We start from the raw sequence: 115343 nt of genomic DNA, 5'->3' as shown, positions 1-115343 counted from the left end.
AGGCGGAAGTCGTAATGCAGGTGCGAGGCGGCGTGCTTCTGGATGATGAAGGTCCGCTCCCCGGCGTCGGCGGGCGCGGCGGCGGCCTCTTCTCCCCGCGGCTCGGGCGTGACCGAGAAGTCGCGCTTACGCCAGTACTCGCGCAGTCCCATACGTCAGGATAGCAGACGCGTCGCCCTCTGCAGCCCAGGCGCCCAGTCCGCCGGAGTCGCCCGGCCGGGGAACTGGCCCCCTCCGCGCCGGCTGTCGAGGCGCCAATCCGCCTCACCCCCTCACGGCTCCTGCGAAGGAGACACCGCGCGCGCCGACATCGACGCGCGGCTGAGCCTGTCCACGGGCGGGCGGCGTCGCCCGGCCGCGGTCGGTGCGACGGGGACGGCGGCCCCGACGTTCGCGGCCTCCAGCGCGGCGGCGCGCAGGCGCGCCGCGGAGCGCGCTTGACGACGCGCCGCGTGTGGCCGATACCCAGCAGGCGTGCGCAGCTTCGCGCCAGGGCGACCAACCGGCGCCGTCCAGGCCTGGCCATCGAGCGACAGCTCCGTCATGACAAGGAAATCTCCTGCCCCTCGCCGGCACACGTCCCCGCAGGCGAGGTGCGCGTCATCGAGCTGATCACGGAGAAGGAAAGCAGCATGTCCGGAATGCAAGCCTCCTCGAAGGAAGGTAGGGCGATGGCGACGCTCGAACGCCTGCTCGAGCTCCCGGCAGCCGACCTGCGACAGTCGCTCAACCAGGCGAGTGAGCTCCTCGCCAGCGCGTTCGGCGCCGACAAGATCGACATCTTCCTCTTTGATCCCAGCAGAAAGACGCTGCGCGCCCTGGGCACGAGCAACACGCCGATGGGGCGGCTCCAGCGATCGCTCGGCCTCGACGTCAGCCCGGTCGCCAACGGCGGCTCGGTCGCCGGCGTCTTCACGAGCGGCAATCCCCACATCACCGGACACGCGGACCAGGTATCCGGCGAGCTGCCCGGCCTTGTCCACGAGCTCGGGGTCCGGTCGCACATCGCGGTCCCGCTCGTCGTCGAGGGCGAGCGGCGCGGGGTCGTCTCCGCCCAGTCGGCCGCGCCGGAGTTCTTCTCCGACGACGATGTCCGCTTCCTCGGCGCTGTCGCGCACTGGATCGGCGCGCTGACGCACCGGGCGGAGCTCGTCGAGAAGGTCACCTCCGCCGCGCTCGCGCAGGGCCGGCGCCAGGCCGCCGAGGAGCTGATCACCGTGCTGGCGCACGATCTGCGAAACTACCTGAGCCCGCTCATGAGCCGCACCGAGCTGATCCGCCGGCGCGCGGAGATCGACGGCCGAGGCGACGATCTCCGCGACTGCGACCGGGCGATCGACACGATCGAGCGGCTCGGCCGCATGACCGCGGATCTGCTGGACGTCGGGCGCCTCGAGCGGGGGATCTTCGAGATCGCGCCAGCGCCCATGGACCTCGTGGCGCTGGCGAAGGAGACCGCCCGGGCGCTCGGGACGCCGACCGTCGAGGTCCGCGTCGAGGGCCCGCCGGAGCTCTCCGTCGTGGCGGACAGGGGCCGTCTGCGGCAGGCGCTGGAGAACCTCGTCAGCAACGCGATCAAACACTCGCCCGCCGGGAGATGGGTCCTCATCAAGCTCAGCACCGAGCTGCAAGCCGGCCAGGAGTACGTCCACGTCGATGTCATCGACCACGGGGCCGGCGTGCCGCCGGAGCTGCTTCCCAGGATCTTCGATCGCTTCGTCACCGGCGGGAGCGCGTCGGGCGTCGGCCTCGGGCTCTACCTGGCGAGCAGGGTCGCCGCCGCCCACGGGGCCACGTTGACCGTGAACTCCCCTCCCGGCGGGGGCGCGACGTTCCGGCTGAGCTTGCCCGTGAGCGGGCCGCCCGACCATCCCGACGAGCCGTGATCGGGGCGCGGGAGATCCAGGGCGCCGTCACGCTGTGTCGAGCCGGGGCGGGCGCCTCGCCGCGTCGTCGGCGCCGCGCATCCTGGCGGCGCTCTTCGCCTCGGCGCGCAGCCCGATGTCCTTCATGATGCGCGCCGCGAGGGCGGGCGCGATCCGCTGGAGCACGAGCAGGCTGCGGTTCGACGCGCCCGCGAGGAAGCTGCGCCGGTCCCGGCGGAGCGTCTCGACGAGCTGATCGGCCACCCACGCGGGCGCGAAGACCTGCGGCCCCTCGAGGGGCCAGTCGTTGCCGGCGTCGGTGCTCGTGTGCGGGGGAGCGAAGACGGTCACCCGGACGCCGCGCCCCTCGAGCTCGCCTCGCAGCGACTCGGAGAAGGCGACGACCGCGGCCTTCGCCGCGCAGTACGCCGCGGCGGCCGGCATGGGCACCCACGCCACCGTCGAGGCGACGTTCACGACCGTGCCCGAGCCCTGCGCCAGCATCGCCGGCAGGACAGCCCGCGTGACGCGCTCCATCCCGAACACGTGGACATCGAACATCGCGCGCGTGAACGCCCCGTCCGTCGACTCCCAGAGAGACAACCTGCCGCCGTTGCCGGCGTTGTTGACGACGACATCGATGCGCCCGAACCGCTCCAGGATCGACGCCACCGCCGCCCCGACCGAGGCGTCGGACGTGACGTCCATCGCGACCGGCACGGCGCTCCCGCCCTCGCGGACGATGCTGTCGGCCTCCCTCGACAGCGCGGCCATCGACCGCGCGGCGAGGACCACGCGCGCCCCCTCCCGCGCGAGCGCCCTCGCGCTCGCGAGCCCGATGCCCGAGGAAGCGCCCGTCACGATGATCACTTTGCCTTTCGGTTCCATCTCTTCTGTCCTCCTCGTTCCGCCGACAGCTCGCCGCGGGCGCGCTCGATCCACCGGAGCTCCGCGTCGCACCACGCGAGCCCGTGCTCGATGCTCAGGCGCCACAGGTCGCGCTCGCGCGAAGAGCGCGCGAGCGAGAAGATGCGCGGGTCCCCCAGCCTCCCCTCGTAATCCGTCTTCGTCGCCTCGATCTCCCGGGCGTACCTCGCCAGGAGGTCGTCGAGCTTCCTCGGGGGCACCTGCGCCGCGAACACCAGCTTGAGCAGCAGCGGGTGCCGCAGCAGGAGCGGCTCGAGCGGCTCCTCGAGCCACGCCTTGAGCGCCGCGCGGCCGGGCTCCGTCAGCGCGTACACCTTCCGGTCGGGCTTGCCGTCCCCCGGCATCGTCGTGGCCTCGACGAGCCCCTCGCCCTCGAGCGCGTGCAGCTCCCGGTAGATCTGGCTCTGGGTCACGGTCCAGAACGACCGCACCGACCCGTCGAAGCGCTGTTTCAGCGTGTAGCCGCTCGTCGGCTCGAGCGAGAGGAACCCCAGGATGGCGCCGCGGAGCGACATGACACACGTTTCATAATACACCTGTGTCATATGTGCAAGGTGTCCTATCAACGACGGGCGCGCCGCCCGGCGCGGCCGCGGCGCCCTCCGGTGGCGGCCGGCGCGGGCTCGGCTACACCGCGCGGATGCTCCGCCGACTCCTCGCCTGGCTCGCCCGCGCGCCCTCGCCCCGCGCGCCCGCGTCACCCGACACCGCCGCCGAGCCGCCGGAGCCCGAGCCGTCCGGCGTGCCCGGCGACGAGGTCGTGGTCATGCCGATCGAGGACGCGATCGACCTGCACACGTTCGCCCCGCGCGACGTCGCCTCCGTCGTCGAGGAGTACCTCCACGAGGCGCAGCAGCGCGGGTTCCGCGAGGTGCGGATCATCCACGGCCGCGGCAAGGGCGTGCAGCGGCGGATCGTCCGGAGCGTCCTCTCGCGCCACCCGGCCGTGGACGGCTTCCGCGACGCCCCGGCCTCGCGCGGCGGCTGGGGAGCGACCGTCGTGTGGCTCAAGGTGGCAGGCGACGCCGCGCCCTGAGCCAGGCACAGGCCACCTGGCGCAACAGCGGTCTCTCGCGTCAGGCAAGTCATGTAAGATGACGCGCATGCCGCGCCCCCCCGCCACGCCCGACGACGCCGAGCTCCGCGGCGTCACCGCCGTCACGGAGCCCACGACGAAGGCCGGGGTGGTGGCGGTGCCTCGCCTCGATCTCTGCGTCGAGCGCGAGGCGGACAAGCCCGCGAGCCGATCGGTGGTCCTCGAGGGCGACTTCATCCGCATCGGCTCCCACCCGAGCAACGACCTCGTGCTCGCCGACCGCGCCGTGTCGCGCTTCCACTGCATCCTCGAGCGTACCCAGTCGAGCTTCCGCCTCACCGACGTCGGGTCGCGCAACGGGACGTACATCGCGGGCGTCCGCGTGCGGGACGCCGACGTCCTGCCGGAGTGCCGCCTCGAGCTCGGCGACTCCGTCGTGCGCATCCGCGACGCCGACGCCGTCGAGACCGAGCTCGCGCGCGCGCCGAGCTTCGGGGCGCTCCAGGGCGTGTCGGTCCCCATGCGGCGCCTCTTCCCCCTCCTCGAGCGCGTGGCGAAGAGCACGCCCGACGTGCTCATCGAGGGCGAAAACGGCACCGGCAAGGAGGTGATCGCCACCGAGCTGGTCCAGCGCAGCGCGCGCGCCAACAAGCCGCTCGTCATCGTCGATTGCGGCGCCATCTCGCCGAACCTCATCGAGAGCGAGCTGTTCGGCCACGTGCGCGGCTCGTTCACCGGCGCCTCGCGCGACCGCGCCGGCGCCTTCGAGGAGGCCGACGGCGGCACCGTCTTCCTCGACGAGATCGGCGAGCTGCCGCTGGAGATGCAGCCGAAGCTCCTCCGCGCCCTCGCCTCGCGCGAGGTGCGGCGGCTCGGCGAGAGCCGCGTTCGCAAGGTCGATATCCGCGTCATCGCCGCCACGAACCGGCGCCTCGAGCGCGAGGTGAACAGCGGCCGGTTTCGCGAGGACCTGTATTACCGCCTCTCGGTGCTCACCGTGCGCGTCCCGCCGCTCCGGGAGCGCAAGGAGGACATCCTCGTGCTCGTCCAGTGCTTCCTCAACGAGCTCGGCGCCATCGACAAGATGTCCCTCTTCCCCCCCGAGGTGATCGAGGACATGAAGCGTCACGACTGGCCCGGCAACGTGCGGGAGCTCCGGAACTACGTCGAGCGCCGCGTGGTGCTCGGCGACGGCGCCTCCATGGGGGCGGGCGCGCCGGCCGAGCGCAGCCCCGCGCCGGGCGCCGCGCCCGCCGCCCCGCCAGCCGCGCCGGGCGTCGCCGACATCGAGATGCCGTTCAAGGAGGCGAAGGACGCCATCATCGACAGGTTCGAGCGCGACTACCTCGCCGCCCTGCTCGAGTGGTCGAACGGCAATGTAAGCCGCGCCGCACGCAAGGCGGGGCTCGACCGCATGTACCTCCACCGCCTCCTCCAGCGGCACGGGCTGCGCCGCGCCGCCGCCCTCGACTGAGCAGCGGGGCACCACACCGGACGCGGCGAGTTTCCGGCGGACGCTTCGATCGGGCAGGGCGCCACCGCCCCGCACATGTCACAGTCGCCCCGCAATGGCGCGATCCGTCCGTGTGCGCAACCTCGCACGTTCCCTGAACGTCTCGGAGACCGAGCTGCTCGTCTGGCTCGCGGACAACGCGCCCGCCGCGGACCTCCGGCATCCTGCGGATTTCCTCCCTGCGGACATCGCGGCGCGGGCGCAGCAGGCGCTCGGCCGGACGCCGCCGCCCGCGCCCGAGCCGGACCCGGTCGAGCGCCGCTGCGCCGAGTGCGCGAAGCTGCCCGAGAAGGCCGGGGTGCGCGTCGTCGAGGTGGGCGCCGATGCAGTTTGCGACATGTGCGGCAGCTCTGCGAACAAGCGCGCGGCGCTCGCGATGATCGAGGCGTTCCGCGCGCGCGGGCTCCGGCGGCTGCTCGTCGTCGGCGGGGGTCCGGGCACGGCCGAGGACCTGCGCCAGCTCCTCTCGGGCGAGCTCGACGTCCGCATCGTCGACGGGGAAGGTCACCGCAACGCGGCAAAGGCAGACGCCGACCTCCGCTGGGCCGACGTTGTCGCGGTCTGGAGCTCGACGATCCTCTCGCACAAGGTGTCGAAGCTCTATACGGACAGGCGCGACGCGTTCCGCGAGAAGCTCGTCACCGTGCCGAGGCGCGGCGTCGCCGCGCTCTGCACGGCCGTGACCGAGAAGGTGAGCTCCCCACCGGGATAGGTGTCCGTCGCCCGCCTTGTCGGCCTCTCGCTGCTCGCCACGCCCTTCCGGAGCTCGGCGGTTCCGGGCGGCAGGCGGGTTGTCCCGGCCATCCAGCGTGCCCGGCGGGTGTCACCCGGCGCGTGTCACCCAGCGCCCGCTTCGCCTGTCGCGCCCTCGTCGGGCCAGCTGCTCTTGTGCTCGGCGCTCGACTCCGGGTTCAGCGGCTTGCTGTGGTCGAGCACGCCGGGGATCACCTCGTTGCACGAACCGCCGTCGCGCGGCGTTCCGGCGGACCCGGGGGCCGCGTCGCCCTCGTTGATGTCCTCGCCGCGCGCCGCCTGCTCGCGCGCTTCCGGGCCGCCGGCGTCCCCCTGCGGCGGCGCCGCAGGGCGCGCCGGCGCTGCTCCATTCTGCCCCGCTCCGCCCGGGTCGCCCACGGTCCCCTCGGAGATCCCGCCGTAGCCGGGCGGGCTGGCGGCGGGGCTCTCGGGGCCCTGTCCTTCCTTCGTGCGCTCTTCTTGAGCCATGGCGTGTCTCCTTTGCGCGAGGTCGCAGCAACAGACATGCCACCTACGGAGCGGAGACAGGTGGGGAGTTGGCGGACGGCGCGTGATCGCGCGTGACGGTGCGCGGACGCGCGATCACGTGGGGCGGCTGTGGAGCCGCACGCGGCGGAGGGTGCTCCGCGCGTGGGGCACCCAGCCGCGGAGGTGCCAGCGCGCGCTCATGGCCAGACCGCGCACCCACTCGTCCGCGGCGTAGGCGACCCAGACGCCGGCGAGGCCCCAGCCGAGGCGCACGCCGAGCAGCCACGACAGGCCGACCGCCACGGCGAACATCGAGAAGACGCCGAATCCGACCGGAAAGCGCGCGTCGCCGGCGGCGCGGAGCCCGTTGATGACCACGAGGTTGATCGTGCGGCCCGGCTCGACGAGCAGGTTGAGCCAGAGCAGCGTGGAGCCCGTGGCGATCACCTGCGGATCGGACGTGAACAGGCCGAGCAGGCGCGGGCCCACCAGCGCGACGGCGAGCACCACGGTGACGCACACGCACAGGCCGATCACGAGGCCGCCGCGCACCTGGCGGTCGGCGCCGTGCAGCTCGCCCGCGCCGACGCAGTGCCCGACGACGATCTCGGTCCCGAAGCCGATCGCCAGGGCGAACAGGATCAGGAAGTGCACGATCTGCATCGTGTACGTGTGCGTGGTGAGCGCGGTCGGCCCCATGTCGGCGACCATGGCGAGGATCATCATGAAGCTGATCCGATAGACCACGTTCTCGCCGGCCCCGGGCAGGCCGATGTGCAGCATCTCGCGGAGGCGATCGGGGCGGATGCGCCAGAAGTCCTCGAACGTCGGGCGGATGCCGAGGCGCGCGATCCAGAGCTGGCGGTGCATCCAGAACGAGCACGCGCGCGCGATGATCGCGGCGAGCGCGAGCCCGCTCATGCCGAACCCGGGCAGCCCGGCGACGCCGAACATGAGCGGCAGGCTGAGCGCGAGCTGCACGACGTACATGACGATGATGAGGCGCAGCGTGTCGCGGGTATAGGTGTGCGCGCGCAGCACCGAGCCCATCGAGAAGTTCACCGCGTCGAACGCGAGCATCACGCCGACCGCCATCAGGTAGGGCTGCGCCATCGGGAACAGCGATGGCGGCAGGCGCATCAGCTCGAGCAGGGGGCCCGCGCCGACCGCGATGACGGCGCAGCTCAGCAGGCCCAGCCAGACGTTGGCCGCGAGCGACGCCCGCGCGACCTGCTCGGCGCCGGCGCGATCGCGCGCGCCGAGATACTGAGTGACCACCACGGTCGCTCCGACGCTGACGAAGCGAAAGGTGATCATGAAGGTCAACATGATCTGGTTGGACAGCCCGTAGGCGGCGGCCGCCTCGTCCGAGAGGCGGCTGACCAGCCACACGCCGAACACCCCGACGAGCATGTGCAGCAGGTGCTCGCTGAAGATGGGCCAGGTGATCTCGAGCAGGCGGGGGCGAGGAAGAGACGGAGAAGGAGCAGGAATGACTGATTGCAAGGCGCGGCATCCTACTCTGCCAGGAAGCGTCTCGCCATGACGGAACGCGGCCCGGTGAGCCCGGTGAGAGCGATTCCCACATCGCGGTCCGCTGGCCGCCCGCGCTGACGCAATGGCGGTTCGCTGGCCGTCCGCGCCGCCCGCGACAGCGGCGCGGCGCTGTCGCGTCGGCTGGACGGCGGTGGGGGCCGTCATCGCCCGTCCGCGCACGGCCTGCGCGGGCCGCGCGACACCCGAGCAGCGCGCGAGACGAACGGCGCAGCGCCCCGCCCTGACGGCGCTGGAGAGGAGAGCCGCGCTCGCAGGAGGCGAGACGCCGAATCGTGTCCCTCCTCGCAGCCTTGCCGGGTTATCCCTTCCCGGTTCCCCCTCGCGTCGATTACCCTGCCAATGGGCGGAACAGGGCAGCCTCGCCCCTCCGCGCCGGGAGGCTCGAATGGGGAGATTGCATGGCAGCGCAGGATGGCTCCTGGCCTCGGCGGCGATCGCGCCGGCCCTCATCGCCGGATGCTCTTGCGGCGACCCCGGCGGGACGCCCGCGAGCGCGTCCAGCGCCGGCGGCGGCGGCGCCGCTGGCGCCGCTGGCGCCGAGCCGGACGCGGGGGGCGGCTTCGGGGGGATCCCTTTCTACCCGGGGGGCGGCGGATCTCCGGTCGGGACCGGCGGGTGCGAGGGGCTCGAGTGCCAGCAGATCCAGTGCGCGGCCGGCGGCAAGACCACGGTGAGCGGCACGGTGTACGAGCCCGCGGGCAAGGTCCCGCTGTACAACGTGATCGTCTATGTCCCGAACAGCGAGCTTGATCCCATCACCGACGGAGCGAGCTGCGACCGGTGCAACGTGACGCTCTCCGGGGATCCGATCGCGACCGCGCTGACGGACACGAAAGGGCGATTCGTGCTGGAGGACGTGCCGGTCGGAGAGGACATCCCGCTGGTCGTCCAGATCGGCAAATGGCGGCGCAAGATCACGCTGCCGAGGGTGGAGGCGTGCGTCGACAACCCGCTAGAGGACGGCGCGATCCGGCTACCCCGGAACAAGTCGGAGGGGCATATCCCGAAGATCGCGCTGACCACGGGCGGGGCGGACGTGCTGGAGTGTCTGCTCTACAAGATGGGGATCGACGCGTCGGAGTTCACGCCGGAGACGGGGGACGGGCGGGTGAACCTGTTCACGGGGCGCGCGATCGAGGGCCGCAAGGCGACGAGCCGGTACCGGGACGGGCTGAACGACGGGGCGAGCTTCTCCACGGCGCGGTCGTTCTGGGGCTCGCTCGACAACCTGAGCCAGTACGACATGGTGATCCTGTCGTGCGAGGGGTCCGAGTTCAGGGCCGACAAGCCGCAGGCGGCGCTGCAAGCGATGTTCGACTACGCCTCCGCGGGGGGGCGGGTGTTCGCGTCGCACTGGCACAACACGTGGCTCCGGCTCGGGCCGGGGCGGTTCCCCGAGACGGCGGACTGGAACGAGGAGAGCGATCCGGACGACGAGCTCCCGGTGCTCGTGGACACGACGTTCCCGAAGGGCGAGGCGCTCCGGGACTGGCTCGTCGCGGTGGAGGCGTCGAGGGAGCCCGGGCAGATCTTGATCGACGATCCTCAGCACTGGGTCGACTCGGTGAACGAGGAGATCGCGACGCGGTGGCTGTTCAACGAGGCGCACCCGACGCTCGAGGCGAAGGCGGGGGTGAAGTACTTCACGTTCAACACGCCGATCGGGTCGCCGGAAGAGGCGCAGTGCGGCCGGTTCGTGTACACGGACATCCACGTGGCGACGACCGACGTGGCGGGGGCGCCGTTCCCGAGCGGGTGCGAGAGCCGCGACGGCGAGCACCACGAGCTGACGGCGCAGGAGAAGGCGCTGCTCTTCATGCTGTTCGACCTGTCGGCGTGCATCGCGCCGGACGACGAGCCCCCGCCTGTGCCGGTGCCCAGGTGACGTGTTCCGGACTGCCCGGCCTCCGGAGAGGGCGGGGCTCGGACATCGGCCCTCCCCGCGCCGCGAACACCCTCTCCGGAGGCCGACGGTGGGCTCTCCTGCCGTGCTCAGGGAAAAGAGAGGGAAAGACTGGGAAAGACTGGGAAAGACAGCACCCCGCGGCGATCTCGCGGGCGGAGCGAGTCACTCGACCCTTGACATTTCGGGAGTGCTCGTCCTCCCTATCTGTGGTGATATCGATGCTCTGCGCATGGATGGGCGGTTGACCAGGGTGGTCACCTGACCACCAAGGCGGACACCGTGGTCCGCGCTGATTCCGCATCGGTTTCGATGCGGCGCCGACGCCACGCGGTGGGCAAAGACGCAGCGCAGCAGCGCCCGCTCGCGCGGTGCGAAGGGCTGGCACGCGTCTTGCGGAAAAATTCCAATTGCTTGCACACCGCAGCTCGGTCAAATCGGCGCGCGTGAACGCCTTGCCTCACGCGACGGCCGCCCGCCGTCGGAGATGCAGGCGATTGCACGTACGTTGGACTACAACCCCGGCATAAGTTCAGCCTCTTAACTAATGGTTTGCAGAGGGCTTGCCATGGCGCTGGACTGCCCTTTTAATGCCGCGCCATCCGGAACTTCCCTTGGAGGACATGATGAAGAGCGTTTCGCTTGGAGGTGTGCTTGGCAGGTCGACGTGGTCATTCGGCCTCGCGGTGGTTGCGCTTCAGGCAGCCATGCTGATCGGCTGCGGTGACTCGTCGACGGACGACGGCGCGGGCGGCGCAGGGGGCGGCGGGGCGACGACGGGAGCCTCGGCGAGCTCGACGACCTCGGCGAGCTCGACAACGTCAACGTCGGCGAGCTCGACGACCTCGGCGAGCTCGGCGAGCTCGGCGACCTCGGCGAGCTCGACAAGCTCGGGGGATATGGCGACGACGACGAGCTCGAGCACCGGGATGGTGCCCACGAACGGGACGCCGGTGGAGCGGCACGGGCAGCTCCGGGTCATGAACGGCAACATCGTCGGCGAGCACGGCGTGCCGGTCCAGCTCAAGGGCATGAGCCTGTTCTGGAGCCAGTGGAGCAACTACTACAACGCCAACGTCGTCAACGCGGTCGCGGACAACTGGCGCGCGACCGTCATCCGCGCCGCGATGGGCATCGAGAACGAAGGCGGGTACCTCGAGGACGCAGGCGCCCAGAAGGCCAAGGCGAAGACCGTCGCCGACGCGGCGATCGCGAAGGGCATTTATGTGATCCTCGACTGGCACGATCACAACGCGCAGGACCACCTGGAGCAGGCGAAGAGCTACTTCCGCGAGGTGGCGCAGACCTACAAGAACGTGCCCAACGTGATCTTCGAGGTCTTCAACGAGCCGCTCAACACGAACAACTGGCCCGCCGTGAAGTCGTATGCGCAGACGGTGATCGCCGAGATCCGGGGCCAGGGCGCCAACAACCTCGTCATCGTCGGCTCGCCGAACTGGTCGCAGGACGTGGACGTCGCCGCGGACAGCCCCCTCAGCGATCCGAACGTGGCGTACACCCTTCACTTCTACGCCAGCACGCACAAGGGCTTCCTGCGCGACAAGGCGCAGCGCGCCATCGACAAGGGACTGGCGCTCTTCGTGACCGAGTGGGGCACCTGCGAGGCCACCGGCGACGGCACGATCGATTTCGGCGAGACGCAGACCTGGCTCGACTTCCTCGAGGCGCACAACATCAGCTGGGCCAACTGGTCGCTCGGCGACAAGGCCGAGGCGTGCTCCGCCCTCGAGCCCAGGGCCAACGCCATGGGCAACTGGACCGACAACGATCTCACCGAGTCGGGCAAGTGGGTGAAGGCGAAGATCGCCGAGTGACGCACGCGTATCGAGCGCCTGCCACGCAGGCGCTCGCCGCGCCGCTCACCCGTGCTCTCGCTTGATCTCCGCGGACAGGGGCCGTCCGGCACAGAAGGGGCACTGGTCGTCCGAGCTCCAGTCGTCGTCGTCGAGGCCGAGCGCCCGGAGCTGCTCCAGCTCCCACGCGCGCGCCTCGGGCGAAAGCGGCGCGGGACAGGTGGACTTGTGGTCTCTCGGGCGGCTCAACATGGACGGCCCCGTTCGGTTGTGCTCCGGAGAGCGATTCCGGGATCTATCGCGCGCCCCCCTTCGACGCCCGCAAAATCAGCCGGATCACGACGAGTCTGTCCTTCGTCGATGGCGAACAGAAAAGCCCTCTTCCGGACATCCCTTCAACGAAGCGCCCCCGCCCGCAGCCGCTCCGCCACCTCGCGGCGTCGCAGCTTCCCGCTCGTCGTCTTGGGCAGCTCCCCCGGCGGAACCAGCACGACCTGGTCCACGGTGACCCCGTTCGCCCGCAGCGTCTCGCGCACGCGCTCCGCGAGCCCGGCGTGCTCCGAGGCCTCGGCGCGCGTCTCCGCGACGACGTACACCGACTCGGTCTGGCGCTCCTCGACATACAGCCCGACCGCGACAACGCACCCGGCCCGGACGCCGTCCACCCGGGACGCGATCTCCTCGATCACCGCGGGGATCATCGTGTGTCCGCCCTTGATGATCACCTCCTTCTTCCGGCCGGTGACGAACAGCGTCCCGCGATCGACGAACCCGAGATCGCCCGTGCGCAGCCACCCGTCGGCCAGCGCCTCGCCGGTCGCCTCGGGATCGTCGAAGTACCCCTCCATCACCGTCTCGGAGCGCACCTCGATCTCCCCCACCGTGCGCTCCGGCACCGCGTTGCGCCCGGCGTCCACGATCCGGATCTCCGTGTGCGGGATCGGCCTGCCGACGCCGACGAGCTCCAGCGCGAGCGGCCCCGGCGCGGCCTCCTCCACGCGGCCCTCGCGCTCGAGCACGCCGCGATCCAGCGTGAGGACGCGCGGCGGGGCGAGCAGGTCGGGGAAGGTCACGGCGACGGTCGCCTCGGCCAGCCCGTAGACGGGGAAGAACGCCTCGATGCGGAAGCCGCACGGCGCGAACGCCTCGGCGAAGCGCCGGAGCAGCGCCGGCGAGATCGGCTCGGCGCCGATCATCGCGCACCGCCACGCGCCGAGGTCGAGCCCCGCCTCGACGGCGCGGCGAGCGAGCCCGATGCAGATGGAGTAGGCGCTCGGCGGCCCCAGCGAGATGACCCCGCGGATGCTCGACATGTCCGAGAGCCACGAGAACGGCCGCGTCCGGAACTCCAGCGGCGAGAGCATGTGCACGGGGAAGTCGTTGAAGAGCGGGAAGAGCAGCCCGCCCACGAGCCCCATGTCGTGGTGCAGCGGCAGCCACGAGACGCCCCCCGCGCCCTCGCCGCGCACCGGGAGCCGCTGGCTCATCGCGTCGAGGTGCAGCATCAGCCGCTCGTGCGGGATGACGACGCCGCGCGGGTGCCCGGTGCTGCCGCTCGTGAGCTGGATGAGCGCAGGGCCCGGCGCGGCGTCCGGATCGGGCAGCGACGCCGCCACGGGCGCGTCGAGCAGCGGCTCGGCGGCGAGCTGCAGGAGATCGTCCGCCCCGCCCTCGCCCTGCGCGAAGCCGAGCAGCGCGGACGAGACGACGAGCGCGCGCGCGCCGACCCGCGCGGCCGTGCGCCTGAGCTCGCCGAGGAACGCGCCGACGTCCGTGAGCCGGTACGGCACCCCGACCTGGATCGGCACCGCGCCGAGCACCCAGACGCCGAAGAGGCACGGCACCGCCACCTCGACGTCCGTCACGAGCAGCAGCACGCGATCGCCCGGGCGCACGCCGGCCTCGACGAGCCCCGACGCCGCCGCGCGCGCGCGGCGCCAGTACTCCGCCCACGACCAGCCGACGAACTCGCCCTGCTGCTTGTGGTAGAACCCGAACCGCTCCGGCGTCGCCTCGGCGCGCGCCCTGAGCAGGCCCGCGACCGTCCGCGCAGAAGGCCCGCGGCTCACGGCGCGCGCCTCGGCTCGGGCGAGGGCGCGACGCCGAGGCGCTCGCGGCCGCCGCCGCCCTTCGTCGCCACGATCATGTACTCGAGCGCTGTGCGGCGCGCGAAGGAGAGCCGGCCCACGGTCATGTACGTCTGGAGCAGCCGCGAGAAGCCGGGCGCGCGCGCGTCGATCCGGGCGCGGTTCGCGCGCACGTTGTCGATCCACCGGGCGACCGTGTGCACGTACGAGCTCGTGAGATCCTCGACGCGCCGGACGTCGAGCCCGGCCTGCTCGATCAGCCCGAGCTCCTCGGCGAGCGAGATGAGGCGGCAATACCCGAGCGCCTGGACGAAGATGTACTGGGTGGCAGCGCTCTCCCGGTCGCCGCGGGCGCGCGCCGGGAAGTAGCAGTCCGAGATCAGCAGGCGGCCGCCCGGGCGCAGCGCGGCGGCGATCTTCTGGTGGATCCGCTCGCGGTTGTGCATGTGGACGATGCTGCCGACGAAGAGCACGGCGTCGAGCGACTCGGGCTCGAGGTCGACGTCCTCGATGTGCGCGAGGTCGATGCGGACCCGCGACGCGACGCCCGCGCGGTCGGCCCGGCGGAGCGCCTCTTCCCGCTGCTTGTCGCTCAGCGTGACGCCCCGGAAGATCCCGCCGGTGTGCTCCGCCAGATAGATGAGGTTCGAGCCCCAGCCGCACCCGACGTCGAGGACGCGCTCGCCGGGCTGGATGTCGAGCTCGCGGCGGACCCAGTCGAACTTGCGCGCCTGCGCCGCCTCGAGGTCCTCGCCGGGGTCGAGGAAGATGCCCGTCGCGTAGGCCAGGCGGCTGTCGAGGACCATGGAGAAGATCTCCGGGTCGTTCTGGTAATGGGCGGCCACCTCCCGCCGCTCGTGCTCCCGCTGCTCCTCGGGCGTGCGGGCGGCGGCCTCGCGCTCGGCGCGCGTGCGCGGGGCGATCACGGCGCCCCTCCCCGGCCGCCCCGCGCCGCGAGCTGCGCCTCGACGAAGGCGATCACGTCGCCCACCGTGCTGATCTGCGCCTGATCGGGCGCCGCGAAATCGGGCGCCACGATCTGGAATCGCTCCTCCAGCGCGACGTTGACCTCGATGAGCGCCAGCGAATCCACGCCGAGGCCGCTCTCGAGCGACAGGTCGGGAGTCACGGCATCAACGCTCATTCCGCATCGCTCTGCAATGATGGCGCGGACCTCGCGGGCGATCTCCGGATCTCCCCCGCCCGCCACCTGCGGCTGCTTGCCCAGCGCCGCCTCGCTCTTGTTCATGCGATCTCCTGCTCAGGGTTCGGCGCGCGCGACCTCCAACACGCCAGCAGGAGGAACTCCACGCCAGCGCGGGTCACGGCCGTAATAGGCCGTACCATGATTGGCAGTCGTCGTCCATGACGGATGAGCACGCTCGACCGTCGTATCGCTGCGCAGGCGCGGCGGCGTCGGGGCGCGGAGGCCCTCGCGCGGCGCGCCTTCAGCGCGCTGGCGCGGAGGGCCGCGCCGGCGATCCCGGCTCAATCGCCGAAGTCGCCGAGATCGCCGTCGAACCCGCCGTCATCCAGGCCGCCGCCGTCATCGCCCCACGGGTCGCCGTCGTCCCCGCCGGCGTCCGTGTCGCCCGCGTCGTCCGCGTCGCCTGCGTCGTCGGCACCGTCTGTTCCGGGCGCGGCGGCGTTCAGGAGCTCGGGATTGGCCGCGGCCTCCTGCGCCGTGCCGAGCGGCATGCCCGCCGGGGTCACGAACATCACGTGAGGCGGCATCATCATGTGCATGAACGACGAGATCAGCATCACGTCGAGCATCATCCCGAGCGGGCTGGGCGGGTAATAGACGAGGAACGGGTCATAGCCCGGCTGCGTGGGACTCGAGGGCTGCTGCGCGGCCGCGCCGTCGCCCGCGGGCGCGTGCACGACGCGCGCGTCGGCGTGGTGGTGCTCCACGCGCGCCTCCGGCATCGCCGCCTTGAGGGCGCCCTCGAGCCGCCCGACGAACGACTCGAACTGCAGCCGCGCCGCCTCGAACAGCGCCGGGTCCTTGGCGAGGGGCTCGACGCGGCGGCGGTAGTCGTCCGCGGACTCGCCGGCGCGCGGCTCGAGGTCCTGCACGCGGCCTCCGACGGAGATGATCCCCGTCGGCTCGTCGTCGGCGTGCTCGGTGCGCGCCCGCGTCTCGATGACGAGGTGGAGCCCCACCTCCTCGTGCTCGGCGGCGAACCGGAGCTCCTGGAAGCCGCGCCCGAACACGGCGGCGTGCTCGGACAGCGCGAGCACGAGGTCGGGCAGGTCGTCCGGCTTGCCGTCGGTGTCCTGGAAGATGACGGTATCGTCGATGACGAGCGAGAGGGCGTTGCCGATCCCGAGCTGGCCGAGCGCCCGCCGCACCTGGTCGACCACGGCGGTGGCCTCGAGCTCGACGCGCAGGCGATCTGTGTCGAGGTCCACCGTGGCGCCGAAGCCGCGCTTCAGCCGCTCCCAGAGGGTGGGGTTGCGCTGGATGATGCTGCCCTTGAGCGAAACGTGGATCTGTCCGGTGAGCCGCATGCGCGCTACTTAGCACCGGCGCGCCGGGCGAGGGCGCAAGAGCGCCGGCGCCGGGCGATCCCGGGCCGCCGCGCGGCGCGCGCGGCGGATCGACCGCGCGGCCGGGCCGCCGCTAGCCGAAGTTGAACCGCTGGGCGACGCGCTTGTACGCCTGCTCGACGACGCGGCGGGCGTGGTGGATGGCGTTCGACTGGGGGAACTCGAGCGAGGGCGGCGCGCTCTCGTCGGCGTCGCGCGCGTCGGGCGCCGCGTCCGCGAGCCGGCGGGCGAGGGCGCCCACGGTGTCCACCTCGAAATCCTTCGAGTTCTCCTTGAGGAACCGGCAGAGGCCGCGGAGCCGCTCCACGTTCAGCCGGTTCGGGTAGCCGCGGCGCTCCGCCGCCGAGTCGAGGAAGTAGAACTCGAACGAGTGGGTCACCAGCGTGACCTCCTTCACCCCGAGAGCGCGATAGCGCAGGAGACAATGCTTGATCTCGTCGAGCGTCACCGCCGTGATCTGGAGGTGCTTGAAGCGCTTCGTCGGCTCGATGAAGTTCGTGACCGGCAGCTCGTACACGCCGCGCTCGGGCGTCTCGAAGAGGCCGAGCCGCGCGCCGGGATACTGCATCTTGCAGTTCTTGGTGAAGTAGCAGGGGTTGTAGTTGCTGCTCAGCACGAGCCCCGCCAGCTTCATCGCGCGCCAGGTGTCGTTGTTCGCGCCGAAGTTGCCGGCGCGGTAGCCGAGCAGCTCGCCCGCGGGGACGCCCGCGCGAACGAGCAGGTCGCGCCCCTCGAGGAGGAGCCGCGTCTGCTCCTCGACCGGGTAGTCGGCGATGTCGTCCGAGACGCGGGGCTCGCCCCGGGAGTGCCAGTCCGCGCGCCGCTGCACCGGGTGCACGTGGAGCTGGACGTCGTGGCCGCGGCCGTGGATCGCCTGGCACACGTTCGTGAGCCCCTCCATCCCGAAGCTGTACGACCCGATCGCCTCGACGAAGAACGTCCCGCGCTGCCCGTACGCCTCGAGCTCGCGCATGATGAGCTCGATGCCGAGGGGATCGCGCTGGTTGACGAAGCGGCCCCAGATGCGGAGGTCGTAGCCCATCGCGGGAGAGACGCTGTCGCCCATGATGCGCTCTTCGGCGCACTCCACGTCCACGGTGATGTAGACCCGCGTCCTCCCGTCAGCCATCGCCTGTACCTCCCTCACCGCGCTTCTGAAGAACCATCGTGATCGTCGGCGCCACGTAGCCCACGTGCACCCCGAGCGGGCCGAGCACCCGGTTCGCCGCAGAGAAGGCCATGAGCCGCGGCCCGGACATGCCCATCTTGGCCTTGAGGTCCACGATGAGCCGGCCCCGATCCTGCTGCGAGATGTCCGCGTAATCCCCGAACCCCCGCCGGAGCTGCCAGGGGAATACGCTGTAGATCGACTTGCCCGGAAAGAGCGGGCGCAGCGGGCGAGGCACGTAGTTCATGAGCGCGCGGCCGCTGTGCTGCTCGACCGGCCAGAGGCGGTTGCTCGTCCCCAGGATGACGATGAACCCCCACGTCTGGAGCACCCGGTCGATCTCGCGCTGGACGGCGCCGAGGGCGCCGGGCGGGATGTACTCGAGCACGCTGTTGCACGAGACGAGATCGAACTCACGGTCCGCGAACGGCATCGAGGTCGTGTCGGGGACGTGCACGACGCGGATCCTGTCCGCGACGCCGTGGCGCTCGGCGTTCAGCCGGGTCAGCTCCACGTACGGCGGATCGACGTCGATCGCGGTCACCTCCGCCCCCAGGGTCGCGAGGACGATCGCCGTCCCGCCCAGGTGGCAGCCGAACTCGAGCACCTTCTTGCCGCGGACCGAGGTGAAGAGGTCGTCGAACGCGTGGCGGCTGTGCCGCCACTCCCAGTCGACGTACCCCCCCACCCACGCGTCGTCCGGATCCCAGCCGTGGCGCTGCGCGCACTCGCGGAAGCGGCGGTCGGCGTCCGCGTCCCGGACGGCCGGCGGGGAGGCGATGGGTTCGGTGGGCTCGCTCATCGGGAGGTCAGGCGTCCGCCGCCCCTGCGGCGGCGGGTGCTCTGTAGATGGCGAACAGGAAGGGAGAAAACCAGGGGTTCGTCTCGCCGGGGACGAGGCGGCGCGCGAGCGCCTTGAGGGGCGGGACGACCTTCCAGACGACACGCCGCGCCAGGAGCGGCGCCTCATCGTCCAGCCAGAAGCCGAAGTGGCCGCCCGTGTAGCGCGCCTGGACGATCTCGGCGCCGTTGCGGCGGGCGGCGGCCTCGAGGAACGGCAGGTTCATGATGCGGGTGTTGTGGCCCTTCAGGTTCTTGCGGTCGAACAGCCAGTGGAGCGCCCGCTGCCCGCCGGCGAAGTTCGGCATCCCCACGACCACGGTGCCTCCCGGCTTCACCATCTCGAAGTGCCGATCCACCACCCACCCCGCGTCCTCGAAGTGCTCGATGAACCCGAAGGAAGCAACAATATCGAATTTTTCCGCGGGTTTCCAGGAGAAGAAGTCCCCCTTCTCGATCCTGCCCACCCGGATGCCGCGCTTCGTGAGCTCCTGCTCGATGATCGCCGGGTCGCAGGCGTAATCGAGGCCGTTCGCCGTGTACCCGTGGCGCCCGCAGAAGTCGGCGAGGATGCGGCCCGGCGCACACCCGATCTCGAGGAACGACAAACCCTCTCCGCGCGGCAGGAAGGGCGCCACGTCGTCGTAGATCTCGCAGCCGCCGCCCAGGTCCTCGGTGCCGAGGTAGCTCTTCCAGTGGTTCTCCCAGTACTCCTGTGACGTGAGCTTCAAGCGTCGCCTCCTCGATGACGTGACGCCAGGGGCAGCTCCACCGGCGACCGGGACAGCGAACCGCATCCGGAGCGCTCCTTCGAGGGCAGCCGGATGCGGTCCCGAGAGCAATCCAGGTTCACGAATCCTAGAAGACCGCAAGGGCCGCACGCAAGCCGGCCCTCCGCCTTCTTCCCTCTCCAGCGCGGCGCGTCTCCCGTGAGGCGCGCGCGCGGGGCGCGCGCGCGGGGCGCGCGCGCGGGGCGCGCGCGCGGGGCGCGCGCGCGGGGCGCGCGCGCGGGGCGCGCGCGCGGGGCGCGCGCGCGGGGCGCGCGCGCGGGGCGCGCGGCGCGGAGCGTCGGCCCTGACTCCGCCGGGCCTCGCCCCGCGCCCGTGCGCGCCCACCCGGCCTCAGGACGCGGCCGTCTTCTGGAGGCGCTCGCGGAGCAGGACCTCGAGCGCGGCGAGCGCCTTCGCGAAGCCGTCGATGCCCTCGCTGAGCTTGTCGGTCGCCATCCGGTCGGCCGCGTGCATCGCGCGGAACGTCGCCTCATCCATCGCGATCTTCTCGATGTTCATGGCGCGGGCCGCCGCGGGGTCGAGCTTCCTCGGCAGCTCGCCGCGCGCGGCGGAGAGCTCTGCGAGCAGCTTCGGCGAGATCGTGAGCAGGTCGCTGCCGGCGAGCTCCTTGATCTCGTCGATGTTGCGGAAGCTCGCGCCCATGACCTCGGTCTTGTACCCGTGCTTCTTGTAGTAGTTGTAGATCCGCGTCACCGAGACGACGCCCGGGTCCTCGGCCGGCGCGTAGCTCGTGCGGCCCGTGTCCTTCAGGTACCAGTCGAGGATGCGCCCGACGAACGGCGAGATGAGCGTCACGCCCGCCTCGGCGCACGCGATCGCCTGGTGCAGGCCGAAGAGCAGCGTCAGGTTGCAGTGGATGCCCTCCTTCTCGAGGACCTCCGCGGCGCGGATGCCCTCCCAGGTGGAGGCGATCTTGATGAGGACGCGCTCGCGCGAGACGCCGGCCTCCTCGTAGAGGCGCACGATGCGCCGGCCCTTCTCGATCGTCGCCTGGGTGTCGTAGGACAGGCGCGCGTCGACCTCGGTCGAGACGCGGCCCGGGATGATCTTCAGGATGCGCAGGCCGAAGTCGACGGCCAGCCGGTCGAACGCGAGGCTCACGGCGTCGCCCGGCTCCTTGCCGCGCGCGGCCTCCTTCTGCGCCCACGCGAGCGCGCCGGCCACGATGTCGGTGTACTCGGGCATCTGGGCCGCCGCGGTGATGAGCGACGGGTTCGTCGTCGCGTCCTGCGGGCGGAACTTCTCGATCGAGTTGATGTCGCCGGTGTCCGCGACGACGACGGTGTACGCCTTGAGGCGTTCCAGCAGGTTCTGATCCATGGCGCCATTGTACGAGCAGCCGGCCAGGACGCCCCCACGGTTTCGTGGCCTCCGTGTGAGGACCCGCCCCTCCCGCTGGAAGCACGGCCGGCGGTGGCCTATGGACAGCGCCCCGTGGAGCCGCCCGCCCCCTCCGTCGCGCAACGCGTCCTGTCCGCCTACGACGATCGCCTGTCGATCCTGCGCGCCGAGGCAGGCGCGCTCGAGCGCCGCTCGAGGACGTTCTCGCTCCTGCGCGGGGTCTCGTTCGTTGCCGCGGCGGTGGCCGGGGGGTACGCGCTCTTCGGGGACGTGCCGCGGTGGGTCTCGTACGCGGCCGCGGCGGTGACCGCGGTCTTCGTCGGGCTGCTCGTGGCGCACGCGCGGCTCGTCACCCGGATGACGGAGGTCGAGCAGCGCATCGGGCTCCACGAGCGCGGCAAGCGGCGCGTGGTCGGCGATTTCGCCGATTTCCCGGAGCGGGGCGACCGCTTCGCCGTCCCCGACCACGACTACGCGGGCGATCTCGACGTGTTCGGGCAGGCGTCGCTGTTCCAGCTCCTCGACGTGGCCCAGACCGGCGAGGGGGAGGCCACGCTCGCGGCCTGGCTCACGGAGCCCGCGACGGCGCCCGAGGTGGCGGCGCGGCAGGAGGCGGTGCGCGAGCTCGCCGGCCTCGGCGCGTTCCGGGAGGACTTCGCCGTCGAGGGGATGCAGGCGGGGGCGCGCGGGCGCGAGGCCGCCCCGCTCATCGCGTGGGCCGAGGCGCCCCCGGCGCTGATCGACGCGGGGGCGCGCCCCGGCGGCCTCCCGGTGGGCGCGCTCGTGACCGCGGCGAAGGTGCTCGTGCCGCTGACGCTCGCGCTGCTCGCGGCGCCGAGGCTCTTCCCGGAGGCCACCCCCGGGCTGCTGCGCCACGCGTGGCTCCTGCCGCTCGGCGCCCAGTTCCTCGTGCTGGCGCTGCTGCGGCCCGTGATCGCGCCGATCATCGCCGCGGCGTCGTCGCGCGAGGCGCCGTTCGCGCGGTACCGGCCGCTGCTCGCGCGCATCGAGCAGCAGGCGTTCTCGTCGGCGCTCCTGAACGAGCTCAAGGCGACGCTCGCCGGGCCCTCGGGCGCGCTCGCCTCGCGCGAGATGACGGCGCTCGAGACCCGGGTGGGCTACGCGGACCTGCGCCACAGCGGGCTCATCCACCTGATCGCCGACATCTTCCTGCTCTGGGACGTGTGGTGCGCGCTCGCCCTCGAGCGGTGGAAGCTGCGCGCGGGCCGGCACGTGAAGGCGTGGATGCGGACGCTCGGCCAGGTGGAGGCGCTCGCGAGCCTCGCGACGTTCGCGCACGAGAACCCCGACTACGCCTACCCCGAGGTGCGGGACGGCGAGCCCCGCTTCGCGGCGACGGACCTCGGGCACCCGCTCCTGCCGCGCGATCGCCGGGTGACGAACGACGTCGCGCTGGAGGGCGCGGGCGCGGCGCTGCTCGTGACGGGCTCGAACATGTCGGGCAAGAGCACGCTGCTGCGCGCGATCGGGGTGAACGCCGCGCTCGCCCTCGCCGGCGCGCCGGTCTGCGCGTCGTCGCTGTCGCTGTCGCCGGTCCGCGTGCGGACGAGCATGCGGATCAAGGACTCGCTCGAGCACGGCGTCTCGCACTTCTACGCCGAGCTGACCCGCCTGAAGCGCGTCGTCGACGGGGTGAACGCCGGCGAGCGGGTGCTGTTCCTGCTCGACGAGATCCTCCACGGCACGAACGCGCGGGAGCGCCAGATCGGGGCGAGGGCGGTCGTGCGTCACCTCGTGGAGCGGGGGGCGATCGGCGCGGTGTCGTCGCACGACATGGGGCTCGCGGTGCTGGAGCAAGAGACCTCGGGCCGGGTGCGCAACATGCACTTCGAGGAGCTCGTGGTCGATGACAGGATGACGTTCGACTACAAGCTGAAGCCCGGCGTCGTGACGAGCGCGAACGCGCTGCGGCTCATGAAGATCGTCGGGATCGACCTCGACTTCTCGGAGGGCGGGCGCGAGGCGGCGCTGTCCGCGGGGGCGCCGCCCGCGGACGCGCCGGCCGCGGACGCGCCGGCCGCGGCGGCGCGGGAATGAGCGCGGCGCACGGCCGCGTTCGGGGGCAAGGGCAGCGAGCGGATCATCCCGCTACGTCGCAGCCTCACCCGTGCCCTGCTCGAGCGGCACGGCGCGCTCCCCGGCGACGCCTGACGCGGCCGCGGGCGCCGCCGCGCCGGCTCCCCTCGAGACCACGGCCTCCGCGAACGCGACGATCCGCGCGGCGAACCGGCGCGGGTCGTCGACGTGCGGGCAGTGGCCGACGCCCTCGGGCTCCTCGATCTCCGCGTGCGGCGGGAGGTGGCGCCGGTAGTAGTCGAGGTTGGCGCTCGGCATCAGCCGGTCCGAGCGGCCCCAGATGAGCAGGATGGGCATCCCGAGCGAGGCGAGCTGCTCGGGCGTGAAGGCGTGGTCGCACCGGGCCGAGCTCGTGAAGGAGACGATGGTCTCGCGCGAGAACATCCGCACGACGTCGCCGGCGACCAGGGGGGTGAACCAGGGGACGCGGTGGTAGAGGCGCGCGAAGAACGCGCGCGCCTCGGCCCGCGACCGCAGCTTGAAGGTGCCGAGCAGCGCCGCGAGCTCGGACTCTTCCATGCAAGCGCCGGCGGGCGACGCGAGCACCAGGGCGCGAACGCGGTCCGGCGAGCTCAGCGCGTAGTTCACCGCGACCGCGCCGCCGAGCGAGTTGCCGACGACGATGGCGGGCTCGTCGAGCTCGCGGTCGAGCAGCTCGTTCATCGCGGTGCTGAGGCACTCCGGCGTGAACGCCGACGCCGGCGTCGCGCTCCACCCGTGCCCCGGCGCCTCGGCGGCGATGACGCGGCGGGCGCGCCGCCGGAGGCGCTGCAGCACCGGCGCGTACGGGATCGCGGAGGAGCCGATGCCGTGGAGCAGGACCACGGTCGGGAGCGGGCCGGTGCCCGCGGCGTCGTAGAGGTGGAGCTTGCAGACCGACGTGTCGACCCAGCGGCTCTGCGCTCCGGACCTGTTCAGCGCGCTCTTGGCGAGGCGCTCGGCGAGCGGGAGGATCCCCATGAGCGGGGCATAGCAGATCGAGGAGATCCCGGCGCGGGCGGAAGCGCGCGGGCGGAAGCCCGCGGCGGACCCCCGCGGCGGCCCCTCGCGCCGGAACGGCGCTCTCCTCGGGCTGCCGCGCGCTCGGCACGCGCCCGCCGCGGACGGCTGCGCTGCGCCCGATTTCCGTTGAGCTCCACGGGATTCCGCGCCACACCTCGTCCCGTGCGATCGCTGCTCCTCGCCGCCGCCGTCACCCTTGTCGCGTGCTCGCGCCCCGAGCCGCCGACGCTGAAGCCCGAGGTCGCCGCGGTGACCGCCATCACCGCCCAGGGCATCGACCTGCGGGTCCAGATCCAGGCGTACAACCCGAACAGCATCGATCTCTCGACGCGCTCGCTCAAGGCGACCGTGCTGCTCGACGGCAAGTACGACGTCGGCACGGTGACCGTGCCCGCGCCGCTCAAGCTGCCCGCGAAGACGTGGACTCCGATCCAGGTGCCGCTGTCGGTCAAGTGGCAGGATCTCACGAGCATCGCCACGCTGACGGCGCAGGGCCGAGGCGTCCCGTACCAGGTGAACGGCACGGTCGCGATCGGCGGGGAGACGCTCAACGTCGACCTGCCGTTCCAGCTCGCGGGGACGATCACGCACGACCAGCTCCTGACGGCGCTCGGGAACTCGCTGCCCGGCCTGGGCCTCCCCGGCCTGCGCTGAGCGGGCGCTTCCGGGGGGCGGACGACGACGTCGCACGGCGCCGCGGGTCAGGCAGCGCGTCTGGACGCGCCGGCACCGGAGCCGGCGGGCAGGCTCAGGTAGGTGCCGTTCTCACGTGAGCGGTCCGAAGCGCTTCTCGTACGCCGCGAGCTTGTCCGCGAGCGCCTGCGCCCGCTCCTCCGCCGCGCGGGCCTGCTCCTCCGCCGTGGGGAGCACGCGCCCCTCGGCGTCGAGCCACCGGAGCCACCTCCCCTGGCTGCCGAGGTACGTGCCTTCCCGCACGCCGAGACGCAGCCCGAGCTGCTGGCTGACCTGCTCGCCGTCCGCGCTCGAGGCCATGGGCCTGTAGCTGCGAGCGCCGATATCCAGGGCATATCCCTCCAGCACGCACTTCATCGGATCGAACAGGAAGTACTCCGGCACCCGGAGCACCTTCGCATAGATGCGCATCTTCTCGCCGCGATCGACCGACTCCGTGCTCTCGGACAGCAGCTCGATCACCACGTCGGGCGTCCTGCCGTTCTCCTGCCACACCACCCAGGACTTCCTGTCCCGGCGCACCGTATCGAGCACCACGAAGACGTCCGGACCGCGGAAGTCGTTCTTCATGGTCTGGAGCTCGCTGAAGTAGATCGCCATGTTGCCGCTGACGTAGACGTCATCGCGATCTTTCCAGAAGAGGTCCAGCGACTCGATGAGCAGCAGCATCTGCTTGCGGTGGCGGTCGCTCTCCATCGGCTCACCATCGTCGTGGGGGAGCTCGTCCTCGCCGGGCGGCCGGAGGGGGACGAGCGAGGTCTCGCTGGCGTACGGCATGGGCTTCCTCGGCGCGATCTTACCAGGATCCCGGGACGCCGCAGCCGCGATGGCGGGCGGCGCCGTCGATCCCGCGCCGCGGGCACGCCCGGCGGCGCGCCGTTCTGCCGCGGGGCCGGCGCTGCCGGTTGTCTCGGCCCGACGGAGCTTGCAGAATCGGGGCGGAGGAGACGTCCGTGCCCGTCTACGAGTACATCTGTCGCAAGTGCTCTCGGTCGTTCGATGATCTCGTGTTCGACAACGCCGCTCCGCCCTGCCCGTCGTGCCAGGCGACCGACGTCGAGCGCGTCCTCTCCGTCTTCGCGGTCGGACGCGGCGACGGCCCGCCGGCGCCGGCCGCGGGGCCGTGCGGGAGCTGCGGCGATCCGCGGGGCCCCGGCGCCTGCCGGCCGAGCTGACGCGTGCCCGCCCCGCCCGACGACGCAGCCCTGACGCCGCCGCCCGGTAACGCAGCCCTGACGCCGCCGCCCGACGGCGCAGCCCCATGTCCGGCGGCCTGATCTTCCACGACGGCGGCGGGCCCGTCGCGCGCTGCACGCGCTGCGGCGCCGAGGCGGCGGGGCCGTGCGCGCGGTGCCACGCGCCCGTGTGCGGCGACTGCTGCGTGCTCACCGAGGGCGGCGCGCGGGTCTGGGCGATCTGCCTCGCGTGCGAGGACCGCGGCGGCCGCTCGCTGCGCCGGGGCTGGGCGACCCTGCTCGGGTGGATCGCGCTCCCGATCGCGGCGCTCGCGGCGGTCGTCGCGCTGCTCGAGTGGCTGCACAGGAGATGAACCGCACAGCACATGAAGGGACCGGAGGTGCCATGTTCAGCGTGAAGGAAATCGAAGGCGCGATCCCCACCGTGGAGCTCGCCGACAGCGACGCCGCGACCCGCGCGGTGCTGGCCCCCGCGCGCGGCGGCATCCTGACCGGGCTGACCGTCGGCGGCCGCGAGCTGCTCTACCTGGATCGCGCCACGTTCGACGATCGCGCCGCCAACGTGCGCGGCGGCAACCCGGTGCTGTTCCCCTCGCCCGGCAAGCTCGCCGACGACGCCTGGTCCGCCGCCGGCGCGGCCGGGCGGATGCGGCAGCACGGCTTCGCCCGCGCGCTGCCGTGGTCGCTCGACGACCACGGCACCCTCGCGTCGGGCGGCGCCTACGCGCGCCTCGGCCTCCGCTCGAGCGAGGCGACGCGCGCGCAGTACCCCTGGGATTTCCGCGCCGAGCTCACCTACACGCTGCGCGGCAGGGCGCTCCGCATCGATCTCCGCATCACCAACGAGACCGGCGAGGGCGCGCCGCCGATGCCGTTCGGGGTCGGCTTTCACCCCTACTTCGCCGTCGCCCAGGCCGACAAGGCGCGAACCTCGATCGAGACGCGGGCGACGCGCGCGTTCGACAACACGACGAAGCAGGAAGTGCCCTTCTCCGGATTCGACCTGACCCGGCCCGAGGTCGACCTCCACCTGCTCGATCACGGCGCCACCGAGAGCGCGCTCACGATCGACGGCGAGGCCGGCGCGCGCATCGCCGTCCGCGGCTCGCCCGAGTTCACCCACTGGGTCGTGTGGACCCTGCGAGGCAAGGACTTCGTCTGCCTCGAGCCCTGGACCTGCCCCGGCGACGCGCTGAACACCGGAGATCGCCTCATCCACCTGCCGTCGCGGCAGGCGCGCTCGCTCTGGGTCGAATTCTCCGCCTGAATCGGCGCGCGCTTCGCGGTTGACGCCCCGCCGGAAAAAGCGTGGAATCGGCCGATGACTTCTACATCGATCCTTACCGCACATCGAGATCTGCTTGCCCGCTGCCGAGCGCCGCTCGGGAGGCGGACGCGCCTGCTGTCCGCCCTGTCCGCGTTGCCCGCCGCCGCGCTGGCGATGACCGTCGCGACGGGCGCCTCCGCGGCGCCTGTGTGGACCGGAGACTTCGAGACCGGCGACCTGTCACAGTGGAACACGACCCTGAACGGCGAGCGCATCTCCGTGGTCACGTCGCCCGTCCTGCAGGGGACGCGCGCCGGGCAGATCCAGCTCACGAACGACGCCCGGTGGCCCAACGGCATCAAGCGCGTCGAGCTGAACCACAAGCCGGCCGCGGGGCGCACGGCCGAGGGCAAGGAGACGTACTTCGCCTGGAGCTTCTATCTCCCCGAGGCGCTCGCGGCGGACCCGCCGACGCAGATCGGATACTGGGAGTCCGACGCGACGTACAATCAGATGATGTCGTTCGAGGTCACGGGTCAGAACATCAGCTTTGCGACCCGGAAGCCCGCGAACAAGGTGCACTGGCAGGCGGACGGCGCCGTGACGCCCGGGGTGTGGCACCGCATCGCGCTGCACATCCGGTGGTCGACGAACCCGGGCCAGGGCGCCGTGGACGTGTGGTTCGACGGCGAGCAGGTCGTCACCGGCGGCCAGGCGCAGACCCTGGCCGACGGCAACCCGCACTTCACGCAGCTCGGCCTGCTGCGCAACCCGAGCGAGTTCACGGACAGCCCCATCATCGTCATCGACGACGCCGTGGAGGGCGACACGCTCGATGACGTCCGCCCCGCGCTGCCCTCCTCCGGGGAAGGCGGCGCCGGGGGCACGGGCGGCGGCGGCACCGGCGGCGGGGGAGCTGGCGGCGCCGACAACACAGGGGGCGCCGGCGCGGCGACGAGCGGCAGCGGGGGCGCTGGCACCGGGACCGGCGCGGGCCCCGGCACGGGCGGCGGCGATGCGGCGAGCGGCTCCGGCGTGACGACCTCCGCCGCGTCCGGCGGATCCACGGGCGCGGGGACCGGCGGGACCGACGGGGGCGACGAGGGCGACGGGGGCGACGAGGGCGGCTGCAGCTACCGCGCGGCCGGATTGCCCGCGGCGCCCGGGTCCCTGGCGCTGGCCGGCCTTGTCGTCGCGCTCGGTTTCGCGCGGCGGCGCGGCCGGCGCTGAGCCGCGGCGCGGCCGGCGCTGAGCCGCGGCGCGGGCCGCCTGAGCCGCCGGTCGCGACCGACGAGCGGCGTGGGGCCGGGTGCTCGCCCGCCCCACGCCGCCCTCCTCGCCGCGTGAGAAGCGGCGCGGCACGCACATCAACAAAATGAATCCGCGAATCAATTTTTGTTGATCGATCGTTTGACAAAATTGATCCGGGATCGATAATTACCATATCCCGTGGCAAGATTTGTCGTCCAATGCCCGAGCTGCGACGGTGAGCTGCGCGCGACGCGGCTCGGGTGCCAGACCTGCGGAACGAACCTGGACGGTCAGTTCGAGATCCCCGCGCTGCTCCAGCTCTCGCCGGACGATCTCTCCTTCGTGACGGCGTTCGTGCGCTCGTCGGGGAGCTTGAAGGCGATGGCGCAGCAGCTTCAGGTCAGTTACCCGACCGTGCGCAACCGGCTCGACGAGATCATCGGCCGGATCGAGGCGCTGGAGCAGGGGGTCCAGAGGCGCCGGCACGAGATCCTGGACGCGCTCGAGAACGGGCGGCTCTCCGCGAAGGAGGCGGAGGAGGCGCTGCGAAAGGTGGGACTATGATGAGGACCACGCCGGACGAGAGGGTGCGCGCCCTCGTGCGCGACAACGTCATCAAGCCTGCGGAAGGCGAGCGCCTCCTGGCCACCCTGTCGCCGCGGCCTCCCCGGAGCGGTTGGCGGCTCGCGCTGAACCCCTTCGAGCGCTTCGGCGGGGGGATCGCCGCCGCGGCGGGGCTCGCCGTCGCCGCGCTGAGCGTCGCGATCACGCGGCTCGGCGTCCGGTTCGACGGCTTCCTCGATCTGCACGCGACGCCGGACGTCGCTCCGATCACGACAGCGCTCCTCGAGCAGGCCCTCGCGTGGCCCCTGCCCGCCCTGCTCTTCTGGGCGTACGCGCGCCTCCTGCGGCGCCGCGTGCGGATCATCGATTTCGTCGGCGTGATCGGGCTCTCGCGCGCCCCGCTCGCGCTCGCGGGGCTCGCGCTCGGCCTGCTCGCCCCCGAGGCGCCGGCCGGCGCGGTGCCGAGGCTGACGCCCGAGCTGGCCGCCTTCGCCGTGGCGGCGACGCTGTGCCTCGCGTGGTTCCTGACGCTGCTCTACCAGGCCTTCAAGAACGCCTCCGGCCTGCGCGGCGCCGCGCTCATCGCGGGGTTCATCGGCCTCGTGACCGCCTCGGAGATCCTGTCGAAGGTCGCGCTCGCGCACCTCGGCTGACGCATCGCTCCCGGCGCGCCGCGCGGCTCACGCGGCGTGCGCATCGCTCCCGGCGCGCCGCGCTGACCACGCGGCGCGCGCTCATCGTGCTCGCCGGCCGCGAGGGCGCCGTGGTGCGCCCGGGCCTCGCTGGACAACCCCCTCGCTTCCAAGGAGGACTCGTCATGTCGTTTCGATCTCGTCTCATGGCCCCGGCGCGCCGCGCCGGTGTTGCTCTGTCCTGCGCGGCCGCCCTCGCGTGGCCGCTCCTCGGCGCCGGCTGCGGCGCCGGCGGAGACGCCTCGCCTCCCGGCGGAAGCGGCGCGCCCCCGGGCGACGGCGGGTCACCCCCGGGGCCGGACGTCCCGGCGTGTCCGGAGGCGACCAGCGTCGATGTCACGGTGGAGAACGCGCGCGGCGCGCTGGAGGGCACGCTCGAGGTGCCGGCCGGGTGCGGGCCGTTCCCTGCGGTCGTGATCATCGCCGGGTCGGGGCCGACGGACCGGGACGGCAACCAGCCCGCCACAGGGCTCCTCGCGGACTCGTACAAGCTCCTGGCGGAGGGCCTCCGGGATAGGGGCATCGCGTCGATCCGCTACGACAAGGCAGGCATCGGCCGGAGCGCCTCCGCCGCGCCCCGCACCGAGCAGGAGATGCGCTTCGAGATGGGCGCCGACGACGCCGCCCTCTGGGTGGAGAAGCTCCGCGGCGACGGGCGGTTCGCGACGGTCACGGTGGTGGGGCACAGCGAGGGCTCGCTGCTCGGGATGCTCGTCGCCCAGCGGACCGCGATCGACGGCTACGTCTCGATCGCCGGCGCCGGACGCCCCATCGGCGACGTCCTTCGCGAGCAGCTCGCGCGCGGCCTCCAGCAGGATCCGGCGCTGCTCGAGACGGCGAACGGCATCCTCGACCAGCTCGAGCAAGGGCAGCCCGTGGAGGACGTCCCGACCTCGCTCATGAGCCTGTTTCGCCCCAGCGTGCAGCCCTATCTCATCTCCTGGATGAAGTACGACCCCGCGGCGGAGATCCAGGCCGTGACGGCGCCGGTCCTCCTCCTGCAAGGGACGACCGACACCCAGGTCAACGTGGAGGACGCCGAGCTGCTCGCCGGGGCGCGGCCGGACGCGGAGCTCGTCGTCGTCGAGGGGATGAGCCACACGCTCAAGGCCGCGACGCTCTCGAGCGCATCGCAGAACGCGGCCTACACCGATCCGAGCCTGCCTGTCGTGCCGCGCGTGCTCGAGGCGCTCGAGGCGTTCATTCCGGCGGAGTGACGTCGCGCCCGGCGCGGCACGGGCGCGGGCCGGCGGGGCAGCCGCCACGTCTCGGAGCCGCTTCATGGGAGCGTAGCCTCGACGTTCGAGGGGGCTCGGGGCACGATTTTTGAGGGACGACCCTCATGCTCATGCTCATCATGGGCGCAATGCAAAGACCGCCTTTTACGGCGAAGCCGAAGTCCGGCGGCGCCGCGTCCCGCCAGCGTCCTCGGCGGCTCATTTCTCGGTCGATCAACGTGATCGGTGTCCTAGCGTTGTAGGAAGACGAAAGCCCCCTTCTTGTTCGAGATGACGATGTCCGGCCGACCGTCTCCGTTACCGTCCGCGACCGTGAGCTGGGTGCCTACCCCCGAATCGTCGTCGATGAGGACGGGCTGGAAGTCGATGCGCTCCGCCGCTCGCGCCTGCTCGAACCAGTAGAGCCGGGCCGGCGCGTCGAAGTCCGGCATGCCGGCAGGCACATGACCCCAGAAGCGCTCGCCGCTCACGAGGTCCTGGAGCCGGTCACCGTCGATGTCGGCGTGAGCGAGCGCGTGCGGCTCGTGCATGACCACGCTCGACGCGGCATCTGGCGTGGTCCCCGGAACGACGACGTGCTCCACGAACGCGGCGCCGGCCGCGCCTGGAACCTGCTCGAACCAGGAGAGCCCGTAGCCGTGAGCGGCCAGCGTGGTCGCGATGTCCGCGTCCCCGTCGCCGTCCACGTCGACCACCGGCATCTGCGCTCCCCCGGCACCGAACGGCTGCTCAACGCGCGTGAACGGCAAGCCATCGGGCGACTCTGGGCTCCGCGTGAAGTAGCCGCTCGCCTCGACCAAGTCGCTTGCGCCGTCCCCGTTGACGTCGCCTGCACCGAGGCCGTGCGTGAACGCGCCGTACCCCCGATCCTCGGTGAGCGCCCGGAAGACCCACGGCTCGGTCGGGTCCACGCCGGGCGACGACGTTCCGAGCACGCCCCCCGACATGTGCACGAGCTCGGGCACGCCGTCGCCGGTGATATCGGCGAACAGGGGCGACTCGTTGTCGATCGGCCACGGCAGCGTGTCGTGACGAGCCCAGAGCGCGTCGCCGTCGCGCGGGTTCTGGTACCAAGCCGCGGGCGCCCCCGGAAAGCCGACGACGAGGACGTCGGTGAACCCGTCGTGGTCGAAGTCGTAGGGGAACTCGAAGAAGCAATCCGAGTAGCCGTGCGGATCGAAGGCTTGCCTCGGCCACACGGGATGGCTCGTGCCATACCCCGGCCCCTCGTACCAATCCGGGCCCGCGATGACATCCGTCACCCCGTCGCGATTGAAGTCCGCAAAGCTCGCCCCCTCGCAGTGGAACTCGCGGTGCAGCGTGATCTTCACGAAGCGTGCGTCGAGGGCGGCCTCATGCGGGAGCGGTGGGGGCGCGGTGACGGTGCCCGCGGGCGGCGCGTCGGTGCCCGCGTCTACGGGCGCGCGCGAGGATTCGGCCGCGCAGGCGATGACCAAGGCGAGCGGTGTGCAGCACAATAACCCCGTTCCCGAAGCCATCTCCGAGTGCTTAGCACGTCGTGGCCTGCTCGAGAACGTGCTCGCCGCACGCGACCTCGGCGACGAGGCCCGCGCCGCGCAGGACCTGGCGTGACTCGATGCGGCGGCCGCCGTACTGGAAGAGCACCGTTCTGCGCCGCAAGGCGCCCGGTGACGCGGCATAGCGTCTCGCGACGCGCCTCCCGGGCCAGACCAACGCCCGGACGGACACGCGTGCCCACGGCACGCCGATGCGCCCCGTAGCGCGCTCGGCGCCGCCCGGACCACGCTCTTTCGACCCAGGACCGAGCCATCACGACGCTCGCGGCCCACCCTTTCGGTTTGCTGCGCTACACTTCTTTGCGCTGCGATCCGGCTTCTTTTACCTACGCGCGGCGCTCTTCATCCGAGGAGCTTGCGACCCACTCGTGCAGCTTGGGTCGACGCAGGCGAGGAATCTGCGGCATGTCCGCCCCGCGAAACTGTGATGCCGATCAGAGGGAGATGGAGCATCCGGACGCCGCCGAAGCGCACGTGTACACGCCCGAACCTCGATGGTCCACGCACGCGCCATTCGCGCATTCGTCGCCCGTGGTGCATGTCGCGCCGTCCGGCCTCTTCGGCGCACAGACGGGTGGGTCGCTTGAGGTGTCGCAGTTGCCCTCTTTGCACTGACTGTCATTGGCGCACGGCTGCCCGTTGGCCTCGGGGTCGCTGCAGATGGTCTCACCACCTGAGTCGTTGCAGTAGCCGCTCAGGCACGCGCGGTCGCTCTCACATGCCTGGCCGTTGGGCTTCGCCGCGACGCAAAAGGAGCCACGTTTGCTCGGGCACACAAGGCCCTCGCCACATTCGTGCGTGCATGGATCGCCGGCCCCCGGCTTCACCACGCACGTACCGAGGCGCGCGAAGATCGCGACCTCGCAGTAGGTGTCCGCGTCTGCGCATTCCGCGGACACCGCGCAGTCGCCCCCCGTCGCGACCTTCGCGACGAACGCGCCGTGGCATGCGGGCCACGCCCCGGGGGCTCCCATTGCCTCGAAGTCGGGGCACGACAGCGCTTGCATATGATCGACGCAAGCGCGCGCCGGCCCCTCGTGAAACTCGAGCCGCCCTGCCGCGACAGCTTCCGCCTGGAGCTCGTGGTGCGCGCCCATCGAGGATCGGAGCTGGTCCACGCACGCGTCTGCAGGCACCGTCACGCCGCAGCACGCGGTGAGGTTCGCACAGAGCGCGCCGAGGATAGCGTGATGGAAGTCGTTGACGGAGAAGTCGTGGACCGGTGAATCGGTGCAGCCGATCACTGTCACGAGCGGGAGGAGCATGATGCCTGCGATCCCATGGCGGACGCGCCTGGTCGGGTCGCCATCGCGGATCTGCCGTCGAAACTCCTTGGCGTTGCGAGTGAGCTCGGCGAGGTTCCTGTAGGGGTCGTCACGTCGGGCGTTACAGTCGTCGTCGTCATAGGGGTAGAGCACAGTCCACCTCGACGCGTTGCGGGGCAAAAAGTTTCATTTCACAGACGGGCAACGCGAAACATCGCGCGTGGGCGTACGCTGGCGATGGGCATCCACGGCCGGCGCCAGCGTCCGCTCCGACGCCCAGCTCCTGCTGTCACGGACCGCCCCCTCGGATCCCGCGATGACCATCAGGTGACCGCCTCCCCGGACGGCGCTGTGCCGGATGCTCATCTGTGTCACTCCTTACCTGCCGCCTCGCGGCGCGTCTCCAGCTCGTCCCACCGCGAGAGCAGGTGCGCCGCGGCCCTTCCTGCTCCGGCGGGCCCGCGTACGAGCACCCGCGCTAGAGATCGTAAACGTGCACGGACAGTCCGGCAGCGCAAAGCGTTCTCTGGACAATGGCCTCGACCTCTGGCCACTTCCCGCCCGCGAGGCCGCAACCGATCCTCGGCATATGGATCGATGCGCTGACACGCCGCCCGTGCTCCGCGAGGCTGGCAAGACACTGTGCAAGCGCATCGTATCGGATTGGAGGAACGTCGCGCTGCGGACGCACGCCGTGCTGGGCGATCATGTTCGCGACCGAGAGCTCATCGCCCACGTCGACGAGCTGTATTGCCCCCAACTTGAACCCACCCTCTTCACCCTGGGCATGCCAAGCGCGGTACCGCGCCTCGGGTTCGGGCCACTTCTTCGAGAGCGCGACGACGAACCCACGCCCCCAGCCGCCGATATCGTTGCAGACGTGGCAGATGATCCTTGGTCCCTCTCCAGCGGGTTCTGTCGCGTCACCCGTGCGATAGTCGATCGCGTTCATCGTAGACGCAGCGCCTCCTCGTCCTGTCGAGCATGACCGTCCGCGGCTGGGCCCGCCAGGCTGGATCCTTCATCACCAGGAAGATCGGTGCGAAGACGGGGGCGTGTACCAGCCGCCCGACATCCGACATGAGCGGGGTCAGACATCACCGGGCTCCTTCCGGAAAAAGTGACCGTGCAGGAGCTGCCCGTCCGCCGCATCTCGGTGATAGTTGTACTTGAAGCATCGGTTGGGGCAACTCACATCGAACAGACTCGGTGAATCGTGGACTCTCAGCACAGCCGAACACAAGGGGCAGACGGCCTCCACGTCCTCGTGCTTCGCGATGCAACCGCAAAGGTCTTGAATACGCCGACCTTCCGCTTCGTGTCGTTCGCGGCGGGCGGCAGTCCAGAGGTAGAGCGGCTTGCCGCTCCTTGTGGAGAACGCGCTGGTCTCCGCGCGGAACACCAGCTCGACATCGATCGTGTCATCGCCCGACGAACGATGAAATACGCACTCGAATTTATAGATGTTCCGGACCGCACTGTTCGGACCGCAGTACCTATCACCGTCGTAGGCTGCTACCAGGGCTCCGCTCGTCGAATCGAAAGGCCGTTCGACCTGCGGCAGCAATTCCTTCTCCAGAAATGCGCCAAGCGCCTCCTTGAGCTCCGGAGTCATTGCCTCCGAGTGGTAGGCGCTCGCAAAGGGGCCGAATCGAATGCTGGCGAAGGCAGGATGCATCTTCGATACACGATACCGGCGTTCGGCTGCGGGCGCCAGTGCGACGGCGAGGCCCGCGGGCCGCCGGTCCAGGGCGTCGGAAAACGATGGCGATCGCCGCTATTTTCGGCGACCGCTCGTCATCGACCGGTTGTTCTGGCGGGGTTCCTGACGCGCAGAACTAGCTGAAGCGCGCCCGGATCGGCGCCGGGCTCTCGCAGATCGGGCACGCGTCCGTGCGCTCGGCGATCTTGCCGCAGTCCTTGCAGTCGACGCGATAGCCGTGGAACCCGGGGTCGTGCAGCTCCACGCTCGTCTGCGCCCTGTCCGCGCGCTTTCCTTCGTACTTCACGCGCGCTGGCACGAACGCGATGAACCGCACCTCGATGTGCTCGCACCGCAGGCACCGCTCCGGCACCGCGTACCCATTGGTCGTCGCGAGCCCGCGCGCGAGTCCGCCCTCGGCGTGGCACCGCGGGCAGCGGTCGTCCTTGAACAGGAGGTGCTGGCACGCGCCGCACGCGATCTCGTACAGACCGTCGACGAACATCTCGCCCTTGTAGACCCACTTGACCGGGCCGACGGGCTCGCCCTCCATCAGCGGCACGAGCGCGTCGACGTACGAGCGCAGGTTCAGCGCTCGTCCCCCGCACGAGGGACACCCCGACTCGACCATCTCGGCAAACGCGCGCTCGGAGAGCCTGCTCATGTGCGCCGCCTTCTAGCACGCCTCCGCGGCGCGCGAACCTCCGGGAGCGCGCCGCGGCGCACCGGAGGCGCGATCCCGCGCGCGTCGTCGGCGGCGATCCCCGCGGGGCGAGCACACGCTGGAGTCACAAATTTCCACTCCAACTTCAGCGCTCCGTCGACGACAGCAACAAGCAGGCGTTCCGACACACGATCGTCGCAAAGCCCCGCCAGGCTCTGCTGTCGCTTTCGCGCCTGTCGCCGTCTCTCACCCACAAGGCCCCCCATGTCCGACGAGTTTGTCGTTCAATCGAGCGCCCTGCCCGCTTCCACCCGACTGGCCGCCTTTCACGGCGTCGAGGGTCTCTCGAGGCTCTATCGCTTCGAGCTCTACCTGATCACCACGCGCGACGCCGGCCATGAGATCGACATGGCCGGGGCCGTGGGCCAGCCGGTGACCGTCTCCCTGGAGCGGAGCGACGGCGGCGAGCGCTTCGTCCGGAGCGGCGTGATCGGCAGCATCGAGCTCATCAACGACTTCGCCGGCCGGTGCGTCTTCCGGGCCACCATGGTCTCGCGCCTCGAGCTGCTCACCCTGTCGGTTCACAGCCGCATCTTCAGCGAGAAGGCCATCCCGGAGATCATCCAGAGCGTCCTTGAAAAGGGCGGCGTGACGGACGTCGCGCTCCAGCTCCGGGGCACCTACCGCCCCGAGGAGCACGTCTGCCAGTACCGCGAGAACGACTATGCCTTCATCGCCCGGTGGATGGAGCGCGAGGGCATCTACTACTACTTCGAGCACGGGGAGGGCGGCGAGACGCTCGTGCTGACCGACGATCGGTCGATCCATCAGCCCCACGGCGGCAAGCCCGTCCGTTATTACCCGCAGCCCGGCGCCAACACGGCGAGAGACACGATCCGCGCCTTCACCTGCCGGCACGGCGCCGTGCCCGGCGCGGTCCGCCTCAAGGACTACGATTATGCCAACCCGGCCGTGCCCGTCGCCGGGCAGGCGTCGGTCAGCCCGAGCGGCTTCGGCGAGGTCAGCCTGTACGGCGCGCGGTTCTTCTCGCCGAGCGACGGGGAGCGGCTGGCGCGGATCAAGGCCGAGAGCCTCTCCGCGGCCGCCGTCGTCTACCAGGCGACGGGATCGTCGGTGACGCTGATCCCCGGGTTCACCTTCGAGCTCGAGGAGCACCCGCGGGCCGCGTTCAACACGCAGTACCTGACCACCGAGGTCGAGCACTGGGCCAACCAGGCCCCGGAGGTGCCCGAGCTCCAGGGGCTCACGCCGTGGGAGGACAACTACCGCGTCGAGGCCAGGGCCATCGCCGCGACGGCGCAGTTCCGCGCGCCGCAGGTGACCGAGTGGCCGCGCATCTACGGCACCGAGCCCGCGGTCGTCGACGGCCCGGCGGTCAGCGAGTACGCCCAGATCGACAGCCACGGTCGCTACCGGGTCAAGTTCCACTTCGACGAGAGCGACCTGACCGGGGGCAAGGCGTCGACCTGGGTCCGGATGCTCCAGCCCCACGGCGGCGGCATCGAGGGCTTCCACTTCCCGCTGCGCGCCGGCACGGAGGTCATGTGCGCCTTCGCGGGAGGCGATCCAGACCGGCCGGCCATCGTCGGGGTCGCGCCCAACGCGCTGACGCCGAGCCCCGTCACCTCGGGGAACAACACGCGGAACGTGATCCAGACGGGCGGGCGGAACCGCCTCGAGCTGGAGGACCAAGCCGGGCAAGAGCGGATCACCCTGTCGACGCCCTATGACAACACCTACGTCCGGATGGGGGCGCCCAACGCAGGCCACTCGTACGAGGTCAAGACGCAGGGCCACGCCCTCACGGTGATCGCAGGCTCCCAGGAGAGCATCATCGGCGGCAACCGGACGACGATCACCGCGGGCATCTCCGAGAACATCGTGGGAGGCTTCCGCTTGAGCTTCACCGGCGGATACGCCGGGAACTTCATCGTTGGATACTCGCAGAACCTGATCCTGGGCTACCGCGACACGCGCATCAAAGGCAACGAGTCGACGAAGGTCTTCGGGAACCGGAAGACCTTCATCAAGGGGACCCGGGACACGACCATCGGCGGCGACGACACGGCCTTGCTCCTGTCCGATCGCACGGTCACCGTCAACGGCAAGAGCAAATTGACCATCCTCGGGAAGCGTACCACCGCCATCACAGGCCACGACAAGAGCACCTTCCTTGGCGGGCGAGAGACGACGGTCACCGGGCTGAACAAGACGACGATCAACGGCAGCAGCCAGACCCGCGTCACCGGCACGCGGCGAACGGACGTCGTCGGCTTCGCCAGGAGCAACTTCCACGCAGGGCGAGAGGTCACGGTCACCGGGCCGAACCGGACGAAGATCACGGGCCCGACCGACACGAAGATCACCGGCAAGCGCTCCGCGACGACCATAGGGACGAGCGAGAGCACCGTGGTGGGCAACGCCACGGGCAACGTGACGGGCCTTTACAAGACAAAGATCGGGTCGCGCATCGAGATCATCAAGGGGACCAAGACCGAGAGGATCAGCGGACTGGCGTACAAGTATGCCCCTCTCGAGGTGAAGAAGCTGAACGCGCAGGAGATCAGGGCGAAGGGGTTCGACTGGAGAGCCGAGCTGGGTCGCATCAAGTTCGCTCTCGAAGTGCAGGACGTGGGCATGCTCATCGTGAAGTGATCCACCTGCTCCTCGTGGAACGGGCTCGCGCTCGACGCCGATCCGTACGCTCCATGGCTCCCGCCACCTGAAGGCCGTCGAATGAAAATCGTCAAACCCATGCGCCTCGGGGTGGTGCCGAGGGTCTTCATGGCCCAGCGCACCCCGCACCTCCTCGTCACCGCCTTCGTCGGCTTCTCCTGTGAGAGGCCGGCCAGGCTGCTCTACGAGCCGACGGTCTGGAAGCTGGCCACGGAGGAGCTCGGCAGCGAGGGCCTCCTCGACGAGCTCAACCCCAAGACGCGGGGCGAGCTCCTCGTCACGGGCCGCTGCTACCCGCCGGGGCGCGTCGCTCGCCCCGCGAGCTCGGTCCGCGTCCAGCTCGGGCCGATCGACAAGAGCCTCTATGTGATCGGCGACAGGACGTGGGGGCTGCTCGGCATGTCGGACCCGGCGCCGTTCACCGAGATGCCCGTCACGTGGCGCAACGCCTTCGGCGGAGAGGGCTTCGCCAAGAACCCGCTGGGCAAGGGCCACGGCGACAGGGGCGCGGCGCTCCCCAACATCGAGTCGCCAAGGCACCTGATCCGCGGCCGCGGCGACCGCCCGGCGCCCGCCGGCCTCGACGGGTACGACATCACCTGGCCGCAGAGGTTCTCGAAGATCGGCACCTGCGACGCAGCGTGGCGCGACGAGTGCTTCCCTGGCTTTGCGCGGGACATGGACCCGACGCTGTTCAACATGGCCCCGGACGATCAGCAGATCGACGGGTTCTTCCGGGGCGACGAGACCTTCGTCGTCGAGAACATGCACCCCGACAGGCCCCGGATCGAGGGCGCCCTCCCCGGGGTCGCGGGCCGGTGCTTCGTCTGCCTGAAGACCCGCGACGGGGTGGAGATCCGCGAGCCCGCCATGAAGCTCGACACGGTGCGCCTGTTCCCGCACCGCGAGCGTGGGGTCGTCTTCTTCCGCGGCGGCGTCGAGATCGCCGAGGACGACGCGAAGGACGTCGTTGCCGTGCTCGTCGCCTGCGAGGCCATGGGCGCTCCCAGGCCCGCGGCGTATTATCATGAGTACCTGACCCCGCGGCTCGGCCCCCGGAATCCCGATCTGCCGGATGACGAGGACGACGTGCTCATGCCGGAGCCCGAGGATCCGGAGGCGCCGCCGCTGCCCGATGACAACCTCTCCGGGTTCGCATCAAAGCTGAGGCGGCAGGGGTTCCTGGGGGGTACCCCGGGTCGAGCCGCCCAGCGCGCGGCCGTGGTCGCGGCCGGCGCTGGCGTTGGCGCCGCCGGCGCGCACGACGCCGGAGCCGACGAGGACGCCGGCGTCGACCTGACGGAGGCCGAGCTCGCCGAGATGGGGATCGACCCCGAGCACCTCGCCGCCGCGGCCGACGAGGACGGGGCAGAGCGAGCGATCGGCATCCCCGAGGGCGCGGAGGACGACGAGGAGGGCCTCGCGTGGTCCGAGGCGGAGGCGGGGGTGGACCATCCGGGGGGGGACCACGACGAGGCGGACCCGGAGCCGACCGCGTCGTCGGCGGCGGCGATGACCCCGGACGCGGCCGACGACGCCGAGGACGCCGAGGCGCTTCGCCAGGAGAAAGAGCTCACGGAATGGGCCGAGAAGCGGCTGCGGGAGCAGGGCCTCGATCCCGATGCCTATCTGTCCCGGCAAGGCCCCACCGAGGCCCAGGAGCCCCTCGCTGAATCCGAGGAGGCGCTGGTCAGCCTGGTCGAGAGCAAGCTCGCCCGCCGAGCGTCGCAGAGTGACGGGGTGGACGTCGGTGCGTTGCTCGAGGAATCGCGCCGGAGCGCCGCCGCCCAGCCGAGCGAGGTCCCGGTGTCGCAGGTGCGCGAGCGCTTGCGGCAGACGATGGAGAGCGACGGTGTCGCGCAGGACAAGGCAGAAGAGCTCCTGTCGGCGCTGGACTGGCAAACGCTCGAGGACGAGGCCCGGGCCGCCGCCCGGGAGGCCGACCTCCACGACGACACCCCCGACGTCGCCGACGAAGAGCCTCAAGCGCCAGCCGGAGACCCCTTTGCAGAGGACGAGGCCCTGGGCGACGACCTCGTGGACAACGAGGCCCTGGGTCGCGACCTCGCGGACGACGGGGCCCTGGGAGATGCCTTTGCAGAGGACGAGGCCCTGGGAGGTGCCTTTGCAGAGGACGAGTCCCCTGACTTTGCGGAAGATCTGGACGAGAAGGCCTCGTTCCGCGCCGCGTGGGACGAAGAGGGGCCGCGTCTCGCGCACCTCTTCCCCGCCTCGGCGCGCCTCGACGGCGAGGAGGCGCTGCGACTTCGCCGCGAGGTCGAGGCCGGCCACAAGGACGGGCGGAGCTTTGCGGGGTGCGATCTCTCGGGCGCCGACCTCTCCCATCTCGACCTCGAGGGAGTCGACCTCGAGGGCGCCATCCTCGAGTCGGCCTCTCTCACCGGGAGCAACCTGCGAAAGGCGAATCTCACAGGAGCCATCCTGGCGCACGCGAACCTGGAGGGCGCGGACCTCTCCGAGGCCAGGCTCGATGGGGCCAACCTCGGCTCGGCGTGCCTGCGGGACGTGAAGGCCCTCGGCGTCGCTGTCGGAGAGGCCGTGCTCGTCAAGGCCGACCTCTGGGGAGCGGACCTGTCCCGCGCCAACCTCTCGGGCGCCGACCTCTCCGAGGCCAATCTCCGCGACACAAACCTGGAGGGCGTCGTCGCGGAGAAGGCGACGTTCCAGAAGGTGGATCTCACGGGAGCGCGCTTCCTGGGCGCGCGGCTCTCGGGGTCCACGTTCAACGAGGTGAACGTGACCGAGGTCGACTTCACCGGCGTCGACCTGAGCTCCGCCACCTTCATCGCCGCCGAGGGCGACGGCGCCGTCTTCCGGAACGCCGTGGCCAGGGACCTCGCGAGCGTGAAGGGCTCGTCCTTCGCGGGCGCAGACTTCTGCGGCGCGACGCTCGCCGGCGCGAACTTCATGGGCACGCGCCTCCGCGGCAGCGACCTCTCGGACGCCGACCTGCGCGGCGCGCTGCTGAGCGAGGCCGACCTGGCCGAGGCGACCCTGGACCGCGCGAACCTCGTGGAGGCCATCCTGACCCGAACGAATCTCACCGGGGCGTCGCTCTACGCCGCTGACCTGAGGCAGAGCGTCATGAACCACGCGTGCGTCCGCGGGGCCATCTTCGAGAAGGCCAACCTGTTCGGCGTGTGCGCCGACCGGATGGTCGGGGACAACGACACGAGCTTCGAGGGCGCCAACCTCAAGCGACTTCGGGTGATACCGCCCCAGAGGCAGCATGGATAGGGAAGCGCTGCGCAAGCTGATCGAAGACGGAGAGGTCGTCTCGGAGCTGGACCTGTCGGGCCTCGACCTCTCGGGGCTCGACCTCTCCGGCGGGATCTTCGAGGAGGTCCGCTTCGCCAACGCCAACCTGGCGGGCGTCAAGGTGCGCGAGGCGATCTTTCACCGCTGTGACCTCGCGGGAGCGAACCTGAAGGGTCTGGATTTTCACCTTGGCACCGCCATGGACTGCACCCTCGCGGGCGCTGCGCTCGCCGAGGCCTCGCTGATCGGAGCGAGCCTGTCGGACGTAGACCTCTCGTCGGCCGATCTCACCGGAGCGGACCTCTCGTCGGCCGGCATCGCGCACGCCAGCCTGAAGAACGCCCGGCTCTTCCGCGCCAACCTGGCCGACGCCAGCCTGTTTCAGATCGAGAGCGCAGGCGCGGACTTCTCCCAGGCCAACCTGACCAAGGCTGTCCTGTTCCGTCAGGACCTGTCCCAGGCCATCCTCACGGGCGCCACCCTCCTGGAAGCGACCCTCGTCGAGGTGAAGATGGGGCCCAAGGACTTCCGGCGCATGGACCTCAGCGGGGCGCAGTTCACGAACGCCGACCTGCACGGCTGCGACTTCTCCGGGGCGACGCTGACACAGTGCAGCTTCAAGGGCGCCGATCTGACCGGGGCTCGGCTGGACGGGGCCAGCGCGCACATGGCCGTCTTCGTCGAGGCGACCCTGCTGAACGCGAGCCTCACCCAGGCCGACCTGAGCCAGGCGCTCTTCGTGGATGCGCGCGCGGGCGCCGCGAACTTCTCGGTCGCGCGGCTCGATACCAGCGTCTGGCACCGGGCGAGCTGCCCGGGGACCCGCTTCTGCCGCGCCGACCTGAGCCATGCAGATCTCTCGCACGCCGACGTGTCCTTCGCCGACTTCTCCGAGGCGACGCTGGCGCGCGCGCGGCTTCACCGCGTGACGGACAAGGGCACGATCTGGCCGCTGAGCAAGGCGCTGGCGCACGGCGACGACCAGGAGCTCAGGGAAGCAGAGGACTGGCAGGCGAACGTTCTCGGGAGGCCTGCCGGCGGTCAACGCACCCCTCACGCGTGACGAATCATGAGGAGACGATGCAGAGCGTAGCAAGGACGAGGCGATACGAGCGGGGAGCGTACGGTGACCATGGCGCCGTGCTCCGCGTCGATGGATCCACGTACACAGTCGAGACCGACGACGGCGAGGTCCGCGCGAAGCGCGCCACGAGCTGCCTGCTCGCGCCCGCCGCCGGAGACCTGGTGCTCCTCGCCGCCGTGAACGGCGCGCAGTACATCCTCGCCGTCCTCGAGCGGGAGGAGGGCGCGCCCTCGCACCTCGTGTCCGAAGGGGATCTCCAGATCCGCTTGCAGCGCGGCGCGCTGGGCCTCTCGGCGCCGGACGGCGTGCACGTGGCGTCCGGCAAGGATCTCTCGATGGCCGCGTCGACCTTCCGTGTTCAGGCGAAGGAGGGGCACGTCGCGCTGGGGCTGTTCTCGTTCGTCAGCGAGATGGTCCGCGGGGAGGTGGACCGGGCCAAGCTGATCGGCCGGAGCCTCGACGCTCAGCTCGAGCGGCTGATGCAGCGGGTGAAGCGCTCCTACCGCATCGTGGAGGAGGCGGACCACGTGCGCGCCGAGCGCATCGACTACGCGGCCAAGGGCAGCCTCGCCATGCACGGCGAGAACGCGAAGATCACCGCGTCGCATGTCGTGAAGATCGACGGCGACCAGATCCAGGTAGGGTGACCGGACATGTGCTTTGCCATCACCTCGGGCGGTGGGATCGACTTCGGCGTTCCGGACGTCTGCCTGCCGGGGCCTGTCCCCTACCCCAACACGGCGTCTCGCCCCATGGCGACGTCCGTCGTGTACAAGGTGATCCTGGGGAGGGGCGCCGCCCATACCCTGGCGACCATCGTCCCGATCTCCATGGGCGATAACCCCGGGATCCTTGGCGGCGTTGTGTCCCGTCGCAACATGGGCCCCTCGCGGCGCCTCGTCCCCTACCCCAAGCTGCTGCTCCAGAACAAGCCGGCGGTGCGGCTCGGCGCCACGGGAATCCAGAACCAGATCAACATCAACGGGACGAACATCGTCCCGGGCCAGGTCAAGGTCCTGCTCCTCTGAGGTCCGCGTGCTCCTCTGCGAGAGCGGTCCGCGAGAGCGACGCGACACCAGCGCTGTTCTGTCCGGTGAGGGACACAAGCATGGCCATCAATGAGCACGCCCGCATCCGGCTGGCGATCATCCAGAGGAAATACGGCAAGCGCCTGGCCCAGGCGACGAGCGGCGCTGACGTGCCCGACCGGCGCGCGCGTTTCAACGCGGATTTCCGGCGGATCCTGGCCGACATCATCGTGCCCACGTGCGAGGCCATCGGCGACGAGCTCGCCGCGTCGGGCCATTCCTACCGGCTCGAGCACGACGTGGGCGAACAGACGCCGAGCCTCGAGTTTCACATCCTGCTCCGGGGCGTGCCGGCGGACGCAAACAACCTGATCCGCCTCTTCTCCAGAGCGGACGCCGAGGGCGACGGAGAGGTGATCGCGGAGGTCAACGTGCACCGGACCTTGACCGAGCTCACGCGGTTCCGGGTGCTCTCTCGGATCACCCAGGAGGTGGCGGAGCAGATGTGCGTGGACGCCATCGAGCACATCTTCGCCTGCAACGCGCGCTGAGCCAGACGTCTGACCTTCCGCGGTCAGACGTCTGACCTTCCACGGCCAGACGTCTGACCGTGGGGTACTTCGGCCGATGGTGGGGTCTTTTGAACCGCCAAGACGCCATAAGACGCCAAGAAAACCAAAAAATCTTGGCGTCTTATGGCGTCTTGGCGGTTCCATCATTCCGGCAGGGTGGAGAAGCTCCCCCACCACCAGACGTCTGACCCTCCACGGCCAGACGTCTGACCATCCTCGGTCATACGTCTGACCCTCCGCGGCCAACCAGCACGTCCGCGTGACGCTGCCGGCGACGTACGTCACGCGCCCCATCACGCCCGCGCAGATCGATCGCCACCTCGACGCCCGGCGATCGAGGAGACGATCGCCTCGCCGGAGCGAGCCTGAACGGGTAGAGTCGCGGTCGCGATGGGGCGCGTCACCTGGAGCGAAGGCAACGTGATCGACGTCGAGACCCGCAGGGGGCTCTTCGTCCTCGCGCAGATGTGCAGGTCTCCCTACCTCCTCTTCTTCCGTCACTTCCGCCGGGATCGCGACTGGCAGGGGACACGGCTCGCTCCGGCGGACGTCCTCTTCTGCACGGCCGTCACCCGGCAGTTCCTCGGGTCGAGCACGATCGGCCGGGTCAAGCGCGTGGCGCCGCTGAACATCGACCTCCCGACCGTGTGGATCCACCCCGACGCGACGAGCCGGCGCGTGACGGTCTGGGAGGGCACGCCTCACGAGCGCTCATTCATCACGATCGGGCGCGGCGGTGCGCTCGTGCGCAAGGACGTGAACCGTCACGCCGGAGGTCCGTTCGAGCACCCGAGCGGCGTGTTCGACGAGATCCTCGAGCCGTCGATCGCCGACGTCGAGACAATCGAGCGGCACGAGCTCACCTCCATCGCCGTCTTCCCGCTCCTCCAGGAGCGCCTGTTCCTCTGCCATGGCGCGGGGAAGAGCGTCGATCCCGAGAAGCACCTGCTCTTCGATCTCCCCATGCCCCTCGCCTTCGAGCCTTATATCGAGCTCATCGCGGCGTCGACGGAGGAGGAGCGTCGCGTGTTGCAGCGGCGATACGTCGCCGCGTAGCCCTCGCGTGTGTGCGGCCCCGCGTCGAGGGCTGATCAGCGCCCGTGCCACCCGAGCAGGAGCGGCGCCGCGCACGCGCGCGCGGCCCTGGGCGCCGCCGCGCGCGCCTCGGCGGCCAGCTCACCCCGAGCCGCCGGAGGTCTCTTCGAGCGCGGCCCTGGCGTATCGCCTCGGGGAGGTGCCCATGACGCGCTTGAATGCCGTGTTGAACGCGTGCTCGGATTCGTAGCCGAGCGACGCCGCGATTCGCGCCAGCGTGTCACGGCCGTGCATGAGCTTCTCTGCCGCCAGCATCATCCTCCAGCGCGTCAGGTAGGCGATCGGCGTCTCCCCGACCCGCTCGCGAAAGCGCTCGGCGAAGATCGAGCGCGACATACCGGCCCGCGCGGCCAGCTCCTGCAAGGTCCAGGGAAACGCTGGATCCGCGTGTATCGCTCCGAGCGCCGCGCTCAGCTGAGGATCGGCGAGGGCCGCAAACCATCCGACGTCGTCGCGGGAACGCTCGGACAGATACAGGCGAAGCGCTTGCACCAGCATCATGTGCGCGAGCTGCTGGGCCACGAGCGATGAGCCCGGACGGGCCTCCCGCAGCTCCTCCATCATGAGCTCGATGGACCACCTGAGCCTGGCGCGGTCGCCCGACGTCTCGACGCGCATGAGCGGCGGCATCGTCCGGAGCAGCACCTCGGCGTGCCGGCCGTTCACCTCGAAGCGACTGCCGACGAGGAACACGTCGCCGCCGCCGTTGTAGGTGACGACCTCGCCGCTGCGGTTCGGGTCGAGCACCTCGCTCGCCCGCCTCGGCGCGACGCCCAGATCGCTGCCGATGCTCACCGGCCGCCCGCTGGGCAGGACGAAGCAGTCTCCCGGCTGGAGCCGCACCGGCGCGTCGACGCCCTGCATCGCCAGCCAGCAGGTGCCCTTGATGACGGCATAGCACTTGATGCGACCAGCCAGGTCATCGAGCGTGAGCGCCCATGCCCCGCCGGCGTCGAAGCCCGCCGTGATGTAGCTGTGAGGCTTCAGCAGGGAGAGAACCTCGGAAAGCGGGTCCATGGCGCCCCTCGGACGATCGCGAACGAAATGCCGACTTTCGAGCATGGCTCGTCCTTCTCACCCTGTCTATACGAAAGTGACAGGTCTCCGCGAGGGGCCCACGGGACATCTCTCTGGAGGAAACAGCATGAGAGCTGCAGTCGTGAGTTCATTCGGCGTTGCGCCGTCGTTCCAGGACTTTCGTGAGCCGGAGGCCGGCGACGGCGAAGCCGTTGTCGCGATGCGCGCCGCCGCGCTCAGCCCGATCGTGAAGGGCCTGGCCTCGGGCAAGCATTACGCGAGCGGCGCGTCCGCTGGATTCGTGCCGGGGGTCGATGGCGTCGGGATCGACGGAGCCGGGCGCCGCGTCTACTTCCTGTTCCCGAAGGCGCCCTTCGGCTCCATGGCGGAGAGATCCCTCGTCGCCAGCCACATGATGGTTCCGGTCCCCGAGGCTCTTTCCAGCGAGCGCGCGGCGGCCGTCGCCACGGCGGGGCTGGCGTCGTGGATCGCGTGTTCACGGCGGGCCAGGCTCCAGCGGGGTGAAACCGTGCTTGTCCTCGGCGCGACGGGCGCCGCGGGCGGCATGGCGCTCCAGACCGCCCGGTATCTCGGCGCAGGCAAGGTGATCGCTGTCGGTCGCGACGAGGCGAAGCTCGAGCGCCTGGCCGCAGACGTGAAGATCGCCCTGAAGGATCACGCGGACAGCGCGCTGCGCGCGCAGTTCGACGAGGGGGTCGACGTCGTGCTCGATTTCGTCTGGGGCGAGCCCGCCGTCCGCGTCCTGAGGGCCGCGACGAAGGACCGCGGCTCCCGGGCCGGCGAGCCGCGCCTGCGCTACGTGCAGCTCGGCACCGTGGCAGGCGACGAGATCCCTCTCCGCGGCGACATGCTGCGCAGCACGGGCCTGGAGCTGATGGGGAGCGGCATCGGCAGCGTGTCCGTCAAGGAGCTCCTGGCCGGCGCTGGCGAATTGCTCGCTGCTGCTCCTGCCGCCGGATTCGACGCGCCGTTCACCAGCCTGCCGCTGCGCGCCGTGAGCGATGCCTGGAATGGTGATCCAGACGTTCGCTACGTCCTCGTGCCCTGATGTCGCGGGGCGCCGTCGTTGACGTCGATGGCTCGCTCGTCGGTCCAGCCCTGCAGCGGCGCGGCGGCCGGTCCGCCGCCGCGCGGCGCGTCGCGCCTCGAGGTGCTCAGCCCGCGCGCCGCACGGCGACGCCGACGCCGGCGGTGCTCCAGCAGCTGCCCATCGTCCAGGAGATGGTGGTGTTGGAGTTGGCAACGAGATAGCCGGCCAGCGCGACCATGACCGTCGGATCGGTCAGGCGCCGGTTCATGGTGGAGGTCGCCGCGGTGGGGCTGATGGTGGCGCCGGTATTGGCGTTGCGCGCCGCCATCACCGTGTACACGAACGAGCCGGTCGCGCTGAAGTTGGTGCTGACCCCTCGGGTCACCGTGCTGCCGCAGTCCGTCGCGCTGACGTGGGTGCCGGTCGTGGTGGTGCTCGCGAACGGGTTCGACTGGTGCACGCCCTTCAGCTCCACCACGTTGGCGAAGTACACGCCCCAGGTGTTCGAGTTCGCCATCTGCACCATCACGGGCTTGTTGCCCGTGGCGGCCGGAAGCTGGCTGTCCAGGAGATAGTAGATGTGCGCCGCGCCGTTGTTCTCGCCCGTCACCTGCTGCGAGTTGAAGCGCGTCATCGGCGTGCCGTCGTAGGTGACGCTCACCGGCGTGAGCGAGTTCTCGGACGCGACGATCCCGACAAGGACCATGCGATCGTGGTCCCGCGGCGTCTGCAGGGCGTGGCTCACGTTGATGATGGGCGCCGACGCCCCGATGGTGCTCAAGGTCCCGGTCGTGCCCGAGTTGACGACGACGATATCCGGCGTGACGACGCAGTTGCCGTTCGAGCAGATGGCCCTCGTCCCCGAGCACACGTGGCCGCAGTCGCCGCAGTTGCTGGCGGTGCCGAGCTGGGTCGTGCAGCCGCCGCTGGGGTCGCCGCAAGCCTTCCAGCCCGGGTCGCAGGTGGGCACGCAGGTGCCGGCCGTACAGGCGGTGGCGCTCGCGTGCGCCAGGAGGCACCGGGTGTTGCAACCGCCGCAGGCGTTGATGTCGCCGGAGGTGTCCTTCTCGCAGCCGTTCATCGCGTTGCCGTCGCAGTTGCGCCACAGGCCGCTGCACACCGGGTTGCAGCCCGACGAGCTGCACTGATTGCTGGTGACGTGGGCGCTCGACCCGCTCTGGCACACGAGGTTGCAGCCGAGGCAGTTGCTCTCGTCGCTCCACAGGTCGATGTTGCAGCCGTTCTTCGGTACCCCGCAGTCGTCGTACTGCGCGCTCGTGCACACCGGGTTGCAGGCGCCGTCGACGCACTGGTTGCTCGTGGTGTTGACGGTGCTGCACTGGGTGCTGCAGCTGCCGCAGTGCCCCTCGTCGGTCCTGAGGTTGGCCTCGCAGCCGTCTGCCAGCGAGGTGTTGCAGTTGGCGTAATCCGGCTTGCAGCTGACGAAGGCGCAGGCGCCGCTCTGGCAGGCCGCGGTGGCGTTCGCGTAAATCGTGTTGCAGTCGACGCCGCCGGCGGACGCGCAGGCGCCGCAGTGGGTCTGGTTTGTGTTGATGTTCGTCTCGCAGCCGTTGTCCGGATCGCCGTCGCAGTCCCCCCTGCCGCTATTGCAGGTCCTCACCTTGCATTCGCCGCCCTCGCACTTGGGGGTGCCGCCGGCGACGGTGCAGGTCTCGCCGCAGCCGCCGCAGTGGTCGAGGCTCGTCTCCGTGTTCGTCTCGCAGCCGTTGGCGTAGTCGCCGTCGCAGTCGGCGAAGCCCGGCTGGCAGCTGCCGATGGCGCAGCCGGTGGCGGTGCATCTGCCGGTGCCGTTGGCGACCGTGCACAGGCCGCCGCACGTGACGCAGTTCTCCGCATCGGCGGCCAGATTCACCTCGCAGGCGTCGTCGGGGTCGCCATTGCAGTTGCCCCTGCCGGCCGGGCAAACCGTCTCGCCGCACACGCCGTTGCGGCACCAGGGGCTGCCGCCCTCCTTGGGCACGCACTCCATGCCGCACCCGCCGCAGTGGAGCACGTCGCGGGTGGTCAACCTCTCGCAGCCGTCTTCGACGTTATCGTTGCAGTCGGTGTAGCCCTCATCGCACGCGATCTTGCACACCGACGCCTCGCAATACGCGTCGCCGTGCTCGGCCGGGCACAGCGTGTCGCACCCGCCGCAGTGGCTCGCGTCGGTCGATGTGTCCACCTCGCAGCCATTCTCGGGATCGCCGTCGCAGTCGGCGTAAGGCGCTTCGCACGCCCTGACCCTGCAGGCGCCGCCCTGGCACTCTGCCGTCGCGTTCGGCAGCGCGCACTTCAGGCCGCAGTCGCCGCAGTTGTTCACGTCGGTGCGCAGGTTCACCTCGCACTCGCCCTCGGCCTCGCGATCGCAGTTGGCGTAGCCGTCGGAGCAGGTGGGACCGCACACCTCGCCGATGCAATCTTCGCTGAGGCAGTCCCTGCTCGAGCGGCACGCCTTGCCGTCCTCGCAGCCCTCGCAATCGGCGCCGCAGTCCACGTCGCTCTCGGTGCCGTTGGTGACGCCGTCGGTGCAGGTCGCCCCGACGCACAGGCCGTCCTGGCACACGCCGCTCTCGCAGTCGCTGGCCCGGTTGCAGTCCTGGGCTGTCGCGCACTTCTTGTCGCAGCTGCCGCCGCAATCGATGTCCGACTCCGAGCCGTCGCGGGCGCCGTTCATGCAGCCCGCTTCCTGGCAGACGCCGTCGATGCACTCGCCCTCGGCGCAGTCCCGGCTCGCGGCGCAGGCGGAGCCGAGCGGGCACGGCTCGCACGGGCCGCCGCAGTTCAGGCCCGTCTCGCCGTCGGACTGCGTGTCGTCGGTACAGTGCGCCGGCAGGCCGGCCGGCGCGAACTCGAAGTCCGGCACGCTGCACGAAACGGCGGAGATCCCCGCCGTCAGCGCGGCGGCCGCGACGGCGCGGAGCAGGGCGAAGCAACGCAGAAAGCTCGGGGTCGACATCCGGCGACAAAAGTACCATTCCCCGGCGGATTTCGCGGCCCCAAATCGAGGCAGCGCCAGGATCCGCGCGCGGAGCGCTGCCGCCACGCTCGCACCTCCGACGACGTTGCGGCGCGGCGTCGCGCGCGGCGACAGCCGCGCCGCCACGTTGACACGCGCGCCGCGAAGGCCGCGACGCCACGTTGACAGGAGCGGAGGCGGCAAGCCACTATGCTACGCCTCGCATGAGGAACTTCCCACGAATGCTCCGCGTCGCGGCGGTGAGGAATTTTCCACGAATGTTCCTCGTCGCGGCGGTGCTGCTGCTCGGGGCGCCCGCGCTCGCCCAGGACGCCGAAGAGCTCAAGCGAGCTCGTGCGCAGTTCCAGCAGGCGACCGAGCTCGAGCAAGCGGGCAACTGGGCGGCGGCCCTGCAGCAGTTCCGCGAGGTCGGCCAGGTGCGGATGACGCCGCAGGTTCGTTTCCACATCGCCGTGTGCGAGGAGAACCTGGGGCGGCTCGTGGCCGCGCTCGGTGGCTACGAGCTCGCGCTCGCGGAGGCCGACGCCGTGGGGCCCGATTTCCGGGCCGAGGTCGAGCAGTCGATCGGCCGGCTGCGCGCCCGGATCCCGAAGCTCGTCATCGTGCGCGGCAAAGGGGCGGCCTCCGCGGCCATCGCGCTCGACGGCATCGCCCTCGGCGGCACGTCCATCGGCGTCGAGGTGCCGCTCGATCCCGGGCCTCACGCGCTCACCGCCAGGGCGCCCAACCACAAGCCGTTCCAGGAGACGGTGGAGCTGAAGGAGCAGGGGGTCACGCGCGTCGAGGTGACGCTCGAAGCGCTGCCGCAAGAGCTGCTGATCCAGGCGGGCGCCTTGCCGGACAAGCCGCCGTCGAAGGTGGTGCCCTTCGTCATCGGGGGCGTCGGCGCCGCGAGCCTCATCGGCTCCGGGGTGCTGTTCGCGCTCCGCCAGGGAGCGCTCAAGGATCTGGAAGACGCCTGCGGTCCGGGCGGCAAGTCGTGCCCGGCCTCCATGGAGTCGCGCTACGACGACCTCAAGTTCTTCCACTACGGCGCGCAGGTGGCGCTCGGCGTCGGCGTCGCCGCGGTCGGCACGGCGACCGCGATCTTGCTCCTTCAGAAGAAGCCGAAAGAGCCCGCGAAGACCTCGCTCGCGCTCGTGCCCATCGCGGGCGGATCCGAGGTAGGCGCGAGCCTCTCGGGCGCCTTCTGAGGGGGTCGCGTCCGGCTAGAACCCCGGGTCGTGCTTCCACGACCTGGTCGACGCGGGCTGCGGCGTCGGGCTCGGCGACGCGCTCGGCTCGGCGGGCTTGTTCTGACGGCGGGGCGCTGCGCCCCCACGGGGCGCCGGGCGCGGAGCCGGCGTCGGGCCTGCGCTGGCCGAGGCGGAGGCAGAGGGCTCGCCAGGGGGCGCGCCGGGCTCGGTCGCCGGGGGCGCCTCCGCCTCGGGGGGCGTCGGCGCCGGGGGCTCCGCCTCGGGAGGCGACGTCCCCGGGGCGGCGGGCGCGGCGGCGGAAGGAAGAGGGGCCGGCGCGTCGGCGCTCCGGAGCTGCAGCGCGCCGAACACGCCGGCGGCGCACAGCCCGAGGATCGCGACCGCCGGCAGCGCGCGGCTCCTCGGGCGCGCGAACGGAGGGATCTCGTTGTCGGGCGTGCTCTTTCCGGCCGTGCCCGGGGTCGCGCGGCAGATGTCGACGGTGTTGAAGGCGCTCACCACCGAGTGCCCAGTGCCGGTCACGTCGGAGATGCCGAGGTTGTTGCTCAGCTGGTTGCGGTCGGCGCGCTCCAGCGCCTCGGAGAGGGCCGCGTGCGTCTGCTGGTGCTGCTCCTCGAACAGCTCGCGGATGAAGTTGGCGACGTCGTCGTCGGAGGCTCGCTGGCTGGGCGGCAGCGCCCTCTCGAGCGCTCGCTGCAGCTCGCTGGCCGTGGCGTAGCGCTGGTCGCGCTCTTTCTCGAGCGCGCGCATCAGCACGGCATCGAGCAGCGGCGGGTAGTCGGGCTGGAACGCGCGCGGCGCGATCACCGGGTCCGGGGACGAGATGGCGAACAGCGTCGCGCCCTCGTTTTCCCTGCGGAACGGGTGGTTGCCGGTGGTGAGCGCGTAGAGCACGATGCCCATCGCGAACACGTCGACGCGCCGGTCGATCGCGTCGCCGCGCACCGCCTCCGGCGCCGTGTAGCTCACCTTGCCCTTGAGCTGACCGGCCCGCGTCGTGCTGTCGTTGAACGCGGTGGCCTTGGCCACGCCGAAGTCCACCACCTTGGCCATGCCGTTGTACGTGACCAGGATGTTCTGCGGGGAGATGTCGCGGTGCACGAGGCCGACGAGCTTGCCGCTCTTGTCCTTGAGCTCGTGCGCGGCGTGCAGGCCCGCGCAGGCCTGCGTCACGATGCGCACGGCGATCGGGATCGGAATGCCGTTCCGCCGCTTCGCGGCCTTCATCACCTGGCTCAGCGGGACGCCGTCGATCCACTCCATCGCGATGAACAGCACGCCGTCCTGCTCGCCGAGATCGAGGATCTCGACGGCGTGCGGGTGGCGGATCTGCGACGCGAGCGACGCCTCCAGGAGGAACATGCGCTCGAACTGGTCGTCCTCGGAGAGCTGCGGCAGCATCGTCTTGACGGCGACGATCTTCTGGAAGCCGCGCGTTCCCTTCAGCCGCGCCGCCCACACCATGGCCATGCCGCCTGCCGCGATCGGCAGCAGCAGCTCGTAACGGCCCAGCACGGCCCCGGGGCCGAGCTCGGCCGGGGCGCTGGGTAGGACATTCTGCGCAGGATTCACGCTACTCGGAAGGTTGGCTACGTTCCCCGACCGTCACGAGTGTGCTGCGAAACCGAGCAAGAGCCTAGCAAGAAGAAACACGGCCGACACAAGTTGTGACTGTAGTACCAGCACCCCCACCTCCTTACATCCACCAGCAGCCGGCGGCGGCGTCTCGCAGGCGGGCAGTTTGCCGCTCCCACAGGACGTGGCGTGATGGCGAGCGGTCCGGTGCATGGATGAATTGTAGATAGAGCGTTGCTTTTCCAGGAGGCTGGACCGCATGGGATCATGCCTTTGAAACAGGGCCTGTCCCGTCGTTGGGGCTTGACGTCTCCGAGACGTTTGGCCTTCGTTCTCCCCCTCGCGTCGCGAGCGAGCACGGCGTTGTTGACATGACGGGGCGCGTGGCCATCGAGCTCGGCGCGCACGGCATCCGCGTCGTCGCCGTGGCGCCGACGCTCGCGGCGCCGGGCCGCGCGGCCGACGTCGCGCCCTCGCGGGACGGCCCTGGCCGCAGGCCGCGGTCGCGCTGCGCAGCTACGGCGACACCGCCGAGCCGAAGTTCTCGGTGCTGTTGCCGCCTGCGAGGGAGGCCTGCGGGTCATCGCTGAGGTTTCCGCCGAGGAACACGCGCACGCTCGGGCCCCTGGCGAGCCCCACGACGATGTCGCCGAGCCCATCGCGGTTGAGATCGCCAGCGCGCGAGATGAGCGTCCCCACCTTGTCGCCGGACCGCCCGATGCTCGCGACATCCGGCTCCGCGTCGGGGCGCGCGCTACCGCGGTACACATACAACTTGCCGCCAGGATAGATCTCGGGCGCGCCCACGAGCATCTCGGCGAAGCCATCGCCGTCCAGGTCCCCCGAGGACACCGCCTGTCCGAAACGATCGGACGGACCTTCCCCCAGCAGCACCAGATCGGCCGTCGTATCGAACGCCCCTCCCGGTCCGCCGAGGAACAGGGAGGCCGTGCCGCTCGTCGGATCTCCCACGAGCAGGTCGGCGAACCCGTCTCCGTCGACGTCCCCAGCGCCCACCGATCGTCCGAAGTCGCCCTCGCCGACGAGCAGGCCCTCGGGTACTGTATCGATCGGGCCGGACGAGCCGAAATGCACGTAGACGCGGCGGCTGCCGGGCGCTCCGACGGCGACGTCCGAGAAGCCGTCACCATTGAAATCGGCCGACGCGAGCGATGCGCCGAACGCGCTCGAGGCTTGCACCCCGACGAACCTCGCGTCTGCAGCGGGATCGAGGCTCCCGGCGCCGCCCAGCAACACGTGGGCGCTCCCGGGCTCACCCCCGTCGTACCCGGCTCCTGGCATGCCGATCACCAGATCTGCGTAGCCATCTGCGTTGATGTCGCCGGAGGCCAGCGCCGCTCCAAACAGGCGGTCTTTCACCCTGGAAGGCTCCGTGATCGGCTGGACCGGGGGCCACGTCCCCGGATCGGCCGAGCTCCCGGGCATCACGAGGACCAGGCCTCTGAAATCCGCGTGAGGCGCCCCCCCGAGCGCGGCGTCGGCGAAGCCATCCCCGTTCACGTCGGCCGTCGCGAGGGCGCTCCCCACGTGGGCCGTCTCGATGGGCCGACCTTCCATGCTCAGACCGACCAGCGTGCCATCCGCCGTCGCGTCGAAGCCGTCGCCCTTTCCACCCAGAAAGACGTGAGCGCCTCCGCAAGGGTAGTAGTCCTCGAACCCCGGGGGCAGGTGGTCGCTCGCCCCCACGAGGACGTCGTCGGCCCCGTCGCCGTTCAGGTCGTGGTGGGCCCGCCCCACGTTGATCCATCGCACGGCCGACGGCTCGGAGCAGGCGCCCTCCGCGCAGGCGCGGACGCGCCAGTAGACGCGGCTGCCCACGGGGGGCGCCGCGGCCCCTTCGAGGTCGGCGTCCGGCTGCCAGCGCGTCGCCGCCGTCGTCGCCGCGCCGACGCCCGCGGCGAACGACGGGTCCTGGCTGAGCTCGAGGGTGTACTCGATGCTGCCTCCATCAGGCGCTCTCGAGGGTTCCCAGACGAAGGTGGGTCTCCGGGAGCCGGGCACATGCATGGAGCCGACAGCGCTGTCCTGCATCGGCAACCGCGGCACCGGCGTCGTGGGCGCGTTCGGGGCGCCGACTCCGCCGCTGCCGCCGGCTCCGCCGCTGCCGCCGGCTCCGCCGCTGCCGCCGGCTCCGCCGCTGCCGCCGGCTCCGCCGCTGCCGCCGGCTCCGCCGCTGCCGCCGGCTCCGCCGCTGCCTCCGGCTCCGCCGCTGCCGCCGACGCCCGGACCCGGGTCCCGGGTCACGTCCTCGATCCCGAGGAGATCGGCACATCCGAGGAAGAGCGTCGCGAGCGCGACGGCCGGAAGGAAAGAGCTCCGCATTCCGTGAGGCTAAGCGAACGGCGATAGGCCCACAAGGCGAGCACTGCGGGCTGAGCACACGGTCGATGCCGCGCCGGAAGCGGGGACGGCTGCCCGCGCGTCACGCTACCGCTTGATCTCTCGGGGCGGCGCCGCTGCCGACGTCCCGAACGCGTAGGACAGGCCCACTTCGGTGCGGAAGGGGACGAGCGGGGGCGGCTCGAGGCCGTGGGTGGAGCGATAGCCCGCGCGCAGCCCGAGCTCGAGGCTCGAGCCGATCGACACCCCGAACGCGACGCTCGCGTCGAGGTAGCCCCCCGTGGGCGCATAGAAACCGTCGCGAATGCCCTGGTAGGTCGCGCGCGCGCGATCGCTCGCCGCGATGTACGTGCTCAGGATCGCCGTGTGCTCCACCTCCAGCGCGATGAACCCGCCGCGCGCGAAATACCCGCCCGCGAGCCCGAGATGCGCGCCCACGCTCGCGAACTGAAACGTCTGGTTGTCGCCCGTGTGCACCGGCAGCCCCAGGCGCCCGGCGAGCCCCCAGCCGCCGTGCTGCAACAGCATCGCGCGCGCCGCCGGCTCCAGGCGGAATGAGTCGAGCGCCGTCACGAGGAAGACCGGCAGCGTCAGTCCGACCTCGAGGTCGAGGCGGCGCACGAACGATCCCATCGGGATCGTTCGCCCGTAGGCGAGCTCCAGCGCGGGCGCGGAGTTCCAGCCGACGGTGGCGTGCGTCGCGTTCTCTTGCTCCCGTTGGTACCCGCTGATGGGCGCGGCCGACGCGACCGCCGGGGCCGCCGTGGCGGCCATCGCCGCGGCGAGGGCGACCGCTCTCATCTCGCCTCCTTGTAGGCCCCGAGGTGGGCGCGGAGGACCTCCATGACACGATCGGGGTGTCTGTTCACCCAGCCGTGGTCTTCGCCCTCGATGCGGACGAGCTCGACGTTGCAAAACAGAGGGGCGTGGCGGCGCTCCTGTTGCTCGAACCCGATGACGGTGTTGATCGTCGTTCCGATCAGGGTCACCGGGTTGCAGAAGGTATCGAGGCCGGAAGAGAAATCGAAATCCCACGCTCCGTCGGTTTTTGCCGAATTCTGCAGGTCCCGCATCGCGCGCGCGCCCAGGCGGAAGGCCTTGATGTTGTCGGGGTCATCCGGATCTTCGTAATAACCTGGCTGCGACCAGCCCTGTCCCAGGGAGAGGAGGAAGTCTGCGCGCGCGTCTCCGTCGGGGCTCATGGCCCACTCCGACCAGCCGAGATCGTTCAGCCCCTCGGCGGTGAGGCCGAACGTGAAGAGCTCGGTCTCGTTCGCGATCGCCGCGTTCAGGAAGCCCGGCTCGCTGAGGACGGCCTCTCCGACGCGGTCGGGGTGCCTCTGGATATAGAGGGCCGCGTACATGGCGCCCCACGAATGCCCGAACAGCGTGACCGGCGCGTCGGGGGAGAAGCGCTCGACGAGCTCGTGGAGATCCTCCGCGTACATGTCGGCGGTGAAGTCCGATGAAGGGACGCGCTCCGAGAGGCCGGTGCCTCGCTGATCCCAGTGGACGACGAAGTACCGCTCGGAGAGCGCGTCGAGGCCGAGCATGCCGCGCATGTCGCCGCCGGGGCCGCCGTGCAGCGTGATGAGGGTGGGGTTCTCCGGGTCCCCTTGCGTGCGAAGGTGAATGCGGGCGCCGTCGCGGAGGGTGAAGCGAGGCAGCGTGTCGTCTTCCGCCACCGTCCTCGGGACGAGGTTTCCAGGGGCGTCTGGATCCAGGCAGCCCGAGGCGAGCACGAGCCACGCGAGGCAGCAGCGGCAAGCGAAGGAGCGCATGGCCGGAGCGTACGAGCCCGGGCCGTGCTCGGCATTGTGCCGCCACGCCAATCGATTGTCCTGCGATGCCTCCGGCTACACCGCGGAACGCTCGCGGAGCTGGCCCGGCGTGCTCCCCGTCCAGCGCCGGAAGGCCTTGTAGAACGCGCTCACATCGGAGAAGCCCACGAGCGAGCCGACCTCGGCCAGCCCGATGGCGGGATCCTCCAGGTAGCGCAGCGCGAGCTCTTCGCGGGTCTTCTCGACGAGCGCTCGGAAGGGCAGGCCGTCCTCCGAGAGGCGTCGTTGCAGCGTGCGCGCGCTCACCCCGAGCCGCTTCGCCACCGTCGCCAGCCTTGGAGCGCCGCCGTGCAGCTCGAGCGCGAGCGCGTGCCGCGCGCGCTCCACGAGGCTCGCCTGGGCGGGCGGGAGCTTTTGCACGAGGAGGGCGGCGTGGCGATCGAGGACGGCACAGAGCTCGGGGGCGGCCCCCTTCATCGGCGTCGCGAGCGCCTCGCGCGGGAGGACGATCGCGTCGTCGGGCGCTCGAAATCGGATCGGGCACGCGAAGATCCGGGTGTATGTCTCGAGCTCGGCGCAGCGCGGGTGACGGAACTGGATCGAGGAAGGCGACAACGGCGCGGCGGCGAGCGCGCGGAAGCGCAGGACGATGTTCGCGAAGCCGAACTCGGTCGCGACCCGGTGCGGGGCCGCGCCCGGCACGTGCTGCCGGACGAGCCGGGCCTCCTTGCGATCGACCTGGAGGACGTGGCGCACGGCCGTGCTGATGACGGCGAAGTGCCGCGAGAACCTCTGGAAGGCGTCGCCCACCGTGTCGCTCGACGCGACGACGTAATCCATCACGTCCCAGTGGCCGATCGAGAGCGCCTCCGCGGCGCGGAGCCCGACGCCCGGATCGCCGGCCCTCTCGACGACATCGTCCCAGAGCGCGATCCAACGGCGATAGGCGAGTCGGAAGTCGGGGTTGCGCAGCTCCTCCGGCGCGAGCCCGTGCGCTCGGGCGAGCGAGCTCGCGTCGAGCCCCGCTGCCTCTGCGGCGCCGAGCACGCTCCGCAGGGCCTTCACGCCGACGCTCAGCGTGCGCTCGCCCTCCGCCTTCACGGGCGGGTCGAGGCCCCGACGAGGGCGCACGATGCGGGGCCTGCGCGACACTGCCGAAAGTGACACGGGCCGTCGGCGGCGTCAATCACGCCCGGATTGACCATGACCCGACGTCTGGCCACGGATGGTCAGACGTCTGGCCACGGATGGTCAGACGTCTGGCCACGGATGGTCAGACGTCTGGCCACGGATGGTCAGACGTCTGACCGCGCATGGTCAGACGTCTGACCGCCGCCCTTACACCCGCGCCGTCTCCTCGAGCTCCTTGCCGCGCGTCTCGGGCAGGAGCCACAGGATGAGCGCCAGCGCGAACAGCGGGAAGATCGATGTCGCGGACACCGCACGTCCCCAGCCGACCTCCTCCGCGGCGAGGCCCACGGCGATCGGAGAGAGCAGGTAGCCGATCCGGCCGAGCAGGTTGTTGGACCAGGCGAGCGCGTCGCTGCGGAGGTGCGTCGGGAAGAGCTCGGTCATGTAGGCGTTCAGCACGGGCAGCACGCCGCTCGCGCCGAAGATGGCGAAGACGAGCGCGGCCGTGAGCCCGGCGCGCGAGCCCAGCGAATAGGCGCCGAGCACGCCGCCCGCCGCCAGCACATAGATGATCACCGCGCCCCTGCGGCGGCCCACGACGTCGAGCAGCTTGCCCGAGGCGAAGATGAGCGGCATCGACACCACGGCGGCGAACGTGATGCTGGCGCCCACCTCGGCGTCGGTGAAGCCCCGCTCCCGCAGCGCGAACGACTTCCAGAACGTCACCGCGTTCTGCGTGCACACGTACGTGAGCCCCCAGATCAGCGCGAGCTGCAGCATCCGCCCGCGGTACGGCGTGCGCCAGATGCGCAAGAGCGGCTGCGCGCCCTCCCCTTGCCGCTCGGCCGCCGCCTGCTCGAACCGCGCCGTCTCGCGCAGGCCGCGACGGGCCACCGCCATGATCACGAGCGGGATGCCGCCGACGAAATACACGCTGCGCCAGCCGTACGGGGTCGCGAGGAGCAGCGGCACGACGCCGGCGCACACGATCGACCCGAGGCTCGAGAACGCCTGGATGACGCCGATCACCATGCCGCGCCGGTCGCTCGGGTACTCCTCGGCCGCGTACACCATGCTGACCGCCCACTCGCCGAGCAGGAAGATGCGCGCGAGGAGCTGGAAGACGGCGAACACGTAGACGTTCGGCGCGAACCCCGTGAGCACCGAGAAGAGCGTGTAACCCGCGATCGTGATCGTGAGCACCCGCCTCCGGCCCCACTCGTCGGCCTTGCGCACGAGCAGGTACGCGATCATCGTCCCCGCGTTGATGAAGCCGACGAGCAGCCCCTCGTGGCGCGCGGCGAGCCCCATCTCCGCGCCGAAGTTCGGCAGGATCTGCGTGAGCGCGAGGTAGTCGTAGCCCTCGAAGAACGAGGCCACGCTGAGGAACCAGAACAGCCGCCGCTGGTAGGGCGTGAACGGCGTCTTCGGGGCCGCTTTCGTCATGTCTCCTGCTCCGTCGGCACGAGCGGGGGCTCGTCGACGCGGTAACGCCGGTACGGCACGCAGCCGGCCGGCTTCACGAAGTCCGACAGCCGTACGTGCCGGCCCGCGGGAACGCCGGCGCTCGCGGGCGGCGTCGACGTCGAGCTCGGGTGCGGGTCGCGCGGTGCGTTCACGAGGGCGGCTCGCGACGCTCCCTAGCGCAGCCGGGGCGCGGCGGGAACAGCCGCCCCCTAACGCGCGCGGCGGCGCGGGATCTGCGCCGCCGCGCACGCGTTGCGCGCGCCGGTCGAGACGCGCGTGTCGACCGGCGCGCGTCTCGAGACGCGCGCGCCCTGGGTCGAGCCGGCGTTCGCCGTCGCCTCGCCGCGCCGTCGCCTCGCGGTCAAGGCTCGCTCCTGGCGTGTCCGCCGTGGCACCTGCCTTGCAGACCGCGCCGCGACCGATGACCCGTCCGCAGGACCGCGAGCCCGAAGGGGAAGGACCGCGGAGCGCGCCGCTCGATCCGGCCGTTCCCGAGCGCGCAGGCGCGCCCGAGCGCGCGAGCGCGGGGCGCCGCTGGACACGCGCCCTGCCCCTCGTGCTCTTCATCGCGGTCGGCGCGGCCGCGGGGCTGGGCGGCTACACCTTCGTGTACGCGAAGGGCGCGTCGTACCTGCAGAACGATCCGTCGGCGTGCGCCAACTGCCATATCATGAACGAGCAGTTCGACGGGTGGCAGCGCTCCAGTCACCGCGCTGTGGCAGGATGCAACGATTGCCATGCTCCCCACACGTTCCTGGGGAAATATGTCACAAAGGCGACGAACGGGTTCTGGCACTCGTTCGCCTTCACGTCGGGGCGCTTCCCGGATCCGATCCGGATCAAGCCCGGCAATCTCCGCGTTACCGAGGAGACCTGTCGCGCGTGTCACGGCGACATCGTTCATGCGATCGACAACGAGCACGGCGGGGCGCCCCGGATCTCGTGCGTGCGCTGCCACCAATCGGTGGGGCACCTGCACTGAGGCGCGCCCGCCGCTCGAGGGATGGATACGATGACGGAGCCCACGGACGAAGCATCCACGACAAAGAGCCCGCGGCAGCCGGCGCTCCGGCGCTACCTGCCGCTCATCACGATCGGCGCGGCGGCGGCCGCCGCCGGGATCGCCGCGCTGCTCGTCAACATCTTCGAGCACAAGCAGGAGGCGAAGAACCCGTTCTATCGTGTCGTCGAGCTCGACGACATGACAGAGGACCCGGCGGTCTGGGGGAAGAACTTCCCCGTCCAGTACGACAGCTACCGGCGCACGGTGGACCAGAAGCGCACGCGCTTCGGCGGGAGCGAGGCGGTGCCGCGCACGCCCACCGCGGCCGATCCGCGCAGCGTCGTGGCGCAGTCGAAGCTCGAGGAGGACGGGCGGCTGAAGACGATGTGGGCCGGCTACGCGTTCTCGCACGACTTCCGCGAGGAGCGCGGGCACGCGTACATGCTCGAGGACCAGGTGTTCACCGAGCGGCAGATCGTGACGCAGCAGCCGGGGACGTGCATCCACTGCCACGCTTCCGTGTACGTGCCATACAAGAAGGCCGGCGGGGGCGACCTCATCCGCGGGTGGGAGGCGATGAACAAGATGCCCTTCGGGGAGGCGCGCAAGCACGTGACGCACCCGGTCTCGTGCATCGACTGCCACGATCCGCAGACGATGCAGCTGCGGGTGACGCGGCCCGGGTTCCTGGAGGGGATCCGCGCGCTGAAGGCGTCGATGGGCCAGGAGAGCTACGACGTCAACACGATGGCAACCCAGCAGGAGATGCGCTCGTACGTGTGCGGCCAGTGCCACGTGGAATATTACTTCAAGGGCCCGGAGAAGCGCCTCGTGTACCCGTGGGCGAAGGGGATCAAGGTCGACGAGATCTACGCCTACTACGCGGAGAACGGCCACGCGGACTGGACGCACGCGGAGTCGGGGGCGAAGGTGCTGAAGGCGCAGCACCCGGAGTTCGAGATGTGGAATCAGGGCGTGCACGCGCGCTCCGGGGTCGCGTGCGCGGACTGCCACATGCCGTACCAGCGGGTGGGGGCGGCGAAGGTGAGCGACCACCACATCCAGAGCCCGCTGCTCAACATCAACCGGGCGTGCCAGACGTGCCACAGGTGGCCCGAGGACGAGCTCCGGCAGCGCGTGGAGACGATCCAGGAGCGGCATTTCGAGACGCGCAACCGGGCGCTCGACGCGCTGACGGCGCTGATCGGGGACATCAAGCGGGCGAAGGAGGCGGGCATGACCGACGAGACGCTCGCTGTCGCGCGGGAGGCGCAGCGGAAGTGCCAGTTCTTCGTGGATTTCGCGGAGGCCGAGAACTCGTCGGGGTTCCACGCGCCGCAGGAGGCGATGCGCATCCTGGCGTCCGCGATCGACACCTGCCGCAGCGGGCAGCTCGCGCTGCGCGACGGGGCGCCGGCAGGGGCGGCGATCGCGGCGCCGGCGGGGGCGCAGCCGGCGGGATCCGCGGCGCCGGATGCTGGCGCCCGCTAGACCACCGATCGCCTGAAACAGAAGAGAGATAAACCACAGAGGGCACAGAGGGCACAGAGGAAGAGAGAGAGAGAAAAAATTCTCTCCCTCTCTTCTTCTCTTCCTCTGTGCCCTCTGTGCCTCTGTGGTTCAATTTCTCTCTTCAACACGCAGCACTCCAGCCGGAGAACCGCGCCTCCACGCGAACATGGCGAGCGGCCTCTTCCCAGGCCATCTCCGGACCGACGAGCTGGGCCATGACTCCGTAGCTTCGATGAGGTTATGTGTCCTGCCATCCACTCGAGGCGATGTGAGGCGGCGCCGCCGGGAGATAGTGCTTGGATCCTCGAGATGAGATCCGTAGGGTGGCCCCGAAAAGGGGAATACATCATGGCGCTACGCCTTCATCGCACCTGGGCTGCGGCCGCGGGATGCGCGGCCTTCGGGCTGATCTCGACCTCGTGCGCCGGCGGAGATCCGACCGCGCAGGCAACTCGGGAGATCCATGTCTCGCTGGTGGGCAAGGACACCGTCACCACGTTCCTGAACCGCCTCGCCACACCGCAGGGGCACATCGTCGCCACCCGCGCCGCCGTCGACGGCGCGCAGGAGAGCGCCGCGCTGAAGGAAGAGCACGACACGTCGCTCCACATCGTGGAGGGACCGCTGCCCCGCGCGGCGCTGCCAGGAGAGAGAGCGCGCGTGGGCGGGTTCGCCGTCGTCGCCGTGCCGAACGGGCAAGATCCGCACGACTGGCTCGGATCGCACGCCTACCACGCGGAGCCGATCGCCGAGGACGAGGTGGCCGTGCCGAGCGCGACGCGAGCGCTGCGCGGCGACGATCTGGGAGAGCAGCGCTCGGCGCTCGTCGGAGAGACACCCGACATCACCATCGACATCAACGCCGCGTTCCTGGAGGCACGGCTCAAGGAACTCTCGGGCGCCACGCCCGTCAACGTAGGAGGCCGGTCGGTCGTCATCCGCGAGCGCGGCTCGGAGAACGGGCGCGCCTTGACGCGCACCTGGCTGAGGCAGCAATACCAGGCCCTCGGGTTCACCGTCCAGGAACACACGTACCGCAGCGGCTGGAACCAGGGCGTCAACGTCACCGCGGACAGGCACGGCGCCGATCCGTCGCGCGTCCTCATCCTCGGGGCCCACTACGACTCGGTGAGCAATGCCGGCGCCGACGACGACGCCTCCGGCATCGTCTCGTCGCTCGCCATCGCGCGCGCGCTGAAGGACACCCCGCTGAACATCGGGCTCCGCATCGTCGCCTTCGACCAGGAAGAGACCGGGCTCGTCGGCTCGAACGCCTACGCCAGCATGCTCGATCGCAACGGGGAGCTCGCGAAGGTCGTCGGCGTCATCGACCTCGAGATGACAGGGTACGACTCGAACGGCGACGGGCACTATCACGTCATCCACTGCAACGAGAACACCTCGGCGGATCTGGCCGCCTCGGTCGAGGCCGCGGCACAGGGCGCGGAGCTCGGGCTCGTGCGGACGGAGGCATGCACGAACCGCAGCGATCACGCGGCGTTCTGGCGCTACGGCACGCCGGCCGTCGCCGTGTCGCAGGACTTCTTCGGCAACGACGGCAACCCCTGCTACCACGCGCGCTGCGACACGGTCGATCGCATCAACTGGGACTACATGCGGCGCCTCACCCAGGCCGTCGGGATCGCCGCGGCGAGGATCCTGACCGAGTGACGAGACGTCGCCGCTCGACCGACGAGCGGCGGCCGACGTCGTCTGGCCCTGCCTGGCGCGGCGATTGCTCCGACGCGGACGCGCTGGCACGCCGACGCGCCCAGGCAGTCCGGCGGGAGCCCGGCGCGACAAGGAGCCTGACAGACCCATGCGGAAGCTCGCGATCGGCTATCACGCGTCCCACGAACAGCTCGCCCCCTCGGCCTTGCTCGGGCACGTGCGCCACGCCGGGCAGGCCGGGTTCGCAGGGGCGATGTGCTCGGACCACTTCCACCCCTGGGGCGAGACGCAGGGCGAGAGCGGCTTCGCGTGGGCATGGCTCGGCGCAGCGCTGCAGGCCACGTCGCTGTCGTTCGGAACGGTCTGCGCTCCGGGATACCGCTACCACCCGGCGGTGATCGCCCAGGCGGCGGCCACGCTGGCCGAGATGTACCCGGGCCGGTTCTGGCTCTCCATCGGGAGCGGGGAGGCGCTGAACGAGCACATCACCGGGGAAAAATGGCCCGACCACGCCGAGCGGACAGCGCGGCTGGAGGAGTGCGCCCAGGTGATCCGGGCGCTGTGGCGCGGCGAGACGGTGACACACAGGGGCCGCGTGGTGGTGGAAGGCGCGAAGCTCTACACGCGCCCGGCAGCGCCGCCGCTCCTGCTCGGCGCGGCCATCTCGCCGGCCACGGCGGAGCGCGTCGGGCGCTGGGCCGATGGGCTGATCACGGTGTCGCAGGGCAAGGAGCAGCTCCGCGAGGTGGTGCGCCGCTTCCGCGAGGGCGGCGGCGAGGGCAAGCCGATGGTGCTCCAGACGAAGATCGCCTACGCCGCCGACGAGAGCGCAGCGCTCCGCGAGGCGCACGCGCAGTGGCGGACGAACGTGCTCCCGCCGCGGCTGCTCGCGAGCCTCGTGATGCCCGAGCACTTCGACGCGGCCGCGTCGTTCGTGCGGCCCGAGGACGTCGCCGCGCAGGTGCGCGTCTCGGCCGACGTCGGACGGCACGTGGCCTGGCTCCACGAGGACGCCGAGCTCGGCTTCAACACGATCTACGTTCACAACGTGACCTTGGACCAGCAAGCCTTCATCGACGTCTTCGGCGAGCGCGTCCTCCCGGCGCTCGCCGCGTGAGACAGCGGCGAGGCGAGCCCGAGAGCAGCGCTCCAGGGCGGCCAGGCGCCGGAGCGACTCGCGGCGATCTGCCACACATGGTGCGTTCTGCCGGCCCGCCGGGGGGTCTGGCGCGGCACAGCGGTCTGTGATTTCACTCGATCACGATGAGAGTACAGACAGGCGACGTCCGGCTGTTCTTCGATGTGGAAGGGGCGAAGCTCGTCCCCGAGGGGCCCGCGATGCGGGAGCGGCCCACCGTGATCCTGCTGCACGGCGGGCCGGGGGTCGATCATACGGAGTTCCGATCGTTCGGCCCGGCGCTCGCCGAGGTGGCGCAGGTCGTCTACGTCGATCACCGCGGCTGCGGGCGCAGCGACCGCAGCGGGCCCGAGCGGTGGAACCTGGAGACGTGGGCAGACGACGTGCGGGCGCTCTGCGACGCGCTCGACATCCAGCGGCCCGTGGTGCTCGGACACTCGTTCGGAGGCATGGTGGCGCAGGCGTACGCGGCCCGATATCCGGATCACCCGGGGAAGCTGATCCTCTCGAGCACGACGGCGAAGCTCCGCCTCGACCGCATGCTGCCCGTCTTCGAGCGGCTCGGGGGCGCGGAGGCGTCCGACGTCGCCCGCCGGTTCTTCGCGGACCCGATGCCCAGCTTCCACGACTACATCCGCGTCTGCCTCCCGCTCTACCGCCAGTCGCCGCCGGACGAAGGCGCGCTCGCCCGCGCGGTCATCCACCTCGACGTGGGCGGCCATTTCGTGAAGGGCGAGATGCAGACGTACGACCTGCGCGCGGACCTCGCGCGCGTCCGGTGCCCCACCCTCGTGCTGTCCGGCGATCTCGACCCGTTCGCGACGGTCGAGGACGCGCGCGATCTCGTGGCAGCCCTGCCCGCGGAGCTCGTCACGTCACGGAGCTTCCCCCGCGCCGGACACGCGGTGCTCGACGACGCGCGCGACGAGGCGCTCGCGGCGGTCCGGGAGTTCATCGGCGCGGCCTGAGCGACGGACGGCGGCTCCGCGCGCGAAGGCTCCGCGCGCCGGAGCCGCCAGCGCGTCCTGCCAGGGTACAAAAAAACAGAGCGCCCATTTCGACGGCGGGGGGGGAGCCGTCACGGGCGCTCTGGTCTGCGTATTTAGCAGGATGCAGGCCAGGGCCTCCCCTGCTGGTTTCCTTGGGTTTTCCCTGAGTCGAGCGCCGGATCGATTTCATCCGTGAGATCGGCGCTTGCAGACCTGGCAGCTCAGGAGGCCTCCGGGCACCCGGACAGGCGACGCCGCGGCGCGCGGGCGCCGCACCGAGCCGCCGCCATGGCAGGGCGCAAGGCCCACCGCGAACGGCGTTATGCGGCGGGCCCCCCGGGCGCCGCGCCGCCGCCGGGCCGGCGCGCAACCAGGATGAGGTGCTCGTAGGCGATCGTCGCGGCGGCGAGCGCCGTGATGCCCGCGGCGTCGTAGGCCGGCGCGACCTCGACGACGTCCGTGCCGACCACGTCCACGCCCCCGAGCCCGCGCAGGATCTCGATCGCCGTCGCGGTGCTGATCCCGCCGCAAACGGGGGTGCCCGTGCCCGGCGCGAAGGCGGGATCCAGGCAGTCCACGTCGAACGTCACATACACCTTGCGCCCGGCGACCGCCTCCCGGACGCGCTGGATCAAGGCCGCGGCGCCGTGGCGGTGAATCCAGGGGGCGTCGAGGATCTGGAATCCGCGCGTGTCCGGGTTGTGGGTGCGAATCCCGATCTGCACCGAGCGCGCCGGATCGACGAGCCCTTCCCGGGCGGCGTGGAAGAACATCGTGCCGTGATCGATCCTCCCGGCGTCGTCGTCGGCGCCCCACGTGTCCGAGTGGGCGTCGAAGTGGATGAGCGAGAGCGTGCCGTGCTGCTTGTGCAGCGCCCGCAGCACGGGCAGCGTGACGAAGTGGTCGCCGCCGATCGACAGCGGCGTGGCCCCGCCGCGGAGGATCCCCGCGATGTGCGCCTCGATCGCGGCGGGGACGTCCGCCGGTCGACCGTAGTCCCACGCGCAGTCGCCGTAGTCGACGACCGCCAGCCGCTCGAGCGGGTCGAGCTCGCAGCCGTACGGGCGATCCCAGGCGAGCAGGGCAGACGCCTCCCGCACGGCGCGCGGGCCGAAGCGCGCGCCGGGGCGGTGGCACGTCGCCGTGTCGAGCGGCAGCCCCGTCACCGCGACGTCGACGCCCGCCAGATCCCGCGAGTACTTCCGGCGCAGGAACGAGAGGGCGCCCGCGTACATCGGCTCGTGCGAGGCGCCGGTGAGGGACTGGGCTGTGAACGCATTGTCGCCGCGATCGCGAATCGCCATGTTGCCTTGCTCTCTCGTCAGACGGCGCGCCGCGTGAGCTTGTCTATCGCGGCGGCCAGCGACTGGAAGATGGATATCCCTTGCAGCTCGATCCCGAGGCTGACCATCCGCTGCGCCATCGCCGGGCCCACGCCGACGAGGCTCACGCGCGCCCCGAGCAGCCGCGTCGCCTGCGCCGTCTGCACGAGCGCCGCCGCCGTGTCGGCGTCGACCAGCGGCACGCCCGTCACGTCCAGCAGCACCCACCGCGCCCCCTCCCGCGCCACCCCGGAGAGCACCGCCTCGGTGATCTGCTGCGCCCGCGACGCGTCGATCGCGCCGATCAGCGAGATGAGCAGCACCCCGGGCAACAGCGGGATCACAGGGCAGCCGAGCTCACGCACCGTGCTCGACAGCGCGCGCTCGCGCTCGTACGCGGCCGCCAGCATGTCGCGCTCGGCGTGCAGCGCGTCCTCCATGTCGTGGCGCTCGAACGCCGCGACGAGGAGCGACACCCACATGGACAGCGGCTGGAGGTTGTCCGCGAAGCTCTCGACGTGCAGCCCGCCGAGCACGAGCGCCCCCCAGTCGCGCCGCCCGTTCAAGAGCGGGACCATCACGAGGTAGCCGCTCGGCTCGTCCGGCGAGGCGGCCTCCATCAGCTCGGGCGGCGGAAAGTGGCCGGCCTTGTACCGGCACCCCACGAGCGCGGCCACGCCGGGATCGCCCGTGTGAACGCTGTCGATGATGAGCTCGGGCCCGTCCTGGTCCCGATCGTTCGCCCAGAGCGCCAGGCACCCGACGCGCACGGCGGTGTGCTTCAGCCAGCCAAGGCGCTCGTCGAACCACGCCGGCCCGGGCGAGAGCAGCCTGCTCATGTCCATGTTGGCGCGGACAAGCCGCTCCAGGCTCCGCACGCCGCGCCGCTCGGACGCGGCGAGCGCCCGCTGCTGCGACAGCCGCACGCGATCGAGGAACGCCTTCACCCGGCGCGCGACGTCCGGCGCCGGCGCGCCGGCGAGCGCCGCGGTGAGCGCCGCGGCGGTCTGCTCGACCTGACCCACCACCGCGAGGAGGATCTCGATCCGGTCGCTGTACGCGACCGCGGCGCCGAAGGCGCGCTCGAGCTCGGCCACCTCCGGCGGCTCCGCACCGGCGAGCGCCGCGCCGAGGCCCCGCGCGATCACCTCGGCCTCGGGCCAGACGAGGGGCCGCTCGCCGGGCCCGAGGTGCGTCGGCCCGGCGAGCACGGCGTTCATCCGCCGGAGCAGGTCGCGCTCCCAGTCGTCCCGGTCCTCGTCGTCCTGCTGCGCGGGCAGCAGGGCCTCCCACGCAGGGCTGCCGCACGACCGCCGCACGACCAGCTCGGCCGGGACGCGGGTCACGAGCCGATCCGGGGCGCGTCCCTCGATGAGGTCGATGATCCGCTCGACGGCCACGCGCCCGAGCAGCTCGGGGCCCTGCCGCATCGTCGTGAGCGGCGGCTCGCAGTGCTGGGCGACGCTGATGTCGTCGAACCCCACCACCGCGATGTCCTCGGGCACGCGGTAGCCGCGCGCCCGGAGCGCGTGGATGGCGCCGATCGCCATCTCGTCGTTGCCCGCGACGATCGCGTCGCAGAACCTGCCGTCGCGATCGAGCAGCTCCCCGAGGCGCCGCTCGGTGTACACGATCGTGCAGTCCTCGAAGCTGGAGAGCAGGTTGAGATCGGGCTCGATCCCGCGCGCGCGCAGCGCCTCGTCGAACGCCGCGCCCCGCTCGATGAAGTCGTCCGACGTGGCCTTGCCGATGTACGCGATCCGCCGGCGGCCGAGGCCGACGAGGTGGTCGACGAGCCGGTGGACGGAGTCGTGGTTCTCGGCGCGCACGACCGGGCAGCGCGCGCCGAGCGCGGGCGCGCAGAAGATCACGGCCGGCGCCCCGCCCGAGATCAGCTCCTCCAGGCCGTCGGTGGAGTACATCGCGATCCAGCCCGCGACCCGGCGGAGCGCCACGCCGCGCTCGACGATGGACCGAGGCGACCCGTAGCTCAGGAGGAGCTCGTAGCCGCGCTCGCGCGCGGCGCGGTGCATGCCGGCGAACGCCATGGCGTTGAAGGAGTTGTCGAGGAAGACCGAGGCGACCCCGATCACGTTCGATGTGCGCTGGTCGACAGGCATCGCCGTCATCCCGGTCGTCTCCTCGTGAGGTGGCTTATCGCGGCGGCCAGCGACTGGAAGATGGATATCCCTTGCAGCTCGATCCCGAGGCTGACCATCCGCTGCGCCATCGCCGGGCCCACGCCGACGAGGCTCACGCGCGCCCCGAGCAGCCGCGTCGCCTGCGCCGTCTGCACGAGCGCCGCCGCCGTGTCGGCGTCGACCAGCGGCACGCCCGTCACGTCCAGCAGCACCCACCGCGCCCCCTCCCGCGCCACGCCGGAGAGCACCGCCTCGGTGATCTGCTGCGCCCGCGACGCGTCGATCGCGCCTGTCAGCGAGATGAGCAGCACCCCGGGCAGCAGCGGGATCACAGGGCAGCCGAGCTCACGCACCGTGCTCGACAGCGCCCGCTCGCGCTCGTACGCGGCCGCCAGCATGTCGCGCTCGGCGTGCAGCGCGTCCTCCATGGCGTGGTGCTCGAACGCCGCGACGAGGAGCGACACCCACATGGACAGCGGCTGGAGGTTGTCCGCGAAGCTCTCGGTGTACAGCCCGCCGAGCACCAGCGTCCCCCAGTCGCGCTGCGCGCCGGCGACAGGGACGAGCACGACGTGGCCGCCCGGCTCGTCCGGCGCGGCGGCGTCGAACAGCTCGGGCGGCGGAAAGTGGCCGGCCTTGTACCGGCGCCCCACGAGCGCGGCCACGCCGGGATCGCCTGTGTGAACGCTGTCGAGGATGAGCTCGCGCCCCGCCGGGCCCCGATCGTCGGCCCAGAGCGCGAGGCACCCGACGCGCACGGCGGTGTGCTTCAGCCAGCCCAGGCGGTCGTCGGTGCACACCTGCCGCGAGGCGAGGAGCCCCGTGATCGCCATGTTGGCGCGGACCAGCCGCTCGATGCTCCTCGCGCCGCGCCGCTCGGACGCCGCGAGCGCCCGCTGCTGGGCGAGCCGCGCGCGGCCGAGGAACGTCTCCACCGCGCCCGCGGCGCCCGCCGGGGCGGAGCCGCCGGCGAGCGCCGCGGCGGTCTCCTCGATCTGGCCGACCACCGCGAGGAGGACCTCGATCCTGTCGCTGTGCTCGACCGCGCCGTCGAAGGCGCGCTCGAGCTCGGCCACCTCCGGCGGCTCCGCCCCGGCGAGCGCCGCGCCGAGGCCCCGCGCGATCACCTCGGCCTCGGGCCAGACGAGGGGCCTGTCGCCCGGAGGCGCGGGCGCCGCCCCCTCGAGCACGGCGTTGAGCCGCCAGGCGAGGTCGCGCTGCCAGTCGCCGCCCGGCGCGTCGAGCTCCTCCGGCGCGAGCAGCCCGGCGTCCCACGCGGCGCTGCCGCACGATCGCCGCACCACGAGCTCGGCGGGGACGCGGGTCACGGGCCGCGGCGGCGGGCGGCCGGCGAGCAGGCCGGCGAGCAGCTCGACGGCCATGAGCCCGAGCAGCTCGGGGCTCTGCCGCATCGTCGTGAGCGGCGGCTCGCAGTGCTGCGCGAGGCTGATGTCGTCGAACCCCACGACCGCGATGTCCCCGGGCACGCGGTAGCCGCGCGCCTGGATCGCGCGGATGGCGCCGATCGCCATCTCGTCGTTGCCCGCAACGATCGCGTCGCAGAACCTGCCGTCGCGATCGAGCAGCTCCCCGAGGCGCTTCTCGGCGTACAGGATCGAGCACTCGTGGAAGCTGGAGAGCAGGTTGAGATCGGCCTCGAGCCCGCGCGCGCGCAGCGCCTCGTCGAACGCCGCGCCCCGCTCGACGAAGTCGCCCGACGTGGCCTTGCCGATGTACGCGATCCGCCGGCGGCCGAGGCCGACGAGGTGGTCGACGAGCCGGCGGATCGACTCGTGGTTCTCCGCGCGAACGACCGGGCAGCGCGGGTCGAACGCGGGCGCGCAGAAGATCACGGCCGGCGCCCCGCCCGAGGTCAGCTCCTCCAGGCCGTCGGTGGAGTACATCGCGATCCAGCCGGCGATGTGGTGGAGCCCAAGGCCGCGCTCGAGGGCGGTCCGGGGCGACCCGTAGTACACGAGGAGCTTGTAGCCGCGCTCGCGCGCGGCGCGGTGCATGCCGGCGAACACCGCGGCATTGAAGGAGTTGTCACAGAAGAGCGACGCGACGCCGATCACCTGCGAGGTGCGCTGTTCGACAGGCCTCGTCCTCATCCCGCTCGTGTCCTCAACGCGCCCCTCGGGCGAGCCTATCACCGGCCTCGACGGAGCAAGCAGAGAACTTCCGCGGGAGCGGGCGGGCCCGCTCGGCGGGCGCGCGCTCCGGCGCGACGCGCCTCGGGTGCGCGCATGTGATTCATCCTGCACGGGCGTGCGAGCCCGGCCGATGCCGCCGGCGCCCGCACCGGGCAGCGGACGGCGGCGCGGTCAGGAGCCTTGACGCGCGTGCCCGAGGGGGAGCTCGGGATCGAGGCAACCGCAGCCACACGCGTTGGAGAAGAGCGTCTGCCCCTCCTCACAGCTGAAGAGCATGACGGCGCACCGGGCCGGGTCGTCGGACACGTAATGCACGTTCGGGTCGCCCGGATCCGGACAGGCAAGCTTCTCGGGGCCGACGCAGCCGCAGCCGCACTCGTTGACGAACTGCGACTGGCCCTCCGCGCAGATGAAATCGACGAGGTGGCACTGCTCGATGTCGCGGGAGACATAGCGCACGTCCGGATCGCTCGGGTCCGGGCAGGAAGGCTCCTCGGGGCCGATGCAGCCGCAGCCGCACTCTCCGCCGAAATACCTCTGCGGCGGTGAGCACGCGAAATCGATGAGCTCGCACTCCCGCGGATCGTGCGACACATAACGGACCTCCGGGTCGCTCGGATCCGGGCAGGCCGGCGCCTCGGGGTCGATGCAGCCGCAGCCGCACTGGCCCGTGAAGAGCGTCTGCGTCGGCGAGCAATCGAACTCGCCGACCGCGCACGCCCGCGGATCGCGCGACACGTAATGGACCTTCGGGTCGCTCGGGTCCGGGCACGCCGGCGCCTCGGGGCCGATGCAGCCGCAGCCGCACTCGTCCGAGAAGAGCGTCTGCGGCGGCGAACAGTCGAAGTCGATGCGGGAGCACTCCTCCGGATCGTGGGAGACATAGCGGACCTCCGGATCGCGCGGATCGGGGCAGGAGCCGCCGCTCACCTGAGGGCCGCACCCGAGCTGTCCGAAGAGCGTGGACATCGAAAGGAACCACAAGGCATGTGTTCGCATGTTCATCTCCATGGTCTTGTCTCAAGAGAGCTGATTCGCTGGAACGCGCCTCCGCCGGGAGGCCTGTGAGCTGTTCGTCTCGTCGCCTCAGGGCACGCCGCGCCCGAAGAGCGTCACCGCGCGCCGGGTGACCGCGGGAGACGACGCCTCGATGAGCAGCACCTCCTCGCGCAGGCCGGGCGCGCCCGGCCGGAGCTCCACGCGGACGTCGAGGGGCTCCCCGGGCGCGACGACGACGGGCGCAGCCCCTCCTTGCACGGCGAGGTCGGCGGCCGGCGCGCGGAGCGCGATCGCGTCGATCGCGAGCGGGTCCGCGCAGCCGTGCTCGATGCGGAGGACGGCGGCGGACACCTCGCCGACCGGCGCGTCGGGCAGCTCGAGCTCCGGCGCGACGTCGAAGCAGCCGGCGAGCGGGCGGGGCGCGCGCTTGAGGGGACCCACCGCGACGACGAGATCCTCCGGCGCGGAGCGCTGCTCGCCGCGCCTCGCCTGGACGCGCACCTCCTCGCCAGGGGCCACCTCCACCGTGAGGACGAAGCTCCCGTCGGCGGCGACCTCGGCGACCGCGGGCGGCGCGCTCCTGTCGAGGCCCACCGCCCAGACCACGTCGGCGTTCCGCGCGCTCCCCGGCCCGCCGACGAGCTCGGCGGCCTCCCCGTCGCACACCGGGCAGAGCCGGCCGACGACGTCGCCGAGCTCGGGCGCGGCGGGCGGCTCGGGGATCGGGTTCACCCCGCACCCGACCGCGCACGCCGCCAGAAGGATCGTGAGCCAGCGCATCACGCGGCCAGACAGTTCAACAGCCGTGCCAGCTCGGCCGCCCGGATTTCCGGAGGCACCGGTCGCCTTTTTTGTTCCGTTCTGTTCCACTCTGTACCGATGGTACAGCCCGGCATTGCGCCAGGGGACGTGATCGACGGCCGCTACGACGTCGTGCGCGCGCTCGGGCGCGGCGGGCTCGGCTCCGTCTTCGAGGCGCGCGATCGCCTCTTCGATCGCGACGTCGCGCTGAAGGCGCTGCGCTTCGGCTCGGCGAGCGCCGTCGAGGCGTTCCGGCGCGAGTTCTCGCTGCTCGCGGGGTGCGCCCACCCGCGCCTGCCGCGCGCGTACGACTTCGCCCGGACGACGCGCGGCGGCGCGCCGCTCACGTACGCCACGGCGGAGCTCATCCGGGGCCGGACGCTCGCGGAGCACGCCCGGGGGCGCGGCTTCCGCGCGGCCCTGCCCGTGCTGCTCGACGCGCTCGACGCGCTCGGCTGGCTCCACGGCGCCGGCATCGTCCACGGCGACTTCAAGCCGGACAACGTCCTCGTGCGGGACGACGGCGCGGGGGTGCTCATCGACCTCAGCGCGGCGCGCCGGATGCGCGTGTTCAGCGCGGCGCGCCAGGGGCGCGCAGAGGCGGGGGACCTCGCCGGCACGGGGCGGTTCCTCGCGCCGGAGCTCCTCCAGGGCGCGCCGCCGAGCGCGCGCTCCGACCTGTTCGCGGTGGGGCGCACGCTCGAGGACCTGTTCCCGCTGCTCGCCGGGGCGCCCCCCGCCGGCGTGCGCCGGCTCGCGCAGCGGCTCACCGCGGAGGATCCGGCCAGCCGCCCCTCGGGCGTGGAGGAGGTCCTCGAGACGCTCTCGGCCGGCGGGCCGCCGCGGCGCGCGCCCGCCGTGGTGAGCGAGCCGGGCGAGATCGTCGGGCGGGAGCGCGAGGTCGAGGCGTTCGTCGCGGCGCTCGAGGCGCTGCTCCGGGGCGAGCGCGGGCCGCGCGCCGTCGTCGTCACGGGCGAGGAGGGCGCCGGCAAGTCGCGGCTGTTCCGCGAGCTCAAGTGGCGCGCGCAGCGCTGCGCGCAGGTCGCCGAGGGCGCGCCGCGCGGCGAGGACCCGATCCGCGCGCTGCTCTGCCGCGCGCTCGGCCGCGCGTCGCTCCCGGCCGGCGTCGACGCCCTCCTCGGCGCCCGCGCCGAGCTCGCGCGGGGGCGCGCGGGGGAACCGCGGGGCGCCGGGGAGGTCGACCCGTCGCCCCCGTCGCACGCGCCGTCCCCGCCGCGCCTGCCGCGCGTGCTCGCGATCGACGACGCCGACCGGCTCGGCGCGCACGACCGGGCGCTCCTCGAGGCGCTCGTGCGGGCCACCGAGCCGACCGACGCCCTCCTCTGGCTCATCGCCTCCGCCGACCGGCTCGACGTGCGCGGGGGCGCGGCGGTCGAGCTCCCGCTGGGCCCGCTGGACGAGGCCGCTGTGCGGGTCTGGACGGCGCCCCTGGCCACGGCGGCGCGCGTGGCCGACCTCGCGCGCGCGAGCGGCGGCCGGCCGCGGGCGCTCAAGGAGCTCTGCGCCGCGCTCGCGCAGCGAAGGCTGAGCGAGGCGGAGCTCGACGGGTTCGCGCACACGACGGCCGCGCCCGAGCTCTGGCGCCGCCGCGTCGCCGCGCTCCCGCGCGACGAGGCGCGCGCCCTCGCCGCGATCGCCGTCGCGGACCGGCTCGGGCCCGACGCCGCCGCGGCGCTCGGCGTGGGGCGCGCGGCGCTCGACGCGCTCGAGGCGGCGGGGCTCGCGCGCCTCGACGGCGAGGGCTTCCGCCTGGGTCAGCCCGGGCAGGCCAGGGCGCTCTTGCCCTTGCTCGACCCGGGGATGGTGCGCGACGTCGCGCGGGCGCTCGCCGAGCGCCTCGGCGGCGCCGGCGAGGGGGCGCTCGCCCCGGCGGCCCGCAGCGAGCGCGCCGCGGAGCGGGCGCGGGCGCTGGCCCTGTCGGGCGACGACGAGGCGGCGCGGCGGGCGCTCGTCGCGGCCGAGCCGATGTTCGAGTGGGCGCCGCGCGCCTGGGTGCGCGCCGCGGACGCCGCCTGCGCGGCCCGGCCGGCGGCGCGGACGCTCGTCGCCGCCGCGTCCGCCGTCGAGGCCGCGGGCGACCTGCGGCGCGCGCTGTCGCTGCTCGCGCGGGCGCGGCGCAGCCGGCCGCCGCCCGATGCAGGCGCGGAGATCTCGTACAGGGCGGCGCGCTGCTACGAGCAGCTCGGCAAGGTCGCGCGGGCGCTCCGGCAGCTCGAGCGCGCCCGCGCGCTGTCGCGGGGGGCCGTCGACGTGCGGCTCGCGAGCCTCTCCGCGCGCTGCCTCCTGCGCCTCGGCCGCTACGACGAGGCCCGGCGCGAGGCCGAGGGCGCGCTCGCGATCGCGGAGGCCGCGGCCGCCTCGCGGCCCGGCGAGGCCGCAGCGCCCCAGGCCGGCGAGGCCGCAGCGCCCCAGGCCGGCGAGGCCGCAGCGCCCCAGGCCGGCGAGGCCGCAGCGCCCCAGGCCGGCGAGGCCGCAGCGGCGGTCGCCGCGGAGCTCGCCGAGACGCTGGGCCTCGCGCTCGGCTACCTGAGCGACAACGCCGGCGCGCTCCGCAGCCTCGCGCGCGCCGTCGCGCTGCGGCCGGCGTCGGGCTCGCCCCGCGCCCGCGCCCGCGCGCTCAGCTACCACGCGCTCCACGCCTACCGCGCCGGCGACGCGGCCCTCGCGGCGCGCGGGTTCCAGGAGGCGCTCGACCTCGCCGAGGTTGAGGGGCTCGGCGACCTGCTCGCCACCGCCGCGCTCAACCTCGGGACGGCGCGGCACCAGCTCGGCGACTGGGGCGCGGCGCTGCGCTGCTACGAGCGCGGGCTGCGCGCGGCCATCGCCTTCGCCAAGGAGCGGACCGAGGCGACCCTGCGCTTCAACCTCGCCAAGCTCCACGCGGACATCGGCCTGCTCGATCGGGCCGAGCTCGGCGTCGCGCGCCTGCGCGCGCCCGCCCCCGACCTGCGCGCGCCCGTCCCCGAGGAGATCGCCCTCGGGGCGCTCGGCCTCGCCGCGGAGATCGCCGCGGCGCGCGGCGCGCTCGGCGAGGCGGCGCGGCTGCTCGACGAGGCCCGCGCGGCCCACGCGGCGCGCGGATCGAAGCGCGAGGCGTGCGAGGCGGCGCTCCACGCCGCGGAGATCGCCCTCGCCGCGCGGGACGCGGCCGCGGCGGGCGCCCGGCTGGCCGAGGCCGCGGCGCTGCTCCGCGAGGCCGACGCGGCGGACCTCGCGCTCCGCCACGCGACGACGGGCGCCGAGCTCGCGCTCGCCCTCGGCGACGCGGACGCGGCCCTCGCCGAGGTGCAGCGGGGCGCGGGCCTCGTGGCGCGGGTCGCGCAGCTCGAGCTCCACGCGCGGCACGAGGAGATCTCCGCCGAGGTGCTCCGCCTGCGGTCGGCGGCGGCGCTCGCCGACCGGCACCGCACGGCCGCGATCGAGTGCTGGGAGCGCATCGGGAGCACGCTCCCCGCGGAGCTCGCCGAGGTGTTCTGGCGGCACCCCCGGCGGGCCGCGCTCCGCGCCGGCCCCGCGCGGGCGGCGAGCGCGGGCAGCGCGCGCATGGAGCTCATGCTGAAGCTCCTCGAGGTCAACCGGCGCCTGAGCTCGACGCTCGACGCGGAGGAGGTGCTCCGCCTCGCCATGGACGCGGCGATCGAGCTGACGGGCGCCGAGCGGGGGTTCGTGATCCTCGCGTCGCCGTCGTCGGCGTCGTCGTCATCGTCGGATTCGCCGGACGGGCGGGCGAAGGTGAAGCTCGAGGTCGCCGTCGCGCGGAACCTCGACCGCGAGCGCGTCGGCAAGAGCCAGCTCAAGTTCAGCCACGGCATCGCGAAGCGGGTCGTCGAGCGCGGGGAGGCGGTGCTCACGGTCGACGCGCTGGCCGACGAGCGGTTCCACGGGAACGCGTCCGTGCACGGCCTGCGGCTCCGGTCGATCGTGTGCGTGCCGATCCGGGCGCGCGGCGCGGTGCTCGGCGCCGTCTACCTCGACAACCGGTTCCAGCGCGGCAAGTTCGCGGAGGGCGACGCGGACCTGCTCGGCGCGTTCGCGGACCAGATCGCCGTCGCGCTCCACAACGGCCGGCTGATGGCGGAGCTCAGGGACCGCACGCGCGCCCTGGAGGAGGAGCAGCGCCGGGTCGCCGAGCTGATGCGCTCGCAGGCGGACGAGATCGAGCGGCTCTCGCACGAGCTCGAGCGGAGCCGCGCCGACGCGCGCCGCGACTTCCCGGAGATCGCCGGGCGGAGCGCCCCGATGCGCGCCGTGCTCGCGCTCTGCGAGCGCGTCGCGGAGAGCGACGTCACGGTGACGGTGACGGGCGAGAGCGGCACGGGAAAGGAGCTCGTCGCGCGCGCGATCCACGCGGCCGGTCCCCGGCGGGGCGGGCCGTTCGTGGCGGTCAACTGCGCCGCGCTGCCCGAGGCGCTCCTCGAGTCGGAGCTCTTCGGCCACGTGAAGGGCGCCTTCACCGGCGCCGTCCGGGACCACGGCGGTCTGTTCCTGGCCGCGCGCGGGGGGACGCTGTTCCTCGACGAGCTCGGCGAGGTGCCGGTCGCCGTGCAGGCGAAGCTGCTGCGCGCGCTGCAGGAGCGATCGATCCGGCCGGTGGGGTCGGACCGGAGCGTCCCGGTGCCCGACGTGCGGATCGTCTGCGCGACGAACCGGGATCTGCGGGAGGAGGTCGCGCGCGGGCGCTTCCGCGAGGATCTCTACTACCGGGTGAGCGTCATCGAGATCCGGCTGCCGCCGCTGCGCAATCGCCCGGACGACATCCCGGCGATCGCGCAGGCGATCGTCGAGAAGCTCGCGGCGCGCCACGGCCGCCCTGCGCTCCGGCTGTCGCGGGGCGCGCTCCGGCGGCTGCTGTCCTACGGCTGGCCTGGCAACGTGCGGCAGCTCGAGAACGTCCTCGCGCGCGCGAGCGTCCTCGCGCCGGGCCCGGAGATCGGCCCGGCCGACATCCAGCTCCCGCCGGCGGCGCCCCCGCCGCGGGGCCGGTCGCGCGCCGAGTACCGGGACGCCGAGGAGGAGCGGATCCGCGCCGCCCTGGAGCTCTCGCGCTGGAACGTGTGCGATGTGTCGCGCAGCCTCGGCATCCCGAGGACGACGCTGTACCGGAAGCTCGCCCGCTACGGGCTGTTGCGCGGCCGCGCAGGCTAGTACTACAGCCGCGGTTAGGGAGCCCGGGCGCGGGCAAGCGGCCGATGGCGGCGGCGCCGGTAGCAACAGGCGCGAGCCTGGGCGCGTTTTCGGCGTCGCCACCTCGACCACGCCCAGCGGAACTCGGGCGAATGGGCGGGCAGCGGAAGTACCAGCTCCATCAGGCGGCGGACTTCGGGAATGCTCCAGGGCGCCAGCGTCGGCGGACCGTCGGTTTCTTCGGGCGCGGCAGGCTTTTTTTCCCCGACGTGTCAAGCGCCGTCTTCTGCATGGGCTTGACGTTCTTCCTCGATCCCGGGCGCGTCGCTTTGGGCACGAGCTCGGGGTTCATCGCCGGGGCGTACGGGAAGGCGCCCTCCGCGGGAAGCTTCGCGCGCACGAAGGCCAACCACGCCAGGGCCATCATCCCGAGGGTGATGTACCGATGCCAGCTCGGCCACGAGCGGACCTCGTAGTGGTCGAGGCCCACGTCATCCTTCGCCTCCTCGAAGCACTGCTCGATCGTGTAGCGCGTGGAGGCCACGTGCGCGAGCGTTGTCAGCGGCGTGTCGGCTCCGGCGTTGGACAGGTAGTAGCCCACGTCCGACGGCTTCGAAACAGAACGGCGGGCCAGTAGCCAGACGTCGTCGGCCGGCAAGCGCCGACGGCTGTCGACGACGCGCGCGCAGGCCCAGTCGTACTCGATGGGTCCCTTCTCGCCTTGATGGATGGCGAGGCGATGCCATTGCTTCGGCGACCACTGGGCCACCACCTTGGCCACGGTGGTGGCGTGCGGCGCGCCCGGTGCAAGACGAGTGCGCGTGCGGAGCGGACCACGAGGGTGCTCTCGTTCGGTTGGGGGCTCCGCGACCTCGGGTCGCTCGGGCCACACCGGCGTGCTCGAGACGACCGCGAGAACATACCGATGGCCCTGCGCGGCGATGCCGTCGCGAAGCACGCGGTCGCCCCCGTAGACTTCATCGCCGGCGACCCACGCCATCGGTACACCTCGCTGCCAGGCGCCATGCAGCATCTGCATCGCCAGCTGCGGCTTAGTCCGGAACGCGACATCCTCCGGAACGTGAGCGTCCTGCCTCCGCTCCGGATCGCTGCACCACGATTCCGGCAAGTAAAGACGACGATCAAGGATCACATGTCCACGTGGGCCGTTGTAGCTGAGGAACACACCGATCTGGCAGTTCTCGATCTTGCCTGCCGTCCCACTGTATTGCCGCGCCACGCCGACGGACTTTGTGCCTTTCTTGAGGAAGCCCGTTTCGTCTAGCACGCCGATGCCCTGCGGATCGCCGAACTGCTCGATCGTGAAGTCCATCAGGAGATCGCGCGCCGCATCCGCGCTCCAGTCCGCACTGTACAGCAGCCGCTGCACGCGATCGGGCGTCGGATCCCCGATGGCCTCGGCCAGCTGCCAACCGTTCCGCCTCGCCGCCGGCCCCATCAGCGAGCGCACGTACTTGATCGCCTGCTCGCGCGGCTCGCTGCGCGCGAACAGCCCCGCGAATCGCGCGTGAAATGCCTCAAAATCTGCTGCCAGCGCGTCCCACGCGGCCGCTGCTGGCAGCTCGCTTGCCCCCGGATCCATAGGCGGATCCTGGGTCCAACCGGATCGATGTCGAGGTGCGGCTGTAGTACTAGAACGCCGATCACGTTGGGAGAGCGAGAAATGAACCGCCAAGGCGCCAAGGACGCCAAGAAGAAGACCGCGCCTTGGCGTGCTTGGCGTCTCATGACTCTTCTCCTTTGGACGGGACGTAGGGTGGAGCTCCGCCGGCCGCCCGCCGCGCGCTGCACCTTGCGTTGGCACGTCCGAGGTCGCGACCTGGATCGTGATCCAGTTTTCAGAGGTCCAGGCTCTCGTGGTATCATCAAGGTCCGCCGGCGATCTGCTCCAGCGAGCCCGCCGTTGCCTGGAACAGGGAGGCTGTTCGGATGACACGCAGGGTTCACCTTCGGATCGTTCTCATCGCTTCTTTCTCTCTCTTGCTCTCGTTCGCTGGGATCCGCCCGGGCGCCGCCCAGTCGAGCTTGCCCTACTGGACCGAGATTCCGCAGGGCGGCGCCGTCCCCGACGCCATCTGGGACGGCGCGAGCGCCTATCACGAGGGCCTCTTCTATATCTTCGGCGGGTTGAACGGGACCTACCCGGATGACGAGCCCGTGGCCGCTTTCAGCGCCTTCGACGTCGACACGCTGACCTGGTACGACCTCGGCCAGTACCCGGGCGGGCCGTCCGCCAGGGCCGAGTCGATGATGTGGTGCGTCGCCGAGGAGGACGCGCTGATCGTCTCCGGCGGGAGAGGTCCTTTCCGGCGCGGGCTCGACCTCACGCACCAGGACACGTTCCGGTTCGATCCGGCGCACGGGTGGACGCAGATCGCGCAGAGCGCGGCCGAGATCGGGCGCGCCAACCGCTCCACGGAGGCGGTCGCCGTGCGCAAGAAGGGGAAGCAGAAGACCGTCGCGTACGCCTTCTCGGGGTCTTCGTCGACGCTGCCGGCCTTCATCAACCGCCCTGACGGTCTCCAGCACGACCTGGTCCGTTACAAGAACGGCTGGAAGCAGGTCGCGACCGGCTCGCCCGCCCCGCGCGCTCGAGCCCATCATCCGCTCGTCTACGCCGAGGGCTGGAACGCCCTGCTCGTCTACGGCGGATACACGAACGACGCCGTGAACGGGACTGGCCTGTTCACGCCGGAGAACTACCTCGGCGACCTCTGGATGTTCGACGTCGACACGGAGACCTGGGATCAGCTCGTCTTCGACGAGGCAGGCGGGCCGGGCGACCGCGACAACGCGAAGCTGATCGCCGATGAGCACAACGACCGCATCTGGCTGTTCGGTGGCAGCCAGTTCGACGGTGCCACCCTGTCCGATCTCTGGTACTTCGATCTCCACACAGGGACCTGGACGCGCGTGGACACCGCGATGACGGGGCCGGCGCCGGCGCCGAGGTTCGGCCAGTTCTACTTCACTCGCAAGACCGCCACGGCCTACGAGCTCTACATCTTCGGGGGAGCGACCGCGGAGTTCGCGCCGGTGCTGCTCAACGACATGTGGAGATTGACTATCCCCCTCGGCTGCGGCGGCTGATCGCGAGCGATCCGGCGCTTTCACACTGCACATCGACTGGCGCGGATTCTTCGTTCGCCGTCGACGGCGGGGGGCGAGCGCTCGGCTGGCGTGATCGGCGACGTTGGCATGCGCACCCCCGCGTAGTGGCACGGTACGGGCTCTCCTTCTACGTCGAGTCCGATTGGTAGGCGCCCGACGACCGCTCGTCACTCATCATCCCACCCGGAGGCTTGCGCGGGTGACTGCCCGTCCAGGAGCCGCTCGATCAACCATGGCAACGAGAAGTAGTCCTCCATCACAGTGGCGAAGAACTCCATGTCGAACGGCAAGCGCGGCGGCGCCTGAGCTTCGGCCTTGCCGGCGACCCCGCTCTCGACGATTTGCCTTCGCGCTTCGTTGAGGGCGGCGGTGACCAGGTTGCGGCAAACAGGATCGGATATGGATTGCCGCACGCGCTCTGCGGCCTCTTCGTTCAGCGCCAGTGGCGCGCGCACGATGGGGGCCGGTGGAACGGCTTCTCCTTCCAGAATGCTACGAATGAATTGCGGTGTTGAGAAGAGCGCCCGCGTCACGCGCACGAAGAACGCCATGTCGAACGACTCCGCGGGCAGGCGGAGCGGAATCTCCTGGCCGTCCAGCGTAAAGCTCCTCGCGAACCGCCCCCACGCCTTTCCGAATGCAACGCTGACAAGGTTTCGAACCACTGGCTCGTGGATCGATTCTACGATCGCGCTTGCCGCGTCCGCGTCGATGGGTTGCACCTGTATCAATCGGCTGGTCATTTCGTTCCCCATTTGTTTCTTCCGATCGCTCGCCGGAACCAGGGAAGAAGCCCAAGGTCCTCCCGGGTTCCGTGATGGAGAAGAATTTGAACCACAGAGGCACAGAGGACACAGAGGAGAGAACGAAGACACTCTGTGCCCTCTGTGCCTCTGTGTTTTTTACATGGAACCAGGGACGAACTTGGGCGACACGGTACTAGTCCCAGACGCGCACGACCATCAGCCCGAGGCCCGACCGCTTGCCCACGGCGACGATGCGGCCGTCGCGCTGGACGGTGACGGCGCGGAGCAGGTTGGCCTGCGGGCGGTCGTCCAGCTCGACGGCGCCCGAGGCGCCGAACCCGGCGTCCATCGAGCCGTCCGGCAGGAGCCGGAGGATCTTGGCCGTCAGGCCCGACGCCGGCGTCCCCCCCGAGGCCGCGCCGAGGATCTTGCCGTCGGCCTGCACGGCGACGCCGAAGCCTCGCATGTACTGGGTCTCGCCCCCGCCGGCGTTCACCATGCCGTCTCCGCCGAACGTCGTGTCCGCCGATCCATCCGCGTTGAAGCGCACGAACGCGTAATGGTTCACGCCGTCGAGCGCGGAGCCCACGAGGATCGGTTTGCCGTCGCTCCCGACGGCGAGGTCGGCGTCGTCGTACGGCGTGTGCGCGAGGTAGGCGACGCCGCCCGCTCCAAAGCCCGGATCGAGCGCCCCGTCGCGATCGAGCCGCGCCGCCAGGAAGGCGGGGCCCTCGGCCCTCTCCGTCCCCCCGACGAGGATGCGGTCTTCCCCGCCAAGCGCAACGGAGTGAAGCGGGCGGTCGTCCAGCCGGACGGTGCCCGAGCCGCCGAAGCTGCCGTCGAGATCGCCCGCGGAGGAGAACCTCACGACGACGCCGCGGTTGCCGGCGTTCAGGACCCCGACGGCGACGATCGCGCCGTCGCTCTGGACGGCGACGTCGAAGCCTTCCGAGTCGCTGCCCCAGGAGGGATCGGCCGCCGCGACCCCGCTCGCGCCGAACGCCTGATCGAGCCCGCCGTTCGCGTTGAACCGGACGATCGCGAGCCGACCGCCGCGCGTCCCCGCCGCGAGGATGCGCCCGTCCTGCTGCAGCGCCAGCGACGCGACAGAGCCCTCCTGGCCGGCGACGAGGCCCCCCGCGCCGAAGTCGGGATCGAGCGCGCCGCTCGGCAAGAAGCGCGCGAGCCCCCAGGTCTCCCCAGCGACGCCGGCGACGAGGATCTTGCCGTCCTCCTGGACGACGACGGCGCGCGCCTCGAGCTCCGTCTCGACGGTGGCGATGCCATCGCCGTCGAACGACTGATCGAGCGTCCCCGGCGGGTCGGCGACGAGGAGGGAGACGGGCGCTTCGCGGACCTCCAGGCCGTCGGCGCTGGCCAGGCCGACGGCGCTGGCCCGGAGCGAGGGCGCGGCGCCGCCGACCTCCGCGAGCGGGTCGGCGGTCACCGTGATGACGCCGGTGGTCTCGTCGCCCGGGACGACGACCGGGCTGGCCGTGACCCCGCTCGGCAGCTCCGTCAGCGAGAGCTCGACGTCGCCCGCGAAGCCGCTCGCGCGGTCGACCGTGACCGTGAGCTCCGCCGAGCTGCCGCGCACGACGCGCACCGCCGTCCTGTCGAGCGCGATCGAGAAGCCCGGCTGGGGCATCTCCCCGCCGCTGCCGTGCGCGGGCCCGCCGCCGGCCCCCCCTACGCCGGGGGCGCCGACGTCCTCGCCGCCGGCGCCCCCGGCGCCCCCGGCGCCGTCGCGCGAGACGTCGTGGATGCCGAGGATCCCCTGGCAGCCGAGCGCGAAGCAGGCGGCGGCCCCGGCGAGGCAGGCCGCGCGCGCGTACCGGACGCCTCGCGCCGGCCGGATCGGCGCGCTGCCTGCGAGCCGCGCGAGCCGTGCGGGCGGAACGATCATGGCGGCAGGCTATCACATCGGCCCTGCGCTCCTCCCCCACCCCGGCGCGCACGCAGCCGGCCGTCCCCCCACGCCAGCGCGCACGCAGCCTGGCGTCCCCCCACGCCGGCGCGCATGCAGCCTGGCGTCCCCCCACGCCGGCGCGCATGCAGACTGGCGTCCCCCCACGCCGGCGCGCATGCAGCCTGGCGTCCCCCCACGCCGGCGCGCATGCAGACTGGCGTCCCCCCACGCCAGCGCGCATGCAGACTGGCGTCCCCCCACGCCGGCGCGCTGGCGTGTGCCGGCTATCACTGTACATCCGTTCATTCATCTGCTAGCCGACAGGCATGCGCTCCCGCAAGGCCGCCGCCGCAGTCGTCGTCGAAGAGCTGCCGCCCTCCGAGGATCCGATCGACGCGATCCCGCCCGACGACACAGCGGCCGACGAGGCGTTCTCCGCCGCGGGGGGGCCGCTCTCGCTCGAGCGGATCTGCATCGACTGCGGCAGCAGCGGCGGCGGCGGGCACGACGGCTGCGCGCACCGGGAGCGCGCCCGCTTCCAGGCGCCCTCGCGGGCGGCGCTCGAGCTCGTCGCGCGCCTGCGCCGGGCCGCCGCCGAGCACCGGGCCGCCGCGCGCGCGCTCCGCGCCCTCGTGAACGCCGAGAGCGCGCGCGGCCGCGCGGAGCTGGAGAGGGCGGAGCCCGAGCCGGTCGATCCTCCGCAGCCCGAGGCGCCGCCGGCGCCGCCCCCGGCCGCCGCCGCGGCGCCAGCGCCGGACGAGCCGCCGCCGGCCGTGTGCCCGCGCTGCGCCGAGCGGTCCATCGGGGCGACCGAGCGACCCGAGAGCGAGCCGGCCGAGGCCGGCGCGCCGCCGCGCCGGCCGAAGCGCAGGGGGCGGGTGGTCGTCGAGCAGCAGGCGCTCCCCTTCGCGAGCGATTCCGAGCACCCGCCGCAGCACGGCGCGTGAGCCTCGGCCGCGGCGCGGCGGTGCGTGAGCCGCGGCGCGGCGGCGCGGCGGCGCGTGAGCCTCGGCCGCGGCGCGGCGGCGCGTGAGCCTCGGCCGCGGCGCGGCGGCGCGTGCGCCTCGGCCGCGGCGCGGCGGCGCGTGCGCCCCGGCCGCGGCGCGGCGGCGCGTGCGCCCCGGCCGCGGCGCGGCTGAAGGAACACAGACAAACAGAAGGAATCGGCGCCGCGGAAGCGGCGTTACGCTGCGCCGATGTCGCCGCCCCCGTCCCGAGCGACCCGCCGACGCGCCGGAGGCCGCGCCCTCGCGGCTGCGTTCCTGTGCTGTCAGCTCGCGCCGCTCGCCTGCGCCGGTGGAGCTCCCCCCGCGCGCAGCGCGCGACGGTCGCTCGCGCCGGGCTCGCAGGCAGGCGCGACGCCGGCGCAGCCGCTGCCCGCGCAGCGCCCGGAGACGCCAGCGCCGGGCCCGGAGCGCGCCCAGGTCGCAGCGCCGCCACCTCCGCCGCCACCTCCGCTCGACGCCGCGGAGGCGATCCAGGCGCTCGCCGCGCTGGAGACCAGCGCGGGGGGCATCGGGTCGAGCGCGCCGCCCGCCGGAGCGCCCGCGCTGCTCGGCGCCTTGAAGGCCGATCTCCGGGGGATCATCGGGCGCGCGCTCGACGCCGTCGCGGACGCGCCGCCGGCCGCCGCCCGCGAGCGCGCGATGGCGGAGCTGGAGCGGCGCGGCGTCCGCCCCACCCCGGAGGAGCGGCGGTGGGGCAGCCTGCTCGACCTCCGCATCGAGCAGCCGGCGGCGCACCCCGAGCTCCGGGTCGCCGTCCTCACGCTCGCGGTGCCGTGTGGTGAGGACTCGTCTCTTTATGTGTTCGAGCGAGGCCCGGCGGGCTTCCGCCTCGCGCTCGCCCAGGAGAGCGACCTGTCGGAGCGGACATCGGAGGGAAACCGGCTGTCGTATGGCCTCGTGCCGGGCCGACCGAAGGGGCATTGGGCGCTGGTCGTCTCCAGCGCCGGGTCGTCCTGCGTCTCGCTGTGGAGGACGCTGACCACGAGGGTGCTGCTCAGGGGAACAGATCCGCTGCGCCCGCGCGCGGCCTTTGCGGGCAGCCTCCGGTTCCACCTGCCCGCAGGCTACACCCTCGCCATGGCGGCGAGCGGCTTCACGCTGCGCTGGACAGGCGACCCGAGCTTCCTCCCGTGGTACCCGCGCTGGGGCAGCTTCGCCGCGCACTACGTGGTGGACGGCGACAGCGTGCGTCGCGCGCCGCCCCTCGCGGCCGACGCGGAGTCGTTCCTGCTCGCCTGGCTCGGGCTCCCGTGGGCAGAGGCCGAGCGCTGGCTCTGTCCGGCCGTCCCGCCGTCCGCAGGCGAGCGCTGGCACCGGGAGCTGCGCGCCGCGCTGCCAGGGCTCGCGGCGAGCCCGGACATCGGCGCGTGCGCGGGACCGGACGGGAAGGCTCGCGCGCGGTGCGAGGAGGTGGAGCTGATGCTGGCGCGCCCGGGCCTCGCCCGGGCCAGCGCGTTCACCCACGTCGTCCTGCCGGAACAGGGCGCGGACCGCTGCGTCGAGGACGTGGACCCGAGGACGCAGCCATGATCACGGGGCGCGGTCCGATCGAGCGCGCGGCGCCCGCGGGGACGACCGCGCGGCGCCTGCGCGCCGTGGCCCTCTCGTGCGCGGCTTGCCTGGCGCTCGCGCTCGCAGCGTGCGCGGCGCCCGCGCCCAGGGCGACCGGCCCGGCGGCGACCGCGCCCAGGGCGACCGGCACGGCGGCGACCGGCCCGGCGGCGACCAGCCCGGCGGCGACCGCGCCCAGGGCGACCGGCACGGCGGCCGCGCCGCCGGCAGCGCGGCCCGCGAGCCGCGGCGCTCCCTCGGAGCCCCCCGCCGACGACGCCGTGGACCTCGTGCGACAGGCGCTCGCCCCCTTCTTCGCCGCCCCGAGCGCGAACGGCTCGACCACGGCCGGCGATCAGGACGCGTGGCTCACGCCCCGGGTGCGCGTGGAGCGGCTGCCGGCGGAGTGCTGGGCCCTGACACCGGAGCGCGACGAAGCCGGGCTGGCGATCGTCTCCCTGCGGCGGCGATCGCACGGCGCTGTCGCGTGCGCGCCGTTCCCCGCGCGCCCCGCGCCGCTCGTCGCCACGTTCGCCGTCGACCGGCGCGCTGGCGAGGTGCGCTGGTGGGACAGGGCCGCGCCCCGGCCGATGCGCGCGTTCTTTGACACGCGCGCGCGGTCCCTGAGGGCAGCCGTCGCGACGCTGGAGGAGCGCCTCCTCGACGACGCCATCGACTGGGGAGGCGCGGTGAAGCTGCGCGTCGAGGGAGAGGCGGCCACGCACCTCGAGGTGTCCGTGCTCTCGTCCGACGGCGGGCGACGGCTCGCGCGCTTCCGCGTGGACAGGAGGACGCACGAGCTCTCGTGGGACGACGAGGGGGAGACCCGCGCGTACGAGGCGTTCAAGGCGCGCTGGTACGGCGACCACCCCCCGGCGGTCACCGCGCTCGCCGAGATCCTCGCCTGGAGATGGTCCGGCGTCGATGCGCTCACGCTGGAGGCGTCCCACGGCCACGCCTTCGATCTCATCGCCCGCGCCGACAGGACGTGCTCGCGGGAGAGCGCCGTCTGCTCCACGGAGCGATTCCGCGTCGACATGCGGCGCGGCGCGGTGATGTGGCACGACGGCAAGGCGCATGTGCCCATCGAGCGGTTTCTCCAGGACCTGGAGCAGAGGGCCGAGAGAGCCATTCTCCTGGCCCGCGCATTTGCGCTGAGGCAACGCGGGCCGGCCGACGCCTCCTGTCTCTCCTTCATGACCGAGGGCGTCGACAGGGCGAGCGCGCGCGTCCGCATGCACGTCGGCCCGCCGTGCAACACCTCGCCCATGCGGATGACGCTCGGCTGGTACTTTGTGGACCTGCGGACAGGCAAGGTGTGCTCGCTCGACGACGAGCGGTGCGCGCCGGCGGCTGGCCAGGAGAGGCCGTGACGTGGCGCACCGGCAGGACCATGACACGCCTCGAGGCTGCTCGCCGCGGGCTGCCCGGTACCCGATGAACGATGCTGACAAGCAACGCGGGCCATCCGATACTCCCGCGGCGTGCCACACAGCACCTCCTTTGAGAGCCGTCGAGACCCCCTGAGAGCCGCCGCGCCGGAGAGCCGCCGCGCCCGGGAGCCGCCGCGCCCGGGAGCCGCCGCGCCCGGGAGCCGCTGCAAACGAGCAACGCCCGCGCCGCCGGACCGGGCGGCACGACCCCGCGTGTGTCCCCTGCTGTCGTGAAGGGTTTGTGACCGCGGCGCGGCGGGACACCGGAGCCGAGCACAACCGAGGAACCTGCCACCATGTCGCTCGACAGAGCCATCGGCATCATGTGCCCCGACATCTGGGGCCGATATGTCTGCGAGGTGCTCGGCGGCGTCCAGTCGGCCGCCGCGCGCTCCGGATACCGGGTGATCGCCATCCAATCGTCCCCGCGCCACGTCCACGAGCTGAGGCTCGCGCGGGACCAGATCGACGGGTGGATCGCCCTGATCGACGCGACGGGTATCGAGCGCTTCCTCGACGACGGACGGCCGGTCGTGACCCTCAGCACCCGCGCCAGGGACGCGCGCTGCCCCCACGTCGTGCCCGACAACCACGGCGGCGCCCTGGCGGCCGTCCGTCACCTGATCGAGCACGGTCACACGCGCATCGCCTTCGGGGGCAACATGGCCCACGACGACGTCAAGCAGCGCTTCCAGGCCTACCGGGACGCGCTCGACGAGGGCGGCGTCCCGTTCGATCCCGGCCTCGTCCTCGAGCTCCCGACCAACGAGCGGGCGAGCGGGCGGCTCGCCGTACAGCGCCTCTTCGAGGCGGGTATGCCCTGCACCGCGCTGTTCATGGCCACCGACCAGGGGGCGCTCGGGGCGCTCGACACCCTCGCCGAGGCCGGCGTCCGCGTCCCCGAGGACATCGCCCTCGTCGGCTTCGACGACATCGAGGCGGCCCGGTACGCCTCCCCGCCGCTCACCACCGTCCGCCAGCGGTTCGCCTGGCTCGGCAGCACGGCCGCCCAGCTCCTCATCGACCTGCTCGCCGGCCGCGACGTCCCGAGCGCCGGGCACACAGGGCCGACGACCCTCGTCGTGCGCCGCTCCTGCGGCTGCTCGCCCGTCCCGGCGCAGCTCGAGCCGGCGCCGCCCGGGCACGCCGAGCCGGCGCCGCCCGGGAGCGCCGAGCCGGCGCCGCCCGGGGACGCCGAGCCGGCGCCGCCCGGCGGCCCCGAGGGCGAGGCCGGCGCGCTCGCCCGGGACCTCGTCGCCCTCGCGACCTTCTCGACGGCGCTCGAAGACGACCCCTGGCCCGGCGCGACGGACGTGGTCCTGGGGCTCGAGGCAGCCGCCCAGGGCAGGCCCGGCCCCCCTGCCGCGGCGCTGGAGCGGGCGTGGCAGGAGGCCGTGGAGCAGATGCCCGACGTCGACGTGCTCCTCGCGATGCTCGACAGGCTCGAGCGCGCGGGCCAGGCGATGCTCCGCGGCGCGGGCGGCGCCGCCGGGGAGCGCGTCGCGGCGTACCTGCGGGAGGCCCGGCGCGAGATGATGCGCAGCCGGGTGGCCGTCGAGACGGCGCGCGCCGACTACCTGAACGGCCTGCTCGACATCAACCTGGTCATCCGGGAGACGCTCCTGGAGAGCGCGGGCGGCGGCGGGAGCAAGCTGAGCTGGCTCTCCGCGGTGCAGATGAGCTGGGGCTGCCTCGCCCTCTGGGAGGCGCCGGGCGACGCCGGCCCCGCGCTGCGGATCGTCGAGAGCGCCTGCCGCGGCGACGAGGCCGCCGCGCCGGCGGCCGGCGCGCGCGTCGCGGCCGCGGAGCTCCCGCGCGGCGACTGGCTGCCCGCCGCGGTCCAGTACGACGGCGACCATGTCATCCGGCTCATCCCGCTCCGCAGCGAGGACCAGGATCGCGGCGTCCTCGCCGTCTGCGCCCCGGTGAGCAGCCCGCTCGGGCTCGATCACAGGGACATGGCCGTGTGGGTGGCGATGCTGACCGCGGCGCTGGAGCGCGCGTCGCTCATCGCGTCGCTCGTCGAGCAGGAGCGGCAGACGCGCGCCGCCTACGAGCGCGAGCGCGCCCTGGCCGACGCCGTGCGCCGGCTCGGGTGCCCGGTCATCCCCCTCGACGACGGGGTGCTGCTCGTGCCGCTCGTCGGCGCCATCGACCCGGAGCGCGCGCGCCTCGTGCTCGAGGTGGTGCTCGCCGAGATCAGCCGGCAGGAAGCCGGGGTGCTGCTGATGGACATCACCGGCGTCCCCTTCGCCGACATGCAGGTGGCCGAGTCGCTCGTGAAGACGGCACGCGCCGCCGTCCTGCTCGGCGCCGAGGTCATCGTGGTGGGGATGAGGCCGCAGGTCGCGCAGGGCTTCACCCAGCTCGGCGTCGACCTCGGGGGCATGACGCTCCATTCGACCCTCGGCAGGGCGCTCTCGGCGCTGCGCCACCGGCGAGCGACGGTCGCTAGTGCGGCACCTCGATCGGAGCGCACGTCGACACGCCAGCGCCGATGATCTGGACCGTCAGGTCGTCCCTTACGAGGGCCGGCGGTGCATCGGAGCCCGGGTCGAACCGGTGGATGCTCGACGTGATGACGCCGCTCGGGTCGGGGTTGGACAGGAAGAACCAGAAGTCGCCTCCCCACGTCGCGAACGCCCAGGTCGCGCCCTCGTGGATGGCAAGGCCGGGCAGCGGCGTCCGCGCGCGCGTTGCGCCGGTCGTCCTCGTGTATTCGCTGAGGAACGCCGTCTCTCCCGGCGCTCCCCGCTCGAACCCGAAGAGCCGGCCGTCCCCCGTGCCGGTCAGGTCCGCGTCGCCGCCCGCGCCGCCGCCGAGGGAGGTGATGGTGTGCCGCTGCGTGTCGAAGACGCCGAGCACCCGGACGGCATCCTCCTCGGTCTTCCCGTTGAGCAGCGCCTCGCGCACATGGAGCGTCTCCTTGCCGGGGACGCCGTCGGACGCGAACGCCATGCCGAAATGGCGGAACGGCTCCACGAACGTGAAGGACGTCTGTTCGCAGCGGCCCGTCGCGATGTCGAGGCGCACGACGTACCCGTTCACGTCCAGGATCCAGGCGACGCCGCTCCGGTCGACCGCCATCGAGATGGGCCGCACGTTCTGGGCCCACGTGCCGTCCTCGTGCGTTATGGGGCAGTCGAGGCGGCCGATGCGCCGGAGCTCGCTCGTGGCCGGGTGGAACGAGAGGAACTTGCTGTCTGGCGTGACGAGGTAGATGTGATGCGACGTCAGGTCGGAGCACGTGGCGGACGAGCTGCTGAGCGGCGGCGGGTCCCACCCGCGCGTGTCCTCGGGGCCCCCTCCTTCGCCGAACCCACCGCCTCCGCCGCCCGCCTCGCCCGCCTCCCCTGCGGGCACGCCGCCCGCGCCGCCGCTCCCGCCCTCCCCGGCGCCCTCGCCCTGTCCGGCGCCCTCGCCCGGGACGGGATCCAGCGTCATGCCGCGCGCGCACGCCGCGAGCGAAAGAGAGACCACACCTGCGGAGACGACGGCGCGGAGAGCTCGCAGCATATCCATCCTTCGGCGGAGGCCTCGGTGCTTCGCGTACGTGGCGCCCGGGCGGGGGCGCCATTTGAGATTCGACCTCCGGCCGCGCGCGGCGCCTTTACCCCTCGGTCCCCGTCCCCGCCGCGGCGGCCCCGCGGGCGCGGCGCGCGGCGCGCGGCTTGCCGACGCCGACCCGCCGCACGAACGCAAGGAACTGCCCGAGCGTCGGCGCGGCGTCGTCGGCCCGCCACGCGACGAGCAGATCGGTCGACGGCGCGCCGACGATCGGCCGCAGCGCGAGCCCCCTGCGCCGGATGCTCTTGATCGAGTCCGGCAGGATGGAGACGCCGAAGCCCGCCGCCACGAGGCTCAGGATGTCGAGGTGCAGCGCCTCCTGCGCGACGCGCGGCGAGAAGCCCGCCTCCCGGCAGAGCCCCATCACCAGATCGAAGAAGGCCGACCCCCGCTGGCGCGGGAACACGATGAACGGCTCCCGCGACAGGAGCTCGAGCGGGATGCGCTTGCGCCCGGCGAGCGGGTGATCGGCCGGCAGCGCGACGACCAGCGGCTCGCGCCGCACGCACTCGGCGGCGAGCCGGGCGTCGTCGAGCGGCGCCCTCACGAAGCCGACGTCGATGCGCCCGTCCTTCAGCGCGTCGATCTGCTCCTGCGGCGGCATCTCGCGGAGCGCGAGCTCCACCGACGGGAACTCCGCGCGGAAGGCGCGGACAAGCTCGGTGATGCCGCTGTAGGCGAGCGACGACAGGTACCCGACGACGAGGCGCCCCGTCTCGCCGACGCTCGCGCGCCGGGCCTCGTGCACCGCGAGATCCAGCGCGTCGAAGACCCGCCGCACGTGGGCGAGGAAGACCTCCCCCGCGGGCGTCAGGTCGACGCGCCGCCGCGAACGGTCGAAGAGCGAGAACCCGAGCTCGGACTCGAGATCCTGGATCTGGCGGCTCAGCGGGGGCTGCGCGATGCCGAGGCGCCGCGCCGCGCGGCCGAAGTGCCGCTCCTCGGCGACGGCCGTGAAGTACCGGAGGTGGCGCAGATCCATACCTTGAAGGTATCGTGTGATACGAAATAATAGATTGGACGAACGTCTCGGGCACCCTAAAAGCGGAGCCTGCCCCAGGCGTCGCCCCCGGCCGGGGCGCTCCGGAGGGGGACGGGAAGTGGCCGATGTGGCTCGTCCGAATCGCGCTTCAACGCACGTACACGTTCATCGTGATGTCGATGCTCATCGTCATCCTCGGCGTGTTCACCATCACCCGGATGCCGACGGACATCTTCCCCGACATCGACATCCCGGTGCTGTCCGTCATCTTCAACTACGGCGGCCTCCCCCCCGAGGAGATGGAGAAGCGCATCGTCAACAACTACGAGCGCTTCCTCACGACCACAGTCAACGACATCGACCACATCGAGAGCCAGTCGCTCACGGGCATCTCGATCATCAAGATCTACCTCCAGCCCGGCGCCAGCATCGAGGCCGCGACAGCGCAGGTCACGGCCGTATCGCAGACGGCGATCCGCATGATGCCGCCCGGGATCAGCCCGCCGCTCATCATCCGCTACAGCGCCTCCAGCGTGCCCATCCTGCAGGCCGCGCTCGAGAGCGAGTCGCTGAGCGAGCAGCAGCTCTTCGATTACGCGGTCAACTTCATCCGCGCGGACATCGCCACGATCCGCGGCACGCAGATCCCGTGGCCCTACGGCGGGAAGCAGCGCCAGATCATGGTCGACATCGACCCGCAGCGCCTCTTCGCCTGGGGTCTCTCGCCGCGCGACGTCAACGCCGCCCTCGGGCTGCAAAACGTCATCCTGCCCTCCGGCACGGCGAAGATGGGGGAGAACGAGTACCCCGTCATCATGAACAGCAGCCCCGAGGCGTTCGAGGACCTCGGCAAGCTGCCGCTCAGGACCGTCAACGGCAAGACCGTGTACCTCCGCGACGTCGCGAGCGTCCGCGACGGGAACGCGCCGCAGACGAACATGGTGCACGTGGAGGGCAAGCGCAGCGTGCTCCTCAGCATCCTCAAGAACGGGAGCGCGAGCACGCTCGACGTCACGTCGCGCATCCACCAGATGCTGCCGGCCACGATGGAGAAGCTCCCGAAGGAGCTCAAGGTCTCGCTGCTCTTCGATCAATCGATCTTCGTGCGCGCGGCGGTCGACGGCGTCGTTCACGAGGCGCTCATCGCCGCGGGGCTCACCGCGCTGATGATCCTCCTGTTCCTCGGGAGCTGGCGCAGCACGCTCATCGTCGTCATCAGCATCCCGCTCTCGATCCTCGTGTCGATCATCGCCCTGAACGCGCTCGGCTACACGCTCAACGTGATGACGCTGGGCGGGATGGCGCTCGCGGTCGGCATCCTCGTCGACGACGCCACGGTGGCGATCGAGAACATCCACCGCAACCTCGGGCAGCGGAAGCCGTTCATCCGCGCCATCGTCGACGGGGCGCAGGAGATCGCGGTCCCGGCGCTCGTCGCCACGCTCTGCATCTGCATCGTGTTCGTGCCGGTCGCGTTCATCACCGGCGCCGCGAAGTCGCTCTTCGTGCCGATGGCCCTGGCGGTCGTCTTCGCCATGCTGATGTCGTACTTCCTGTCGCGGACGCTCGTCCCGACGCTCGTGCGCCTGCTCCTCGAGCGCGAGGCGGCGGAGCACGCGCACGGCCACGGCCATGAACGCCCGAAGAGCCTGTTCGGGCGCGTCTTCGCCGCGTTCAACCGCGGCTTCGACCGGCTGCGGGCGGCGTACGGCGGGTGGCTCGCGTGGGCGCTCGCGCACCGCGCCGGGTTCGTCGGGGCGTTCCTTGCGTTCGTCGCCGCCTCGATCGCGCTCGTCCCGCTGCTCGGCCGCGACTTCTTCCCGAGCGTCGACGCGGGGCTCATCAAGCTCCACGTGCGCGGCGCGCCGGGCACCCGCCTGGAGGAGAGCGAGCGGCGCTTCGCCCGCATCCAGCAGACCATCCGGGAGGTGATCCCGCCGGACGAGATCCGCACGATGCTCGACACCATCGGCATCCCGGCGAGCGGCATCAACCTGTCGCTGAGCGAGGGCGCGCAGATCTCGTCGGCCGACGGGCAGATCTTCATCGCGCTCGAGGAGCACCACCGGCCGACGGCCGACTACGTCCGGCAGCTCCGCGCGAAGCTCAACGCGACGTACCCCGACACGACGTTCTTCTTCCTCGCCCCCGACATCTCGACGCAGGTGCTGAACTTCGGCCTCGCCGCGCCGATCAACGTCCAGGTCGTGGGCCCGATCGGCAAGGAGGACGAGACCCTCGCCGTGGCGCAGCGGATCGCCGATCGCATGGAGAAGATCCCGGGCGCCGTCGACGTCCACCTGGCGCAGGTGCCGGCGCGGCCGCAGCTCCGCATCGACGTCGACCGCACGATGGCCGACCAGATGGGGCTCACCCAGCGCGACGTGGCGAGCGACGTGCTCGTCTCGCTGTCGTCGAGCGGGCAGACCTCGCCGACCTACTGGCTCGACAGGCGCGGCGTGCAGTACCTCGTCGCCGTGCAGACGCCCCAGCACGCGATCGGGTCGTTCGACGACGTGAACGCGACGCCGCTGTCGACCGGCGACGGCCGCCCCCAGCTCCTCTCCAACGTCGCCTCGCTGTCGCGCAGCACCGGCCCGGCCAACATCACCCATTACAACGTCGCGCGGACGTTCGACGTCCAGGCGAACGTCGACGGCACCGATCTCGGGTCGGTCGCGGACGCGATCGCGCGCGTCGTCGACGAGATCCGGCCCGAGCTGCCGCGCGGGACGAGGGTGACCATCAAGGGGCAGGCCGAGAGCATGGAGTCCTCGTTCCGGGGGCTCGGCTACGGGCTGATCTTCGCCGTCGTGCTCGTCTACCTGCTGATGGTCGTCAACTTCCAGTCGTGGCTCGACCCGCTGATCATCCTGATGGCGCTCCCGGGCGCCATCTCGGGGATCGCGTGGATGCTCTTCGTCACGCACACGCCGCTCAGCGTGCCCGCGCTGATGGGCTCGATCATGTGCGTCGGCGTCGCCACGGCGAACAGCATCCTCGTCGTCACGTTCGCGAACGACCAGCGGAAGGTCGGCCGCGACGCGACGACGGCGGCGCTCGCCGCGGGCATGACGCGCCTCAGGCCGGTGCTCATGACGGCGCTCGCGATGATCTTCGGCATGCTGCCCATGTCGCTCGGCCTCGGCGAGGGCGGCGAGCAGAACGCCCCGCTGGGCCGCGCCGTCATCGGCGGCCTCATCGTCGCGACGATGAGCACGCTCTTCTTCGTGCCCGTGATGTACAGCCTCCTCCGGAACAAGGCGCCGGCCAGAGACCCGCTCGCAGAGGACCTATGAGCTCCCCCGAATCCCCCGCCCCCGCACCGCCCCCTCCGGCCGACGACCTCGGGTTCCAGCTCCCCCCGCCCGCCGCGATGACGAGGACGCGCGGCGTCGCCCTCGGCGTGGGCGTGCTGCTCGTGCTCGGCGCGGCGTTCGCCTCGTCCTACCTGCCCCGCCGGAGCGCCCGCGCCGCGCTGGAGGAGGGCGTCCGGGCCGGCGAGGGCGCCGCCCCGCGCGTGACCGTGATCGCGCCGCAGCCCGTGTCGAGCGACCGCGCGCTCGTGCTGCCGGGGAGCGTCCAGCCGCTCGAGGAGACGGTCGTCTACCCCCGCGTGAGCGGCTACGTGCGCAGGTGGCTCGTCGACATCGGCGACAGGGTCGAGGAGGGGCAGGTGCTCGCCGAGATCGACACGCCCGAGCTCGATCAGGAGCTCGCGCAGGCGCGCGCGCAGCTCGTGCAGGCGAACGCCGGCCTCGTGCAGGCGAAGGCGAACCGCGACCTGTCGGCGTCGAGCGTGAAGCGCTACGAGCAGCTCGTCCCGGCGGGCGTGGCGCCGGCGGAGGAGCTCGAGCAGCGGCAGGGGCAGGCGCACGTGGCCGAGGCGAGCGTCACGGTGGCGCAGGCGGCGATCGCCGCGCAGCAGGCGAACATCCAGCGCCTGCTCGACCTGAAGAGGTTCGCGAAGATCGCCGCGCCGTTCGCGGGGACGGTCACCTCGCGGACGGTCGAGCGCGGCGCGCTCGTCACGGCGGGCAACGCGACGCCGCTCTTCAAGATCTCGGCGACCGACCCGGCGCGCGTCTTCGTCGGCGTGCCGCAGGACGTCGCGCCCAGCGTGCGGGTCGACGCGCCCGCGAAGGTCACGGTGCGCGAGTTCGCGGGGCAGCCGTTCGAGGGAAAGGTCGCGCGCACGGCCGGCGCGCTCGACGCGGCGACCCGGACGATGAACACCGAGGTGCGGGTGCCGAACCCCGACGGCAAGCTCCTCGCGGGCATGTACGCCGAGGTCGCGCTGACGCTGCCCACGCCGCACCGCGTGCTCGAGATCCCGGCGACGGCGCTCTACAACGACGCGAAGGGGCTCCGCGTGGCCGTCGTCGACGCCGGCAACACGATCCGCTTCGTCCCCATCGTCGTCGCGCGCGACACGGGCGCGACCCTCCACATCGCGACAGGCCTCGACGGGAGCGAGCGCATCGTGAAGCTCGCGAGCGCCGAGCTCTCCGACGGGATGGCCGTCGAGATCATCCCGTGATGGGTCGCCGCCCGGGCGCGGGCGGCGTCGCGAGGAGGGGTAACCGCAGAGGACGCCAGGAGACGCCCCCCGGTTCTCCTCGCGTGCCTGGGTCTTCGCGTTCCGTGATAAGGCCCCTGGCGGCTCTCATGTGAGGCTCCGCTCGGGGTGCTCGAGAGTTCACGCGCCGGAAAGGCCCCAGAAACCTGGCCCTCCGTACCGTGGCGCCATGACGCGCATGGAGCTTGTCGAGCAGATCGTCGCGGCGAGGCTGGAGCGGAAGCTGACCTGGAAGCAGATCGCCGAGGCGGTGGGGCGCAGCGAGGTGTGGACCACCTCGGCGCTCCTCGGGCAACAGAGCATGAGCGCCGACGAGGCGGCCGCGGCCGGCAAGCTGCTCGGCCTGTCCGCGCAGGCGGTGCTCCTCCTCCAGGTGCCGCCGTCCAAGGGGTCCCTCGGCGCGGCGCCCTCCACCGATCCGCTCATCTACCGCTTTCACGAGATCGTGCAAGTGTACGGCACGACGCTGAAGGAGCTGATCCACGAGAAGATGGGCGACGGCATCATGAGCGCCATCGACTTCGAGATGAGCATCGACAAGGTGCCTGATCCGAAGGGCGATCGCGTGCGGGTCGTGATGCACGGCAAGTTCCTGCCCTACCGCAAATGGTAGCGGGGGCGCCCGCGGGCGATCGCGCCGGCGCGGGGGGAGCCGTCACCGGACCTGCGTCGCGGCGAACGGGTTGAGCTCGTTGGTGAACAGATCCTCGGCCTTTATCTGCCCCGCCTTGAGCTCTCCGTCCTTCACCAGCCAGTCGATCCAGATCTGGTATTCCTTCGCCGACAGGAGCCCTCCTCTGCCCGCGACGCCCATGCTCGTCCAGTACGTCACCACGGACGCGTCCTCGTTGCGCTGGCGCCGCTCGATGATGCTCCGCAGGCGGGCCACCACCTCGTCGCGCGGGGCGCTGCGCGCCCACTCGACGGCGCGCGCCGCGGCCTCAACGAACTTGCGGGCGGTGTTCGGGTTCTCCCGCAAGAAGCGCGTCGTCAGCACGTAGCTGCCGGCGGTGAACTCCCCGAACAGATCGTGGTCCGAGAACAGCGCCCGGATGCCGCCGCGCTCCAGCGCCTTGTCGCGCAGCACGTCGCCCAGCACGGCGACGTCGACCTGCTTCTGCCGGAGCGCCAGCTCCGCGCTCACGGGCGGCAGCACCACCAGCGTGACCTGCGCGATCTCGGCGCTCGTCAGCCCCTGCCGCGACAGGTACTCCTTCAGCATGAGCTCGTGGTGCGCGCCGAGCGTGTTCATGGCGACCTTCTTGCCGAGCAGATCCCGCGCGCCCTTGATCGGGCTGTCCTCGGTCACGTAGAAGCCGCTCCACCGCTTCGCGTCGACCCCGTAGCTGCCCACCACCGCCCGGAGCGGCGCCCCGGCGGCGATCAGCTTGATCACCGCGCCGTTGAACGCGTGCCCGACGTCGGTGTCGCCGGTGACCACCGTCTGGATGTCCTGTGGCCCGCTGATCGTGTTGCCCACGTAGCTCAGCTTGATCGGGGCGAGGTAGCCGAGGTCCTCGGCCAGCTCGGCCACGGAGACCGCGCCGGCGAACCCCTGATAGCGCAGCTCCAGCACCTCGTGGTCGTCGGCGCCCCTGTCGCCGCTGCCGTGGCCGCCGCCCGGCCCGTCCTTCGAGCACGCCCCGAGCGAGAGCGCGGCGCAGAGGACCGCGACGAGCGCGCGGCGACGGGCGGTGAACGGAGATGTCGTGTTGGGATCGCGCATGGTCCGGGCCTCTGCTCCTCGCGTCTTCTGCTGGCTCGCTACTCGGCGGCTGCCGGCTCGGTCGACGCCGAGGGCACCGCCGCCGCGCCCGACGTCCTCCGCGCCACGGCGAGGAGCACGCCGAAGAGCACGGACAGGAGCAGGAACATGGATTGGAGCCCGAGGGTCCCGCCCACGAGGCCGCCGACGGTGCTGCCGAACAGCCCTCCTGACGGCCCCACCAGCGCGTGGAGGCCGGCCACCTTCCCCCGCCCCACCCGCGCGCCGATCCGCGCGATGCGGGTGAGGTTCGCGATCTGCACGAGGCCGAGGCCGAGGCCGAGGATCAGGCCGCCGGCGCGGAGCGGGGCGAGATCGCGCGACAGGCCGAGCAAGAGGAGCGCGCTCGGGACGAGGACGAAGCTCGCGAGATAGACGCGCTCGTGCCCCATCCGGCCCACGAGGCCGCCCAGCGCGAACAGCGCGGCGATGTACGTCACGCCCTGCCACGCGAGCAGCCCGGACGCCTCGGCCGCCGTCAGGTGAGCGACGGAGATGCCGATGGGGATGATGAAGAACATGAAGAACGAGTTGACCGACTGGGCCGCAAACTCGATGAGGCACACGCCGCGGAGCTCGACGTCCTGCGCGAGGAGGGCGAGATCGGACCGGAGCCCCGAGAGGCGGAGCGCCCGCGCGGGCGCGGACCGCGCCGCATAGGGCCCGAAGACGAGCGGCGACATCAGCACGGTGATCAGGAACGAGAGCCCGATGAGCCGGTAGGTGCCCGGAAAGCCCAGCGCCCGGGTGAGGCCGGCCGCGAGCATGGGGCCGAGCAGGAACATGCCGATCATGTGCGTCGCGCGGTACCAGCCGGCCTTGCCCTCGCCCACCGTCTCGAGCTGCTGCATGAACACGGTGCTCAGCGAGACGAAGCGCATCGGCATGAAGAAGCTGATCGCCGTCGTGAGGACCAGCAGGAACACCGGCGACGCGACCGCCGGGAGCGCCATGTAGAGCGCCCCGGCCACGAGGCTGCCCAGCACGAACAGCCGCGAGGGCCCGAGGTGATCGACGAGCAGCCCGATGGGGATGCTCATGAGCAGCACCCCGACGCTCTGCGATCCGGCGATCAGCCCGAGGAGCGCCTCGTCTGCCTTGAGGTCGAGCGCGTACAGGGTCGTTGTCACCTTGGCCACGCCGACGCTGATGCCCATGACCGAGGAGAGCGCCGCGAACACCAGAAGAAAGCGGTTCTTGTCGATGAAGGAGCGCAGTTGAACCTCGGAATACGGCTCGGATCGGGCCTGTTGCGCCGGCGCCCGGACGTCGGCGCGCAGCGATCGGCACGCCCGGTGCGCAGCAACCTCCATGCCGCGTCGTCCTTCGCCCGGGGTCGGCACCTCCCGGCGGCCCGCTGCTGCCCAGGCAGCAGCCGGTGATGATCCGGTGCTCCGGCACGAGCACGGCCGTCGCCCTGCGCCCGTGAGGAGGTTCGCGAGATCAGCGCCCTGCCCTGCGGCATGAAATCGCTTTCCCTCGGCCGCTCGCTGTAACATCCGGAACAGCATGGACGTCAGCCATTTCATCGAGCGCGCGGCGGCCGCGCCGTCGTTGCTGCTCGCGACCGACTTCGACGGGACCATCGCCGAGATCGCCGCGGTCTCGGGCGGTGCGGCGGCGACGCCCGTCGCGCTCCAGGCGCTCCGGGCGCTCTCGCGGGCGCCGGCCACGGCCGTGGCGATCGTCACCGGCAGGACGCTCCACGACGTGGCGGCGCGCACGGCGACGCTCGATGCGGTGTGGCGCGTGGGCGAGCACGGGGCCGAGATCGCGGCGCCGGGCGGGGAGCTCGTGTACGAGGCCAAGGCGCCGGCCGAGGCGCTCGACGTGCTGGAGCGCGACGCGGACGAGATCGCGCGGCGGGTCCCTGCGTTCTGGGTCCAGCGCAAGCGCTGCTCGATCGCGCTTCACTGGCGGCTCGTCGCGCCGGAGGATCGGCCGGCGGCGTTCGCCGCGATCGAGGTGTGGGCGGCCGCGGCGCGGCGGCGGGGGTTCGTTGTCATGGAGGGGCGCAGCATCCACGAGGCGCGGGACGCCGCGCACGACAAGGGCGGCGCGCTCGCGTTCGTGCTGGCGCGCCTGCCGCCGGGGACGCTGATGGTCTACGCGGGCGACGACACGACGGACGAGCCGGCGATCGCCCATGCCCGGGCGAACGGCGGCGTGGGCGTGTACATCGCCTCGCCGGAGCGGCCGGCGCCTCGCGTCGAGGCCGACCTGACGCTCGACGGGCCCGAGGCGTGGAGCGCGCTGCTCCGGGAGCTCGCGGCGCGGCGCGGCGGGCTGATCAGCGCGGAGGCGCTGCACCCGGCGTGAGGGGCGGCTGAGCGAGCGCGGCCGTCGCGAGCGCGCGTCGGCCGGCGCGGCGTGGCGCGCGCGACGTGGAGCGCGCGGCGTGGGGCGCGCGGCGTGGGGCGCGCGGCGTGGCGCGCGCTGGCGAGGGGCGCGGGGGGATGGTGTACGCTGACGTGCATGCCCATCACGCGACTCACGAAGCCCGACGCGAAGTTTCGCCTGGACGACGTCTCGACCGACCCGCCGCGCGACGCGAGCAAGCAGGAGGCGGCCGAGCGGCTCCACGCCCTCGGCAAGGAGCTGCTCGAGCTCCAGGAGCTCATGTGGGGGGCGCGGACGCACAGCGTCCTCATCGTCCTTCAGGGCCGGGACGCGGCGGGCAAGGACGGCGCGATAAAGAACGTCGTCGGCGCGCTCAACCCGCGCGGCGTCTCGGTGAGCTCGTTCGGCGTGCCGACGAAGGAGGAGCGGGAGCACGACTTCCTGTGGCGTATCCACCGTCACGCGCCGCGCGCCGGGGAATTTGCGATCTTCAACCGCTCGCACTACGAGGACGTGCTCGTCGTGCGCGTGCACGACCTCGCGCCGAAATCGCTGTGGAGCGAGCGATACGACCACATCAACGACTTCGAGGAGCTGCTCGCCGAGCACGGGACGATCGTGATCAAGTTCTTCCTGCACATCAGCAAGAAGGAGCAGGAGAAGCGGCTGCTGGAGCGCGAGGAGAACCCGTCGACGGCCTGGAAGCTCAACGTGAACGACTGGAAGGAGCGGGAGGTCTGGGACGAGTACACGGAGGCGTACGAGGACGTCTTCCGGCGCTGCTCCTCCAAGCACGCGCCCTGGTGCATCGTCCCGGCGGACGCGAAGTGGTACCGCAACATCGTTGTCGCCGAGGCGGTGGCCGAGACGATGCGCGAATACCGCGACGACTGGCTGAAGACGCTCGAGCGGAACGGGAAGGCGGGCCGCGAGGAGCTCGAGGAGTACCGGAGAGCGAAGGGCGTGCGGCACAAGGGGTGAGCGCCCGCGCGAGGCGGCGCCGGGCGGCCTGCCGCATCCTCCGGGATCAGGCCATCACCCGGACCATCCGCGTGTGCGGTATGCCCGCCTCGTCGAAGATGGGCCCCTCCTCGACGAACCCGAGCTTCCGGTAGAACGGCGCGGCGGCGACCTGGGCGTTCAGGACCAGCGCGCGCGCGCCCTGCGCCGCCGCAATGCGGATCGCCTCCTCGAGCAGGCGCCGCCCGAGGCCCGCGCCGCGGAGGTCCTTCCGGACGGCGACGCGGCCCACCTTGAGCGCGTCCTCGTACGGCACGATCCGCATCGTCGCGACGACCTCATCGCCCCCGAGGACCACGTAGTGCTGCGCCTCGGCGTCGAGCTCGTCGACCTCGATGTCCGCAGGCACGGCCTGCTCGACGACGAAGACCTCGTGCCGCAGGCGCAGCGCGCCGGCGTAGAGCGGAGAGTCGCTGCGGATGGGGAGGATCTCGCCGGCCAACGTGAATCACCTCGGACGTACGTCTGACGGGCCGGAGGCGGCCCCGCGCCGGCTTCGTGCGCTGTCGCGGGCGCCGCGTCCACCGGATTCAGCAGGCCCTGGAGCCCCTCTGCCACGACGAGCTAGCCTGATCGCTGCATGAAGATCATGACCTTCAACATCCTCTCCGGCGGCGAGGACCGCTTCGACGCGATCCTCGCGATCGTCGCCGCCGCGCGGCCGGACCTGCTCGTCCTCCAGGAGTGCGTCGGCTGGGAGGACGGCGCCCGGCTGCGGGCGGTCGCCGAGGCGATCGACGCGCCGGCGGGCGAGCGGCACGCCGTGTTCGGCCGCGCCAACCCGCGGCCGAACGGCCGGCGCAACCACGTCGTCGTCGTCAGCCGGGCGCCGCTCGCGGCGGCGCGCGTGCACGCGCCCGAGGCGCTCGCCCACTGCCTGGTCGAGGTCGAGCTCTCGCTCGCCGGCGAGCCGCTCGTCGTGTTCGGCACCCACCTGAACGCCGGCAGCGAGGACCGCAGGCTCACCGAGGTCCAATGGCTGCTCTCCCTCGTGCCGCCCGCCCGGTTCGCCGCGGGCCTCTGGGCGCTCGCCGGCGACCTCAACGCGATATCGCGGCGCGACCCCTACCCCGCCGACCTCGACGCGCGCTTCGCGGCCGCCGGCATCGAGAAATACGGCAGCCCGCCGCGGTTCGACACGATGGACACGCTCGAGGCGTCCGGCTGGGCCGACGCCCTGCTCCTCCGGCCGCGCTCCTCGCGCTGGGCCACGGCGCTGCGCGGGCGCCCCGGCGCCCAGGTCGAGACGCGGACCGATTACGTGCTGCTCTCACCGCGGCTGTCCGGGCGGCTCGCGCAGGCCCACGTCATCGACGTGGGCGCCGCGTCCGATCACCACGCCGTCGTCGCCGAGCTCGCCTGAGCCCGTGCGCGGGCTGCGCGCAGGTCGACGCGCGTCGAGCTGACCGCGCGCCGTGGGCAACCGCTCCACCTCTCTCGGATGGCCGCTGCGAGCAACAGCGAAGCACGTTTCGAGCAAGAACCAGCCGTCCGTGCGGCGGGATTGAATGATGACGACACCATTGGAATCACACGCCTCATTCGCTGTCATCATCGCCACACGCTGCGGCGGAGAGCGCCGCTACGCCCACATCGCCCCGTGACGCGCGCGGACAGCTCCGCTAATCGATCTCACCGGCTCACCGGCCCGCGCCATGGACTCTCCCTACGGCCTCCACGCTGGCAGCATCATCGGCGGCGACTTCGAGGTCGTGCGTCCGCTCGGCTCGGGCGGCATGGGCAGCGTCTATCTCTGCCGCCAGCGCAGCACCGCGCGCCAGCGCGCCGTGAAGGTCATGCACCCGCTGCGCGCGGTCGACCCCGAGCAGCGCCGCCGCTTCGAGCAGGAGGCGCTGGCCCCCGGGCTGATCGGGTCGCCCCATATCGTCGACGTGCTCATCGCCGGCGTCGACCCGGCGTCGAGCCTGCCCTACCTCGCGATGGAGCTGCTCCACGGCGAGACCCTCTCGGCCTGCGTCGCGCGGAGGGGCGCGCTCTCGGCCGCCGAGGCGCGCCGCGTCTTCGAGCAGCTCGGGCGCGCCCTCGAGGCCGCGCACAACGCGGGCATCGTCCACCGCGATCTGAAGCCCGAGAACGTCTTCCTCGAGGACGCCGGCGACGGCGCCGCGCCGCGGGTCAAGCTCCTCGATTTCGGCATCGCCAAGATCATCGACCAGGCGCGCGACTCGATGACGGGCGCCGTCGGCACGCCCCTCTGGATGGCCCCCGAGCAGACCGGCATGAGCTACGCGGCGCTCCCGCAGAGCGACGTCTGGGCCTATGGGCTGCTCGCGTTCTTCGTGCTCACGGGCAAGGTCTTCTGGCTGGGCCGCGGGCTCCCGGCGCTGCTGCGGGAGATCATGCTCGATCCGGTCCCCGCCGCGAGCCAGCGCGCGGCCGAGCTCGGGCTGCCGCCGCTCTCCGCCGGGTTCGACGCGTGGTTCGCCCGCTGCGTCGCGCGCGACCCGTTCACCCGGTTCACCAGCGCCTCGACCATGTGGCCCGTCCTCGAGCGCCTCCTCGACGCCGGCGCGCTCGCGCCCCCGGCGGCCGGGCCGCGCGCGCCCGGCGCCGCGGCGGCGCACCACCACCGCAGCGCGCCCCCGCCGGGAGCCGCGCTCGCCGGCGCGGACGCCGAGGAGCCGCCCCCGCCGAGCCACGCCCACAGCAGGACCATCGCGGTCTCGTGCTTCGAAGGCCACGACGATCGCGCGGCGCTGCCTGTCGCCGGCGCGCGCACCTACCCGCTCGATCGCGACGGCGAGGGCCGATCGGCGGCGCAGGACGACATGCGCCTCGCCGACGCGCGGCGGCCCGGGGACTCGGAGCCCGCGCGGCCGGAGTCCGCCTACCCCGCGCCCCCGGCGAGCTCGGCGCTGGCCCGCGGCCGGGGCAGCGGCGGGGCGGCGGAGCCGATCCTCCACGCGATAGACGACGATCACTGCGTCGCCACGTGGAAGGGCGTCCTCTTCCAGATATGGCACCGGCACACCATGCCGGCGGCGGTGCGCGGGGTCCGCGACGTGCTGCGCGAGCACGGCGGCGGGCTCCAGGCGACGCTCGTCATCCTCGAGGAGACGATGATCCCGGTGAGCAACGAGGCCCGCGCCTCGCTGGCGGAGCTCTCCAGGGACCTCGCGGCGAGCGGGATGTACGCGGCGCTCGTGTTCGAGGGCCACGGCTTCAAGGCGTCGCTCGTGCGCAACGTGGCCATCGAGTTCATCCTGCTGAGCCGCTCGCGGCTGCGTTACGAGGTCTTCAGCACCGTGAACGACGCCGTCGCCTGGATGATGCGCAACAGCCCGAAGCGAGACTGGCTCCGGGAGCTGCCGGGGGTCACGGAGGCGCTCCGCCGCGAGACGGCGCCGCACGCGACGAAGGCAGCCTCGGTGTTGTCGCGCTGACGAGGACGACAGGAGCGCGCGGAGCGCCCACGCTCGCGCCGCAGCGCCACGCTCGCGCCGCGGCCGCCCGCAGCGCTACGCTCGCGCCGCGGCCGCCCGCAGCGCCACGCTCGCGCCAGGGCCGCCCGCAGGAGGAGAAGACAGCTTGGTGGAGCTTCCGCACATGGACCGTGGGCCCGGGGACGACGCTGCGGATCGGCACGAGCGCCTGCTCGCCGCGCTGTACGGGCGAGGCGACCTCGTGCTGCTCCGCAGCGACGCGGGCGTCTCGGAGCTCGCCGGGCGGACGGCTCCCCTCCGGATCGTGCTCGTCACGGCCGCCGACGACGCCCCGGCCGATCAGCTCCGCGCCCGGATCGCGCCGCTGGTGAAGGCGGCGCGCCTCGGCGGGCCGCCGACGCACTTCGTCCTCGTGGGCGGCGGCGCCGCCGCGGGCCGGGCCGCGCTCGCCGGGGCGGCGCCCTTCGTGCAGCCCGTGCGGATGGGCTTCCACCACGTCGACGCGGCGGGCGCGCTCGCGCGCGTCAAGGGACCGGCGCTGCCGGCCCTCGACGAGGCCGCCGCGCGCCTCGCCGACGCCGCCCCGCTCGGGCCCGAGGCGCTCGCGGGGGCGCTCGCGGAGGGGCGGGCGCTGGCGCAGACGGAGCGCGCGATCGTCGACCGGCTGACGGGCAGCCGCCGCGTCACCGCGGTGATCGTGATCGCGTGCGCCGCGCTCCTCGCCGTGAGCTACGCCTTCGGCTCCGGCACGCACGAGATGGCGCTGTGGCGCATGGGCGCGAACAGCGGCGAGGCGGTGCGCCGCGGCGAGGTGTACCGGCTCCTCGCCTCCGCCTTCCTCCACGCCGATCCGGTGCACCTGTTCGTCAACATGCTGGCGCTCTGGTCGTTCGGCCCGATGCTCGAGGCGCTCTTCGGCCCGCGGCGCTACCTCCTGCTCTACGGCGCCTCGGCGCTCGGCGGGTCGCTCGCGAGCAACCTCCTGGACGACCGGTGGAGCGTCGGCGCCTCGGGCGCGATCTGGGGCCTCATGCTGGCCGGCATCGGCGTCGCGCTCCGGCCGCACGGGCTCCTGCCCCCCGCGATGATCGCGCAGATGCGCAGCCGCGCGTGGTGGCCGCTCGGGCTCAACCTCGCGTACAGCTTCCAGCCCGGCGTCGACCTGCTCGCGCACCTCGGCGGCGGCGTCGTCGGCTTCGCGCTCGTCGTCACCGTCCTGCCCCGGGGCCTCACGCCGGTCGAGCAGCGCGCGCGGCCGACCGACGCAGAGCCGAGGCCGCGCCCGCTCCTCTCGGCGGCGGCCGCGCTCACGGCCGCGGCGATGGCGCTGTCCGTCGTCGTGGCGCTCGCCGCCGGCCGCCCCTGGGAGCTCGCCGCGCCGCCGGCGCTCACGCGCACCGCGGTCGGCGACACGGGCGTCGCGCTGGACCTGCCGCAGGCGGCCGTCGAGGCCGCGGCCGTGGAGGATCTGGAGGGCGTCCGCTTCTACACCTACGGGCGGCTGCCCGAGACGACCGTCATGTTCCAGCTCGCGATCTTCCCGCTCCCGGGCGAGGTGCCGCCCGACCAGCTCGACGAGCTGCTCGAGCAGGAGCGCAGGACGCTCGACGAGCGGCGGCCGGCCGGCGCCGTCGCGAAGGGCCCGGCGACGCGCGTCACGCTGGGCGGAAGGCCCGCGGTGAGCGTCAGGAACGAGCTCCCGAACGGGGTCCAGGTGGTGAGCACCATCGTCGTGCTCGGGGACAAGGAGGTGGTCCTCCAGGCCTACTCGACGAAGGATCGGCCTGCGTCGTGGGCCGGCATCGAGGACAAGGTGGCGGCGACCCTCGGATCGCCCTGAGGGCCGCTGCAGACGGCGCCCGCTGCGGCGGCGGCGCGCGCCGCGCGAACGAACGACCCGACGGAGACTGAATCGCATGGAGCACAGCAATCCCCTGGGGCAGCCCATCGGCCGCCCCCTCCCCGGCTGGACGCCGCGGCCCTTGCCGCCGCGCGATCCGCTGATCGGCCGGACCTGCCGCGTCGAGCCGCTCGACCCGGAGCGGCACGCGGCGGACCTCCACGAGGCCGACCTGCTGGACGCCGACGGGCGAAGCTGGACGTACCTGCCCTATGGGCCGTTCGCGACCCTGAAGGACTACCGCGCCTGGATGGACGCCACGTGCCGGGGCGACGATCCCCTGTTCCACGCGATCGTCGACGCGGCGACGGGGCGGGCGGTCGGCGTCGCGAGCTACCTGCGGATCGACCCCAAGAACGGCGTCATCGAGGTCGGGCACCTCCACTATTCACCGCGGCTCCAGAGGACGCCGGCCGCGACCGAGGCGATGTACCTGATGATGCGGCGCGCGTTCGACGAGCTCGGCTACCGGCGGTACGAGTGGAAGTGCGACGCGCTCAACGCCGGCTCGCGCGCGGCGGCGGCGCGGCTCGGGTTCCGCTTCGAGGGCGTGTTCCGGCAGGCCACGGTGTACAAGGGGCGGAGCCGCGACACCGCGTGGCACGCGATCATCGACGGCGAGTGGCCCGCGGCGAAGGCGGCGTTCGAGCGCTGGCTCGACCCGTCGAACTTCGACGCCTCGGGCCGCCAGCGGCTGAGCCTCTCCGCGCTCATGGGCGTCGCGAAGCCCGGGTGAGCCGCGCCGCCTCGAAGGCGGCGCCAGGTCGCGGGCGGCGAACGCGCCTGGCCGGCGGCGCCGCGGCGGCCTACGATGACCGCCGTGAAGAAGCTCCGCATCGACATCTGGTCCGACATCGCGTGCCCCTGGTGCTACGTCGGCAAGCGCCGGCTCGAGGCCGCGCTCGCCAGGTTCCCGCACCGGGACGCGGTCGAGATCGCGTGGCGCGCGTTCGAGCTGGACCCGACGGCGAAGCGCGTGCTCGACGCGGAGGTCTCCTACGCCGCGCGGCTCGCCAGGAAGTACGGCACGTCCGTCGCCAGGGCGGAGGGGATGATCCGGCAGATGACCGACGTGGCCGCGGCGGACGGGCTCGACTTCCACTTCGAGAAGGTCCGGCCCGGCAACACCTTCGACGCGCACCGCGTGCTGCACCTCGCGGCGGAGCGCGGCGTGCAGGACGCGGTGAAGGAGCGGCTGCTCCGGGCCTACATGACCGAGGGCGAGGCGATCGGCGAGCCGGAGGTGCTCGCGCGCCTCGCCGGCGAGGCGGGGCTCGACCCGGCGGAGGTCCGCGCGGCGCTCGCGGGCGACGCGTTCGCGGCCGAGGTGCGGGCCGACGAGGCCGAGGCGCGCGCGATCGGCGTCACGGGCGTCCCCTTCTTCGCGTTCGGCGGGCGGTACGGCGTCTCCGGCGCGCAGCCGGCGGAGGCGCTCCTCGGCGTGCTCCAGCGGGCGTGGGACGAGGCGGCCGACGAGCCCGACCCGGCGTTCGCCGAGGGCGCGGCCTGCGGCCCGGACGGCTGCGCCTGATCCTCGGGGCGTGATCCTCGGGGCGTGGTAGAGAGCGACGCGACAGGCGACCGATGTCGATTCAATGGTATCCCGGCCACATGACGAAGGCTCGGCGGGCGATCGCCGAGTCGATGCCGTCGCAGGACGTCATCATCGAGGTGCTCGACGCCCGCATGCCGCGGGCCAGCGAGAACCCCGTCGTGGCCGAGCTGCGCGGCCAGAAGCCGTGCATCAAGGTGCTGAACAAGAGCGATCTCGCCGACCCGGCCGTCACGAAGGCGTGGCTCCGCCACCTCGAGGCGGAGCACCCGGCGCCGTCCAGCGGGTCGCCGCCCGGCGGCCAGGTGCTCGCGATCGCGATCGCCGCGAGCCAGTCGTCCGAGGCGCGGCGCCGGATCCCGGAGCTCTGCAAGCGCCTCGTGCCGCCCAAGAACGGCCCTGGCAAGGTGGTGCGGGCGATGATCGTCGGCATCCCCAACGTCGGCAAATCGACGCTCATCAACACGCTCATGGAGCGCAAGGTGGCCAAGGTCGGCGACGAGCCCGCGGTCACGAAGAGCCAGCAGCTCGTCACCCTGAAGAGCGGCATGGCCATCTCCGACAACCCGGGGATCCTCTGGCCCAAGATCGATGACGAGGCGGCCTCGTTCCGCCTGGCCGTGGGCGGGGCGATCCCGGACACGGCCATCGATTACCAGAGCGTCGCCCTCTTCGCGGCGGGGTACTTCCTGCGGCGCTATCCGGAGCTCCTCGCCGCCCGGTACAAGCTGGCGGAGCTGCCGGAGACGGCCGCCGCGCTGATCGAGGAGATCGGCCGCCGCCGCGGCTGCCTGCGCAGCGGCGGGGCGGTCGACCTGCACAAGGCGTCGGACATCCTCGTCCACGACTTCCGCGCCGGCCGGCTCGGGCGCATCAGCCTGGAAGAGCCGCCGGGGCTGGAGGACCCGTCGGGCATCGAGGAGAGCGCCTGAGCGGCGCGGCGCCCGGTCGGCCTCACCAGGACGCCTCCGCCGCGACCGCGCCTCCGTCGCTAGGCTGCCTCCTCCGACGCGGCGCGCTTCGCGCCGACGATCGCGCGGGCGAACCACAGGTACTCGTCGAGGAACCGCTCGGTCGACTTGACGATGTGCTCGCCCTTCGCCTCGAGCGACTCGTCGAACGCGTTGTGGACCTCCGGGACGAGCAGCTTCGTTGGTACAGGGAAGGCGCCGAGGCTCAGGATCACGTGCTGGAGCTGGGTCGACGCGTTGATGCCCCCGAGCTTCCCCGCCGAGACAGCGGCCACGCCGATCGGCTTCTTGCCGAACTCCTCCCAGAAGTAGTCCAGGGCGTTCTTCAGCACGCCGGAGAAGCTGCCGTGGTACTCCGGCGTCACGAACACGAGCCCATCCGCCTCGCGGAGGCGCGCGCTCAGGCCATGGACCCTCGCCTGGAGCTGCGGGTGCCGGCTGGCGCGCTCGTCCAGGATCGGCAGCGGGCTCTCGGCCAGATCGATGAGATCCGTGGCGATGCCCCTCTTCTGGAGCTCCCTCTCCAGGTGCTGCGCGACCTTGTGCGACTGCCTCCCGGTCCTCGTGCTGCCCAGCAATATGCCTATCCTCATGATGGCCTCCTCCAACGACGTTTGCGTCTGACGCCTGCGCCCGAACGTCACGCGTCACGCGGCGAGGCGCCGCTCCGCCGGCGCCGGCTCCGCCCGTCGCCAGCGCGCATCCCTCGGGGAAGCGGCCGGCCGACGCCCGTGCTGACGTCCAGATGCGTTGAAGGTAAACCGGGCTGTCCATCGTGTCGGATCGCGCGCCAAGGCGTTGGACAGTGTCCAATCCCTCGTCAGGGCCGGTCGGGCGGGCTGCGTTTCACGGCGCCGCGTCGGCGGCGCGTGCTAGGCTCGCCGGTCGACGTGGACGCCCAGGATCTTCGGGCGGCGGCCGGCGCCCGCTAGCATGGGGGCCGCGGCATCGCCGGACGACGCGGGCGCCGCGGCGACGTCATCTACCCCATCCCATCGACGAGGACCTCACTCCATGGCCGGAAGCAGCCTGCTCGCCCTGATCGACGACATCGCCACCGTGCTGGACGACGTGGCCGTGCTGACCAAGGTGGCCGCCAAGAAGACCGCCGGCGTGCTGGGCGACGACCTGGCGCTGAACGCCCAGCAGGTGACGGGCGTCACCGCCGACCGCGAGCTGCCGGTCGTGCTGGCCGTGGCCAAGGGCTCGCTGCTCAACAAGGCCATCCTGGTGCCGGCGGCGCTGGCGATCAGCGCCCTCGTGCCCGTGGCGATCACCCCGCTGCTGATGCTCGGCGGCGCCTTCCTCTGTTACGAGGGGTTCGAGAAGGTCGCCCACAAGCTGCTGCACACAGAGGACGAGGACGCGGCCCACCACGCCGAGCGCGTGCAGGCGATCACCGACCCGAAGATCGACCTCGTCGCGTTCGAGAGGGACAAGATCAAGGGCGCGGTGCGCACCGACTTCATCCTGTCGGCCGAGATCATCGCGATCACGCTCGGCACCGTGGCGGACAAGGGCTTCGGCACGCAGGTCGCCGTGCTCACCGGCATCGCCCTGCTCATGACCGTCGGCGTCTACGGCCTCGTCGCCGGCATCGTCAAGCTCGACGACGCCGGCCTCCACCTGAGCCGCCAGCGCAGCGCGGCGCAGCAGTCGCTCGGCCGCGGCATCCTGAAGGCGGCGCCCTGGCTGATGAAGGCCCTGTCGGTCGCCGGCACGGCGGCGATGTTCCTCGTCGGCGGCGGCATCCTCACGCACGGCGTGCCGATGCTGCACCACCACATCGAGGGCATGACAGCGGGCGCCGGCCCGGTGCTCGGCGCGTTCGTGCCGTCGCTGGCCAACGCCGTTGTCGGCATCGTCGCCGGCGCGATCGTGCTGGGCGTCGTGACCGCGGTGAAGAAGGCGCTGGGCCGCGACAAGGACGGCCACTGATCGCGGGCCTGATCGCAGGACCGAGCGCGGGCGCCGCTCAGCCCGGCCGCACCAGCGCGGCGAGCAGCCGCTCGAGCGCCGCGGCCGGGTCGGCGCAGAGGCCGGCGTGGACGCGCGAGGGCTGGACGATGGTGCTCGCCGGGGAGACAACCCAGCCGAAGCGCTCGGCCTGGGGGAGCCCGGCGACGTGGCCGCACGCCGCGTCGCCCGCGCAGACGCGGCGGAGGAAGTCGAGGTGGCCGCGGACCGCCTCGAGGTCGAGCGCGGGCCACAGGGCGAGGAGGCGCCGCTCGTCGGGCTCGCACCGCGCCTCGAGGAAGCCCCGCGCGCGGCAGAAGAGGACGACCCCGACGTTGACGCGCTCGCCGCGCTCCACGCGCGGGACCACGCGCAGCACGGCGTAGTCGAAGGCGTCGGCGGCGTCGCGCCGCGGGCTATCGTCGGGCGCGGGCATCGAGCGCCTCCTCGACGAAGCCCCGCGGCGACGCGAGGCGGTGGGTGAGGTACGCGACGTACTGCGCGCGCCGCGCGTCGGCGCTCGGCGCGGCGGAGGGCGTCGGCGCCTCGCCGTCGACGAGGCTGTAGAACGCCGACGCGCGCCGCTCCCCGACGAGCCGGACCGGCGGCTCCGGCTCGACGAGCCACGCGTCCGGGATCGCGGCGACGATCTCCGCGATCCGCGCGGGCGTGAGCCGGGCGCTGAGCGCGGCGTCGGCCGCGGCGATGTCGCGGGCGAACGGGAGCAGCACGTGGCTCTTGATGAGGGGGAACCTGTCGGGCGCGTCGGCGAGCGGGTCGGTCGCGTCGGTCCAGGCGTGGTGGACGTAGAGCGCCGCGCCATGGTCGATGAGCCAGAGGCGGCGGTGCCACAGGAGCAGGTTCGGGTTCTTGGGCGTCCTGTCGACGTTGCTCACGAAGGCGTCGAACCAGACGACGGCCGACGCGAGCGCCGGGTCGAGCTCGGCGCCGGCGAGCGGCTGGAACGCGAGCGACCCGGGCAGGTAGTCGAGCGCGAGGTTCAGGCCGGCGCTCGCGGAGAGCAGGTCCGAGAGCTCCGGGTCCGGCTCGGCGCGCCCGAACTCCGGATCGAGCTCGATGAAGACGATCTCCGGCACGGGCAGGCCGAGCGCGCGGCCGATCTCGCCGGCGACGAGCTCCGCGATGAGCGCCCTGGGCCCCTGGCCGGCGCCGCGGAGCTTCACGACGTAGAGCCCGTCGTCGTCCGCCTCGACGATGGCCGGCAGCGAGCCGCCCTCGCGGAGCGGGGTGACGTAGCGGGTCGTGTGGACGGTTCGGATCATGCGGACCTTGGCGACCTCGGCGGCCAGCGCCTCCGGTCGGACGGCGGTAGTTGACGACATCTCGGCGCGTCATTCCAGCGCATCGTTCCAGTGCGTCATTACAGCGCGTCGCGCGTCCAGTGGCCCCCCTGCCCCGACCTTCGATACCGTCGCGGCCCATGACGACCCAACCAGCGCCCGCCCCGGATGCGCCCGCCGCACCGGACGACCGCCCCCCCGCCGCGCCCCTGCCCTTCTGGCGCAACGAGGACTGGATCGCCGTCATCCTCGGCGCCCTGACGCTGCTCCCCGTGCTCGCCGGCCTCCGGCCCGCGCTGCCGAAGCTCAAGTGGGGCAGCGCCGCCGAGCTGACGGCCACCGTCCTCTCCCCGGCGAACCTCCTCGCCACCCTCCAGATCGGCCTCGTCCTGCTCGCCATCTCCGCGGTCGGCGTCGCGCTCCTCGGCCGCGACCTCCCGCGCCACGCGCTCGGCTTCCCTGTCGTCTACGCGCTGAGCTGGCTCGCGCAGGTGCTCGCCGGCAACGCCGCCGTCCATCACTACGGCATCGAATACGTCATCTTCGCCCTGCTGCTCGGGCTCTTCGTCAGCAATGTCGTCGGCGTGCCCGGCTGGCTCCGCGAGGCGGTGCAGACCGAGTTCTACATCAAGACAGGCCTCGTCATCCTCGGCGCGAACATCCTGTTCCAGGAGATCCTGGAGGCCGGCGCCCTCGGCATGCTGCAGTCGCTGCTCGTCGTCGTCGTCGTCTGGTATGCCTGCTTCTGGCTCGCGCGCCGCCTGCGCGTCGACGACGAGTTCGCGGTGATGCTCTCGACCGCGGTGTCGATCTGCGGCGTCTCCGCGGCGATCGCGGCGTGCGGCGCGATCCAGGGCGACCGCAGGAAGCTGTCGTACGTCACGTCGCTCGTCCTGCTCGTCGCCCTCCCGATGATCTTCCTCCAGCCCTGGCTGGTGAAGGCGCTCGACATCCCCGATCTCGTCGGCGGCGCGTGGCTCGGCGGGACGCTCGACACGACCGGCTCCGTCGTGGCGGCGGGCGCCCTCATCAGCGAGCGCGCGCTCAAGGCCGGCACCATCGTCAAGTTCTCCCAGAACGTCCTCCTCGGCGTCGCCGCGTTCTCCCTCTCGCTCTGGTGGACGATGCGCAAGGCGCGCGAGGGCGAGCCCCGCCCGAGCGGGCGCATGATCTGGGAGCGATTCCCCAAGTTCGTGCTCGGGTTCCTCGCCACGTCGCTCCTCTTCTCGTTCCTCGTCGACCCCGGCGTCGTCAA

General features: G+C 72.0%; 96 protein-coding genes (2 of these 96 running past the window's edge). 49 read left to right on the top strand and 47 right to left on the bottom strand.

Annotation, left to right across the window (positions count from 1 at the left end; all coding sequences use genetic code 11):
* Positions 1-152: the 5' portion of a non-homologous end-joining DNA ligase gene (gene ligD / locus WMF24_RS07910; RefSeq protein ID WP_437735756.1), read on the bottom strand. The gene continues 2233 nt to the left of window position 1, outside the view; only the first 152 of its 2385 coding nucleotides appear in the window; its start codon is at positions 150-152; its stop codon lies off the left edge, out of view.
* Between the two features lie 519 nt (positions 153-671).
* Here ligD and WMF24_RS07905 point away from each other — a divergent pair.
* A complete protein-coding gene (locus WMF24_RS07905) occupies positions 672-1886 on the top strand; it encodes an ATP-binding protein (RefSeq protein ID WP_437735755.1) in 1215 nt (404 codons plus the stop codon).
* A gap of 27 nt (positions 1887-1913) precedes the next feature.
* On the opposite strand, the gene WMF24_RS07900 is transcribed toward WMF24_RS07905, so the two are convergent.
* Together WMF24_RS07900 and WMF24_RS07895 are read right to left on the bottom strand one after the other, a co-directional pair.
* Positions 1914-2753: an SDR family NAD(P)-dependent oxidoreductase gene (locus WMF24_RS07900; RefSeq protein WP_437735754.1), complete on the bottom strand. Its 840-nt coding sequence runs from the start codon at positions 2751-2753 to the stop codon at positions 1914-1916.
* Entirely contained in the window at positions 2732-3307 is a 576-nt protein-coding gene (locus tag WMF24_RS07895) for a helix-turn-helix transcriptional regulator (protein WP_437735753.1), read from the bottom strand. The genes WMF24_RS07900 and WMF24_RS07895 overlap by 22 nt, the downstream gene beginning before the upstream one ends.
* A gap of 125 nt (positions 3308-3432) precedes the next feature.
* Here WMF24_RS07895 and WMF24_RS07890 point away from each other — a divergent pair, with 125 nt between their 5' ends.
* The 3 genes from WMF24_RS07890 (at position 3433) to WMF24_RS07880 (ending at position 6053) form a co-directional block, all read left to right on the top strand.
* Entirely contained in the window at positions 3433-3828 is a 396-nt protein-coding gene (locus tag WMF24_RS07890; protein ID WP_437735752.1) for a Smr/MutS family protein, read from the top strand.
* Between the two features lie 67 nt (positions 3829-3895).
* A complete protein-coding gene (locus tag WMF24_RS07885) occupies positions 3896-5302 on the top strand; it encodes a sigma 54-interacting transcriptional regulator (RefSeq protein WP_437735751.1) in 1407 nt (468 codons plus the stop codon).
* 112 nt (positions 5303-5414) lie between these two features.
* Positions 5415-6053, top strand: a complete 639-nt coding sequence (locus WMF24_RS07880) for a hypothetical protein (RefSeq protein ID WP_437735750.1) — start codon at positions 5415-5417, stop codon at positions 6051-6053.
* Between the two features lie 125 nt (positions 6054-6178).
* On the opposite strand, the gene WMF24_RS07875 is transcribed toward WMF24_RS07880, so the two are convergent.
* The gene (locus WMF24_RS07875) at positions 6179-6562 is read right to left on the bottom strand and encodes a hypothetical protein (RefSeq protein ID WP_437735749.1); all 384 of its coding nucleotides are present in this window, start codon (positions 6560-6562) and stop codon (positions 6179-6181) included.
* A 114-nt stretch (positions 6563-6676) separates the two neighbouring features.
* Positions 6677-8068, bottom strand: coding sequence for an MATE family efflux transporter (locus tag WMF24_RS07870; protein ID WP_437735748.1), 1392 nt, complete (start codon positions 8066-8068; stop codon positions 6677-6679).
* 436 nt (positions 8069-8504) lie between these two features.
* Here WMF24_RS07870 and WMF24_RS07865 point away from each other — a divergent pair, with 436 nt between their 5' ends.
* Positions 8505-10004, top strand: a complete 1500-nt coding sequence (locus WMF24_RS07865; protein ID WP_437735747.1) for a carboxypeptidase regulatory-like domain-containing protein — start codon at positions 8505-8507, stop codon at positions 10002-10004.
* Positions 10005-10719: 715 nt separating this feature from the next.
* Here the strand turns inward: WMF24_RS07865 and WMF24_RS07860 are convergent.
* On the bottom strand, positions 10720-10962 hold the full coding sequence (locus tag WMF24_RS07860; protein WP_437735746.1) for a hypothetical protein: 243 nt from the start codon (positions 10960-10962) through the stop codon (positions 10720-10722).
* Here WMF24_RS07860 and WMF24_RS07855 point away from each other — a divergent pair.
* Positions 10952-11857: a glycoside hydrolase family 5 protein gene (locus WMF24_RS07855; protein ID WP_437735745.1), complete on the top strand. Its 906-nt coding sequence runs from the start codon at positions 10952-10954 to the stop codon at positions 11855-11857. The genes WMF24_RS07860 and WMF24_RS07855 overlap by 11 nt on opposite strands.
* Positions 11858-11902: 45 nt before the next feature.
* On the opposite strand, the gene WMF24_RS07850 is transcribed toward WMF24_RS07855, so the two are convergent.
* The 9 genes from WMF24_RS07850 to WMF24_RS07810 all read right to left on the bottom strand — a co-directional run bounded on the left by WMF24_RS07850 (position 11903) and on the right by WMF24_RS07810 (position 20595).
* On the bottom strand, positions 11903-12088 hold the full coding sequence (locus WMF24_RS07850; RefSeq protein ID WP_437735744.1) for a hypothetical protein: 186 nt from the start codon (positions 12086-12088) through the stop codon (positions 11903-11905).
* Positions 12089-12231: 143 nt separating this feature from the next.
* Entirely contained in the window at positions 12232-13905 is a 1674-nt protein-coding gene (locus WMF24_RS07845; protein ID WP_437735743.1) for an AMP-binding protein, read from the bottom strand.
* Entirely contained in the window at positions 13902-14849 is a 948-nt protein-coding gene (locus WMF24_RS07840; protein ID WP_437735742.1) for an SAM-dependent methyltransferase, read from the bottom strand. The genes WMF24_RS07845 and WMF24_RS07840 overlap by 4 nt, the downstream gene beginning before the upstream one ends.
* Positions 14846-15172: an acyl carrier protein gene (locus WMF24_RS07835; protein ID WP_061615764.1), complete on the bottom strand. Its 327-nt coding sequence runs from the start codon at positions 15170-15172 to the stop codon at positions 14846-14848. The genes WMF24_RS07840 and WMF24_RS07835 overlap by 4 nt, the downstream gene beginning before the upstream one ends.
* Before the next feature lie 239 nt (positions 15173-15411).
* The gene (locus tag WMF24_RS07830) at positions 15412-16437 is read right to left on the bottom strand and encodes a hypothetical protein (RefSeq protein ID WP_437735741.1); all 1026 of its coding nucleotides are present in this window, start codon (positions 16435-16437) and stop codon (positions 15412-15414) included.
* 112 nt (positions 16438-16549) lie between these two features.
* Complete coding sequence (locus tag WMF24_RS07825; RefSeq protein ID WP_437735740.1) at positions 16550-17605, bottom strand: polysaccharide deacetylase family protein; 1056 nt, start codon at positions 17603-17605, stop codon at positions 16550-16552.
* Complete coding sequence (locus WMF24_RS07820) at positions 17598-18446, bottom strand: class I SAM-dependent methyltransferase (protein WP_437735739.1); 849 nt, start codon at positions 18444-18446, stop codon at positions 17598-17600. Before WMF24_RS07820 ends, WMF24_RS07825 begins: the two co-directional genes overlap by 8 nt.
* 7 nt (positions 18447-18453) lie before the next feature.
* Positions 18454-19215: a class I SAM-dependent methyltransferase gene (locus tag WMF24_RS07815; protein ID WP_437735738.1), complete on the bottom strand. Its 762-nt coding sequence runs from the start codon at positions 19213-19215 to the stop codon at positions 18454-18456.
* A 390-nt stretch (positions 19216-19605) separates the two neighbouring features.
* Entirely contained in the window at positions 19606-20595 is a 990-nt protein-coding gene (locus tag WMF24_RS07810) for a transaldolase (RefSeq protein ID WP_437735737.1), read from the bottom strand.
* Positions 20596-20709: 114 nt separating this feature from the next.
* Here WMF24_RS07810 and WMF24_RS07805 point away from each other — a divergent pair, with 114 nt between their 5' ends.
* Positions 20710-22674, top strand: a complete 1965-nt coding sequence (locus tag WMF24_RS07805) for a MutS family DNA mismatch repair protein (RefSeq protein ID WP_437735736.1) — start codon at positions 20710-20712, stop codon at positions 22672-22674.
* Between the two features lie 51 nt (positions 22675-22725).
* On the opposite strand, the gene WMF24_RS07800 is transcribed toward WMF24_RS07805, so the two are convergent.
* The gene (locus WMF24_RS07800) at positions 22726-23673 is read right to left on the bottom strand and encodes an alpha/beta fold hydrolase (RefSeq protein ID WP_437735735.1); all 948 of its coding nucleotides are present in this window, start codon (positions 23671-23673) and stop codon (positions 22726-22728) included.
* A gap of 204 nt (positions 23674-23877) precedes the next feature.
* Between WMF24_RS07800 and WMF24_RS07795 the strand changes: the two genes are divergently transcribed.
* On the top strand, positions 23878-24369 hold the full coding sequence (locus tag WMF24_RS07795) for an LEA type 2 family protein (RefSeq protein WP_437735734.1): 492 nt from the start codon (positions 23878-23880) through the stop codon (positions 24367-24369).
* A 111-nt stretch (positions 24370-24480) separates the two neighbouring features.
* Here the strand turns inward: WMF24_RS07795 and WMF24_RS07790 are convergent, their stop codons facing one another.
* Complete coding sequence (locus tag WMF24_RS07790) at positions 24481-25185, bottom strand: Uma2 family endonuclease (RefSeq protein WP_437735733.1); 705 nt, start codon at positions 25183-25185, stop codon at positions 24481-24483.
* Positions 25186-25361: 176 nt separating this feature from the next.
* On the opposite strand from WMF24_RS07790, the gene WMF24_RS07785 reads away from it, so the two are divergent.
* The 7 genes from WMF24_RS07785 to WMF24_RS07755 all read left to right on the top strand — a co-directional run bounded on the left by WMF24_RS07785 (position 25362) and on the right by WMF24_RS07755 (position 30595).
* Positions 25362-25583, top strand: a complete 222-nt coding sequence (locus WMF24_RS07785; protein WP_437735732.1) for an FmdB family zinc ribbon protein — start codon at positions 25362-25364, stop codon at positions 25581-25583.
* Between the two features lie 86 nt (positions 25584-25669).
* Positions 25670-25957, top strand: coding sequence for a hypothetical protein (locus WMF24_RS07780; RefSeq protein ID WP_437735731.1), 288 nt, complete (start codon positions 25670-25672; stop codon positions 25955-25957).
* Positions 25958-25989: 32 nt separating this feature from the next.
* A complete protein-coding gene (locus tag WMF24_RS07775; RefSeq protein WP_437735730.1) occupies positions 25990-26871 on the top strand; it encodes a galactose mutarotase in 882 nt (293 codons plus the stop codon).
* 174 nt (positions 26872-27045) lie between these two features.
* Entirely contained in the window at positions 27046-28101 is a 1056-nt protein-coding gene (locus tag WMF24_RS07770) for a polysaccharide lyase (protein ID WP_437735729.1), read from the top strand.
* 219 nt (positions 28102-28320) lie between these two features.
* The gene (locus WMF24_RS07765) at positions 28321-28686 is read left to right on the top strand and encodes a DUF2089 domain-containing protein (protein ID WP_437735728.1); all 366 of its coding nucleotides are present in this window, start codon (positions 28321-28323) and stop codon (positions 28684-28686) included.
* On the top strand, positions 28683-29339 hold the full coding sequence (locus WMF24_RS07760) for a YIP1 family protein (RefSeq protein ID WP_437735727.1): 657 nt from the start codon (positions 28683-28685) through the stop codon (positions 29337-29339). Before WMF24_RS07765 ends, WMF24_RS07760 begins: the two co-directional genes overlap by 4 nt.
* 164 nt (positions 29340-29503) lie before the next feature.
* A complete protein-coding gene (locus WMF24_RS07755; RefSeq protein WP_437735726.1) occupies positions 29504-30595 on the top strand; it encodes an alpha/beta hydrolase in 1092 nt (363 codons plus the stop codon).
* 251 nt (positions 30596-30846) lie between these two features.
* On the opposite strand, the gene WMF24_RS07750 is transcribed toward WMF24_RS07755, so the two are convergent.
* Positions 30847-31947, bottom strand: a complete 1101-nt coding sequence (locus WMF24_RS07750) for an FG-GAP repeat domain-containing protein (RefSeq protein WP_437735725.1) — start codon at positions 31945-31947, stop codon at positions 30847-30849.
* On the opposite strand from WMF24_RS07750, the gene WMF24_RS07745 reads away from it, so the two are divergent.
* On the top strand, positions 31937-32209 hold the full coding sequence (locus WMF24_RS07745; RefSeq protein ID WP_437735724.1) for a hypothetical protein: 273 nt from the start codon (positions 31937-31939) through the stop codon (positions 32207-32209). The genes WMF24_RS07750 and WMF24_RS07745 overlap by 11 nt on opposite strands.
* A 379-nt stretch (positions 32210-32588) precedes the next feature.
* Here the strand turns inward: WMF24_RS07745 and WMF24_RS07740 are convergent, their stop codons facing one another.
* The 4 genes from WMF24_RS07740 to WMF24_RS07725 all read right to left on the bottom strand — a co-directional run bounded on the left by WMF24_RS07740 (position 32589) and on the right by WMF24_RS07725 (position 35785).
* On the bottom strand, positions 32589-33599 hold the full coding sequence (locus WMF24_RS07740) for a hypothetical protein (protein WP_437735723.1): 1011 nt from the start codon (positions 33597-33599) through the stop codon (positions 32589-32591).
* A gap of 298 nt (positions 33600-33897) precedes the next feature.
* Positions 33898-34371, bottom strand: a complete 474-nt coding sequence (locus WMF24_RS07735; protein ID WP_437735722.1) for a macro domain-containing protein — start codon at positions 34369-34371, stop codon at positions 33898-33900.
* 138 nt (positions 34372-34509) lie between these two features.
* The gene (locus WMF24_RS07730) at positions 34510-35097 is read right to left on the bottom strand and encodes a hypothetical protein (protein WP_437735721.1); all 588 of its coding nucleotides are present in this window, start codon (positions 35095-35097) and stop codon (positions 34510-34512) included.
* Positions 35098-35257: 160 nt separating this feature from the next.
* Positions 35258-35785 (bottom strand): hypothetical protein, encoded by a 528-nt coding sequence (locus WMF24_RS07725; RefSeq protein WP_437735720.1) that lies wholly within the window; start codon positions 35783-35785, stop codon positions 35258-35260.
* A gap of 264 nt (positions 35786-36049) precedes the next feature.
* Here WMF24_RS07725 and WMF24_RS07720 point away from each other — a divergent pair, with 264 nt between their 5' ends.
* The 7 genes from WMF24_RS07720 to WMF24_RS07690 all read left to right on the top strand — a co-directional run bounded on the left by WMF24_RS07720 (position 36050) and on the right by WMF24_RS07690 (position 45501).
* A complete protein-coding gene (locus WMF24_RS07720; protein ID WP_437735719.1) occupies positions 36050-38461 on the top strand; it encodes a type VI secretion system Vgr family protein in 2412 nt (803 codons plus the stop codon).
* Between the two features lie 81 nt (positions 38462-38542).
* Complete coding sequence (locus tag WMF24_RS07715) at positions 38543-41740, top strand: DUF2169 family type VI secretion system accessory protein (protein ID WP_437735718.1); 3198 nt, start codon at positions 38543-38545, stop codon at positions 41738-41740.
* A complete protein-coding gene (locus tag WMF24_RS07710; RefSeq protein ID WP_437735717.1) occupies positions 41733-42824 on the top strand; it encodes a pentapeptide repeat-containing protein in 1092 nt (363 codons plus the stop codon). The genes WMF24_RS07715 and WMF24_RS07710 overlap by 8 nt, the downstream gene beginning before the upstream one ends.
* A gap of 17 nt (positions 42825-42841) precedes the next feature.
* Positions 42842-43492, top strand: coding sequence for a DUF3540 domain-containing protein (locus WMF24_RS07705; RefSeq protein ID WP_437735716.1), 651 nt, complete (start codon positions 42842-42844; stop codon positions 43490-43492).
* 6 nt (positions 43493-43498) lie between these two features.
* On the top strand, positions 43499-43873 hold the full coding sequence (locus WMF24_RS07700; RefSeq protein WP_437735715.1) for a DUF4150 domain-containing protein: 375 nt from the start codon (positions 43499-43501) through the stop codon (positions 43871-43873).
* 80 nt (positions 43874-43953) lie between these two features.
* Positions 43954-44424 carry a hypothetical protein gene (locus WMF24_RS07695; RefSeq protein WP_437735714.1) on the top strand — a complete coding sequence of 157 codons (471 nt, stop codon included), beginning with the start codon at positions 43954-43956 and terminating at the stop codon, positions 44422-44424.
* Between the two features lie 411 nt (positions 44425-44835).
* A complete protein-coding gene (locus WMF24_RS07690) occupies positions 44836-45501 on the top strand; it encodes a hypothetical protein (protein ID WP_437735713.1) in 666 nt (221 codons plus the stop codon).
* Positions 45502-45621: 120 nt separating this feature from the next.
* Here WMF24_RS07690 and WMF24_RS07685 read toward each other — a convergent pair whose 3' ends face one another.
* Positions 45622-46557 (bottom strand): AraC family transcriptional regulator, encoded by a 936-nt coding sequence (locus WMF24_RS07685; RefSeq protein WP_437735712.1) that lies wholly within the window; start codon positions 46555-46557, stop codon positions 45622-45624.
* A gap of 127 nt (positions 46558-46684) precedes the next feature.
* Here WMF24_RS07685 and WMF24_RS07680 point away from each other — a divergent pair, with 127 nt between their 5' ends.
* Positions 46685-47626, top strand: a complete 942-nt coding sequence (locus tag WMF24_RS07680) for a zinc-binding dehydrogenase (protein WP_437735711.1) — start codon at positions 46685-46687, stop codon at positions 47624-47626.
* A 106-nt stretch (positions 47627-47732) separates the two neighbouring features.
* Here WMF24_RS07680 and WMF24_RS07675 read toward each other — a convergent pair whose 3' ends face one another.
* Positions 47733-50567 carry a hypothetical protein gene (locus WMF24_RS07675; RefSeq protein WP_437735710.1) on the bottom strand — a complete coding sequence of 945 codons (2835 nt, stop codon included), beginning with the start codon at positions 50565-50567 and terminating at the stop codon, positions 47733-47735.
* A gap of 224 nt (positions 50568-50791) precedes the next feature.
* Here WMF24_RS07675 and WMF24_RS07670 point away from each other — a divergent pair, with 224 nt between their 5' ends.
* Positions 50792-51781, top strand: coding sequence for a PEGA domain-containing protein (locus tag WMF24_RS07670; RefSeq protein ID WP_437735709.1), 990 nt, complete (start codon positions 50792-50794; stop codon positions 51779-51781).
* A 15-nt stretch (positions 51782-51796) separates the two neighbouring features.
* Here WMF24_RS07670 and WMF24_RS07665 read toward each other — a convergent pair whose 3' ends face one another.
* From WMF24_RS07665 to WMF24_RS07635, 7 genes are all read right to left on the bottom strand, one after another.
* Complete coding sequence (locus WMF24_RS07665) at positions 51797-53356, bottom strand: serine/threonine-protein kinase (RefSeq protein ID WP_437735708.1); 1560 nt, start codon at positions 53354-53356, stop codon at positions 51797-51799.
* 519 nt (positions 53357-53875) lie between these two features.
* Positions 53876-55702: an FG-GAP-like repeat-containing protein gene (locus tag WMF24_RS07660; protein ID WP_437735707.1), complete on the bottom strand. Its 1827-nt coding sequence runs from the start codon at positions 55700-55702 to the stop codon at positions 53876-53878.
* 105 nt (positions 55703-55807) lie between these two features.
* Positions 55808-56521: a hypothetical protein gene (locus WMF24_RS07655; protein ID WP_437735706.1), complete on the bottom strand. Its 714-nt coding sequence runs from the start codon at positions 56519-56521 to the stop codon at positions 55808-55810.
* The gene (locus WMF24_RS07650; RefSeq protein ID WP_437735705.1) at positions 56518-57501 is read right to left on the bottom strand and encodes an alpha/beta fold hydrolase; all 984 of its coding nucleotides are present in this window, start codon (positions 57499-57501) and stop codon (positions 56518-56520) included. Before WMF24_RS07650 ends, WMF24_RS07655 begins: the two co-directional genes overlap by 4 nt.
* Positions 57502-57576: 75 nt before the next feature.
* Entirely contained in the window at positions 57577-58632 is a 1056-nt protein-coding gene (locus WMF24_RS07645; protein WP_437735704.1) for an AraC family transcriptional regulator, read from the bottom strand.
* A 207-nt stretch (positions 58633-58839) separates the two neighbouring features.
* Complete coding sequence (locus tag WMF24_RS07640; RefSeq protein WP_437735703.1) at positions 58840-60078, bottom strand: MFS transporter; 1239 nt, start codon at positions 60076-60078, stop codon at positions 58840-58842.
* Entirely contained in the window at positions 60075-60251 is a 177-nt protein-coding gene (locus tag WMF24_RS07635) for a hypothetical protein (RefSeq protein WP_437735702.1), read from the bottom strand. Before WMF24_RS07635 ends, WMF24_RS07640 begins: the two co-directional genes overlap by 4 nt.
* Before the next feature lie 269 nt (positions 60252-60520).
* On the opposite strand from WMF24_RS07635, the gene nrfH reads away from it, so the two are divergent.
* From nrfH to WMF24_RS07610, 5 genes are all read left to right on the top strand, one after another.
* Positions 60521-61081: a cytochrome c nitrite reductase small subunit gene (gene nrfH / locus WMF24_RS07630; protein ID WP_437735701.1), complete on the top strand. Its 561-nt coding sequence runs from the start codon at positions 60521-60523 to the stop codon at positions 61079-61081.
* A gap of 30 nt (positions 61082-61111) precedes the next feature.
* Positions 61112-62593: an ammonia-forming cytochrome c nitrite reductase subunit c552 gene (locus tag WMF24_RS07625; protein ID WP_437735700.1), complete on the top strand. Its 1482-nt coding sequence runs from the start codon at positions 61112-61114 to the stop codon at positions 62591-62593.
* A gap of 369 nt (positions 62594-62962) precedes the next feature.
* Positions 62963-64285, top strand: a complete 1323-nt coding sequence (locus WMF24_RS07620) for a M28 family peptidase (RefSeq protein ID WP_437735699.1) — start codon at positions 62963-62965, stop codon at positions 64283-64285.
* A gap of 148 nt (positions 64286-64433) precedes the next feature.
* Positions 64434-65402 (top strand): TIGR03885 family FMN-dependent LLM class oxidoreductase, encoded by a 969-nt coding sequence (locus tag WMF24_RS07615; RefSeq protein WP_437735698.1) that lies wholly within the window; start codon positions 64434-64436, stop codon positions 65400-65402.
* Positions 65403-65548: 146 nt separating this feature from the next.
* Entirely contained in the window at positions 65549-66391 is an 843-nt protein-coding gene (locus WMF24_RS07610) for an alpha/beta fold hydrolase (protein ID WP_437735697.1), read from the top strand.
* A gap of 341 nt (positions 66392-66732) precedes the next feature.
* On the opposite strand, the gene speB is transcribed toward WMF24_RS07610, so the two are convergent.
* The 5 genes from speB to WMF24_RS07585 form a co-directional block, all read right to left on the bottom strand.
* Positions 66733-67716, bottom strand: a complete 984-nt coding sequence (speB, locus tag WMF24_RS07605) for an agmatinase (protein WP_437735696.1) — start codon at positions 67714-67716, stop codon at positions 66733-66735.
* Positions 67717-67733: 17 nt separating this feature from the next.
* Complete coding sequence (locus tag WMF24_RS07600; protein ID WP_437735695.1) at positions 67734-69863, bottom strand: substrate-binding domain-containing protein; 2130 nt, start codon at positions 69861-69863, stop codon at positions 67734-67736.
* A complete protein-coding gene (locus tag WMF24_RS07595) occupies positions 69860-71986 on the bottom strand; it encodes a substrate-binding domain-containing protein (RefSeq protein WP_437735694.1) in 2127 nt (708 codons plus the stop codon). The genes WMF24_RS07600 and WMF24_RS07595 overlap by 4 nt, the downstream gene beginning before the upstream one ends.
* A 213-nt stretch (positions 71987-72199) precedes the next feature.
* The gene (locus tag WMF24_RS07590) at positions 72200-73027 is read right to left on the bottom strand and encodes a hypothetical protein (RefSeq protein ID WP_437735693.1); all 828 of its coding nucleotides are present in this window, start codon (positions 73025-73027) and stop codon (positions 72200-72202) included.
* Positions 73028-73114: 87 nt separating this feature from the next.
* A complete protein-coding gene (locus tag WMF24_RS07585) occupies positions 73115-73807 on the bottom strand; it encodes a hypothetical protein (protein ID WP_437738777.1) in 693 nt (230 codons plus the stop codon).
* A gap of 99 nt (positions 73808-73906) precedes the next feature.
* On the opposite strand from WMF24_RS07585, the gene WMF24_RS07580 reads away from it, so the two are divergent.
* A complete protein-coding gene (locus WMF24_RS07580; RefSeq protein WP_437735692.1) occupies positions 73907-78994 on the top strand; it encodes a sigma 54-interacting transcriptional regulator in 5088 nt (1695 codons plus the stop codon).
* A gap of 160 nt (positions 78995-79154) precedes the next feature.
* Here WMF24_RS07580 and WMF24_RS07575 read toward each other — a convergent pair whose 3' ends face one another.
* The gene (locus WMF24_RS07575) at positions 79155-80576 is read right to left on the bottom strand and encodes an IS701 family transposase (protein ID WP_437729999.1); all 1422 of its coding nucleotides are present in this window, start codon (positions 80574-80576) and stop codon (positions 79155-79157) included.
* A gap of 398 nt (positions 80577-80974) precedes the next feature.
* Between WMF24_RS07575 and WMF24_RS07570 the strand changes: the two genes are divergently transcribed.
* Positions 80975-82084, top strand: coding sequence for a Kelch repeat-containing protein (locus WMF24_RS07570; RefSeq protein ID WP_437735691.1), 1110 nt, complete (start codon positions 80975-80977; stop codon positions 82082-82084).
* A 188-nt stretch (positions 82085-82272) separates the two neighbouring features.
* Here the strand turns inward: WMF24_RS07570 and WMF24_RS07565 are convergent, their stop codons facing one another.
* Positions 82273-82848: a hypothetical protein gene (locus WMF24_RS07565; protein WP_437735690.1), complete on the bottom strand. Its 576-nt coding sequence runs from the start codon at positions 82846-82848 to the stop codon at positions 82273-82275.
* Positions 82849-83044: 196 nt separating this feature from the next.
* Positions 83045-84757, bottom strand: coding sequence for a hypothetical protein (locus WMF24_RS07560; protein WP_437735689.1), 1713 nt, complete (start codon positions 84755-84757; stop codon positions 83045-83047).
* Between the two features lie 329 nt (positions 84758-85086).
* Between WMF24_RS07560 and WMF24_RS07555 the strand changes: the two genes are divergently transcribed.
* The 4 genes from WMF24_RS07555 to WMF24_RS07540 all read left to right on the top strand — a co-directional run bounded on the left by WMF24_RS07555 (position 85087) and on the right by WMF24_RS07540 (position 91252).
* The gene (locus tag WMF24_RS07555) at positions 85087-85707 is read left to right on the top strand and encodes a hypothetical protein (RefSeq protein WP_437735688.1); all 621 of its coding nucleotides are present in this window, start codon (positions 85087-85089) and stop codon (positions 85705-85707) included.
* 249 nt (positions 85708-85956) lie between these two features.
* A complete protein-coding gene (locus WMF24_RS07550) occupies positions 85957-87297 on the top strand; it encodes a hypothetical protein (protein ID WP_437735687.1) in 1341 nt (446 codons plus the stop codon).
* The gene (locus tag WMF24_RS07545) at positions 87294-88691 is read left to right on the top strand and encodes a hypothetical protein (protein ID WP_437735686.1); all 1398 of its coding nucleotides are present in this window, start codon (positions 87294-87296) and stop codon (positions 88689-88691) included. The genes WMF24_RS07550 and WMF24_RS07545 overlap by 4 nt, the downstream gene beginning before the upstream one ends.
* 356 nt (positions 88692-89047) lie before the next feature.
* A complete protein-coding gene (locus WMF24_RS07540) occupies positions 89048-91252 on the top strand; it encodes a substrate-binding domain-containing protein (RefSeq protein ID WP_437735685.1) in 2205 nt (734 codons plus the stop codon).
* On the opposite strand, the gene WMF24_RS07535 is transcribed toward WMF24_RS07540, so the two are convergent.
* Positions 91203-92267 carry a hypothetical protein gene (locus WMF24_RS07535; protein ID WP_437735684.1) on the bottom strand — a complete coding sequence of 355 codons (1065 nt, stop codon included), beginning with the start codon at positions 92265-92267 and terminating at the stop codon, positions 91203-91205. The genes WMF24_RS07540 and WMF24_RS07535 overlap by 50 nt on opposite strands.
* A 94-nt stretch (positions 92268-92361) precedes the next feature.
* Positions 92362-93300, bottom strand: coding sequence for a LysR substrate-binding domain-containing protein (locus WMF24_RS07530; protein ID WP_437735683.1), 939 nt, complete (start codon positions 93298-93300; stop codon positions 92362-92364).
* Positions 93301-93425: 125 nt separating this feature from the next.
* On the opposite strand from WMF24_RS07530, the gene WMF24_RS07525 reads away from it, so the two are divergent.
* The 3 genes from WMF24_RS07525 (at position 93426) to cynS (ending at position 98492) form a co-directional block, all read left to right on the top strand.
* Positions 93426-96599 carry an efflux RND transporter permease subunit gene (locus WMF24_RS07525; protein WP_437735682.1) on the top strand — a complete coding sequence of 1058 codons (3174 nt, stop codon included), beginning with the start codon at positions 93426-93428 and terminating at the stop codon, positions 96597-96599.
* A complete protein-coding gene (locus WMF24_RS07520; protein WP_437735681.1) occupies positions 96596-97840 on the top strand; it encodes an efflux RND transporter periplasmic adaptor subunit in 1245 nt (414 codons plus the stop codon). The genes WMF24_RS07525 and WMF24_RS07520 overlap by 4 nt, the downstream gene beginning before the upstream one ends.
* Before the next feature lie 208 nt (positions 97841-98048).
* Entirely contained in the window at positions 98049-98492 is a 444-nt protein-coding gene (gene cynS, locus WMF24_RS07515; protein ID WP_437735680.1) for a cyanase, read from the top strand.
* Positions 98493-98534: 42 nt separating this feature from the next.
* Here cynS and WMF24_RS07510 read toward each other — a convergent pair whose 3' ends face one another.
* Positions 98535-99605, bottom strand: a complete 1071-nt coding sequence (locus WMF24_RS07510; RefSeq protein WP_437735679.1) for an ABC transporter substrate-binding protein — start codon at positions 99603-99605, stop codon at positions 98535-98537.
* 38 nt (positions 99606-99643) lie between these two features.
* Positions 99644-100957, bottom strand: coding sequence for an MFS transporter (locus WMF24_RS07505; RefSeq protein ID WP_437735678.1), 1314 nt, complete (start codon positions 100955-100957; stop codon positions 99644-99646).
* A gap of 196 nt (positions 100958-101153) precedes the next feature.
* Between WMF24_RS07505 and otsB the strand changes: the two genes are divergently transcribed.
* Together otsB and WMF24_RS07495 are read left to right on the top strand one after the other, a co-directional pair.
* Entirely contained in the window at positions 101154-101963 is an 810-nt protein-coding gene (otsB, locus tag WMF24_RS07500; protein WP_437735677.1) for a trehalose-phosphatase, read from the top strand.
* A 156-nt stretch (positions 101964-102119) separates the two neighbouring features.
* Positions 102120-102965, top strand: a complete 846-nt coding sequence (locus WMF24_RS07495; protein WP_437735676.1) for a PPK2 family polyphosphate kinase — start codon at positions 102120-102122, stop codon at positions 102963-102965.
* A 46-nt stretch (positions 102966-103011) separates the two neighbouring features.
* Here the strand turns inward: WMF24_RS07495 and WMF24_RS07490 are convergent, their stop codons facing one another.
* Positions 103012-103446: a GNAT family N-acetyltransferase gene (locus WMF24_RS07490; protein WP_437735675.1), complete on the bottom strand. Its 435-nt coding sequence runs from the start codon at positions 103444-103446 to the stop codon at positions 103012-103014.
* Between the two features lie 138 nt (positions 103447-103584).
* Here WMF24_RS07490 and WMF24_RS07485 point away from each other — a divergent pair, with 138 nt between their 5' ends.
* The 6 genes from WMF24_RS07485 to ylqF all read left to right on the top strand — a co-directional run bounded on the left by WMF24_RS07485 (position 103585) and on the right by ylqF (position 110792).
* Entirely contained in the window at positions 103585-104367 is a 783-nt protein-coding gene (locus WMF24_RS07485; RefSeq protein ID WP_437735674.1) for an endonuclease/exonuclease/phosphatase family protein, read from the top strand.
* Positions 104368-104659: 292 nt separating this feature from the next.
* Positions 104660-106408 (top strand): serine/threonine-protein kinase, encoded by a 1749-nt coding sequence (locus WMF24_RS07480; RefSeq protein WP_437735673.1) that lies wholly within the window; start codon positions 104660-104662, stop codon positions 106406-106408.
* A gap of 163 nt (positions 106409-106571) precedes the next feature.
* Complete coding sequence (locus tag WMF24_RS07475) at positions 106572-108248, top strand: rhomboid family intramembrane serine protease (protein WP_437735672.1); 1677 nt, start codon at positions 106572-106574, stop codon at positions 108246-108248.
* Between the two features lie 76 nt (positions 108249-108324).
* Entirely contained in the window at positions 108325-109044 is a 720-nt protein-coding gene (locus WMF24_RS07470) for a GNAT family N-acetyltransferase (RefSeq protein WP_437735671.1), read from the top strand.
* Between the two features lie 84 nt (positions 109045-109128).
* On the top strand, positions 109129-109839 hold the full coding sequence (locus tag WMF24_RS07465; RefSeq protein WP_437735670.1) for a DsbA family oxidoreductase: 711 nt from the start codon (positions 109129-109131) through the stop codon (positions 109837-109839).
* A gap of 53 nt (positions 109840-109892) precedes the next feature.
* Positions 109893-110792, top strand: coding sequence for a ribosome biogenesis GTPase YlqF (gene ylqF / locus WMF24_RS07460; RefSeq protein ID WP_437735669.1), 900 nt, complete (start codon positions 109893-109895; stop codon positions 110790-110792).
* Positions 110793-110851: 59 nt separating this feature from the next.
* Here ylqF and WMF24_RS07455 read toward each other — a convergent pair whose 3' ends face one another.
* On the bottom strand, positions 110852-111424 hold the full coding sequence (locus tag WMF24_RS07455) for an NADPH-dependent FMN reductase (protein WP_437735668.1): 573 nt from the start codon (positions 111422-111424) through the stop codon (positions 110852-110854).
* Positions 111425-111845: 421 nt separating this feature from the next.
* Here WMF24_RS07455 and WMF24_RS07450 point away from each other — a divergent pair, with 421 nt between their 5' ends.
* Entirely contained in the window at positions 111846-112769 is a 924-nt protein-coding gene (locus tag WMF24_RS07450; RefSeq protein ID WP_437735667.1) for a DUF808 domain-containing protein, read from the top strand.
* Positions 112770-112806: 37 nt separating this feature from the next.
* On the opposite strand, the gene WMF24_RS07445 is transcribed toward WMF24_RS07450, so the two are convergent.
* Together WMF24_RS07445 and WMF24_RS07440 are read right to left on the bottom strand one after the other, a co-directional pair.
* Positions 112807-113223: a DUF3037 domain-containing protein gene (locus WMF24_RS07445; protein ID WP_437735666.1), complete on the bottom strand. Its 417-nt coding sequence runs from the start codon at positions 113221-113223 to the stop codon at positions 112807-112809.
* Positions 113204-114070 carry a HipA family kinase gene (locus tag WMF24_RS07440; protein WP_437738776.1) on the bottom strand — a complete coding sequence of 289 codons (867 nt, stop codon included), beginning with the start codon at positions 114068-114070 and terminating at the stop codon, positions 113204-113206. Before WMF24_RS07440 ends, WMF24_RS07445 begins: the two co-directional genes overlap by 20 nt.
* Before the next feature lie 158 nt (positions 114071-114228).
* Between WMF24_RS07440 and WMF24_RS07435 the strand changes: the two genes are divergently transcribed.
* A protein-coding gene (locus tag WMF24_RS07435) for a YeiH family protein (protein WP_437735665.1) crosses the window boundary here: on the top strand, positions 114229-115343 show its 5' portion. 220 nt of this gene lie beyond the right edge of the window; only the first 1115 of its 1335 coding nucleotides appear in the window; the start codon lies at positions 114229-114231; the stop codon falls past the right edge of the window.

Source organism: Sorangium sp. So ce1335 (genome assembly GCF_051521615.1).
Classification (GTDB): domain Bacteria; phylum Myxococcota_A; class Polyangia; order Polyangiales; family Polyangiaceae; genus Sorangium.
The sequence above is the reverse complement of the archived record's forward strand: the minus strand, read 5'-3'. Positions and strand labels throughout refer to the sequence as shown.

Excerpts from the sequence above, each read along its gene's own strand:
- WMF24_RS07505 (WP_437735678.1), bottom strand. The coding sequence starts at position 100,957 with ATGGAGGTTGCTGCGCACCGGGCGTGCCGATCGCTGCGCGCCGACGTC.
- WMF24_RS07895 (WP_437735753.1), bottom strand. The coding sequence starts at position 3,307 with ATGTCGCTCCGCGGCGCCATCCTGGGGTTCCTCTCGCTCGAGCCGACG.
- WMF24_RS07680 (WP_437735711.1), top strand. The coding sequence starts at position 46,685 with ATGAGAGCTGCAGTCGTGAGTTCATTCGGCGTTGCGCCGTCGTTCCAG.
- WMF24_RS07865 (WP_437735747.1), top strand. The coding sequence starts at position 8,505 with ATGGGGAGATTGCATGGCAGCGCAGGATGGCTCCTGGCCTCGGCGGCG.
- WMF24_RS07735 (WP_437735722.1), bottom strand. The coding sequence starts at position 34,371 with ATGAACGCGATCGACTATCGCACGGGTGACGCGACAGAACCCGCTGGA.
- WMF24_RS07670 (WP_437735709.1), top strand. The coding sequence starts at position 50,792 with ATGAGGAACTTCCCACGAATGCTCCGCGTCGCGGCGGTGAGGAATTTT.
- WMF24_RS07545 (WP_437735686.1), top strand. The coding sequence starts at position 87,294 with ATGATCACGGGGCGCGGTCCGATCGAGCGCGCGGCGCCCGCGGGGACG.
- WMF24_RS07475 (WP_437735672.1), top strand. The coding sequence starts at position 106,572 with ATGGACCGTGGGCCCGGGGACGACGCTGCGGATCGGCACGAGCGCCTG.
- WMF24_RS07890 (WP_437735752.1), top strand. The coding sequence starts at position 3,433 with ATGCTCCGCCGACTCCTCGCCTGGCTCGCCCGCGCGCCCTCGCCCCGC.
- WMF24_RS07495 (WP_437735676.1), top strand. The coding sequence starts at position 102,120 with ATGCCCATCACGCGACTCACGAAGCCCGACGCGAAGTTTCGCCTGGAC.
- WMF24_RS07905 (WP_437735755.1), top strand. The coding sequence starts at position 672 with ATGGCGACGCTCGAACGCCTGCTCGAGCTCCCGGCAGCCGACCTGCGA.
- WMF24_RS07730 (WP_437735721.1), bottom strand. The coding sequence starts at position 35,097 with ATGCATCCTGCCTTCGCCAGCATTCGATTCGGCCCCTTTGCGAGCGCC.
- WMF24_RS07640 (WP_437735703.1), bottom strand. The coding sequence starts at position 60,078 with ATGACGAAAGCGGCCCCGAAGACGCCGTTCACGCCCTACCAGCGGCGG.
- WMF24_RS07710 (WP_437735717.1), top strand. The coding sequence starts at position 41,733 with ATGGATAGGGAAGCGCTGCGCAAGCTGATCGAAGACGGAGAGGTCGTC.
- WMF24_RS07715 (WP_437735718.1), top strand. The coding sequence starts at position 38,543 with ATGAAAATCGTCAAACCCATGCGCCTCGGGGTGGTGCCGAGGGTCTTC.
- WMF24_RS07700 (WP_437735715.1), top strand. The coding sequence starts at position 43,499 with ATGTGCTTTGCCATCACCTCGGGCGGTGGGATCGACTTCGGCGTTCCG.
- WMF24_RS07780 (WP_437735731.1), top strand. The coding sequence starts at position 25,670 with ATGTCCGGCGGCCTGATCTTCCACGACGGCGGCGGGCCCGTCGCGCGC.
- WMF24_RS07855 (WP_437735745.1), top strand. The coding sequence starts at position 10,952 with ATGGTGCCCACGAACGGGACGCCGGTGGAGCGGCACGGGCAGCTCCGG.
- WMF24_RS07820 (WP_437735739.1), bottom strand. The coding sequence starts at position 18,446 with ATGAGCGAGCCCACCGAACCCATCGCCTCCCCGCCGGCCGTCCGGGAC.
- WMF24_RS07510 (WP_437735679.1), bottom strand. The coding sequence starts at position 99,605 with ATGCGCGATCCCAACACGACATCTCCGTTCACCGCCCGTCGCCGCGCG.
- WMF24_RS07725 (WP_437735720.1), bottom strand. The coding sequence starts at position 35,785 with ATGAGCAGGCTCTCCGAGCGCGCGTTTGCCGAGATGGTCGAGTCGGGG.
- WMF24_RS07440 (WP_437738776.1), bottom strand. The coding sequence starts at position 114,070 with ATGATCCGAACCGTCCACACGACCCGCTACGTCACCCCGCTCCGCGAG.
- WMF24_RS07760 (WP_437735727.1), top strand. The coding sequence starts at position 28,683 with ATGATGAGGACCACGCCGGACGAGAGGGTGCGCGCCCTCGTGCGCGAC.
- WMF24_RS07720 (WP_437735719.1), top strand. The coding sequence starts at position 36,050 with ATGTCCGACGAGTTTGTCGTTCAATCGAGCGCCCTGCCCGCTTCCACC.
- WMF24_RS07620 (WP_437735699.1), top strand. The coding sequence starts at position 62,963 with ATGGCGCTACGCCTTCATCGCACCTGGGCTGCGGCCGCGGGATGCGCG.
- nrfH (WP_437735701.1), top strand. The coding sequence starts at position 60,521 with ATGACCCGTCCGCAGGACCGCGAGCCCGAAGGGGAAGGACCGCGGAGC.
- WMF24_RS07590 (WP_437735693.1), bottom strand. The coding sequence starts at position 73,027 with ATGCGAACACATGCCTTGTGGTTCCTTTCGATGTCCACGCTCTTCGGA.
- WMF24_RS07470 (WP_437735671.1), top strand. The coding sequence starts at position 108,325 with ATGGAGCACAGCAATCCCCTGGGGCAGCCCATCGGCCGCCCCCTCCCC.
- WMF24_RS07695 (WP_437735714.1), top strand. The coding sequence starts at position 43,954 with ATGGCCATCAATGAGCACGCCCGCATCCGGCTGGCGATCATCCAGAGG.
- WMF24_RS07610 (WP_437735697.1), top strand. The coding sequence starts at position 65,549 with ATGAGAGTACAGACAGGCGACGTCCGGCTGTTCTTCGATGTGGAAGGG.
- WMF24_RS07650 (WP_437735705.1), bottom strand. The coding sequence starts at position 57,501 with ATGCGCTCCTTCGCTTGCCGCTGCTGCCTCGCGTGGCTCGTGCTCGCC.
- WMF24_RS07660 (WP_437735707.1), bottom strand. The coding sequence starts at position 55,702 with ATGCGGAGCTCTTTCCTTCCGGCCGTCGCGCTCGCGACGCTCTTCCTC.
- WMF24_RS07480 (WP_437735673.1), top strand. The coding sequence starts at position 104,660 with ATGGACTCTCCCTACGGCCTCCACGCTGGCAGCATCATCGGCGGCGAC.
- WMF24_RS07550 (WP_437735687.1), top strand. The coding sequence starts at position 85,957 with ATGTCGCCGCCCCCGTCCCGAGCGACCCGCCGACGCGCCGGAGGCCGC.
- WMF24_RS07850 (WP_437735744.1), bottom strand. The coding sequence starts at position 12,088 with ATGTTGAGCCGCCCGAGAGACCACAAGTCCACCTGTCCCGCGCCGCTT.
- WMF24_RS07560 (WP_437735689.1), bottom strand. The coding sequence starts at position 84,757 with ATGATCGTTCCGCCCGCACGGCTCGCGCGGCTCGCAGGCAGCGCGCCG.
- WMF24_RS07525 (WP_437735682.1), top strand. The coding sequence starts at position 93,426 with ATGTGGCTCGTCCGAATCGCGCTTCAACGCACGTACACGTTCATCGTG.
- WMF24_RS07755 (WP_437735726.1), top strand. The coding sequence starts at position 29,504 with ATGTCGTTTCGATCTCGTCTCATGGCCCCGGCGCGCCGCGCCGGTGTT.
- WMF24_RS07835 (WP_061615764.1), bottom strand. The coding sequence starts at position 15,172 with ATGAACAAGAGCGAGGCGGCGCTGGGCAAGCAGCCGCAGGTGGCGGGC.
- WMF24_RS07655 (WP_437735706.1), bottom strand. The coding sequence starts at position 56,521 with ATGAGAGCGGTCGCCCTCGCCGCGGCGATGGCCGCCACGGCGGCCCCG.
- WMF24_RS07600 (WP_437735695.1), bottom strand. The coding sequence starts at position 69,863 with ATGACGGCGATGCCTGTCGACCAGCGCACATCGAACGTGATCGGGGTC.
- WMF24_RS07445 (WP_437735666.1), bottom strand. The coding sequence starts at position 113,223 with ATGCCCGCGCCCGACGATAGCCCGCGGCGCGACGCCGCCGACGCCTTC.
- WMF24_RS07540 (WP_437735685.1), top strand. The coding sequence starts at position 89,048 with ATGTCGCTCGACAGAGCCATCGGCATCATGTGCCCCGACATCTGGGGC.
- WMF24_RS07685 (WP_437735712.1), bottom strand. The coding sequence starts at position 46,557 with ATGGACCCGCTTTCCGAGGTTCTCTCCCTGCTGAAGCCTCACAGCTAC.
- WMF24_RS07595 (WP_437735694.1), bottom strand. The coding sequence starts at position 71,986 with ATGAGGACGAGGCCTGTCGAACAGCGCACCTCGCAGGTGATCGGCGTC.
- WMF24_RS07900 (WP_437735754.1), bottom strand. The coding sequence starts at position 2,753 with ATGGAACCGAAAGGCAAAGTGATCATCGTGACGGGCGCTTCCTCGGGC.
- WMF24_RS07810 (WP_437735737.1), bottom strand. The coding sequence starts at position 20,595 with ATGGATCAGAACCTGCTGGAACGCCTCAAGGCGTACACCGTCGTCGTC.
- WMF24_RS07585 (WP_437738777.1), bottom strand. The coding sequence starts at position 73,807 with ATGCGCTGGCTCACGATCCTTCTGGCGGCGTGCGCGGTCGGGTGCGGG.
- WMF24_RS07555 (WP_437735688.1), top strand. The coding sequence starts at position 85,087 with ATGCGCTCCCGCAAGGCCGCCGCCGCAGTCGTCGTCGAAGAGCTGCCG.
- WMF24_RS07885 (WP_437735751.1), top strand. The coding sequence starts at position 3,896 with ATGCCGCGCCCCCCCGCCACGCCCGACGACGCCGAGCTCCGCGGCGTC.
- WMF24_RS07485 (WP_437735674.1), top strand. The coding sequence starts at position 103,585 with ATGAAGATCATGACCTTCAACATCCTCTCCGGCGGCGAGGACCGCTTC.
- WMF24_RS07675 (WP_437735710.1), bottom strand. The coding sequence starts at position 50,567 with ATGTCGACCCCGAGCTTTCTGCGTTGCTTCGCCCTGCTCCGCGCCGTC.
- cynS (WP_437735680.1), top strand. The coding sequence starts at position 98,049 with ATGACGCGCATGGAGCTTGTCGAGCAGATCGTCGCGGCGAGGCTGGAG.
- WMF24_RS07875 (WP_437735749.1), bottom strand. The coding sequence starts at position 6,562 with ATGGCTCAAGAAGAGCGCACGAAGGAAGGACAGGGCCCCGAGAGCCCC.
- WMF24_RS07625 (WP_437735700.1), top strand. The coding sequence starts at position 61,112 with ATGACGGAGCCCACGGACGAAGCATCCACGACAAAGAGCCCGCGGCAG.
- WMF24_RS07705 (WP_437735716.1), top strand. The coding sequence starts at position 42,842 with ATGCAGAGCGTAGCAAGGACGAGGCGATACGAGCGGGGAGCGTACGGT.
- WMF24_RS07565 (WP_437735690.1), bottom strand. The coding sequence starts at position 82,848 with ATGACCAGCCGATTGATACAGGTGCAACCCATCGACGCGGACGCGGCA.
- WMF24_RS07455 (WP_437735668.1), bottom strand. The coding sequence starts at position 111,424 with ATGAGGATAGGCATATTGCTGGGCAGCACGAGGACCGGGAGGCAGTCG.
- speB (WP_437735696.1), bottom strand. The coding sequence starts at position 67,716 with ATGGCGATTCGCGATCGCGGCGACAATGCGTTCACAGCCCAGTCCCTC.
- WMF24_RS07580 (WP_437735692.1), top strand. The coding sequence starts at position 73,907 with ATGGTACAGCCCGGCATTGCGCCAGGGGACGTGATCGACGGCCGCTAC.
- otsB (WP_437735677.1), top strand. The coding sequence starts at position 101,154 with ATGGACGTCAGCCATTTCATCGAGCGCGCGGCGGCCGCGCCGTCGTTG.
- WMF24_RS07800 (WP_437735735.1), bottom strand. The coding sequence starts at position 23,673 with ATGGGGATCCTCCCGCTCGCCGAGCGCCTCGCCAAGAGCGCGCTGAAC.
- WMF24_RS07830 (WP_437735741.1), bottom strand. The coding sequence starts at position 16,437 with ATGCGGCTCACCGGACAGATCCACGTTTCGCTCAAGGGCAGCATCATC.
- WMF24_RS07615 (WP_437735698.1), top strand. The coding sequence starts at position 64,434 with ATGCGGAAGCTCGCGATCGGCTATCACGCGTCCCACGAACAGCTCGCC.
- WMF24_RS07790 (WP_437735733.1), bottom strand. The coding sequence starts at position 25,185 with ATGCCGTACGCCAGCGAGACCTCGCTCGTCCCCCTCCGGCCGCCCGGC.
- WMF24_RS07450 (WP_437735667.1), top strand. The coding sequence starts at position 111,846 with ATGGCCGGAAGCAGCCTGCTCGCCCTGATCGACGACATCGCCACCGTG.
- WMF24_RS07825 (WP_437735740.1), bottom strand. The coding sequence starts at position 17,605 with ATGGCTGACGGGAGGACGCGGGTCTACATCACCGTGGACGTGGAGTGC.
- WMF24_RS07520 (WP_437735681.1), top strand. The coding sequence starts at position 96,596 with ATGAGCTCCCCCGAATCCCCCGCCCCCGCACCGCCCCCTCCGGCCGAC.
- WMF24_RS07690 (WP_437735713.1), top strand. The coding sequence starts at position 44,836 with ATGGGGCGCGTCACCTGGAGCGAAGGCAACGTGATCGACGTCGAGACC.
- WMF24_RS07575 (WP_437729999.1), bottom strand. The coding sequence starts at position 80,576 with ATGGATCCGGGGGCAAGCGAGCTGCCAGCAGCGGCCGCGTGGGACGCG.
- WMF24_RS07535 (WP_437735684.1), bottom strand. The coding sequence starts at position 92,267 with ATGCTGCGAGCTCTCCGCGCCGTCGTCTCCGCAGGTGTGGTCTCTCTT.
- ylqF (WP_437735669.1), top strand. The coding sequence starts at position 109,893 with ATGTCGATTCAATGGTATCCCGGCCACATGACGAAGGCTCGGCGGGCG.
- WMF24_RS07775 (WP_437735730.1), top strand. The coding sequence starts at position 25,990 with ATGTTCAGCGTGAAGGAAATCGAAGGCGCGATCCCCACCGTGGAGCTC.
- WMF24_RS07530 (WP_437735683.1), bottom strand. The coding sequence starts at position 93,300 with ATGGATCTGCGCCACCTCCGGTACTTCACGGCCGTCGCCGAGGAGCGG.
- WMF24_RS07770 (WP_437735729.1), top strand. The coding sequence starts at position 27,046 with ATGACCGTCGCGACGGGCGCCTCCGCGGCGCCTGTGTGGACCGGAGAC.